The organism is Mycobacterium haemophilum DSM 44634 (assembly GCF_000340435.2).
Classification (GTDB): domain Bacteria; phylum Actinomycetota; class Actinomycetes; order Mycobacteriales; family Mycobacteriaceae; genus Mycobacterium; species Mycobacterium haemophilum.
Genome location: NZ_CP011883.2, coordinates 2,477,419 through 2,592,761, shown reverse-complemented (window position 1 = coordinate 2,592,761; position 115,343 = coordinate 2,477,419). Strand labels below are relative to the sequence as shown.

Genomic DNA, 115,343 nt, shown 5'->3' with positions numbered 1-115,343 from the left:
CGCCTCGGATACGACACCGGCGGTGGCAGCATCCCGGGATAGGCGGGCGTCGCGTCGTCTACGTGGATGGCGGACTGGGTGGTTGCGAAGGCGGCGTCGGTATAAGGCGGCGGTCCGTCGGTGCCGACAGTAGGATTCGGCGTATGCGGACCGGCCATCGTGGTTCTCCTGCGGTGGTGGACGGGGCTATGAGTAGTTAGTGAGCAGTTGCCGCTCAACATTGGCGTTTAGGGCAACCAGACGAACTCTCTAGGCAGGCTAGCGCAACACCTGCCCGCGGCCGTGGATGCATCGAGGCTAGCCGCGACGCTGGTATCCGTGGGTAGGTTAAACGACTTGATGAACGAAGGGTGAGATCTGGTGACGATCGCTGTAACCGGTTCGATTGCGACTGACCATCTGATGCGGTTTCCGGGCCGATTCTCCGAGCAGCTGCTCGTCGACAATTTGCACAAGGTCTCGCTCAGCTTCCTGGTCGACGACTTGGTGATTCATCGTGGTGGCGTGGCCGGAAACATGGCTTACGCGATCGGCGTGCTGGGTGGTGACGTCGCACTGATCGGCGCGGCCGGCGACGACTTCGCCGACTATCGCAGTTGGCTGCAAAGTCATGGAGTCAACTGCGACAGCGTGCTGATCTCCAAGACCGCGCACACGGCGCGTTTTGTCTGCACCACCGACCTGGCCATGGCCCAGATCGGATCGTTCTATACCGGCGCCATGTCGGAGGCCCGCAACATCAAGCTCGCCGACGCGATCGCGACCATCGGCACGCCGGAATTGGTGATCATCGGGGCCAACGACCCGGCCGCCATGCTGGGGCACACCCAGGAGTGCCGCAAGCTCGGGCTGGCCTTCGCCGCTGACCCCTCCCAGCAGCTGGCGCGGCTATCTGGCGAGGAAATCCGCAACCTCATCGACGGCGCCACTTACTTGTTCACCAACGACTACGAATGGGACCTGCTGCTGTCCAAGACCGGCTGGTCGGAGGCCGACGTGATGGCGCAGGTCCAACTGCGGGTGACCACGCTGGGCGCCAAGGGCGTGGACCTGGTAGAACGCGACGGCACCTGTGTGCACGTCGGTGTGGTGCCGGAGACAGGCCAGGTTGATCCCACCGGCGTGGGTGACGCGTTCCGGGCCGGTTTCCTGACCGGACGCAGCGCCGGCCTGAGCCTGGAGCGTTCGGCGCAGCTGGGCTCGCTGGTCGCGGTGTTGGTGCTGGAGTCAACCGGTACCCAGGAGTGGGGCTGGGACCGCGACGTCGCGGCGACCCGGCTAGCCGGCGCTTATGGGGAGGACGCGGCCGCCGAGATCACCGCTGTCCTGGCTTAAAGCTGCACCGGATACCGCGGCTCACTGATCTGTGGCACCACGCTGTGCTCGACGAAGATGGCGTGCCACAGCATAAAGATCAGCACCGTCCACAGCCGGCGACTGTGATCGCTGATGCCACCTCGGTGTTCGTCAAGCATCCGGCGCACGGCGGCTAGGTCGACCAGATGCTCGGCCTGCGACGAGTCGACCATCGCGTACGCCCACTCCAGCAGTTCGCCGGCGCGCAGCCAATGCCGGATCGGGACCGGGAACCCGAGCTTGGGTCGGTGCAGCACATGTGCCGGGACGATGGGTTCCAGCGCACGCCGCAGCGCGTATTTCGTGGTGGTGCGGGTGATCTTCGCCTGCACGGGCAACCGGGACGCCACGGCGAACACTTCGGGATCAAGGAACGGCACCCGCAGCTCCAGCGAGTTGGCCATTGTCATCTTGTCGGCCTTGACCAGAATGTCGCCGCGCAGCCAGGTGAACAGGTCGATGTGCTGCATGCGGGCCACCGGGTCCCAGCCGTCGGATTCGGCGTACCACGCTGCCGTGACATCGGTGTGGGTCCAGTCCGCACGGAACCCGGGTAGCACAGCCCGCAACTGCGCGTCCGAGAAACTGCGGGCATTGCCGTAGTAGCGCTCCTCGAGCGTGAGCGATCCGCGATGTAGCAGGCTCTTGCCCCGCATCCCTTCGGGCAGTGGTTTGGACACCGTGCCCATCGAGCGTCGCAGTGGCCCGGGTAGGTAGTCGAAGGGCTTCAACGACAGCGGCTCCCGGTAGATTGTGTAGCCGCCGAACAGCTCGTCGGCGCCCTCTCCGGACAGCACCACCTTGACGTGCTTGCGGGCTTCGCGGGCGACGAAGAACAGCGGGACCAGGGCCGGGTCGGCAACCGGCTCATCGAGGTACCAGACGATCTCCGGTAGGGCGGCGACGAACTCGTCGGCGTGGACCACCTTGGCGATGTGGCGCGCACCGATTGCCTCGGCCGAGGCCGCCGCCACGTCGATCTCGGAGAATCCCTCACGCTCGAAGCCGGTGGTAAACGTAATCAGGCGCGGATTGTGCCGGATCGCCAGCGCCGCGATGGCCGTGGAGTCGATACCGCCGGACAGAAACGCGCCGACGGTGACGTCGGCGCGCATGTGCTTGGCCACCGAATCCGCAAGCACCGCGGTGATTTCGTCGTAGCGGGCCTGTTGGGTGTCGCTGGTGATCGGTGTGGCGGCAAACCGTGGCACGAAGTAGCGGGTGATCGCCGGTTCGAGCTGTCCGGGACGGATGCGGGCGTAGCAGCCCGATTCGAGTCGGCGCACCCCGCGATGCAGCGTCTCGGGCTCGGGCACGTACTGCAGGACCGTGTAGTGCTGCAGCGCCCGGGCATCAAGCTGCGTGTCGAATCCGACCACGTCGGCCAGGTCAAGCAGGCACTTCTTTTCGCTGGCCACCGCGGTGCCGCCGGTGCCGGTCGCCATGAACAGCGGCTTGATCCCGAAAGGGTCGCGGGCACAGAACAATTCGCGGGTAATGGTGTCCCACAGCGCGAAGGCGAACATGCCGCGCAGCCGCGTTAACACGTCGGTGCCCCAGTAGTGGAAGCCGGCGACGATAGATTCACCGTCGCCGTCGGTGGCGAACGCGGCGCCGTGCCGGGTGGCCAGCTCGTTGCGCAGCTCCAGGTAGTTGTAGATCTCGCCGTTGAATACCAGGACGTAGCGGTCGGGTGTCTCCGGCGGCCCCCACCGCAGCGGCTGATGCGAATGCGCGATGTCGATGATGGACAACCGGTTGAAACCGAACACTACAGCCCCGTCGGCATCGGGGTCGGACCAGGTGCCTGGCTCGTCGGGCCCGCGGTGACGCATTGCCTGCAACGCGCGGGCAATGGCATTGTCGGCCTGCACAGCTGTGGCGGTCGGGCTAGCAGCGCGGGCCGGGTCCGCTACGAATGCCAGCAGTCCACACACGGCGCCCCAGTATGCCGTATTCGGGGCCCGCATCGTCGCCCGGGCGAGTGCCGTGGTCTACGCTGCGTAGTATTCGACATCCGAGTTAGCCGACGAATCCCGCCTTGAAGCGGGTTAGCCCCGAATCGGCCCAGCTTGTGATACAGGAGGCGCCAAGGTGACAGCTCGCGAGCCAGTCCGTTCGCAACGTGTCGGTCGGGGTGTCTCCCGTCGTCTTCGGCTGCTGGCGCTGGCCGTGACGCTGGGCGTGCTGGCAGTCACCCTGAGCGGATGCAGCTGGTCGGACGCGTTGGCCATGGGCTGGCCGGAAGGAATCACCCCGGAGGCCCACCTCAACCGAGAGCTGTGGATCGGTGCGGTGATCGCGTCCCTGGTTGTCGGTGTCATTGTGTGGGGCCTCATTTTCTGGTCGGCCATCTTCCATCGGAAGAAAACAACCGACACCGAGTTGCCGCGCCAATTCGGCTACAACATGCCGCTGGAGCTGGTGCTGACCGTGACGCCGTTCCTCATCATCTCGGTGCTGTTCTATTTCACCGTGGTAGTGCAGGAGAAGATGCTGCACCTGGCCAAGGATCCCGAAGTCGTCATCGACGTCACGGCCTTCCAATGGAACTGGAAGTTCGGTTACCAGCGAGTCAATTTCAAAGACGGCACCTTGACCTACGACGGGGCCGATCCGACCCGCAAAAAGGCCATGGTCTCCAAGCCGGAAGGCAAGGACTCCCACGGTGAGGAGCTCGTCGGGCCGGTGCGTGGGCTCAACAAAGAGGACCGCACCTACCTGAACTTCGACAAGATCGAAACTTTGGGCACCACCACTGAAATTCCGGTGTTGGTGCTGCCCGCCGGCAAGCGCATCGAGTTCCAATTGAACTCAGCCGACGTGATCCACGCGTTTTGGGTGCCGGAGTTTTTGTTCAAGCGCGACGTCATGCCCAACCCGGTGGCGAACAACTCCGTCAACGTCTTCCAGGTCGAAGAGATAACCAAGACCGGGGCATTCGTCGGTCACTGCGCCGAGATGTGCGGCACCTATCACTCGATGATGAACTTCGAGGTTCGAGTGGTCGCGCCGAACGACTTCAAGGCCTATTTGCAGCAACGGATCGACGGGAAGACCAACGCCGAGGCATTGCAGGCGATCACCCAGCCTCCGCTGGCGGTGACTACCCACCCGTTCGACACCCGCCGCGGACAGTTGACCAGCAGCCAGTAGGCAGTCTCCTAGGTTAGGACACGCAATGCATATCGAAGCGAGGCTATTCGAGTTTGTCGCCGCGTTCTTCGTCATCACGGCGGTGCTGTACGGAGTGCTGACTTCGATGTTCGCCACCGGTGGTGTGGAGTGGGCCGGCACCACCGCGCTAGCGCTGACTGGTGGCTTAGCGTTGATCGTTGCCACCTTCTTTCGTTTCGTGGCTCGTCGGCTGGATACCCGACCCGAAGACTATGAAGGTGCTGAGATCAGTGACGGTGCAGGGGAATTGGGATTCTTCAGCCCGCACAGCTGGTGGCCGATTCTGGTCGCCTTGTCGGGCTCGGTGGCGGCGGTTGGTATCGCGCTGTGGCTGCCGTGGCTGATCGTTGCTGGGGTCGTGTTCATTCTCGCCTCGGCAGCCGGACTGGTCTTTGAGTACTACGTCGGTCCGGAGAAGCACTAATCGGCACCGGAGAAGGTCACAATCAGGGCATCAGTTGATTCGTGGGTAGTTCGCCAAGACTTGTTTGCCCTGCTCAGTTAGGTAGGGTGGCCGAGGCAGAATGAGAATCTCCCGAGCGCGCGCGCGACGATGTCGCCACGCAGACCCGCGCGCTGGTGATGCAGTTGGACAGGGCAGGCAAACATGAGCGGGCCGAATCCCCCGGAACAGGAAAATGAAAAACCCGATTCCGGCAGCGAGCTCAGCGACGAATTGGACTCCCATAACGGCAGGGAGTCCGGTGACAAATTAGAACCCTTGCCCGATAGCGATGTCGTAGCAGCGAGCGACCACACCAGCCAGACCGACGTCTATTCGCAGGCCTACTCGGCTCCTGAGGCCGAGCACTTCACCAGCGGCCCGTACGTGCCGGCTGATCTCAGGCTCTACGACTACGACGACTACGACGAGTCGTCGGTCGACGATGAGCCGGGTGCTCCGCGCTGGCCGTGGGTCGTCGGCGTCGCTGCCATCTTGGCCGCGATCTCACTGGTGGTTTCGGTGTCGCTGCTGGTCACGCGTACCGACACCAGCAAACTGGCTACCCCAGGCACTAGCCGGTCCGCACCGCCGGTGCAGGACGAAATCACGACCACCAAGCCGCCGCCACCACCGCCACCACCGCCGCCGCCCAGCACGGAGACCTCGACAGCTACGGAGACGCAGACAGTGACGGTGACGCCCTTGCCACCACCGACGACGAGCAGCGCAGCGCCACCGCCACCCGCGGCGCTGCCCCCGTCGACGACGCCCACGACGACGACCACGACGCTGGCCGGTCCTCGGCAAGTCACCTATTCGGTGACGGGCACCAAAGCGCCGGGCGACATCATCTCGGTGACCTACGTTGATGCCTCCGGTCGGCGACGAACCCAGCACAATGTCTACATTCCGTGGTCGATGACCGTCACACCGATTTCGCAATCCGACGTCGGATCGGTTGAGGCGTCCAGCCTCTTCCGGGTCAGCAAACTCAACTGCTCGATCACCACAAGCGACGGAACGGTGCTTTCGTCGAACAGCAACGACGCCCCGCAAACGAGCTGCTGATGGTGAGCAGGTATTCGGCGTACCGGCGTGGGTCGGACACCATTCCGCCGGAGGTCATCGACCGCATTCTGGTCGGGGTATGCGCGGCAGTCTGGCTGGTGCTGATCGGGGTGAGCGTGGCTGCGGCCGTCGCATTGGCGGATCTTGGCCGCGGCTTTCACAAGATGGCGAGCAACCCGCACACCACCTGGGTGCTGTACGGCGTCATCGTCGTCTCCGCGCTGATCATCGCAGGGGCGGTCCCGGTACTGTTGCGAGCTCGTCGCATGGCCCGGGTTGAGCCGCCGGCTCGACCGGCCGGTGTGCAGGCACGCGGGGGAGTCAGGCAGCCGGTCAGCGCCGGGCGTTCCACAGCGCGCATCGAGCTCATGCGAACACGGACGGAGAGGGTTCAGGCAGTCGCGCAACCCGGGGAGTGGTTTGACGCGGCGGTGGACCGGATCTGGTTGCGCGGCACGGTCGGATTGACTGGCACGATGGGGGCCGCGCTGATCGCGGCCGCGGCGGCGACCTATCTGATGGCCGTCGGTCGCGACGGTGCGTCGTGGGTTGGCTACCTGCTAGCCGGGATCATCACGGCGGTGATGCCGGTGATCGAGTGGCTCTATGTTCGGCAGTTGCGCCGCGTGTTTAACGAGGATTAGCCGCGGATTAGCCTTGCTCGCCGCGCTCGCCGTTCGGGGAACCGACAGTGCTTCCCAGGCTGTCCTGGTGTTCGCGCAACGCGGTCAGTGCACGTTGCTCGGCGGCGTGCGTCGCCTCGCGCAGTGCCGCATCTTCGGACTCCGAGTCCGCGAACAAGAAGCTGCCGCTACCGGGGGATCCCGCCGAGCCCAGCTTGTTCATCCGCTTGGGAACAGCAGCACCCTGGTACTCGAGCGGTATCGGGTGGCCGTGGTCGTCGACCGGGCCGAGCGGTTGGTGCAGCTCGATGTAGGCGCCGTGCGGTAGCCGCTTGATGATGCCGGTCTCGATGCCATGTTCGAGCACCGCCCGGTCGCTGCGCTGCAGCCCGATGCACCACCGATAGGTGATGAAGTAGATGAGCGGCGGAAGTATCACCATGCCAATGCGCCCGATCCACGTCGTCGCGTTGAGCGAGATGTGGAACTTCAACGCGATGATGTCGTTCATCGCCGCGAGCGTGAGCACCATGTAGAAAGCGATCGCCATGGCCCCGATCGAGGTGCGCACCGGGACATCGCGCGGCCGTTGCAGCAAGTTGTGGTGGGCGTAGTCGCCGGTGAACCGCTTCTCTAGGAACGGGTAGGCGATCAGCAGGACGAAAACCAGGCCCATGATCACCGCTACCCAAACCGGAGCGGGAATGGTGTGGTGCCAGAAATAGAACTCCCAAGCCGGCCAGATACGGGCCAAGCCCTCGGTCCACATCATGTAGAAGTCTGGCTGTGAGCCGGCCGACACCTGAGATGGCTTGTAAGGACCGAGGTTCCAGATCGGGTTGATCTGCAGCAGGCCGCCCATCAGACCCAGCACGCCAACAATGGCGGCGAAAAACGCGCCCGACTTGAACGCGAACACCGGCATTACTCGCACACCGACGACGTTGTGCTCGGTGCGGCCGGGCCCGGGGAACTGGGTGTGCTTCTGGAACCACACCAGCGCCAGATGCAGGCCGATCAGCGCGAGGATGATCCCCGGCAGCAACAGGATGTGCAGTGCGTAGAGCCGGGGGATCAAGATATTGCCGGGGAAATCGCCCCCGAACAGCGCCCAGTGCAGCCAGGTCCCCATCACCGGCATGCCCAGCGTGATCGACGACAACGCGGCCCGCAGGCCGATACCCGAAAGCAGGTCGTCGGGCAGCGAGTAGCCGAAGTAGCCCTCAAACATGGACAGGATCAGCAGCAGCGAACCGATCACCCAGTTGGTCTCGCGGGGTCGCCGGAACGCGCCGGTGAAGAAAATGCGCGCCAGGTGCACCATGATCGCCGCGGAGAACATCAACGCGGCCCAGTGGTGGATCTGCCGGACGAACAGGCCGCCCCGGACTTCGAAGGAGATGTCCAGCGCCGACTGGTACGCGCGCGACATCTCGACCCCGCGCAACGGTTGGTAGACACCGTTGTAGGTGACGTCGGTCATGGACGGATCGAAGAACAACGTCAGCCATACACCGGTGAGCAGCAGCACGACGAAGCTGTACAACGCGATCTCGCCGAGCAAGAACGACCAGTGCGTCGGGAAGACCTTGTTGAGCTGCCGGCGCAGCGCTGCCGACGGGTGATACCGCGTGTCGATGTCTTCGGCTTGGCGGGCTAGGACATCACCGATCTTGGTACTCATGTGGTGCGCTCCCAGAATGCTGGTCCGACGGGCTCGGCAAAGTCACCGTTGGCAACCAGATACCCGTCGGTGTCGATCGTGATAGGCAGTTGCGCCAACGCGCGTGCCGCCGGACCGAATATCGGCTTGGCGTAGTGCAGCGCGTCGAACTGCGACTGGTGACAAGGGCACAGGATTCGGTAGGACTGCTGTTCGTATAGCGAGGACGGGCAACCCAAATGCGAGCAGACCTTGGTGAAGGCGAAAAACTCGCCGAAGTTGAAGCTCTCCTGACCTCGGCGTTTGACCACGCGAGGCATATCACTGGGCCGGATGCGGATGAGCATTACCGGGTTGCGAATACCCATCTTGATCGCGGTCAGCTTCTCGTGTGATTCCGCGGTGGTGCCGTCGCCGTCGGACTCGCGCCACGGGAAGACGGTCTCCATCCCGCCGGCGTCGACGTCTTCCGGACGCATTCGGGTAAACGGTGCTCCCGAGTGCGAGCCGGTAGCTCTGGCCAGATAGATCGTCTCGCCGTGGTAGCGCGGGGTCCAGCCAGATGTCCAGAGCACGGCCTTCATCCCATTCGCGGTGGGCACGACCGGCTTCCATGGGTTCTTGATGAGGCCACCAGCAAACGCCACCAGGGTGCCGAGGCCAAAAGCACCCAAGCCCACGCCCAACGACAGCCCGACTAGCTTGCGCCGCCCGATCGTCGAGCCCTCAAAAGCGTCGGTGAGGTTCGCCACGACTGTCTTGCGGTCGATCTCGCGCGACGCGCCGTCATGGCGTTCCTGGATCGAAATCTCTTCCGGGATGAACCTCTTCTGAAACTGCACCGCGCCGATAGCGATCGCCAGGATGGACAGACCGAAGGTCAGACCATACAACGGGGTGGCAATGGTGTAGAGGAAGCTGCCCTCGGCCTCCTTGGGTTTGTACTCCCACGGCCAGAACACGAAGACCAGTAGCAGCGCCAGGCCAAACGCGCCACCCAGCAAAAGCCACAGGGCTATCCCTCGCTCGGTGCGTTTTTCCGCTTTGGTACCCTCGACTGTCCAACGAGGCTCCTTGTAGACGGTGTCGACACCATCCAGCCGACCGCCCAGGGCTACCAGTTCCTCGCGCGACATTGCCCCCAACGCTGCCTCGTCGGGTTCCCGGGAAACGCCGGCGCCGTCTTTCGCGTTAGCGGTCATGCTCGTGCCCCAATCCACAGTGCCAGCCCGATGGCGGCGACCATCCCGATGATCCAGATCGCCATGCCCTCCGGTGCCGGGCCGAAGCCACCGAGGCCGTAGCCGCCCGGCTGACGCTCTTCGACGACGGTCCGCACGTAGCCGATGATGTCCTTCTTCGCTTCGAAGGAAAGCTGGCGGTCGGCGAACTTGGGCATGTTCTGCGGGCCGGTCAGCATCGCGGTGAGGATTTGCTGTTCGTTGGCGGGCCCAAGGTCGGGCGCGTACTTACCGGACGACAGCGCGCCACCCTTTCCGGTGAAGTTGTGGCACGACGCGCAGTTGAGTCGGAACAAGTCGCCGCCGCGGCCCAGGTCGGTACCGCGCAGCGACTGCATCGCAATGCTGCCGTCGGGGTTACGCACCACGGTCGGCCCACCGCCGTTGGCCTGCACGTAGGCGCCGATCGCGTCGACTTGTGACTCGTCGAAGATGGGATCTTTACGCGCCGCCTGCGCCTCACCGCGCATGGCGGGCATCCGACCGGTCGATACCTGGAAGTAGACGGCCGCTTCGCCGACGCCAATCAGGCTCGGTCCGTGGTCGGGCACGCCTTGAAGGTTGGCGCCGTGGCACGACACGCAGGAGGTGTCGAACAGCTGCTTGCCGGTACGCAGCAGCGCCGAGGACGACTCGTCGGCCACCGCGACCTGCGGGGTGGGAGTCAGGACCGCCGCCAGTCCCCCAGAAACGGTCAGCGCGATCAACAGCAGCAGGCCTCCCGACAATCGGCGCCGCAGGCGCCGACGCGCGCGATCAGACCGGTTAGACCCCAGTTTCTTCAACCGAGCACTCCTGTTCATCCAGCGCCGGCTCATCGGATGAAATAGATCACGGTGAACAGCGCGATCCACACGATGTCGACGAAATGCCAGTAATAGGAGACGACGATGCTGGCGGTCGCCTGCGCCGGTGTGAACTTGCTCATCGCGGTGCGGGCCAGCAGGAAAATGAAGGCGATCAGGCCGCCAGTGACGTGCAGCCCGTGGAAGCCGGTGGCCAGATAGAACACACTGCCGTACGCGCTACTGGGGATGGTGGTGCCATGAGTCATCAAGTGGTAGTACTCGTAGCCCTGGCCGAGGACGAAAAACAGGCCCATCAAGAAGGTGATCACATACCAGCGGCGCAGTCCGAAGACGTCACCGCGCTCAGCCGCGAACACTCCCATCTGGCAGGTGAACGACGACGCGATGAGCACCAGCGTCACCGGGACGGCTTGGTAGAGATTCAGTTCGGTCGGCGGCGGCGGCCACTTCCCGCCGGCCTGAGCACGCGCAGTGAAGTACATCGCGAACAGCCCAGCAAAGAACATCAGCTCACTGGAAAGCCAGACTATGGTGCCGACACTGACCATGTTGGGCCGATTCAGCGAATGCACCCGCGACGTAATTGCAGTACCCGAGGTGCCCACAGCGCTCGTCACATCCGCAAGTATGACGCTTTGTAGTTGTCGAACTCTACCCGGGTCAGAGATTTCGGGCGGTTGGTCCTCGTGGGACCATCGGCCGGTGGCTTTGTCATCGCAACCGCCTGCTGCTCGCGGCGCCGCCGGATCGGTGATGTCGTGGCCACAGGTCCTGGGGCGGTTGACGGCAGGGCAGAACCTCGCGCGGGGCCAGGCTGCCTGGGCGATGGACCAGGTTATGACGGGGAACGCGCGGCCGGCTCAGATCGCCGCGTTCGCGGTGGCGATGAAGATGAAGGTTCCCACCGCGGCTGAAGTCAGCGAGCTGGCGGACGTCATGCTTAGCCATGCGCGTCAGATGCCCACCGACGCGATCCGCCGAGATATCGGGGACACCGTCGATATCGTCGGGACTGGGGGGGATGGCGCGAACACGGTCAACCTGTCCACGATGGCCGCGATCGTGGTTGCGGCCGCAGGCATACCGGTGGTCAAACACGGCAACCGGGCCTCGTCCTCGCTGTCCGGCGGCGCCGACACCCTGGAAGCGCTGGGGGTGCGTATCGACCTTGGACCCGAACAGGTCGCGCGTAGCCTCGCCGAAGTCGGGATCGGGTTCTGCTTCGCGCCGCTATTCCATCCGTCGTATCGGCATGCATCTGTGGTGCGCCGTGAGATCGGGGTGCCGACGGTGTTCAACATCCTCGGGCCGCTGACCAATCCGGCCTGGCCGCGGGCGGGATTGATTGGCTGCGCGTTCGGCAATCTCGCTGAGGTGATGGCGGGGGTGTTCGCCGCGCGCCGTTCCAGCGTGCTGGTGGTGCACGGCGACGACGGGCTCGACGAATTGACCACCACCACTACCAGCACGATCTGGCGTGTGCAGGCGGGCACGGTGGACAAGCTGACTTTTGATCCCGCCGGATTCGGGTTTGCGCGTGCCGACCTCGACGAGCTGTTGGGCGGTGACGCGCAAGCCAACGCGGCGAAGGTGCGTGCGGTACTGGCTGGGGCCAAGGGCCCGATCCGGGACGCCGTTGTGCTCAACGCTGCCGGTGCGATCGTCGCCCATGCGGGGCTATCCAGCCGCGCTGAATGGTTGCCCGCCTGGGACGACGGGTTGGCGCGCGCCGGCGCAGCCATCGACTCGGGCGCCGCCGAACAGCTCCTCGCGCGTTGGGTGCGGTTTAGCCAGCAGGCCTAAATCCCACTCTCGTGATGCCCGGCAGCGAAGAGATGTCGGTGCCGGCGGTTAGCGTGCGGACAGCTCGACTTAGTCAGCCTGACCGACCCGACCCGACCCCGACCCGAGAGGACTCACCCTGATGGCACAAAGCAGCGGATCCGATGGCCAAGGCGTTGCGGCGCCCGAGCCGGGGGGGTCGGTGGTTATCGACTGTGACGACTGCGCGGTGCGTGGCCCGGGATGCCGCGACTGTGTCATCAGCGTGTTACTGGGGGTACCGGAGACCTTGTTGCAGGATGAGCGTGCCGCTTTGGAAGTGCTCGCCGACGTCGGATTGGCGCCCCGGTTGCGTCTGGTGCCGATCCGCGGCAATCGCGGGTTCGGGGTCGCTTGAGTGCCCAGGCCTGCCAAAACCCCTGGGTCGCCGGTTCCGGTGTGACGCTCTCAAGCGGGTGACTGAAATCTTTCTATTTTCTTAGCGATCCCATTTGGACAACGTCGATATCGTTTCGTAACCTATTTGAGACCTAAAGCCCGCTCAACGGCCAAGCGCCTTTGGCAGTTTAAGGAAAAAAACTTTGAGACTTGGCCGCAAGCATCCGGTCGTGCGCCTGATTTCGCGATCTGTCGTCGGAACGCTAGCAGGGGTCACCGTGTTATCTAGCGTCCTTGCCGCCACCGCGGCGGCCGACCCTGCCGAGGACGCGCTGGCAAAACTCAACGAGCTATCCCGCCAAGCTGAGCAGACCACCGAAGCGATGCACAGCGCGCAACTTGACCTGAGCAACAAGCTGGCAGCTCAGCAGGCGGCAGACAAGAAGCACACGGACGACCAGGCTGCTCTGGCGGACGCCAAGGCGCGCCTGGCCACGTTCCAGGCTGCGGTCAACAAACTTGCCGCCGCTACCTATATGGGTGGTCACATCAACGGCATGACCGCGATATTGACAGCGGACTCACCGCAGCAACTGATCGACAAGTTGGCCCTGCAGCGAGTGCTAGCAGCTCAAATGGCCACACAGATGGCCAGTTACCGGGCTGCCGGGGAACAGGCCGTCAAGGCTGAGCAGGCATCCGCCAAGTCCGCCGCTGACGCCAAGCACGCCGCCGACCAGGCGGCCGCGGTACGGGCGGGCCTGCAGTCCAAGCAAAGTCAGTTACAGGTGCAGATCGCGGTCGTCAAATCGCAGTACCTCTCGTTGTCGCCTGGGCAACGCACTACGCTCGCCGAGCCCGGGCCGGTCCCGGCGGGGGCGGCGCTGCCCGGTGCGCCGCCGCCGGACGCGGCGCCGCCCGGTGCACCCGCGCCGGATGCGGCCCGCCCGGTGCTCCACCAGCCGGCGGGCCACCGCCAGCTGATGCCGCAACCCTCGGCGGATTGCCCGGGGTCGCCCCAGCCCCTCCCGCAGGCGGCGGCGACCGCGCGGCTGTTGTGCAGGCGGCGCTGACCCAGATCGGAAGTCCCTATGTCTGGGGTGGCGCGGCACCCGGTGGATTCGACTGCTCCGGATTGGTGATGTGGGCGTACCAGCAGGCCGGTATTGCGCTGCCGCACTCCAGCCAAGCCCTGGCCCGCGGCGGTCAGCCGGTGTCGCTGTCGGACCTGCAGCCCGGTGATGTGCTGACCTTCTATTCGGACGCGTCGCATGCCGGCATCTACATCGGTGACGGCATGATGGTCCATTCCTCCACCTACGGTGTGCCGGTGCGGGTGGTGCCGATGAACTCGTCCGGCCCGATCTACGACGCCCGCCGCTACTAAACGCCTCGGACTGAGGTCATGTTGCCGCCAGCGCCGGTGGCTGCCGATCCTGCTGGCCTGCGTCTTTGTCATTGAGCTGATTGGCGCGTCCGCTCGCAGCCAGGTAACGGCGCCGGCAAGGTCATTGGTCGTCGGCGACCGCACTGTCACGCTGCTCGGCGTTAGCGGCCCGGCAACCGATCGACTGCTGTCTCGTGTTGCGGCAAACATCGGCGTCGCGGTCGACGCAGTGGAAGCCTTCTGGGGAGTGGACTGGTCGCCCGACATCTCGGTGCTGGCCGCCGCCACGGACGAACAGTTCCGCGCAGCGGCCGGCGGGGGCCCGGCATCGCAGTGGGTTGATATCGCGGCGGTGACGGTCGTCGAACGCGTCGACCCGGCTCGCCGGGTGGCTGTCGGCCAACGGATCGTGTTCGCGCCGGGCGCGGCCAACATATCTGATCCGGCACTACGAATAGTGTTAGCCCACGAGCTTTTTCACTACGCCGCGCGCACCGACACCGCAACGGATGCACCTCGATGGTTGACCGAAGGGGTGGCAGATTTCGTCGCTCGGCCTTACGCCCCCCACATTCTAGAGTCTGCAGACGCACGCTCGGCGGCCCAGATGCTGCCGTCGGACACCGACCTGGACACACCTGGGCGCCAGCGGGCGTCGGCTTATGACCGCGCGTGGTGGTTCGCTCGGTTCGTCGCCGATACCTTCGGGACGGCGAAGCTACGTGCGTTCTACCTGGCCGCGTGTGGTGTCGGACACGCCGACCCGCTCGTCGCCGCCCGCGAGGTCCTGGGCACCGATTCGGCCGCCTTGCTCGCGAACTGGCAGCACTGGCTGACCCGCTGAGGCGGGCCGCATCTCGGTCAGGCTAGCCTGGCGCAGGTGAGCCGGGTCCTGCTGGTAACCAACGACTTTCCGCCCCGACGTGGCGGCATCCAGTCCTATCTTGGGGAATACGTTGGCCGTCTGATCCAAGCTGATTCCGGAGTCGGGTCGCATGACGTGATGGTGTACGCGCCGCACTGGAAAGGTGCCGACACCTTTGACGACGCTGCCCACGATGGCGGCTATCGGGTAGTGCGCCATCCGGGCACGCTGATGCTGCCCGGCCCCACGGTCGATGCCCGGATGCGCCGGCTGATCGCTGACCATGGCATCGACACTGTCTGGTTCGGCGCGGCAGCGCCGCTGGCCCTGCTGGCGCCGCGTGCCCGAAAGGCGGGAGCTACTCGGGTGCTGGCCAGCACCCACGGCCACGAAGTGGGCTGGTCAATGCTTCCGGCTGCACGCTCGGTGCTGCGTCGCATCGGCGACGGCGCCGACGTCGTAACCTTCGTCAGCCGCTACACGCGATCGCGTTTCGCGCCAGCCTTCGGGCCCAGGGCCGCGTTGGAATACCTCCCGCCGGGGGTGGACACCGACCGGTTCCGGCCCGATCCGGCGAGCCGAGCCGAGCTACGTGACCGCTACCGGTTGGGCGAGCGGCCCACCGTCGTGTGCCTGTCGCGGCTGGTGCCGCGCAAAGGCCAGGACATGTTGATCAGGGCATTACCGTCGATCCGGCAGCGGGTCGACGGCGCAGCGCTGGTGATCGTCGGGGGCGGCCCGTATCTCGAAGCGCTGCGGAAGTTGGCTCAAGGTTGTGGAGTGGCCGACCACGTGATATTCACCGGGGGCGTGGCGGCCGCCGAACTACCCGCTCATCACACGCTGGCTGACGTATTCGCAATGCCCTGCCGCACCCGCGGCGGGGGTATGGACGTCGAGGGTTTGGGCATCGTGTTCCTGGAGGCCTCGGCTACCGGCGTGCCGGTAATCGCCGGAAAATCCGGCGGAGCCCCGGAAGCTGTGCGGCACAACAAGACTGGACTGGTGGTTGACGGCAGGTCGGTGACTATGGTGGCCGACGCGGTCACCGAGTTGCTGACCGATCGTGACCGGGCCGCCGCGATGGGCGCCGCCGGGCGGCAATGGGTGACGGCCGAGTGGCGCTGGGATACGCTGGCAGCTCGGCTGGCGGATCTGTTGCGCGGCAACGACAGCCGCTAATCCTTCTCGTAGATCGCCTCAATGTCGGAGGCGAACTTCTGGGCGACCACGTTGCGTTTCACCTTCATCGTCGGCGTCAGTTCACCGGTCTGCTCGGTGAAATCAACCGGCAAAATGCGGAATTTGCGGATCGACTCAGCATGGGACACCGAGAGGTTGGCCTGTTTGACGGCCGCGTCCACCTCGGCCGCCAAGTCGGGGTCGGTGGTCAGATCGGCTACCGCTGCGTCAGCGGCCTTACTGTTGCGCTGCTTCCAACCATCGAAGGCCTCGGGGTCGATGGTGATCAGCGCACCGACGAACGGCCTGGCGTCCCCGACGACCATCGCCTGGCTGATCAGCGGGTGAGCCCGCAGCTGATCCTCTAATACCGCTGGGGCAACATTCTTACCGCCGGCGGTGACGATGATCTCCTTCTTGCGGCCGGTGATGGTCAAGAAGCCGTCTTCGTCGACCGCACCGAGATCGCCTGTCTTAAACCAGCCTTCGGTAAATGCCTCGGCGGTCGCTTGTTCGTTGCGCCAATAGCCGCTGAACACCACACCGCCGCGTACCAACAGCTCGCCGTCGTCTGCGATGCGCATACTGTTACCCGGCAGCAGCTTTCCAACGGTCCCGACCTTCACGTCGCCGACCTGGTTAAGCGTGATGGCCGCACTGGTCTCGGTCAGCCCGTAGCCCTCGTGGATGGTGAGGCCCACCCCACGGTAGAAGTGGCCCAGCCGCGCGCCCAGGGGTGCGCCGCCCGACACCGACGCGTGGCAGTCGCCGCCCAGTGCCGCGCGCAGCTTGTGGTAGACCAGCCGGTCGAACACCGCGTGCTTGGCGCGCAGCAGCAGCCCCGGGCCGCCGCGGTCGGAGGCCTCGCTCCAGTCGACTGCCGTCTGTGCGGCTATCGCGAAGATTCGACCTTTGCCGTCGTTGGCCGCGTTTTGCTCAGCGGTGTTGTACACCTTCTCGAACACCCGCGGCACCGACACCACCACGGTCGGCTTAAACACCGCCAACAGCGGCAGCAGATTCTTGATGTCGCTGGTGAACCCGACGGTCATCTTGTAGGTGAGGGCAGCCAAGGTGAGAGCTCGGGCCAGCACGTGCGCCAGTGGCAGGAAAACCAGCAGCCGCTGACCCGGCTGCAACAACGTCGGGAGGCATTCCTTGGCGCCCCGGACCTCGTAGAGCAGGTTGGAGTGCGTGAGTTGACAACCTTTGGGGCGACCGGTGGTGCCCGACGTATAGATAAGTGTCGCCGGGTCCTGAGCCCGTAGCGCCTCGAGCCGGCTTGTCAGCTGAGCCGCGTCGACCGATGCGCCGGCTTCAGCGAGTTGGTCAAGCGCCTTGGCACCCGCGCCGTCGATCTGCAGCACCTGACGCAGGGCGGGCAGTTCGCCGGCGAGCTGATTGACCATCGCCGCGTGCGCGTCGGTCTCCGCGAACACCAACACCGCGTCTGAGTCCTGCAGCACCCAGCGCACCTGCTCGGCCGACGAGGTCTCGTAGATCGGCACGGTCATCGCGCCCACGGACAAGATCGCCAGGTCGAGGATCGCCCACTCGAAGCGGGTGGCCGAAAAGATGGACACCCGGTCGCCTGCTTGCACCCCCAGCGCGATCAAACCAAGTGCCGCGGAGCGAATTTGGCTGGCCGCTTCGGCGCATGTGACGTCGGTCCAGACGCCGTCGATCTGGCGTTGGTAAACGACCAAGTCGGGATCATCGCGCTCGTGCTCGAAGACCACGGCCGCGATGTTGTCGTGCTCGCCGACGGAAAATCGGGTTGGGACGCTGGACTCACGCACTCTGTTGACCTCGCTTGACCTTGAGACGTTTCCGGGGCCGGCTTGCTGTGGCACAGCCTAGCCCAGCGTTCATAGCGGATGGAGGCGGTCGGCCAGGGTACCACCCCGGCTTGGCCGCCGGCTCGCCCCGGTGCCTACCCCTTTAGGCCCCTCAGGTGCGTGTGTGAAGCTGAGGCCCATGAACTCCACGAACAGCATTCAGATCGCGGACGAGACGTATGTTGCTGCCGACGGCGCACTAGTAGGTGCCGCGGTCGCCGATCGGTCGAGCTGGCAGCGGTGGTGGCCTGATCTGCGGCTGCAGGTCGTCGAGGACCGGGCGGACAAGGGCATCCGGTGGGCGGTGACGGGCGCCCTGACCGGCACCATGGAGATCTGGCTGGAACCCTTAACGGAGGGGCTGGACGGGGTGGTGCTGCACTATTTCCTGCATGCCGAGCCGGCCGGCGTGGCGGCCTGGCAGTTGGCCAAGATGAACATGGCCAAAGTGACGCACCGCCGCCGCGTGGCAGGCAAGGCAATGGCCTTTGAAGTGAAAACGACACTGGAACGGTCGCGCCCCATCGGGGTTTCTCCGGTAATTTAACTCCGATCAAGGTTGGCTCGAGAGAGTACCGTTTCTGCCGGGGGATCGAGAGGGACTCTCGCAGATGGCCGCGGTCGACCCGCTTTGCGGGAAGGGAACTGGAAGGGACTAGCCAGGTGGCGGACAAAACGACGCAAACGTTCTACATCGATGCGAATCCAGGTGAGGTGATGAAGACGATCGCCGACATCGAGTCCTACCCGCAATGGATTTCGGAGTACAAGGAAGTCGAAGTTTTAGAGGCCGACGACGAGGGTTACCCGAAACGGGCGCGAATGTTGATGGACGCAACGATTTTCAAAGACACCTTGATCATGTCCTACGACTGGCCGGCGGACCACCGATCGGTTAGCTGGATTCTCGAATCGAGCTCGCTGCTGAAGTCCCTCGAAGGCTCGTATCGCTTGGCGCCCAAGGGGTCTGGCACTGAGGTCACCTACGAGCTTGCGGTCGACCTTGCCATCCCGATGATCGGTATGCTCAAGCGCAAGGCGGAACGCAGGTTGATCGATGGGGCGTTGAAGGACCTGAAGAAACGAGTCGAGGCTGAGTGACTCCAGTGAATTCCGGGTGCCGGCCCCGGCCCGGATCAGTCTTTTCGTTGGCAAAGGCGGGGTAGGAAAGTCCACCCTGGCTGCCGCCACAGCGGTACGTGACGCGGGCGAGGGGCGGCGGGTGTTGGTGGTCTCCACCGACCAGGCGCATTCGCTGGGCGATGTGCTGGGCGTCGCGGTTGCGCCCACCGGTCACGGCGACCCGGTTCGGGTGCTCGGCTATGACGTAGCGGCGGGCGGCGGCTTTCTCGACGCGTTGGCGCTGGACACGTTGGCACTACTCGAGGCCCGGTGGCGGGATGTGGTCGACGCCCTGGACCGGCGATTTCCCGAGTCCGAGTTGAGCAGTATTGCCCCCGAAGAACTTTCAGCGTTGCCGGGTATCCAGGAGGTGCTTGGTCTGCACGCGGTCGGCGAGCTCGCGGCAGCTGGCCGATGGGATCGCATTGTGGTCGACTGCGCCTCGACCGCAGATGCGTTGCGAATGTTGACCCTGCCCTCCACGTTTGGCCTCTATGTGGAGCGTGCGTGGCCACGCCACCGCAGGCTGTCCATCGCTGCCGGCGACGCTCCATCGGCGGCGGTGGTGGAGTTGCTCGAGCGCATCAGCGCCAGCGTTGAGCGGCTCGGGGCATTGCTGACTGACGGTTCGTTGGTCAGTGCGCACCTAGTACTGACCCCAGAGCGGGTGGTCGCGGCTGAGGCGGTTCGGACGCTGGGTTCGTTGGCGCTGATGGGCGTACGGGTCGAGGAGCTGATCGTCAATCAGGTGCTGGTGCGAGATGAGTCGTACGAGTACCGAAGCCTGCCTGATCACCCGGCGTTCGCCTGGTATGCCGAACGCATCGGTGAGCAACGCGCCGTCCTCGACGAACTCGACGCCACCATCGGTGACGTAGCGCTGGTCATGACTCCGCACTTGTCCGGAGAACCGATCGGCCCCAAGGCGCTGGCCGCGCTGCTGGACGTTGCCCATCGTCGGCGCGGACCCGCGCCGCCGGGTCCGTTACGTCCTCTCGTCGACCTGGAATCCGGATCGGGACTGGAGTCTGTCTACCGATTACGACTAGCGTTGCCCCAACTCGATCCCGCAGCGCTGACCCTGGGTCGGGTCGACGACGACTTGATCATCAGTGCCGGCGGGTTGCGGCGCAGAGTTCGGTTGGCCTCCGTCCTGCGCCGGTGCACGGTGCTGGACGCACAGCTGCGGGGCAGTGAGCTAACAGTTCGTTTTCGACCGGATCCGGAGGTGTGGCCGACATGAGTGGGGGTCACGCCGACATTGGTCCGGAGCTGCGCAAGCTTGCCCAGGTGATCCTGGACGGGATCGACCCCGCGGTGCGGTCCGCGGCGGCGCTGGCGGCGGGCGCTAACGGCGCCGGCAAATGCCAGCAGGCGTGGTGCCCGGTATGCGCACTGGCCGCGGTGGTCACTGGTGAGCAGCATCCGTTGCTGACTATCATCGCGGACCACAGCGTCGCTCTACTGGATGTGATCCGCGCCATCGTCGACGGCATCGAGCGGTCGGATAAGACTCCGCCGGACGGCCCGCCCGGCGGAGGCCTGGCCACCGAGACGCCAGCTCAGACCACCGCAGGCAATGGCACCGTGAAGACGCGTTACCAGCCCATCCCCGTTAGTGTCGAAGACTGATCGGCGGAGCGGGAAGTGGTCCCGCCCGTCATGGGTCGGTACAGTTGGCGCAGAACACCATCCGGTTCGGGGGAGAGGGAGGGCCATGTGGTACTGGCTGTTCAAGTACATCTTCATGGGCCCCGTGCTTTCCGTGCTCGGTCGACCGAAAGTCGAAGGCCTGGAATACGTCCCGAATTCTGGGCCGGCGATCCTGGCCAGTAATCATCTCGCGGTGGCGGACAGTTTCTATCTGCCGCTTGTGGTCCGCCGTCGGATCACCTTCCTGGCGAAATCGGAGTACTTCACCGGCGCCGGCTTGAAAGGCTGGCTCACCAGCTGGTTCTACCGCACCACCGGCCAAGTGCCCATCGACCGCACCGACGCCGACACCGCCGAAGCCGCGTTGAACACCGCCAAGCGGCTGCTGAGCCATGGCAAGTTGCTCGGTATGTACCCCGAGGGCACCCGTTCGCCCGACGGTCGACTGTATAAAGGCAAGACCGGGTTGGCTCGGCTGACTTTGCAGACCGGGGTTCCGGTGATACCGGTGGCGATGATCGGCACCAACGTCGTCAATCCGCCGGGCAGCAAGATGTGGCGATTTGGACGGGTCACCGTCCGTTTTGGCAAGCCGATGGATTTCTCACGTTTCGAAGGATTGGCTGGCAACCGCGTCATCGAGCGGGCCGTCACCGACGAAGTGATCTACGAGCTGATGGGGCTGTCCGGTCAGGAGTACGTCGACATTTACGCCGCCAGTGTGAAGGGCCGCAGCAACGGCGCCGGATCGATCAACGAGGCCGTGCGCATACCCGAGACCGCGGTGGGATAACCCTGATCAGCTGACAGCCGACACCGGCGTCAGCGTCTGCGTTGTCGAATCCTGTGAGGTCACGCGGGCAGTGACGGTGAGCCCGGCAGCGACAATGACCGCCAACGCCCACCACACATAGGACATCCCGGCAAGTTGGCGCCACCACACCGCGGTCGTCTCCTGATGCTGAGGAAGCAGGTCGATGGGTGTCCATCTCATCAGCGCCACTCCGACGGCGCTGAGCACGGCCACCGCCACGTTCCGGCGTCGCCAGCCCAAGATTCCGGTCACCAGCACTGCCGGCAGCATCCACACCCAGTGATGCGACCACGACACCGGCGAAACCACCAACCCGAACAGGGCGACGCAGATTACCGCCAGTATCGGCTCGCCGGCCCGCAATACCCGTCGCATCGCCCATACGGTTATCGCCAACACGAGCAAGCAACCTGCTGCCCACAGCAGGAAGCGCTCGTGCTCCCCGAGCCCGAGCCGGGCGAGGGCACCCGCGATGTTCTGATCGGTGTTTAATGCCGCGGCACCGATCCGTTCGGTGTTGTGCACGGTGTGAGTCCAGTACTCCCACGAATCCCGCCACGCCAGCACGAAACCAACTAGCGTCGCGCCTGCGAAGGACGCCAAAGACGTGAGCGCTGCGCGGCTGTCGCGGCGCAGCACGAAGTAGAGCAGAAATACCGCTGGAGTAAGTTTCAGCGCGATGCCCAAACCCAGCATCAGCCCGCGTGGCCATGGTGTGCGGCGCGGCACGCAGTCAACAACCACTAGGGTCATCAGCACGACGTTGATCTGGCCGAAGGCGAAGTTCGAGCTGATGGGCTCTAACCAGATCGCCGCCGGGGCCACGATGATCACTGCCAACCACAACCGGCGCAACCAAGCCGGCCCGGGCACTGCCCGCGAGGTGGCCCACACGTCCAGGCGGGTCAGCACGACCATCGTCGAGACGATCAGCAACACCAACGTCGTCAGCGTGATAGCCACGCTGGCGGCCGGCATCTGCAACCAGGCGAACGGGCAGAACGCGATGGCCGCCAACGGGGGATAGGTGAACGGCAAATTCAGCCCGATGGGTGTGTGGAACAACACATCGCCGGTGTATAGCGGATGCCCGTCCAACCAGGCCTGACCGCCCATCTGATAGATGTCAATATCGATGCGGTACGGCGTGTGCCCCAATAATTGCCAGGCCACCTGCCCCAGCGCAGCAGCAGCGAGCAACCAAAGCAGGCAGCAGCGCCCGACCTGCCGGCGTTGACTGCCCACGTCGGGCGCCTGCTGTTTACTCATTTCGCGCAACGGTCTCATGTTGCAGAACAGCGTAATAGGTGTCGCCGCCCGCGAGGTGGCGCGCGCGGCTCACCCACTGCTGGAGAGTGCTGGCGTACGTTTCTAAGGATGGTCCACTGGTTTGCGCCTAGGCTGCTGCGCTGGTTCGCTGATGACATCGTCGACCGTGGTCGATTGCCATTGCTGTGCTGCCTGCTCGCCTTCATCCTGACGTTTTTCGTCACCCGAACTTTCGTGCGCTTGATCCGCCACCGTGCCCAAGCTGGCCGGCCGCCCAGGTGGTGGCAACCGCGAAATATTCACATCGGGTCGGTGCATATTCACCACGTGGCGTTCGGCGTGGTGCTGGTACTGATCTCCGGCCTGACCTTGGTGACCTTGTCTGTCGACGGGCGGGAGCCTGAATTCACTGTGGCTGCAACGTTATTCGGGATCGGTGCCGCATTGGTGCTCGACGAGTACGCGTTGATCCTGCACCTGTCCGACGTCTACTGGTCAGAAGACGGGCGCACTTCGGTGGACGCGGTCTTCGCTGCGGCGGCGGTGGCGGGGCTGCTGATTTTGGGCTTGCACCCGCTGATGTTCTTTCTGCCGATGTGGCATGCCGCCGACTCCGTGGTGCTGCGGGCCGCAATGGGAGGCCTGCTGGCGTTGGCCCTGCCGCTGGCCGTGGTGGTGTTGTTGAAAGGCAAGGTGTGGACCGGCCTGCTCGGCATGTTCATCGTCGTACTGCTGATCATCGGCGCGATCCGGTTGTCGCGCCCGCATGCCCCGTGGGCCCGGTGGCGTTACACCACCCAGCCGGACAAGATGCGGCGCTCGCTGCAACGGGAACGCAAGCTGCGCCGCCCGGTGGTGCGTGCCAAGCTGTGGTTGCAGTGCGCGATCGCCGGCACCCCGCGGCTGCCCGACGAGCGCACCGTCGACGCCCAACTGGATCTCGACGTGCACCCGGCACCTCCGCCCGAGGGCGCATCGTCGGCTCTGTGCGGACTGGCCGCGCACTCGAATTGAGAGAGGGGACGGGTGCGGTACTTCTACGACACCGAATTCATCGAGGATGGCCGCACCATCGAGCTGATCTCGATCGGGGTGGTCGCCGAGGATGGCCGCGAGTATTACGCTGTGTCAACCGAATTCGATCCCGAGCGGGCTGGTAGTTGGGTCCGCGTCCATGTGCTGCCCAAGCTGCCGCCGCCGGCCTCGCAGGTGTGGCGCTCGCGCCGCCAGATCCGTCTGGACCTGGAGGAGTTCTTCGGTGTTGACGGCCCGGAGCCGCCCGACCCGATCGAATTGTGGGCCTGGGTGGGCGCCTACGATCACGTGGCCTTGTGTCAGTTATGGGGGCCGATGCCAGACCTGCCGGCGGCGCTGCCCCGTTTCACTCGGGAAATCCGGCAGTTGTGGGAGGACCGGGGCTGTCCCCAGATGCCGCCGCGGCCGCGCGACCTACACGACGCGCTGGTAGACGCCCGCGATCAGCTGCGCCGATTCCGGCTCATTACGTCCGCAGACGATGCAGGCAGCCGACCGGCGCGCTAAGCAAGGTGCGCTCGACGTAACATTCGCCCTGATCAGCAGTCGGCCCCGGTTACCATAGACCGATGAACTGGACCGTCGACATTCCGATCGACCAGCTGCCGCCGCTGCCGCCGTTGCCGGCTGACCTGCGGGCTCGGCTGGACGCCGCACTAGCAAAGCCGGCCGCCCAGCAGCCCAGCTGGCCCGCTGACCAGGCCGCCGCGATGCGCACGGTCCTTGAAAGCGTGCCGCCGGTGACCGTGCCGTCCGAAATCATCCGGTTGCAGGAACAGCTGGCCATGGTCGCTAAGGGTAAAGCGTTCCTGCTGCAGGGCGGCGACTGTGCGGAGACGTTCGTCGACAACACCGAACCCCACATCCGGGGCAACGTTCGCGCCCTATTGCAGATGGCTGTGGTGTTGACCTACGGCGCTAGCCTGCCGGTGGTGAAGGTGGCTCGCATCGCCGGCCAGTACGCCAAGCCGCGGTCGGCTGACGTCGACGCGCTGGGTCTGAAGTCGTACCGCGGCGACATGATCAACGGCTTCGCGCCGGATGCCGCAGCACGCGAACACGACCCGTCGCGTCTGGTGCGGGCCTACGCCAACGCCAGCGCGGCGATGAACCTGGTGCGAGCGTTGACGTCGTCGGGGCTGGCGTCGCTGCATCTGGTCCACGACTGGAACCGGGAATTCGTTCGGACCTCGCCGGCCGGTGCACGCTATGAGACGCTGGCCGGTGAGATCGACCGCGGACTGGCCTTCATGAGCGCCTGCGGGGTGGCGGACCGGAATCTGCAAACCGCCGAAATCTACGCCAGCCACGAGGCGTTGGTGCTCGATTACGAGCGGGCCATGTTGCGGTTAGCTGAAGCCCCAGAAGGCTCCGATGAGGGTCTGCAGCTCTATGACCTGTCGGCGCACACCGTGTGGATCGGCGAGCGGACCCGGCAACTCGATGGTGCGCATGTCGCCTTCGCCGAGGTGATCGCCAACCCGATCGGCGTCAAGATCGGGCCGACGATGACCCCGGAGCTGGCCGTCGAATACGTCGAGCGGCTTGACCCGGACAACAAACCGGGCCGGTTAACGCTGGTGAGCAGGCTGGGCAACAACAAGGTGCGCGACGTGTTGCCGCCGATCGTCGAGAAAGTGCAGGCCACCGGTCACCAGGTGATCTGGCAGTGCGACCCGATGCATGGCAACACCCACGAGTCGTCCACCGGGTACAAGACCCGGCATTTCGACCGCGTTGTTGACGAAGTGCAGGGTTTCTTCGAGGTGCATCGTGCGCTGGGCACGCACCCCGGTGGCATCCATGTCGAGATCACCGGCGAGGACGTCACCGAGTGTTTGGGTGGCGCGCAAGATATTTCCGATACGGATCTGGCCGGCCGCTATGAGACAGCGTGCGATCCGCGATTGAACACCCAGCAGTCTCTGGAATTGGCGTTCCTGGTCGCGGAGATGCTGCGCGACTAGGAACGCCAACGCTCACAGCAGTCCGCTCAGGTGGCTCCCGATTGTCCATGCCACTGTCGCAACCAACCCGGTGATCGCCACCACCACCGCTACCCAGATCAGGACCATCCGGCGGGCCTGCTGCCGCGCCCAGATGAATTCGTCGATCGCGATACCGGCGAACTGGCCGGAAACCGGTTCATGTTGGTACGCGTACTGGTGCCAGTCCCCGGGTCCGCGGGTCAACTGGCGGGTGGGATGCGGCATGGGTGCGTTATCGACCATGCGACCGCGGTGCAGCGCCGCCGATCGGTGTTGGGCGGAGTTGCGCGGCGCTGGTACTCGGAATGGTGGCAGCGCCAATTCCTCGGCGATGGCGTCCACGTCAGCGGCCATCTCCATCGCGTCGGCATATCGAGCGCCAGGGTCGCGGACCGTCGCGCGCGCCACCAGCTCGTCGAATTGCGGCGGCACACCGGTAATCACCGCGCTGGCGCGGGGGACATCGGTCTCTAGCCGTTGATAGGCGATCGACAACGCGGAGTCGCCGGTAAACGGTGTGCGCCCGGTCAGCAGCTCGTAGGTCAGGATCCCCGCAGCGTAGACGTCACTGCGCGGACTGGCGTCGCCGTCGCGGACCTGCTCGGGGGACAGGTAGGCCGCGGTCCCCAGGATGACGCTTGTCGAGGTGATTCCAGCGGTTGCGACGGCACGTACCAACCCGAAATCGGCGATCTTGACGTCGCCGTCGTCGGAGATCAGGACGTTTTCGGGCTTGACGTCGCGGTGCACCAGGCCTGCCCGATGGGCGGCGGCCAGGCCGCCCAGCACCGCGCGCAGCACCGCCACCACGGCGTGTGGTGGCATCGGGCCGCGTTCGGCCAGCAGCTCGCGCAGTGTGCCGCCCTCGATGAGTTCCATCACCAGAAATGGGTGACGGGCATCGAGGCCCTGGTCGTAAACCGCGACCAGTCCAGGGTCCTTCAGCCGGGCGACGGAGCGGGCCTCGAGCTGAAAGCGGGTCAGGAACTGGTCGTCGCCGGCGTAGCGAGAGTCCATCACCTTCACCGCGACGGGGCGGTCGAGCCGGATGTCGACGCCGCGGTACACCGTCGAGGTACCGCCGCTGGCGATCTTGGTCTGCAGCCGGTAGCGGCCATCCAGCAGCGTGTTTTCCACCGGGCCATCGTAGGTGTCAGAACGTGGGCTCACGGCGGGTACCAGGCTCTACACTTGCGCGGTGGGCAGTATTCCGGCCGGCGACGACGTTTTGGATCCCGACGAGCCAACGTACGACCTGTCCCGGGTCGCCGAGCTACTCGGCATACCGGTCAGCAGGGTGCACCAGCAGCTGCGCGAAGGTCATCTGGTCGCGGTGCGCCGTGGCGGCGGCCTGGTGGTGCCGCAGGTCTTTTTCACCGATTCCGGTGCGGTGGTGAAAAGCCTGCCGGGGCTGTTGACGATTCTGCATGACGGCGGTTATCACGAAACCGAGATCGTGCGTTGGCTATTCACTCCGGACCCGTCGCTGACCCTCACCCGCGACGGCAGCCGCGATGCCGTGAGCAACGCTCGTCCTGTCGACGCGTTGCATGCCCATCAGGCTCGGGAGGTGGTGCGCCGAGCGCAGGCCATGGCCTATTAAGCGGCTTGCGTTTCGCCCTCGCTGGCGCGCGCCTCTGGCGCTCGGTACAGCGCGTACCAGGCGATCAGCGCGCAGGTGGTGGCCAGCGAAAAATGCAGCCATGAATACATGCCATGCGATCCGTCGGGTTTGAAAATCACCATGACCCAGGCCGAGAATCCGGCGATGGTCGCTAGTGCGCGCCGTGACTGGGCCAGCGGCGCCGCTACCGCCAGCGGCCAGGAGTAGTACCACGGCAGGGCAGCAGGCACAAACAACACCACAATCAACATCGACCACGCGATACCGGTCAGCGCGGACCGGTCGTCGCGGCGGAACCGCCACCACAACAGCGGCAGCGATACTGCGATGATCACGATTCCGATAAACCGGGTCACCCGCAGCACGCCGTAGAAGTCGGTCGCGAAGAAACCGTTGGCGAGGGCGTTGACCACGTTCGCTATCGCGGTCGGTACGGTCAGCCAGTTGATGATCTTCACCGAGCCGGCCAGCGCCGTCAGCCACCCCAGGCCGACGCTGGCCGCAGCGGACAATACCGCGAACACGACAGCGAAGATCAACAGCGCTGTCGCGGTGGCAACCAGGAAAGCTTGGGCTGGCCGGTATCCCCGCCGGTCGTGCAGTTGGCGCATCCACACCCAGACCATGAAAGGCAACGAGATTCCAGCGGTCGCCTTGACTGCGATCGCGACCGTGATGAGGGTGACGCCCGCGACATTGCGGCCCTGGAAGGTCAGCGCGATGCCAGCGGTCATCAGGCCCACCATCAGCATCTCGTTGTGCACCCCACCCATCAGATGGATGAGCACCAGCGGGTTGAGAACGCAGGTCCACAGCGCGGTTGGGCCGTCGGCGCCGAGATGGTGGGCCAGTCGAGGGGCAGCCCAGATCAACAGCGCCAATCCCGGCAGCATGCACAAGCGCAGCAGCATGGTTCCGGCCACCACATTGTTGCCCACGGCGATCGTGACGAACTTCGCCACCAAAATGAATGCCGGACCGTAGGGCGCGGTGGTGATCGTCCAGATGGGGCTTACGTCGTCCAGCAACGCATTCGGGTTGCCGACCGGACCAACCAGGTAGGGATCCAGGCCGTCGCGCAGCAGTGCGCCCTGAGCGAGATACGAATAGGTATCCCGGCTGAAGACCGGTACCGATAGCAGCAACGGCGCCAACCAGAAGCCGGTAGTGGCCCTCATCATGAACTCGGTGGTTTGGCCCGCCAGGACACGTCTGCCCAGTCGAAGCCAAGCGATGAGCATCAGACCCACCCCGGTCCACAACAGAATCGACGACAGCACCAGTCCGTGGCCGAAGCGCAACCAGGACATGCACATCGACTCCAGCAGCGGGTCGTGCTGACGGATACTGCCCGCCCCCAGCCCGCCGGTGGTGATCAGCAGCGAGCCCAGCAACCCCAGCTTTGCGGGTCCGGACTCCGGGGCGGCGGCGAACGTACGCAGTCGTGAAAAATATTGGGCAAGATAGCGTTTTGTTGGCGAGCCTGCTTCCGGTGGGCGCGTCGGAGTGGTCATCAGTTCAAGCGGACCGGTTCGTGGCCATGGTAGCCAATTCGGACAGTCCGGCCTTGGCCGTCGCAGTAATGGGTGCGGCGGCCAGCGTGCTCAGCGCGCTGTCAGTGAGCGCGGCGATACGGTCCTCCGCGGCGGCCAACGCACCCACTGACTCGATGACATCGCGGAGTTCGCGCACCTGCGCGTCAGTGAGCGCGGTGCCAATCGAAGTCCGTAACAGGTTGGCCGCCAGGGGATCTGATTTGTCCGCCAATGCCATTGCCTCCGCCATCAACACGGTGCGCTTGCCGGACCTCAGGTCGTCGCCGGACGGCTTTCCGGTCACCTCGGGATCCCCGAACACGCCGAGCACATCGTCGCGCAGCTGGAACGCCACCCCCAGGTCGGTCCCAAATTGGCCGAAGATGCCCGCAATGTCGGGTCTGTCGGCGGCGGCGGCCAGTCCGAGTTGTAGCGGTCGCGACACTGTGTAGCAAGCGGTCTTGTAGGTGGCGACGGACATCGCTGAAGCGATCGACTCCGCGGCGCTGGCCTCGGCAACGATGTCCAGGTATTGCCCTCCCAGCACCTCGGTGCGGATATCGGTCCATACGCGCTGGACCCGCGACTGGGCGTCGGGCGGTAAGTTCGCCCTGCAGACTTGGGAGACGATGTCGTCGGCCCAGGCCTGCGCCAGGTCGCCGATCAGGATGGCTGCCGACTTCCCGAACTGATCGGGCGATCCCCGCCACTTCCGGTCGCGGTGCAGCGCCGCGAACCGCACTTGGGCCGTCGGCCTGCCGCGCCGGGTCAACGACTCGTCGATCACGTCGTCGTGCAGCAGCGCGAAAGCATGCAACAATTCCAACGCGGAAAACAGCAGCAGCACAGCGTTATCGGGCCTCTGGGTCGCGACGGCCTGCCAACCCCAGTAGGCGAAGGCCGGCCGCAGCCGTTTGCCTCCATTCAGCACAAAATCTTCGAGACCGGCGAGCAAATCGCTGTAGTAGTCGCTGCCTTCAGAGCCACGTATGTAGGCGGCCTCGTCGCGCCGGTCACGCAGATACTGCCGCAGTTGGCCGGTGATGGCGCCGGCCAACTCGACGGTTGTGGCTGCTTCTACGCTCAGCGCGACGCCCCTTTCTCCTTCGGCGTGTCTCTGGCCAGACAGTGTATTCCGCAGTGGCGCCGTGGACGTTTCCGTGTGGCGCGGGCAGTGCCAGCTGGCGGTGGCGGCCCACGTTGCTTCGACGTATTCACTAGCTCGCCCCTATGCTGTTTGGGGGACCTGCGTTAGCTGGCGCGCCTGGCCCAGCACGAGCCTGGCCCAGCACGATAGGTTGGCGCGGCGTGGCGCGGCCGGAAAATTGTCACCGATACCCGAGGAGCCGTGTGACCCTCAACACCATCGCGCTCGAGCTGGTGCCACCGAACGTGGACGGCGGTCGGGAGCGGGCAGCCGAAGATGCGCGCAAAGTGGTCGAGTACTCCGCGGAGTCCGGCCTTAGCGGCCGAATTCGGCACGTGATGATTCCCGGGATGATCGCCGAGGAAGACGATCGGCCCATTCCGATGAAGCCGAAGCTGGACGTGCTGGACTTCTGGTCGATGATCAGACCGGAGTTGCCCGGGGTCAATGGGCTGTGTACTCAGGTCACAGCGTTCATGGACGAGGCATCGCTGGGTCGGCGGCTCGCCGATCTATCCGCCGCCGGCATGGAGGGCGTGGTTTTCGTCGGGGTACCGCGCACGATGAATGACGGTGAGGGCTCCGGTGTCGCACCGACCGACGCCTTGTCGATGTATCGCGAGTTGGTGGCTAACCGTGGCGTGATCGTCATCCCCACCAGGGACGGCGAGCAGGGTCGGCTGAATTTCAAGTGCAATCAGGGCGCGACCTACGGCATGACCCAGTTGCTGTATTCCGACGCAATTGTGAGTTTTCTTACCGAGTTCGCCAAGCACACCGACCATCGGCCCGAACTCTTGCTGTCGTTCGGCTTCGTGCCGAAGGTCGAAAGCCGGGTCGGCTTGATCAATTGGCTGATTCAGGACCCGGGAAACGCCGCAGTGGCCGATGAGCAGGCGTTCGTCAAAAGGTTAGCGGCCAGCGAACCTGCTCAGAAGCGACAGCTCATGCTCGATCTGTACCAGCGCGTGATAGACGGCGTCGCCGAGCTGGGCTTTCCGCTGAGCATCCATTTCGAAGCGACGTATGGTGTGTCCCCAGCGGCTTTCGACACCTTCGCGGAGATGCTTGCCTACTGGTCACCCGCTTGCGTGGGACAGTCGGGCGACCTAGCCGGATGATCCGTCGCGGGGTGTGCGCAATCGCGCGGCGCGGTTCCGGCTGAGCCAGGCCAACAGCGCCACCACACCGGCAGCCGCGAACGACGCAATACCCAGCCAGATGCCGGCCCCGGTGAAAGAACGAGTATTGGGATCGGTGTAGCGGGCTTGCGCGCTCATGGTGCTCACGACGCCCGGTTTGAGCTTCCACTCCACGACCTCGGCTTCAATGCGGTCACCGTTGGTGGACGTCACGACTCCGGGGAAGGCGATGGTTAGTTCGACGTCGGCGTCGGGATCGGTCACCGAGGTCAGATCGGCCCGGCCTTCCAGGATCACCAGGTTGCCGTTGCGGCGCAGCGACAGGTTCACACCGGCGGCGTCGGGGTTCATGTTGGCCAGCTGCGGCAACTCGGCGAACGTCAGGTCGGAGAACACCGCTTGGGACCCGACATAGCCGTCGCTGTCGTAGTTCGACACCGCCACCTTCTGACTGAACGGCAAATTGCCGTCGAGCTGTGGGCCGGTGTCCTTGTTATTTTTCGGTTTTGCCGCGGCGATGATCTCCCCGGACACCAGGTCATCGGGTGAGATGGTGATCGAGGCCCTGACCCGCAGGCATCCGGTAGCCAGCGGCACCACCACCAGCAGCAGCAGCGCGATGGCCAGCGCGCGGCGCCGCCGAGCGGTGAATTGTCGGGTGAACAGCGGGGGGCAGCTGGCGGGCACCTGGTCATCGTGCCAGAGCTGCTACCCCGGGTCGCTACAGGGGAAGGGCGCGACCCAGGATCGCGAATGCCCGTGGGTCGCCGGCGAAATAGTGGCGGCGGATGATGTCGGTGAAGCCCAGCCGCCGGTATAACCGCCAGGCACGGTTGGTTTCACCGTTGGCTTCTGGTGTGGAGAGCAGCACATTGTTCTCACCGCGGTGGGCGAGCAGCCGGCGGGTCAATGCTTCGCCGACGCCGCGGCCTTGGGCGCGAGGATGAATGTGCAATTCGGTCAGCTCGAAATAGCTGGTCATCAGGCGAGCGATCTCCAGCGTTGGCATGCCGCCGCGTTGCAAGCCCTGGACAACCTGCTGTTGCCACCACTGACCCGGCGCCCCAGGGTAGCCGTAGGCCACGCCGAGCAATGGCGCGTTGCTCAGTTCGTCAGCCGATGGCACCTGGGTGGTGGTGCCGTCGGCCGGCTCGGCTACATCTGCGACTTCGACTTCGACGGCGGCCACCGCTTGCCAGCCCGGTCGCCGGGTGTGCTCCAGCCACATTCCGGCACGCAGGTTTTCGGTGCCCCGCGGGTACCGCATCGCGTCGACATACACACTCAGGGCATCGCTGAGGCGGCGCACCATTTCGTTTGGCGGCAGATCGATGAGGAATATCGCCAACTCGCGGTGTCCTCCTCAATCGATGACCCAGTGGGAATCGATGACCCAGTGGGATGTGTCTATCGCCATTATCGGATGACGTGGCCGCCGACCGACGAAGGGGCGTGGCAACACATGACGACCGGCGTGCTTCCGTAAGTGGTTCGTGGCCCACGGGGATTCCGGGTCGTGTCGTCGTGGCGGTGCGGCTTGGATAGAATCGCCCGCGAACCAGTGGTACGGCACAGATTGACCTCGTATCATCGAAAGTTAGTTGCCCGCACAACGGGCATCCGCGTGCTATCGATAGTTACGTGTCAGCCTGTCGGCAAGGAGGGACGAATGCCACTCTCCGATCATGAGCAGCGGATGCTCGATCAGATCGAGAGCGCTCTCTACGCCGAAGACCCCAAATTTGCGTCGAGTGTACGCGGTGGTGGGTTGCGTGCGCCGACTGCGCGGCGGCGCATGCAAGGCGCGGCGTTGTTCGTCATTGGTCTGGGGATGCTGGTTTGCGGGGTTGCCTTCAAGGCCACGATGATTGGAAGCTTTCCGATCCTGAGCGTCTTAGGCTTCGTCGTGATGTTCGGTGGTGTGGTGTTTGCCATTACCGGTTCACGATTGTCCGGCAGGGCGGACCACCCGGCTTCGGCGCCTGGGACATCGCGCCAGCGTCGCACGAAGGGCGCGGGAGGATCGTTCACCAGTCGTATGGAGGATCGGTTCCGGCGCCGCTTCGATGAGTAGCGGAACCCCCAGCCGACCTACCCACACATAACGGGGCAGCCACTGGCTGCCCCGTTTTCGTGCCCAAGCCCACGGTGAGCCGTGCCGGGCCCAATCTAAGCCCCACTGGGCCCCACTGCGCCCCAACCGGGTCCCTGTCCCGTGTCTCTGGGGCTTTGGCATGCGGTTTTACGACATCACGATCAGCGCCCGAGGTGCCCTCGGGCGCCCCTTGGTCGACCTTGAGGCGGTGAATAGCCGCGAAAATTCGGCTGCGACACCCTGTCGATGGGTATGTATGGGGCAAAGTGGGGGATTGTGGGGTATGGTGGCCGAAGTGTTTGGGTGCGGCGGGAGCCGGTCTCGGCGGGAGGTCAACTGAGTGTTTCTCGGCACCTACACGCCCAAACTCGACGACAAGGGGCGGCTGACGTTGCCCGCCAAGTTCCGCGATGCGCTGGCAGGAGGGTTGATGGTTACCAAGAGTCAAGACCACAGCTTGGCCGTCTACCCCCGGGCGGAATTCGAGCAGCTAGCGCGCCGGGCCAGCAAGACGTCGCGAAGCAACCCCGAAGCCAGGGCGTTCCTGCGCAATCTCGCCGCTGGGACCGACGAACAACATCCCGACACGCAGGGCCGGATCACGTTGTCAGCCGACCACCGTCGCTACGCCAACCTTTCCAAGGACTGCGTGGTGATTGGAGCCGTCGACTATCTCGAGATCTGGGACGCGCAGGCCTGGCATGACTACCAACAGACCCACGAAGAGAACTTCTCCGCGGCCAGCGATGAAGCACTTGGCGACATCATCTAATGCGTGGCGACCCGCTGCACCCGGCTCCGCCGCGTTTGCGATCGCCACGAGATCTAATGCGTGGCGACCCGCTGCACCCGGCTCCGCCGCGTTTGCGATCGCCACGAGATCTAATGCGTGGCGACCCGCTGCACCGTGGCCTCTGCCCGAACCGGCCCTGGCGTACTTCCCCAACGCCAGGTTCGTGCTTTCGGACAGAGACCTCGGTGCAAGGTGTCGCCGGGCCCGGGGAGGTGGCGAGGTGGCTGACGGCTCAAGTGATTTCGGGCATGTGCCCGTCCTTGCGCAACGGTGTGTCACGTTGCTTACCCCCGCGTTGACCCGCTATCACGCCGATGGGTCCAATGCGGTCCTGGTGGACGCCACCCTCGGCGCTGGCGGGCACGCAGAGCGATTTCTGACCGAGTTGCCGGGTTTGCGGCTGATCGGACTGGACCGCGACCCGAGCGCCCTGGATATCGCCCGGACTCGGCTAGCGCGATTTGCCGACCGGGTCACGTTAATCCACACGCGCTATGACGGCCTCGCTGCAGCGCTAAACGAATCTGGTTATGCCGCAGTGGAATCGGTCGATGGTGTGCTGTTCGACCTGGGTGTCTCGTCCATGCAGCTGGACCGTGCCGAGCGGGGTTTTGCCTACGCTCAAGACGCGCCGTTGGACATGCGGATGGACCCGGGGTCACCGGTTAGCGCGGCCGACATCGTCAACAACTACGACGAGGCCGCACTAGCCGACATCCTTCGCCGGTATGGCGAGGAGCGATTCGCGCGGCGCATTGCCGCGCACATCGTCCGCCAGCGTGCCCACACCCCGCTGCGCTCGACCGCCGAGCTGGTAGCCCTGCTGTATCAGGCGATTCCAGCTCCGGCCCGGCGCACCGGCGGCCATCCGGCCAAGCGTACGTTTCAGGCGCTGCGGATCGCGGTCAACGACGAGTTGAACTCGCTGCAGGGCGCCCTTCCCGCCGCGCTGGACGCGCTCACCGTGGCCGGGCGCCTCGTGGTGCTGGCTTACCAGTCGCTCGAGGACCGGATCGTCAAACGCGTGTTCGCCGACGCGGTCGCTTCCCGCACGCCGACGGGTCTACCGATCGAACTTCCTGGCCATGGACCGCGATTCCGGTTGTTGACGCGCGGCGCTGAACGCGCAGATGCCGCCGAAATCGAACGCAATCCCCGCAGCACCGCCGTGCGATTACGGGCCCTGCAACGAATCGAGCATTCAGTGCAACCGCAGCAGCCAACCAGGAGGGGCGACTCATGAGGGCTCAGCGCGACGGTGCTGTCCGAAGTGGCAAGCGCACGGTTAATGAGACGAGGTCGCGTCGCCCCCGAGCGCACGCCGGCAAGATCTCGGCGCCTGCCCGTGAGGTCGGGGCGTCGAAGTCTGGACCACAAACCAGCCCGATGTCCCGGCCGGTTGAGCGGCCCGCTCGACCCAGGAACACCACGCAGGCTAAGGCGCGGGCGAAGGCGCGAAAAGCCAAGGCGCCCAAAGTTGTCCGCCCTCGGTTGAGTGAGCGTGTGATCGCCCGGCTGGCATCGATAGACCTGCGGCCGCGGACATTGGCGAACAAAGTTCCGTTTGTCGTGCTGGTCATCAGCTCCCTCGGCGTTGGGCTTGGCCTCACGTTGTGGTTGTCCACCGACTCCGCCGAGCGCTCGTACCAGCTAAGCGACGCCCGCGAGCAGACCCGGATGCTGCAACAACAGAAGGAAGCGCTCGAACGTGATGTGCGCGACGCAGAATCCGCGCCGGCGCTGGCCGAGGCGGCCCGCAAACAAGGCATGATCCCGACCAGGGATACCGCCCACCTGGTCCAAGACCCGGGTGGTAACTGGGTGGTCGTCGGTACGCCCAAACCTGCCGACGGCGTTCCGCCGCCGCCGCTGAACACCAAGCTTCCTGACGCAGGTCCGCCGCCGCCGCCGAAACCGCCGGCAGTTCCCCTGGAGGTCCCGGTTCGCGTGGTGCCTGGCCCCGGTGACCCGCCCCCGCCGGCGAGGTCTGGACCGGAGATCTTGCTGCGCGCTCCCGACGGCGCAACGACTTTGGGCGGCCAGCACCTACCCCAGGCTCTTCCGCAGCTGCCCGGTATGCCCAATGGACAGGCCGCTGGCCAGGTTCCAGGGCTGACGCCGACGCCGGGGCTGCCAGTTCCAGGCGGCGTGATGCATGCCCCAGTGCCCGCCGAACTGCCCGCGCCGGTACCCGCGGAAGTGCCGGTGCGGCTGCAACCGGGGGTGGTGCCCCCCGCGGCCACCGCGCCGGGGACGTTGAGGTGAGACGCGGCGACGCTCACCGGACCGGTTCGTCACGGTCGACGCGGCCGGGGCGCAGTTCCAGTAAACCGCCCGTCCGGCAACCGAAACGGCCCCGCCAGTCAGCGAAAGTCGTCATGCCGGACACAGCGTCGGCGGGTCGTTCAGCGCGGGAGCGGCGCACCCGGCAGGTGGTCGAAGTAGGTACGCGCGGTGCATCTTTCATCTTCCGGCACCGGGCCGGCAACGTGGTCATCTTCGCGTTGATGCTGGTGGCCGCGACCCAGCTGTTCATCCTGCAGGTCTCAAATGCCGCGGGTCTGCGCGCCCAGGCGGCCGGACAGCTCAAGGTCACCGACGTCGAAAAGGCGGTCCGCGGTAGCATCACCGACCGCAACAACGAGCAACTTGCCTTCACTATCGAATCGCGCGCGTTGACGTTTCAGCCAAAGAGAATTCGCCAGCAGCTGGAGGAGGCCAAAAAGAAGACTCCGTCCGCTCCTGACCCGCAGCAGCGCCTGCAGGATATCGCCAAGGAGGTCGCGGGCCGGTTGAACAACAAGCCCGACGGCCCGACGCTGCTGAAGAAGCTGCACAGCAACGACAATTTCGTCTACCTGGCGCGCGCCGTCGACCCTGCCATCGCCGAGGCGATCTCTGCGAAGTATCCCGAAGTCGGTTCCGAGCGGCAGGACCTGCGCCAGTACCCGGGCGGATCGCTAGCGGCCAACATCGTCGGCGGCATCGACTGGGACGGCCACGGGCTGCTGGGCCTGGAGGACTCCCTGGACTCCGTGTTGTCCGGAACCGACGGTTCGGTCACCTACGACCGTGGGTCCGACGGCGTGGTCATCCCCGGCAGCTACCGCAATCGGCACCGGGCGGTCAACGGTTCGACCGTCCAGCTCACCATCGACGACGACATCCAGTTCTACGTGCAGCAGCAGGTGCAGCAGGCAAAGAACCTGTCCGGCGCCCACAATGTTTCGGCCGTCGTCCTGGACGCCAAGACCGGCGAAGTGCTTGCCATGGCCAACGACAACACCTTCGACCCGTCGCAAGACATCGGGCGCCAAGGCGATAAGCAGCTGGGCAACTTGGCGGTCTCCTCGCCGTTTGAGCCGGGCTCAGTGAATAAGGTCATCGCCGCGGCGTCGGTTATTGAATACGGGCTGTCCAACCCCGATGAGGTGTTGCAGGTACCTGGCTCGATCCAGATGGGTGGCGTCACCGTCCATGACGCGTGGGAGCACGGCGTGATGCCCTACACCACCACCGGAGTGTTCGGAAAGTCGTCTAACGTCGGCACGCTGATGCTGGCGCAGCGCGTCGGGCCGGAACGCTTTTATGACATGGTCCGCAAGTTCGGGTTAGGTCAACGCACCGGCGTAGGGCTCCCCGGTGAGAGCGCTGGGCTGGTACCGCCCATCGACCAATGGTCGGGCAGCACCTTCTCGAACCTGCCTATCGGCCAAGGTCTTTCGATGACCCTGCTGCAGATGACCGGCATGTATCAGGCCATCGCCAACGACGGGGTGCGGATGCCGCCGCGGATCATCAAGGCCACCATCGCAGCCGACGGCACTCGGACGCACGAACCGCGGCCGGACGGTATTCGGGTGGTGTCGCCGCAGACTGCCCAGACCGTGCGGCAGATGCTGCGCGCCGTGGTGCAACATGATCCGATGGGCTACCAGCAGGGCACCGGGTCCGCGGCCGGGGTGTCCGGCTATCAGATCGCCGGCAAGACAGGTACCGCGCAGCAGATCAATCCCGCCTGCGGCTGCTACTTCGACGACGTCTACTGGATCACCTTTGCCGGAATGGCCACTGCCGACAATCCCCGCTACGTCATCGGCATCATGATGGACAACCCTCAGCATGCCGCCGACGGTTCACCAGGTACGTCGGCGGCACCGCTGTTCCACAACATCGCGGGCTGGCTGATGCAGCGCGAGAACGTGCCGCTGTCACCGGATCCGGGGCCGCCGTTGAGGCTGCAGGCCACCTAGCGGCCGACTCGGGTTCGTCAGTTAGCCGTCATCGCACACTCTGACGGACGAGCCAACCTCGCAGACCGGTGCGGGCAGATAGGGTGTCATGGCCGATCATGAGGTTGACGCGGCGTAGGAGGTGTGACTGAAGTGGTGGCGGTGCCGACTGGGTTGCGCCCCAGCGCCGCTGCGGGCGGGCGGCTACCTGCGCTTGCGGTTCAGGTTGGCGCGGTGCTGGCCGACGGCCCCGGGCAGCCGGCGACCGTCCCCGACGTTCCGGTGACCGGTGTGACGCTGCGGGCCCAGGAGGTGCTGCCCGGTGACCTGTTCGCCGCCCTGGCCGGGGTGTCCACGCACGGCGCTCGGTATGCCGGCGTCGCGCTCGAGCGCGGTGCCGTCGCGGTGCTCACCGACGCCGCGGGGGTCGCGGAGCTGGCAGGCTTGCCTGGCTTCGGAGCCAGCAGCGTGCCGATACTCGTACATCCGGCACCCCGCAGCGTGCTCGGCGGCCTGGCCGCCTCGGTGTATGGACATCCCTCTAACCGGATGACGGTTGTTGGGATCACCGGAACATCGGGCAAGACGACCACCACTTATATGGTTGAGGCCGGTCTACGGGCCGGCGGGCGAATGGCCGGGCTGGTCGGCACCATCGGCATCCGGATCGACGGTGCCGACATCCCCAGCGCACTGACCACGCCGGAGGCTCCTGCGCTGCAGGCGATGCTCGCGGCGATGGCCGAACGCGGGGTGGACACCGTGGTCATGGAGGTGTCTAGTCACGCGTTGAGTCTGGGCCGGGTGGACGGCACCCAGTTCGCGGTGGCCGGTTTCACCAATCTGTCTCGCGACCACCTCGACTTTCACCCCAGCATGCAGGAGTACTTCGAAGCCAAGGCGGTGCTGTTCGATCCGCACTCGTCGCTGCGGGCTCACACCGTCGTGGTATGCATCGACGACGACGCCGGGCGCGCGACGGCCGCCCGGGCCGGTGACGCCATCACCGTCAGCGCCCTAGGCCAACCCGCATCGTGGCGCGCGACGGACGTGGCGCCACTGGGTGCCGGCGGACAAGAATTCACCGCCGTAGACCCCGCCGGCGTCCAGCACCGGGTCGGCATCCGGTTACTCGGCCGCTACAACATCGCCAATTGTCTTGTTGCCCTGGCGATTCTCGATGCGGTTGGGGTGTCGCCGGAGCAGGCGTCCCTGGGACTGCGGGAAATCCGAGTCCCCGGGCGACTGGAACAGATCGACCGCGGCCAGGATTTTCTTGCGCTGGTCGACTATGCGCACAAGCCAGGCGCGTTACGCGCGGTGCTGACCACCCTGCTGCAGCCGGACCGTCGGCTGGCGGTGGTATTCGGCGCGGGCGGCGAGCGTGACCCGGGCAAGCGGGCTCCGATGGGCGAAATCGCCGCTGAGCTAGCCGATTTGGTCGTCGTTACCGACGACAACCCACGCGGCGAGGATCCGGCGGCAATCCGCCGCGAAATCCTGGCCGGCGCCGCCGCGGCCGGCGGTGCGGCGCAGATCGTCGAAATCGGCGACCGGCGGGCCGCGATCCAATACGCGGTCGCCTGGGCGGGCCCTGATGATGTGGTGTTGGTAGCCGGCAAAGGCCATGAGACCGGGCAGCGGGGCGCCGTCGAGACCCGCCCCTTCGATGACCGGGTGGAGCTGGCCCGGGCGCTGCAGGCCCGCCAATGATCGACCTGACGGTCGCCCAGATCGCCGAGATCGTCGGTGGCGCGCTGGTCGATATCTCGCCCGAGGAGGCCGCCGAGCGCCACGTCACCGGCAGCGTGGAATTCGACTCGCGGGCCGTTGGCCCTGGCGGTCTATTCCTGGCCCTGCCGGGGGCCCGCTCGGACGGGCATGACCACGCCGCCTCGGCGATCGCGGCCGGTGCGGTCGCTGTGCTAGCCGCCCGGCCGGTCGGCGTTCCCGCCATCGTGGTCGCGCCCCACCCTCGCGCCGCGGCAGCTGACAGCGGGCTGGCCGTGGCGCTCGAGCACGACGCAGACGGATCGGGCGCGGCGGTGCTGGCCGCGTTGGCCAAGCTGGCCACGGCGGTGGCCGCGGAGCTGGTAGCGGGCGGGCTGACCATCATCGGGATTACCGGATCGTCGGGCAAGACATCCACCAAAGACTTGATGGCCGTCGTGCTAGAGCCGCTCGGTGAGGTGGTGGCGCCGCCCGAGTCGTTCAACAACGAACTGGGTCATCCCTGGACAGTGTTGCGCGCGACCCGCAGCACCGACTATCTGATTCTGGAGATGTCAGCACGCCATCCCGGCAATATCGCTGCGCTGGCGGCGATCGCCCCGCCAACGGTAGGGGTGGTCCTCAACGTTGGCACCGCGCACCTCGGCGAGTTCGGCTCCCGGGACGCCATCGCGCGGACTAAAGCTGAGCTGCCGCAAGCTATTCCGCAATCCGGTGTGGTCATCCTCAACGTCGATGACCCGGCGGTGGCGGCGATGGCCGATGCGACCGCGGCCCGCGTGATTCGGGTGAGCCGCGGCAGTCGTAGCGATCCGGGGTCGCCAAACAGCCCAGATGTTTGGGCTGGGCCGGTGTCGCTCGACGAACTGGCCAGGCCGCGCTTCACGCTGCATACCCGCGATGCGCAAGCCGAGGTCCAACTCGGCGTATCCGGCGACCATCAGGTCGTCAACGCCTTGTGCGCGGCTGCGGTCGCAATGGAATGCGGCGCCAGCGTCGAGCAGGTAGCGGCGGCGCTCGCCGCGGCGGGGCCGGTGTCGCGGCATCGGATGCAGGTGACCACGCGCGCTGACGGGGTGACGGTGATCGACGACGCCTACAACGCCAACCCCGATTCGATGCGGGCTGGGCTGCAGGCCCTGGCCTGGATCGCGCACGGCGCCCGACGCAGCTGGGCGGTGTTAGGTGAGATGGCCGAGCTTGGGGAGGACGCGATAACCGAGCACGATCGCATCGGCCGGCTAGCGGTGCGCTTAGATGTGTCTCGACTCGTTGTCGTGGGAGGAGGAAGGTCGATAAACGCCATGCACCGCGGAGCGGTTATGGAAGGCTCGTGGGGCCTCGAGACGGTTAACGTGGCTGACCCCGCCGCTGCCCTGGCATTGTTGCGGGCCGAACTACAACCCGGCGACGTGGTCTTGGTCAAGGCGTCGAACTCGGTCGGGCTAGGGACGCTGGCCGACGCGCTGGTGAGCGACAGGGGCGCCCGCCCATGAGACAGATCCTCGTCGCCGTCGCCGTCGCGCTGGCCGTGTCCATCCTGTTGACCCCAGCGCTGATCCGGCTGTTCACCAGGCAGGGCTTCGGCCATGAAATCCGTGCCGACGGCCCACCCAGCCACCACACCAAACGCGGCACCCCGTCGATGGGCGGTGTCGCCATTGTGGCCGGCATCTGGGCCGGCTACCTGGGCACTCATCTGGCCGGCTTGGCGTTCGACGGTGAAGGCGTGTCGGCGTCGGGTCTGCTGGTGCTGGGCCTGGCCACCGCGCTGGGCGGCGTCGGATTCCTCGATGACCTGATCAAGATCCGCAGGTCGCGCAACCTCGGGTTGAACAAGACCGCCAAGACGGTCGGGCAGATCACCGCCGCGGTGCTGTTCGGGGTGCTGGTGTTGCAGTTCGGCAATGGCGCCGGTTTGACACCGGCCAGCGCGGATCTGTCCTACGTGCGCGAGATCGCGACCGTCACCTTGGCGCCGGCGTTGTTCGTGCTGTTCTGCGTGGTCATCGTCAGCGCCTGGTCAAACGCGGTCAACTTCACCGATGGTTTAGACGGGCTGGCCGCTGGCAGCATGGCGATGGTCACCGCCGCCTATGTTTTGATCACCTTTTGGCAATACCGCAATGCGTGCGTGACGGCGCCGGGCTTGGGCTGCTACAACGTGCGCGACCCGCTGGACCTGGCGCTGATCGCGGCCGCGACGGCGGGCGCGTGTATCGGGTTTTTGTGGTGGAATGCCGCACCGGCCAAGATCTTCATGGGCGATACCGGGTCCCTCGCGTTGGGCGGCGTGATCGCCGGCTTGTCGGTCACCAGCCGCACCGAAATTCTCGCGGTCGTGCTGGGTTCGCTGTTCGTTGCCGAAATCACCTCGGTTGTCGTGCAGATCCTGGCCTTCCGTACCACCGGCCGCCGGGTGTTCCGGATGGCGCCGTTCCACCATCATTTCGAGTTGGTCGGTTGGGCCGAAACCACGGTGATCATTCGTTTTTGGCTGCTCACGGCAATCACCTGCGGTCTGGGCGTGGCCCTGTTCTACGGAGAGTGGTTAGCCACCATTGGCGCCTGACGTGCTTAGGCCCGACGGGCTTGATGTCTTAGTACCGGGCGCGCCCGTATTGGTAGCTGGTGCCGGGGTGACCGGCCGGGCGGTGCTGGCGGCGCTGACCCGTTTTGGTGCGGTGGCAACGCTGTGTGACGACGACCCGGCGGCCCTGCAGCAATACGCCAACAGCGGGGTGGCGACCGTGAGCGCAGCTACCGCCACACAGCAGATGGTCGAGGGGGAAAAAAATTACGCCCTGGTGATCACCAGCCCAGGCTTCGCGCCGAGCACCCCCGTGCTGGTCGCCGCGTCGGCGGCGGGAGTGCCCATCTGGGGGGATGTGGAGTTGGCTTGGCGGCTCGACGCCGCGGGCTACTACGGGCCGCCACGTCGCTGGCTCGTGGTGACCGGTACGAACGGCAAAACAACGACGACGTCGATGCTGCACGCGATGTTGACGGCAGGTGGCCGGCGTAGCCTGCTGTGCGGCAACATCGGCAGCCCGGTGCTGGATGTCTTAACCGAGTCCGCCCAGCCCTCAGCGCCCTCGGAGGTTTTGGCCGTCGAGCTGTCCAGCTTTCAGCTGCACTGGGCGCCCTCGCTGCGGCCAGAGGCCGGCGTGGTGCTCAACATCGCCGAAGACCACCTGGACTGGCATTCGACAATGGCCGAGTACACCAGGACCAAGGCCCAGGTGCTGACCGGCCGGGTGGCGGTGGTCGGGCTGGATGACAGCCGGGCGGCGGCGCTGCTGGACGCCGCGGCAGCGCCGGTACGGATCGGCTTCCGGCTCGGCGAACCAGCCGTCGGCGAGCTCGGGGTGCGCGACGGTTATCTCGTGGATCGCGCGTTTGCTGACGACCTGGTCTTGATGCCGGTCGCATCGATACCGGTGCCGGGCCCGGTCGGAGTCCTTGACGCGCTGGCCGCCGCGGCGTTGGCCCGCAGCATCGGTGTGGGGGCTCGCGCGATCGCCGACGCGGTCGCAGCGTTTCGGCTGGGCCGGCATCGGGCGGAGGTGGTGGCCGTCGCCGACGGGATCAGCTACGTTGACGACTCCAAGGCCACCAACCCGCACGCGGCCCTCGCCTCGGTTTTGGCCTATCCGCGTGTGGTGTGGGTGGCCGGTGGCCTACTCAAGGGCGCATCCGTCGATGCGGAGGTTGCGCGCATGGCGCCTCGGTTGGTCGGCGCGGTGCTGATCGGCCGAGATCGCGCGATGGTTGCCGAGGCGTTATCACGACACGCGCCCGATGTCCCCGTCGTCCAGGTTGTGACAGGCGAGGATGCTGGTATGCATGCGGCTGCTGTGGTTTCTGGTACTGATGTGACAAAAGTTGATGATGTTGGCGGGACTATCGGCACTCGCGTGATGGCTGCGGCCGTGGCGGCGGCCCGGGACTTAGCCCAACCCGGTGACACCGTACTGCTGGCGCCGGCCGGCGCGTCATTCGACCAATTCAGCGGTTACGCCGACCGCGGTGACACATTCGGGGCCGCCGTACGCGCGGTGATCCGGTAGGCGGGCGTGGGTAACACGCTGACCCGGTTGCTGGGTCGGGATAAGGGCCGGGACCAGGAACACAACGAGACCGCCGAAGCATCCGAAGCGAAGGCCAAACAGGCTGGTTCTCCGGAGGCCGGAGCGCGCGGCCCCCGAGCCCGGTTCGGTGCCTGGCTGGGCCGGCCGATGACCTCGTTTCACCTAATCATCGCTGTGGCTGGATTGCTGACGACACTGGGTCTGATTATGGTGCTGTCGGCCTCGGGTGTGCGGTCCTACGGCGACGACGGATCGGCTTGGATCATTTTCGGCAAACAGGTCTTGTGGACGGTCATCGGCCTTATCGGCGGCTATTGCTCAATGCGGATGTCGGTGCGGTTCCTCCGGCGCATTGCATTCTCCGGTTATGTCATCACCATCATTTTGCTGGTGTTGGTGCTCATTCCGGGAATTGGCAATCTCGCCAACGGGTCGCGGAAGTGGTTTGTGATCGCGGGCCTTTCGATGCAGCCTTCCGAGCTGGCCAAGATTGCGTTCGCCATCTGGGGTGCCCATCTGCTGGCTGCCCGCCGGATGGAACGGGCGTCGCTGCGCGAGATGCTGATTCCGTTGGTGCCGGCCGCGGTCATCGCGCTGGGGCTGATCGTGGCTCAGCCGGACCTCGGACAGACGGTGTCGCTGGGCATCATCCTTTTGGCTCTGCTCTGGTATGCCGGGCTGCCGCTGCGCGTCTTCATCACATCGCTGTTCGCGGTCTTTATTTCGGGAGCGATCCTGGCGGTGTCCGCGGGTTATCGGTCAGACCGGGTGCGGTCCTGGATGAACCCCGAAACTGATCCTCAAGACACCGGCTACCAGGCTCGGCAGGCAAAGTTCGCGCTGGCCCACGGCGGCATCTTCGGCGACGGTCTTGGCCAGGGCGTCGCCAAGTGGAACTATCTGCCCAACGCGCACAACGACTTCATTTTCGCGATCATCGGCGAGGAACTCGGCCTGGTTGGCGCGTTGGGGCTGCTGGGACTTTTCGGGCTGTTCGCCTACACCGGGATGCGGATCGCGCGGCGGTCGGCCGACCCTTTTCTGCGGCTGCTGACCGCCACCACCACGATGTGGGTGCTGGGCCAGGCGTTTATCAATATCGGCTATGTGATCGGGGTGCTGCCGGTGACCGGTCTACAGCTGCCCCTCATCTCTGCCGGCGGAACATCCACGGCTGCAACACTGTTCATGATTGGCATTATGGCCAACGCGGCTCGCCATGAGCCAGAGGCGGTGGCCGCGCTGCGGGCCGGGCGCGACGATAAGGTGAACCAGCTGCTACGGCTGCCGCTGCCGGTGCCGTATCTGCCGCCCCGGGCGGAGACGTTCCGCGACCGCCGCAAGCCCGCCGGAAAGCCCGCCCGCAAAGCCCCCCGGGAGCCGGACCAGCCGCTGCGGCCGGCATTCCCCCGAGTGGCTGATCGGCCGGCGCACCGATCGAGGCATCATAGAGCTGATCAGCTGCGCGCAGGTCAACGTCACACACCGCGCGTTCGCGCATTGGAAGGTCAGCGTTACGGGTGAACGACTCGGTCAGGGAGCCGGCCGGCGGGCTGGAGGGCAGCCCCTCGTCCATCTTGTCGGTCGTGTTGGCGGGCGGCGGTACCGCCGGCCATGTGGAGCCCGCGATGGCCGTCGCCGACGCACTGCGCGCGCTGGATCCGCAGGTCCGGATCACCGCGTTGGGCACTCGGCGTGGGCTGGAGACCAGGTTGGTGCCCGAGCGCGGCTACCACCTCGAGTTGATCACGCCGGTGCCATTGCCGCGTAAGCCCACCGGCGACCTGGCCCGGCTCCCGCCACGAGTGTGGCGTGCCATCCGAGAGACCCGCGCGGTGCTCGACGTCGTCGAGGCCCACGTGGTGGTGGGTTTCGGTGGGTACGTGGCACTGCCGGCGTACCTCGCCGCGCGCGGTATCCCCAGGTTGCGGCGTCGTATCCCGGTGGTGGTCCACGAAGCCAACGCCCGGGCTGGCATCGCCAATCGTGTCGGTGCGCGCACCGCTGACCGGGTGCTCTCAGCAGTACCCGACTCCGGGCTACGTGGTGCCGAGGTGGTCGGAGTGCCGATCCGCGCGGCCATCACCATGTTGGACCGCGCGGCATTGCGGGCCGACGCCCGCAAGCACTTTGGCTTCGCCGACGATGCGCGGGTGTTGCTGGTGTTCGGTGGTTCCCAGGGTGCAGCCTCGTTGAATCGGGCGGTCGCCGGTGCCGCCGCGGACTTGGCCGCGGCGGGAGTGGCGGTGCTGCATGCTCACGGACCCAAGAACACCCTCGAGCTGCGCTCATCTGCGCACGGTGAGCCGCCGTACGTCGCGGTGCCCTACCTTGACCGAATGGACCTGGCGTACGCCGCCGCCGACCTGGTGATGTGTCGGTCCGGGGCAATGACGGTCGCCGAAGTGTCGGCCGTCGGCTTGCCGGCCATCTACGTGCCGCTGCCAATCGGCAATGGTGAGCAACGGCTCAACGCGCTGCCGGTGGTCAACGCCGGTGGCGGCATGGTGGTCGCCGACGCCGACTTGACGCCGGGCCTGGTGGCGCGGCAAGTCGCCGGGCTGCTCACCGACCCGGCGCGCTTGGCGGCGATGACGGCGGCCGCCGCGCGAGTGGGACATCGTGATGCCGCGCGTCAGGTCGCGGAGGCCGCGTTGGACATCGCGCGACGGGCCCGGTCGGCTGGAGGGAAACCGTGACCCGCGCCGGCGACGATGCAGAGCGAAGCGATGAGGAGGAGCGGCGCTTGACCCGCGAGCAGTTGCCGCCCGAGCTGCCTCCTGAGCTACGCAGGGTGCACATGGTGGGCATTGGGGGAGCCGGGATGTCGGGCATCGCCCGCATCCTGCTGGACCGCGGCGGGCTGGTGTCTGGCTCAGATGCCAAGGAGTCGCGCGGTGTGCACGCGCTGCGGGCACGTGGCGCGCTGATCCGCATCGGACATGACGCGTCATCGCTGGATCTGCTGCCCGGCGGCGCTACCGCGGTCATCACCACCCACGCCGCCATCCCCAAGACCAACCCTGAGCTGGTCGAAGCCCGGCGGCGCGGCATTCCGGTGATATTGCGACCGGCCGTGTTGGCCAGGCTGATGGACGGGCGCACCACGCTGATGGTCACCGGCACACACGGCAAGACGACGACCACTTCCATGCTGATCGTGGCCCTGCAGCACTGCGGACGCGACCCATCCTTCGCGGTCGGCGGTGAGCTTGGCGAGGCGGGTACCAACGCTCACCACGGCAGCGGCGACTGCTTCGTCGCCGAGGCCGACGAAAGCGACGGCTCGCTGCTGGAATACACGCCCAACGTCGCGGTGGTCACCAACATTGAGTCCGATCACCTGGATTTCTACGGCAGTGCCGATGCTTATGTCGGGGTGTTCGATTCTTTCGTGGAACGGCTGGCCCCCGGGGGAGCGCTCGTGGTGTGCGCCGATGACCCCGGCGCGGCGGCGCTAGCTCAGCGCACGGCTGAACTAGGAATTCGGGTGCTGCGCTACGGTTCCGACGACTGGCCGGGCGAGACCTTGGCCGCCAGGTTGGTGTCGTGGGAGCAGCAGGGCACCGGAGCGGTCGCGCACATCCAGTTGGCCGGTGAACCGAACCCACGGGTGATGCGGCTATCGGTACCCGGGCGGCACATGGCGCTCAATGCGCTAGGCGCGTTGCTGGCGGCGATCGAGATTGGCGCGTCGACCGATGAGGTGCTCGACGGGCTGGCCGGTTTCGAGGGTGTGCGTCGCCGCTTCGAACTGGTCGGGACCTGCGGAGTCGGACACGCCCCGAACTCGCTGGTGCGGGTGTTCGACGACTACGCCCACCATCCAACGGAGATCAGCGCGACGCTGGCGGCGGTCCGCAAGGTGCTGGAGCAGAACGGCGGCGGTCGCTGCATCGTGGTGTTTCAGCCCCACCTATATTCGCGGACCAAGGCTTTTGCCAGCGAATTTGGTCGTGCGCTGGATGCCGCCGACGAGGTGTTCATCCTTGACGTCTACGGTGCCCGCGAACAACCGCTCGCTGGCGTCAGCGGAGCTAGTGTTGCTGAGCATGTCAGCGTGCCGGTGCGCTATCTACCCGACTTCTCGGCGGTTGCCGCGGAGGTCGCCGCGGTGACCGGCCCCGGCGACGTCATCGTCACGATGGGTGCCGGCGACGTGACCATGCTCGGGCCGGAGATCGTTGCCGCGCTGCGGGTTCGGGCCAACCGCAGCGCGCCCGGCCGGCCGGGAGTGGGGCGGTGACCGAACCGAACGAGGGAGTGCCGGCCGATCTGGTGGCCGATTCCGCGGACGCCGACAGCTCGATCACCGAGCCGCTGGTCGTCGGGGCGCAGGACGACCAAACGCCGGGCGACCACGACGAGTTCGAGGGGCCGCGCCGACGGGCCCGCCGTGAGCGGGCTGAGCGCCGCGCCGCGCAGGCGCGCGCCACCGCGATCGAAGAAGCCCGCCGCGAGGCCAAACGCCGCATCCATGGGCAGATCAGTAACGAGCCCAACCCCCCCAAACCGGTTGCGCGCGGCGTTGTTCGGGGCCTGAAGATGCTGCTCGCCACGGTGATCTTGAGTATCGCCGGGGTCGGGCTCGGGTTGGTCCTCTATTTCACGCCGGCGATGTCGGCGCGCAACGTCGTGGTCACCGGGATTGAGACGGTGACCCGCGAAGAGGTCCTCGATGCGGCCCGGGTGCGACTTGGGACACCGCTCCTGCAGATCAATACCAACCAGGTCGCCGACCGGGTAGCAGCGATCCGGCGAGTAGCCAGCGCGCGGGTACAGCGTCAATACCCGTCGGCGCTGCGGATCACCATCGTTGAGCGAGTGCCCGTGGTGGTGAAGGACTTTCCCGATGGCCCGCACCTTTTTGACCGCGACGGCGTCGACTTCGCGACCGCGCCGCCGCCACCGGCGTTGCCCTATATCGATGTCGGCAATCCCGGACCCACCGACCCGGAGACCAAGGCCGCGTTGGTGGTATTGCTCGCGTTGCGTCCCGAGGTCGCAGGTCAGGTGGCCCGGATTGCAGCCCCGTCGGTGTCGTCGATCACCCTCACCCTGACCGACGGGCGGGCGGTGATCTGGGGGAGCACCGACCGCGCCGAGGAGAAGGCCGAGAAGCTGGCCGCGCTATTGACGCAGCCTGGGCGGACATACGACGTGTCTAGCCCCGATTTGCCGACCGTGAAGTAGTACCCGCCGCGCCCGACGCACACAAAAAAGCGCCCCGCACCTCGGCGCGCCTGCGTGGATAGCACGCGTCCTGCCCATACGGTTCTGGTTACGCGGAATTACTTGACATAACTCTAACTCTAAGGTTGAGGTTGAGAGTTTGCCAAGCGGACACACCGAGTCCCACCACGGAGGAAAACGAATGATGACCCCCGCACATAATTACCTTGCCGTCATCAAGGTTGTGGGCATCGGTGGCGGCGGCGTCAACGCCGTCAACCGGATGATCGAGCAGGGCCTCAAGGGCGTGGAGTTCATCGCGATCAACACCGATGCGCAGGCGTTGTTGATGAGCGACGCCGACGTGAAGCTCGATGTCGGCCGCGACTCCACTCGGGGTCTGGGCGCCGGTGCGGACCCGGAGGTCGGGCGCAAGGCTGCTGAAGATGCCAAGGACGAGATCGAAGAACTGCTCCGCGGGGCGGACATGGTGTTCGTCACCGCGGGTGAAGGCGGGGGCACCGGCACCGGCGGGGCACCCGTCGTCGCCGCCATCGCCCGCAAGCTGGGAGCGTTGACTGTCGGTGTGGTCACGCGGCCGTTCTCGTTCGAGGGTAAGCGGCGCAGTAATCAGGCCGAGAACGGCATCGCGGCGTTGCGGGAGAGTTGCGACACCCTCATCGTGATCCCCAACGATCGGTTGCTGCAGATGGGTGATGCCGCGGTATCCCTGATGGATGCGTTCCGCAGCGCCGACGAGGTGCTGCTAAACGGCGTGCAAGGTATCACCGACCTGATCACCACGCCCGGGCTGATCAACGTTGACTTCGCCGACGTCAAGGGCATCATGTCGGGTGCGGGCACCGCGTTGATGGGCATCGGCTCGGCGCGCGGCGATGGTCGGTCGCTCAAGGCCGCCGAAATCGCCATCAACTCCCCACTGCTGGAAGCGTCGATGGAGGGCGCGCAGGGCGTGCTGATGTCGATCGCCGGCGGCAGCGACCTGGGCCTGTTCGAGATCAACGAGGCAGCCTCGCTGGTGCAGGACGCCGCGCATCCAGACGCCAACATCATTTTCGGCACCGTCATCGACGATTCACTGGGTGACGAGGTGCGAGTCACCGTGATCGCGGCGGGCTTTGAAGCCAGCGGACCGGGTCGCACGCCCGTGATGGGAAGTACTGGCGGCGCGCACCGGATCGAGTCGGCGAAGGCCGGCGCACTCACGTCGACGTTGTTCGAGCCTGTCGACGCGGTCAGCGTGCCGTTGCACACCAACGGTGCGACCCTGAGTATCGGCGGCGATGACGACGACGTAGACGTGCCGCCGTTCATGCGCCGTTGAGGCCGGGCCGGGACCTTTAATGTGGGAGGATTCGCCGATACTGGGCAGGTGAGCGTTCGCATCCGTCGGGTGACTACGACGCGGGCGGGCGGTGTCTCGGCGCCGCCGTTCGATTCCTTCAACCTCGGCGACCATGTTGGTGACGACCCGGCGGCGGTGGCCGCTAACCGCGCCCGGCTGGCCGCCGCCATTGGACTGGGTGCCGACCGGGTGGTGTGGATGAACCAGGTCCACGGTGATCGAGTCGAGGTCGTTGACGAGCCGCAGCGCGCCGCTGTCGGCGGCACGGTGGGCACCGACGCCTTGGTGACCAGAACAACTCGGCTGGCGCTGGCGGTGGTCACGGCCGACTGTGTGCCAGTGTTGCTGGCCGATGCGCGCGCCGGGGTCGCCGCGGCGGTCCATGCCGGGCGGGTGGGCGCCCAGCGAGGCGTGGTAGCTCGCGCGGTGGAAGCGATGCTGGGCCTGGGCGCGCACGTTGGAGACATTTCGGTGCTGCTCGGTCCGGCGGTCAGCGGCCGCAACTATGAGGTGCCCGCAGCGATGGCCGACGAGGTCGAGGCGGCATTGCCGGGCAGCCGCACCACCACCTCGGCCGGAACTCCTGGCCTCGACCTACGGGCCGGAATCGCTTGCCAGCTCCGCGATTTGGGTGTCACGTCGATCGAAGCCGATCCGCGCTGCACGGTGGCCGATCCGACGCTGTTCAGCCACCGCCGGGCCGCGCCAACAGGGCGACTGGCGTCGCTGGTCTGGATGGAGTGACCGCCATGGCGGCGGATCTTGGCCCGCAACGCGACCGCGAATCCGAATTAACGCATGCACTGGCGGCGGTGCGTTCGCGGCTTGCGGCCGCCGCGCAAGCCGCGGGACGCAATGTCGGCGAAATTGAACTTCTACCTATTACTAAATTCTTTCCAGCAACTGATGTTGCGATTTTGTCTCGATTGGGGTGTCGGTCCGTTGGCGAATCGCGGGAACAGGAAGCGTCAACGAAAGCCGCTGAACTCGCTGAGCTGTTAGGGGCTTCTCGGGAGCCGAAATCGTGCATGCACTGGCACATGGTGGGCCAAATTCAACGCAACAAGGCGCGGTCGCTGGCGCAGTGGGCGCACACCGCTCACTCGATCGACAGCTCGCAATTGGTTACGGCGCTCGATCGGGCGGTAGCCGCGGCGTTGGCCGACGGGCGCCGCGAGCAGCCGTTGCGGGTCTACGTCCAGGTAAGCCTCGACGGCGACGTATCGCGCGGCGGCGTCAACGTCACCGCGCCCGGCGCAGTTGACCAGGTCTGCGCGCAGGTCGAGGAGTCGACAAGCCTGGAGTTGATCGGGTTGATGGGCATCCCGCCGTTGGGGTGGGATCCCGACCAGGCTTTTGACCGGTTGCGGTCAGAACATCACCGGGTATTGCAGTCACACCCGGATGCGATCGGGCTGTCCGCTGGCATGTCTAACGATCTTGAGATCGCGGTCAAACATGGTTCGACGTGTGTGCGTGTCGGTACCGCGCTATTGGGTCCGCGCCGGTTACGGTCACCGTAAGTAGTCACTGTAGTCACATCTTCATCACAGACACCAGAGCTTCAGGCCTAGAAGGGGATCACGCAATGAGCACACTGCACAAGGTCAAGGCCTATTTCGGAATGGCTCCGATGGAGGATTACGACGACGAGTACTACGACGATCGCGCTCCCGCCCACGGCTACGGCCGTCCTCGGTTCGAGGAAGGGTACGGCCGCTACGAAGGGCGCGACTACGACGATCCACGCGGCGAGCCGGCCGACTATCCGCCGCTCGGGTACCGCGGCGGCTATCCAGAGGAGCCCCGCTACAGTCCCGTTCGCCCACGCGAGTTCGACCGGCCTGACCTGGGCCGGCCGCGCTTGGGGTCGTGGTTGCGAAATTCCACCCGCGGAGCGTTGGCGATGGACCCGCGCCGGATGGCCATGCTGTTTGACGAAGGCAGCCCGCTGTCGAAGATCACCACGCTGCGGCCTAAGGACTACAGCGAGGCGCGCACCATCGGCGAGCGGTTCCGAGACGGCACCCCGGTCATCATGGATTTGGTGTCGATGGACAATGCCGACGCCAAACGCCTGGTCGATTTCGCCGCAGGCTTGGCCTTTGCGTTGCGCGGCTCGTTTGACAAGGTCGCGACCAAGGTGTTCCTGCTGTCGCCCGCCGACGTCGACGTATCCCCTGAGGAACGTCGCCGGATCGCCGAAACCGGCTTCTACGCCTACCAATAGATCAGCCCGGTACGCTGGCGGTAGCCGTACGCGTAGACGGCAGTTGGCATCCTCATCGGTAAGGTCGGGCTTTCGTTGGCGTTGTTTTATCAGATCCTTGGGCTGGCGCTGTTTGTTTTCTGGCTGCTGCTGATCGCCCGGGTTGTTGTCGAGTTCATCCGCTCGTTCAGCCGTGACTGGCGTCCCAGCGGTGTCACTGTGGTGATCCTGGAGATCATCATGTCGATCACCGATCCGCCGGTGAAGCTGTTACGGCGGCTGATTCCGCAACTCACTATCGGCGCGGTCCGCTTCGACCTGTCCATTATGGTGCTGATGCTGGTTGCGTTCATCGGCATGCAATTGGCTTTAGGCGCTGCGGCCTGAGCCATGTCCCGCCGCCCCGGAAGTGAGGCGACGGTTCGGCCACGGTTCGGCGACGGTTTGCCCCATGCGATTTCAAATCTAAAGGGTTGGGATTTAATGGCCTTAATGTTTGAAATGGGTTCTTAAATTTATTAGGCAACGGCAACAGCCGCGTCTGGTGTGACAGGATGGACGGTAGTTGCGCGATGGCTACCACTGCGTTCTACACTTTCCAGATCGTTTGACAAGGGACTTGAGGGGACGAACAATGCCGCTTACACCAGCCGACGTCCACAACGTGGCGTTCAGTAAGCCGCCCATCGGCAAGCGTGGCTATAACGAAGATGAGGTCGACGCCTTCCTCGACCTGGTTGAGAACGAGCTGACTCGGCTCATTGAAGAGAATTCCGACCTACGCCAGCGGATCGAGGAGCTGGATCACGAACTGGCCGCGGGTGGCGGTGCTGGTGCCGGCCCCGTTGTCGTTGCGCAGCCCACTCAGGCGCTTCCCACTTTCGAACCCGAACCGGAGCCTGCCAAGCCGGCACCGGTGGCAGCTCCCGCCGAGATATCCGAAGAGCAGGCGATGAGGGCCACTCGGGTGCTGAGCCTGGCTCAGGATACCGCCGACCGGCTCACCAGTACGGCCAAGGCCGAATCGGACAAGTTGTTGGCCGATGCGCGTGCCAATGCCGACCAAATTCTCAGCGAGGCTCGCCTCACGGCGGAGGCCGCCGTCGCCGAGGCCCGGCAACGCGCCGACGCGATGCTGGCCGACGCCCAAACCCGCGCCGAGGCCCAGTTGCGTCAAGCCCAGGAGAAGGCCGACGCCCTGCAGGGCGACGCTGAGCGTAAGCATTCTGAGATTATGGGAACCATCAACCAGCAGCGCACGGTGTTGGAAGGCCGACTCGAGCAGCTACGTACCTTCGAACGCGAGTACCGGACCCGGCTGAAGACCTATCTGGAATCTCAGCTCGAGGAACTCGGTCAGCGTGGGTCGGCTGCACCGGTCGATTCCAACGCGGATGCTGGTGGGTTCGACCAGTTCAATCGGGGTAATAACTAGCTAGTGGCGATCGCAAGCGCGGCGGAGCCGGGCGCAGCGGGTCGCCACTCAATTAAACCGAGAAGCGTGCCGGACACAGCCAAGCTTCGAGGTCGGCACACTAGGTCTGGCAGTTCTACTTGTCGGCTGGAGGATCACCGATGCTGATCATTGCGCTGGTGTTGGCCCTCATTGGGCTCGTTGCGCTGGTGTTTGCGGTCGTCACCAGCAATGAGCTGGTGGCCTGGGTATGTATTGGTGCAAGTGTTGTGGGCGTGGTGCTGCTCATCGTTGACGCACTGCGGGAACGCCAGCGCATCGATGCGGCCAACGACGAGGGTCAGGAAGACGAGGACGCCGAGACCGCCTACGTCGACTACCCGGAAGAAGTTCCAGCGCAGACCTCAGCGGACGCCTCAGCTGAAGCGGCGAGCGATGAGGCGGCGGAGTCGTCGACGGAAGACGACACAGACACCAGCGAGGAATCGGCGGTAACCGCCGACGGCCACGGTGACGACCGCGCCAAGTAGCCGTTGAATTAACGACCCTGCGGCGCGTCGTCAGTGGTGGGTGTGGCGAGGAGCTCGCGAACCTCATCGTCAGTGACCTGGTGAAAGTCCGAGTAGACCTGTCCAACCGCGTCAAACGCGGTCGGCATCGTCGCACACACCACGTCGTCGGCTTCGCGCGCGAGCTCGCGGCAGGCTAACTGCGGCCCGACAGGTACCGCGACAGTTATTGATTTGGGAGCCGAGTCGGGCCTGGCGGCCCGTAGGGCGCGGACGGCCGCCAGCATGCTGGCGCCGGTGGCGATGCCGTCGTCGACGAGGATCACGATCCTGTCGTGAGGGTCGACGACTGGGCGCCCGCCACGATACGCCCGCTCGCGTCGCACCAGTTCCACTGTCTCCCTGTCGATCACCGCATGCACCTGTTCATCGGTGATGTGCAAGCTGGACACCACGTTGTCGTTCATCACCACCACACCGCCGCTAGCTAGCGCACCCATCGCGAGTTCGCTCCACCGCGGCACGCCGAGCTTGCGAACCAGGAACACGTCGAGCGCGGCATGCAGCGCTGAGGCGACTTCCCAGCCCACCGGAACACCGCCGCGAGCCAACCCCAGGACGAGCAAATCCTGCCTGCCGCCGTAGGACGTCAGCTGTTCGGCGAGCACGCGGCCAGCTTCGCGCCGGTCGCGGAAGGTGCGCGTCGGTGTCCGCCGGAGAAAGCCACTTGGTGTGTTCATTGGTCGTACTCCAGGCTATTGACCTCGTCACCAAGCCTACGTCCGCTCGCGAGGTATTGGGTTGTTTTCTGGCGCGGCATGGACGCCTGGATATCGTTGTGTACAAACGGAATTGACGACGGTACTGGATCGATGCAAACCTTGGCCTAGTACGTTGGAGGTACTAACGTGGCTGATGTGGCGAGTAGGCAACCGAATGATCCTGGTGTGGTGCTGGGGTACGGCGACGCCGAATATCGATGTTCCGCGCAGGCATGATCGAGAGGATCCGCGATATGAGACGGCGCGCTTCTAGCTACACGTCCTACAGCATCGCTTGCGCGATCGTCTGGGCCCGTCATCTTGGCTGTGGTTTCGTTGGCGACTGACGACGTCACTCGCCACAAGCTCGTAATGGTTTTCGGTGGATGGGTGATCGGGTGGTTGTCGGCGACGATCGCCAGAGCCGTCTATCCGCCACCGAAACGGCATTTCCGGCAATAACTCGACTCATCACGGCGTGTCCGCGGGGGACATGCCCGCCTACGACACGGGTTGAGACCTGGCGAATCGGTACCTGATCGTCGTCCGCGCTGGGGTTGACCCACTCTAATGTCGAGCGGTCGGACTAGGGGTCGAGTTGGGCGGGGGCGATTCGGCACCCGGCGGCTTGGGCTCCGGCGTGCAGACGTCGGTCCCAAACGGCGATGATCAGGCCGGGGTCGCCGACAGCCAACGCGCTGGCCAGGTGAACAGCGTCGGCTCCGCGCAAGGCATGGGCTCGGGCGAGGCGGCCGGCGTGCTGTTCAACCGTCGCGGTGAGTTCGACTGGGCGGGTGGCGGCCCAGAAGCCGTCCCAGTCATGCTCGGCGGCGGCGAGCTCGGATTTAGTTAGGTCGTGGTTGCGGGCTGCTGCAGCGAGTGCGGCGCGGACTTCGGGGTAGGCCAGGCGGCTGGACAATGCGGCGTCGCAGCCGTCCCACAGCGCGGACGCCAGCGAGCTCCCTGTCTCGGTGGTGAGAAGTTTGACGAAGGCGCTGGCGTCGAAGTAGACGAGCGGCACCGGTCAGCGCCGCTGGTCGCTGACCCGGTCAGACACCGGCCGCCGCGGTCGGGGCCCGGACCGTCCCGCAGCGACGGGCCGCTGCGCGGTGGCCTTGCCAATCACGCCTTCGGCCGTGAGACGCTCCAAGGTGTCTGTGCTGTCCAGCGCAGCGAGTCGCGCGACCGGAATCCCACGGTCGGTGATGACGACCTCACCACCCGCTCGCGCTCGATCGAGCCAATCGCTGAGGTGCGCGCGCAACTCGGTCACGGATACATCCACACCGTGAACTGTACACTCACTGAACCACAATTTGTACATGTCACTACTGGATGCGGCCAACGACACCTGAGAGACTGACCTGCGCAAGCCGGAGGCCAGGTGGCAACGGGCCGACACACCGATTCGTCCGCGGTCCTGGCGACGCCGAGACGGTCGATGTCATGGTGGCTGGTGGCCTTCCATCCAAGCTGCATCCGAAGGTATTGCGGCGGAAGGTGTTTGCCGTCTCTGGTGGGACTTCGGCGCAGCTGGCGTTCGTGGTCAGTAGATGGCGACGGCAGCGCCTCGGTGTCGGACGCCGCGTCTAGCTTGCAGCAACGAGCTTTTGAATTCTCTGTTTGAGACGCTGTGTGCGGTGACTGCTGGCGATCGTATTCGTATGACGGAGCGTGCTTCAAGCTGGTGTAGGCGTCCCGTCTTCTTTCGTAGCCGATGTGGTTGCGCCCAGGCTCGCCCTAGCTTTTTGTGGAGGTTGGTCCAGGACTCCATCCCGACAGCCAGTTCGATTAGATGGACCTCTATGCCGGTGCGGCCGTACCTGTATGTGTTCGTAATCGGCCCCGTCGCCCACCCGTGTTCGTGGTCAAGACGGATCCAGTTGCGGAGCCCTTTAACGCCGCCGATGTGACCGAGGTAGAACAACGGGACCTCCGTCATCGACTTCGGGCTCGATACACCGCCGTGGCGCGGCAGCGCCATCAATCGAGAGTTCCAAAGTTGATCAGACTCACGACCCGCAACGCCCGCAGCAGCCATCAGCAGCCGGGCCGCGTCAGTGCGCCGCAACGCCACAAAAGCACAGGTCAAACCCCGGGTGAATGTTTACGACGCTCCGACCACCTCGACACCTTCGAAATGCGAAGAGCCCGACGATACGATATAGTGCGGTGACGTTCACATAAATTATGTGATGACGTTCATATAATAACTAACCGGTCGCGAGGGAGTATTGATAATTTCTGCGGAGAAAATCAGCGCAGCATTAGAATCTGATTTGGCTCACGAGTCGGCTTCCGGAGCGTTCACGCGACAATGACCTGCGTCTTTGCCGCCAAGATCGGCAAAGATTGCGCACTAAACCTAGTGCCCGTGGGGTCCGATCTGGTTGCGTAGGCTGTTGCCGGGGGCGTAATCGGGTGATGACCGGTGAACGAAAGCTGTTGTTAATCAACGCTGTTCATATTGTGAGATCGCCCAAGGTGTCGACGATCGGTGCGTTCACCGACCTGTGTGGGAGTGACCTGGACAAACGCGCCGTCGGGTTGCGCACCAATTTGAGCTAATTCGGGTTAGAAGATTTGATCCTGTTTACAACAGACTTGGAGAAGATATGTTTGATTTTACAAACACGAATGCGTCCCCCACCCGAGAAGACTTTAATCCGTCGCTATCAGGGCTGGATGCGTCGTTACTGGTAGACAGGGAAGCGATGTGGGCAAATCCTGATGGCATGACTGAGGTGAGCACCAAGATGGTGGAGATAGCTCACCAGATTTCGATAGCAAATGCCAAGAAGGCCCCGATGGTGACCAAGATTCCCGCGCCGGGGAAGGATAGCGTGTCAGCTCTGTTAGCGAGATTTTTTAATGCCCGCGCGGTGATGTACCAAGTGCATACCGATCGCGGCGCGGACATCGGCAAGCAGTTGTCCTGGAGCCTAAAGGATGGCGCATCTAAATATGCGGACACTGACGAGTCCAGCAAAAAGAATATTCTGGATGGTCTCCAGGGCGGGGATGTCCGGCATACCGGCGTTCATGGCCCATATAACGAGTCCACAAAAACTTCAGACAACCTTGCTTCCAGCAAGAAGGTTGTTGTAGATACTGGTGCCGGGGTTTTTCCGCCTGGTTGGGAGGACTCTTCTCACGAGGACTTTTAAGAACGAGGTGAATCGTAAACATTCAGCCTGTTCGTGAGGTCTGAGGCCCACACGACCCGATGTTGTTTTCCGGCGTGTCGGTAACGTGTGTGGCCTTGAGGAGATGTCGCGGGAGCAGCTGACCGGGCTGGTCATAGCACAAGCCGAGCAGAGTGCTGCTGCTGACGACGACCAACGCAGAGCTGACGGCCAAGCTGGCGCGGTTGGAGCATTTGCTGTCGCAGCAACAGCAGCAATTCGTCGATGCCGCCGTCACGCCGCCGCCGGTAAAGCAGCAACGTGGGGGCGGGTCAGTGCGCAAGCGGGGCAAACAGCCGGGGGCGGCAGGGTCGTATCTGGACTGGACCGCCAACCCCGACGATTGACACGACCTGTTCCCCTAGGGCTACTGCGAGTGTGGGCGCGATCTGGCCGCGGCGAGGGATCTGGGGATCGTTGATCGCTATCAACAACGCGAGATCCCGCTGGTCACGCCTTGCAGCGCCAGCTCAGCGAGGCGAATGGCAAGGTTGCTGCTTTGGTTACTGTAGCGGAATCTGGTGTGGCCGTTGAGACTTGACCGCTGCATTGCGTCGCCGCACCGCCGAGCGCGACGAGTTGAAGGCCCTTCTTGAGCGAGCCGAGAGACCCTGCGCAATGTCTGCTGCACTGATCAGCGAGTTGGTCGAGGAGTTGGGCGGGCTGGCAGCGGTGCTTGGTGAGGCAACCGGGGCGGAACGCGCTCAGGTGTACGCGAGCCTGGGTCTGCGTCTTGATTACGATCCACATCTGCAACGAGCCAAGGCGACGGCCGACTTGAGTCGTGTCGCCGGCTGTGTCCGAGGGGGTGTGTGGTTTCAGAACATCGGAATAGCATGTCTTGACACATCACAGTGGTGCGCCGCCAGTGTTTGAACCCCCGGACCCGCTGATTAAGAGTCAGCCGGCTGCCAGCGATGTCTGCGCTAGCGGCGTCGCCGCGAAACGCCAAAGTAGCCCCGCCGCCTGCCCGGCTTCTTCGACGCTCGCCCCGTTCAACTCCATCCGGCGTGCGACGTGTCAATCACCCGAGCACTTATACGCTACTGGTTAGATTAAGTCAAACAACCAAAGATATGTTTCTCGACAAATGGTTGTTTGACAAGTGGTCGCTGCTAGAGTAGCAGACATGCTGTCTGCCTCGATTCCTGCCCGCTTGGTCGACGCCGGCGTTCAGGTGGTGACTGGCGATGCGCACAGCATCACATACCGGATAGGTGGCCGCGCCGTGGTAGCGGACCTGGTCCTGGCAGAACGCGCGCCATCTCCGGCCGCCGTCCTCAGTCACGTGCGTCGCCATCCCGGTCGCCGCGTCTTCGTGGTTTGCGAGACCATCTCAGACGAGGCACGTTCAGCGCTCCTGGCTCACATTGACGTGGATCTCAGCGTCGGCAGTACCGGCGAACTGGTGCTCTCCGGGCGAACGTACCGAACGCCCACACCAGGACGGCCACACCGCGCAGCCAGCGAGCGCAGCTGGCGCCGGCGGGCGGCCGAACGGGTCTGTGTGCTCACGCGCGACCACCTCCGCCAACGTGACATCGCTGCGGCCATCGCAGTCAGCCAGCAGGCGGTGTCCAAGATGGCCGAGAAGGATCCGCTGCCGGACACGCCCATGGCCGAGGCTGCACGCCGGGAATTCATGATGAAACTGGCATCGGTACCCGCAGACAGCGGACTCGTCGAAACGTACTGGTATGGAATGGATCCGGTAGTGGAGCAGGTGCGCAGCGCGACCCGACTTGGCGCCGAGCTCACCGTGCCGATACTTGCCGGCGGCGAGGTCGCCGCCGACGTCCTGCAACCGTGGCGGATACCAACCAGAGGTCTGGTCTACGCCAAAGAACTGGTCGACCTCTCCGAGTTCGGCCTGGTGGAGGCCACCGCCGAGGAAGCGACCTTGACCGTGCGGGTTCCCGCCGATCCGACAGTCTGGACGACCGCGTCCTGGTGGCTGCGGGTTAGTGATACGCAGCGTTCCGACATCATCACCGTGGACCCAGTGATTGCGCTTCAGGACCTCAGCGACGGCGCCGATCTCGGCGACGGTGCACCGCAGCGTCTCGGCGACTGGATCGTGCACCGGTGACCAGAACAGCATCCGTCGTGATGGCCTGCACCGCGGTGGCCGACGACAACGGAATGCGTGCGCTGCGCGACGTGGCCGCTGTCGCCGACGACATCGAGTACCGTGTCATCGGCGGTCACATGGTGCGGCTGCTGCGGCATGTCTACAACGTGCCGGGCATACCGCGGCTGACCTCCGACGCAGACACCGGGATCGACGTAAACGTGGCGTCTACGGGCGACCTCCACGATCGGCTCACCGCGCTGGGGTACATCGCTGAGTGCGGCAACCGCTACGAGCGAGGTGAGCAAGCGGTTGACCTTTTGGTTCCCACCGCAGCCAAACCGGGCAAGCGGATCATCGGCGAACGAGCCTTCGATGGTGCGCCAGGGCTACGCATGGCGCTGGCCCTGCCGCCGATCGAAGTCGCTGTTACAGCCCGGCTCACCGACGGCGACATGATTGAGTTCGAAGTCCCGGTTCCCGACGTCGAGGCAGCATTCGTGCTGAAGATGCTGGCACGTACCGTTCGCGACTCCAAACGTGACCTCCAAGACATCGAGACATTGCTGGAGATCGTGGCGTCACAACCCGAATATCGCGCATCACCGTGGCGCCTGGACGACCCCAAGATCACAAAGGCCGGCGAGCGCAGCGATGCTGCGCGTGTGGCAGCGCAAATGATCTCCAGTCCGCCGACGAGGGTGCCGGCCAGAGTGCGGGCGCTGCTCCGGCGCCATGTCGCCATCGTGTCGCGATGACATACCGGCGGACGGCGGCTCGACACCGTACGCACCCAATCGTATGACCTCGCCGGAAGCTCGGTCAGGCGTGCAGACTTCCCGAGTCCGAGCCACGCCACGGGGTGGCGTTGCAGGCACGTGCCCAGTGTCGATAAAGCGCACTGATGCTCACGTGGCCGAGAAGGTGATCACCGTCGTAGTGCTTTTCGCGGACCGACTCGGATTCGAGGAGCCAGTAGATGTCGTGCAGATGTCGGCCCCACCCAGCGGGCGCGACGGCAGTGGCATCTGAAGTGATCGTGTGCACGGCCGCGAGCTTTTCGAGCAGAGTCCGTTCTGCTCCAAGGACATTCACCTCGAGTGCCGTGAACTCCTCCCACTGATCGTCTGGTTCCCCGAGTTCTGCTATCGCATAGTCGGCGACGATCGATCGAAGGGTGTGCTGCTCTGCGGGCTCCGTGCCTCCCCGTGACCCCATTTCGAGGGTCACCCCTTCGGTCAGTGCTGTGTGAACCGTTTCGCGTAACGGGTAGTGGTACTTGATATCTCGCTTCACACCTTTGGTCGACAGCAGGAGCTCCTGGCGAACCTCGTCGGCGCCGAGGTGCTGGTGAACCTCAGCCTGGATGCCTTTGAGGAGCTTGTCACGTTGGTTCTCGCTGGCCCCACCGCCATCATCGGGAAAGATCACGAGCAGATCGATGTCCTCGGAGAATCGGTCGATGAGACCGTAGACCCGGCTCAGGCTGGTCCCGCCCTTGAAGACAGTTCGTACGGTCCCTGCTGTGCCGTCCTTCAGAGTGATACGGCGATCGCGCGCCGCAATGCGAAGAACCTCCATCGCCCAGAAGTCCTTCTCGAGGAATGGGAACGGTCGATTCAGCGCGTCGGCAGCTTGCCCGAGAAGCGCATCGAGATCATCGAGGCCTTCGCGCAGGCGTGGTGGTGTCACAGTTTGTCGCGTTATGCCGCTGACTTGAGCGCAGCGATCAACCGTGCGTGGTTCGCCTTAACTGGTCCTGTTTCTCCGGTTGCCGCCTTGGCGAGGGCGCGCAGTCGCACTGTTTTGGCCGTGGCCAGTTCGTCGACCTTGCGGGCAAGTGTCGTCATGCCACCATCAACGAAGTGCTCGGGCGAACGGAGAACCTCCAGTACGGCGATCTCCTTCTCGTTGAGTGCCGCCCTGGCCGGATTGCTGCGCACATGCAGCACGACACCAGGAACAGGCGGGTCAGCCTTGCACAACGCCGCCGCCTCGAACTTGGCGGGTACCTGGGTCGTGAGCCCGAGATTGCGCGCCGCGGAATAGCCCGCAGGGCCAAAGCCGGAGTTGGGTGCACGGAAGATCTCCCGGGCGACCTCTTCGACGCGGGGCTTGACCGGTCCGTAGCGGGTGGCTCGGGGCACCTTGAAATAAAGTCCACGCCGTATGCGGACCAAGTCGCCGCTCTGCACGGCGCGCGACGCCGCTTTACGGGCGGCTTCGTTGCTGCCAGGTAGGTCTGAGACGTGCACGAATGACCGCGGCGAGGCGCGTCGAATCGCCATCGCTGGTGTGTTGGTCAAGGCCGTCATCTTTCGGATTTTAGCGGGAACGTGACATCTTTTCAAGGAAACCGCAGTTCAGACCATTCCCTCCGTTACGCTCAGCGCACGCCTCGACACCGTAGGTGGGCGGCCCGCAGGACCCTACGGGCCGTCAGCGTCGACGTGTCGGATTCACCGGAGCGTCGGTGGTCGCGAGTACAAATGGGTGTCAACGAAGTGGGTGTCTCTTCGGTGGCCAGACGGCGAGTCGGGGGTTCCGGTGGCAAAGAAGCGTAAGTCGAACCAGAGCAGGCAGGCCAAGAAGCACGAAGCGGAGTTGCGGCGGCGCGCCGCTGCCGCTGAACGTCGGCGCGAAGCCCATGTCCGACTGGTCTTCGAGCGTCAAGGAGATCCGCGATTCGTCCAGCAAGAACGCACCGAAACCGGACGGACGCTTTCCTGGAGTCGTGAGTCAGAGGCTGGCAAACAGATGCAAGAGGCGCTCCAGGGACAGTTGGACGCCTTCACTGCGAAGTTCGGGCGCGAGCCGGGTCCCGAGGACCCCGTCTTTTTTGATCCGAATTGTGACGAGCCAATTCCAATGCGGCCGGAATCCGAAGCGCAGAACTGGGCGGAACTGTATCGAGTGGCTGAGGAGGCAGGCCTTGATCCGGCGTATATCCGCGCTTGGGAAGAACTCGGTTACATCGTGACAGAGATGAACCAGCATCTGTTCTCGGCGCAGGAGGTCGAAGCCTACTTTGAAGCTGTGCGCCGATTCGACACGCAGCCGGGCGAGGATGGCGATTTGATCGACGAGGATCTGACCGGTCATGTACTCGACGATGTTGGACAAGGTCTCGAATTAGTTGTAGCGCAAACACTGCTTGCCGAAGGTGCCGATGCACCGGCATTACGTTTCCTCGACAATTTGATGGAGTCGCTTGGCGACGACGGCGACACCGAGGAGCTTGAGGACGTTGTCACCGCCGTCCACGCCTGCCTGTTTGGATGGCTTGTGGGCGCACGGGATGCTGGAATAGCCAGCGATTCTGCGGTCGCTTGGGTTAAAGCCAACCTCAGCGAAGGTGCGGCAGCGGCAACCGAGCGGGTCTCAGGTTTGATCGGATACACGCTTGCTCCGGACTTGACGGTGAGCGAAGTCCTTGACGAACTGGGTCCCCTCGCAACTGCGGCGATGATCTGGCTCGCTGCGGGGATTGCCGCGTCGGCCGCCGCCGGGGATGCGAATTGGTTGAGGCAGTTCGATTCTTGGTGATCTGCCGAGGCCTAACGCGGTCGTACACGTACCGTTAGCGACGACGATCGCCATAGTTCAAGTCATCGCCCCAAGCGATCGAAGCGGAAGTAGGATTCGATGTCTGACGACGCAATTCGCGAAGCCGTCATCGCCGAGCTACACAAGTGCCGGTCTGACAGGTGAAAGTTCAATGCTCACAGAGTAGTTCACGCGCTGGCGGCGACGCGCATCAAAGTGACGGTGGCCGTGGTCAACCAATTGAAGCGCGAGCTCGAGATCGAGTTGCAGCTCAAGCCCGCGGTGGTAGTAGCCGAGCCCAGGCCTAGGCGGTTGACGGTGGTGCCGGAGGCGGAGCCACCCGAACCTCCGCTGGTGTCGCTTGAAGCGTTCGACGCGCTGTTCGCCGTGGTGCTTCAAGGTGGCTTTGGCGGCCGAGTGTGCTGGTCGAGGAAGGAACACGGCTGGCAGCCCAGCGGCATCTACGCCGGATGGCAGAACGAGGTCGTAACCGACGAGAGGTACGGGCCGGCCGCGGGCCATCTACAGATCGCGTCAAAGCTGGCCCAGAAAACCTTAGAGCGCGATTGGTGGAGCCAGCGGTGGGCAGCAACTCGGCGATCATGCATTTCATCGTGGACGGCATCGACGGCGAGCCTGAGTTGTACTGCCTCCAGAAGCCATCGCTCCATGTCGTCGACTCGTTCGGCGGAGGCGGACGCAAAAAGCACTACGGCGGCCCCAGCGGGTGCGCTTCTGTCAAGCGCTACATCGACGAGGACGGCGACTATCGGAAGGGGCCTCGCGCCATCTACCTCTACGGCGAGCCGTTGCCCGCCGAGGAAGTCATCGAACGCGAGTGGTGTGCGCGTTGCGGAGGCTACTGGTTCAACGCTGGTGGGGTGAGTGAGGACTATAGCGATGAGTTCATGCGCAAAGAGACCCGATGGAGGATCCGGGGTCTAACGGAAGATCTCGCCGCGAGATACAACGAGTGATACGGCGTAAGGGGCCTCTTGAATCCGTTGGCTAATCGGCAGGCCTGATCGTCTGCGACCTCGGTGGTCACCGTGGTGAGTTCTTCGCGGCGGTGCTCGCCAGCAGGCGTTAGTTGTGGGGGTCCGAGTCGGAGTAGGACGAAATCAAGCAAACATAAAAAATCCGCTCCGATAAGTTCGGAGAGGATTTTTGCACATTGCTGGCTAACTTTTTGTGTCCGAGGGGGGACTTGAACCCCCACGCCCATTAGTAGGGCACTAGCACCTCAAGCTAGCGCGTCTGCCATTCCGCCACTCGGACAAAATCCCAACCACCTGGGGTTAGCAGCTAAGGCTATCGGATTGGTCCGCGCCGACCCAACCCACCCAGACGAAGACGCCGAGCCCGCCGCTCGTGGCAGTGGTAGGAAAGGTGACTGTGACTTCAAAGACAGGAGCGACCGAGGCCGCAACCAACCCGAGTGATGACGTGGTCGAGGTTGTCAGCAGGTTGATCCGGTTCGATACCACCAACACCGGCGACCCCGAGACGACGCGGGGTGAGGCCGAGTGCGCGCAGTGGGTTGCCGCCCAGCTCGCAGAGGTTGGCTACCAGCCTGAATATGTGGAATCCGGGGCACCCGGTCGAGGCAATGTGTTTGCCCGCCTTGCAGGCGCGGATAGCTCGCGCGGCGCCCTGCTCATCCATGGGCATCTCGACGTGGTGCCCGCAGAAGCAGCCGAATGGAGTGTGCACCCATTTTCCGGCGCGATCGAAGGCGGTCATGTCTGGGGCCGCGGCGCGGTCGACATGAAAGACATGGTGGGCATGATGATCGTGGTGGCCCGGCAGCTAAAGCAGGCCGGCATTGTGCCGCCGCGAGACCTCGTCTTCGCATTCGTTGCCGACGAAGAGCACGGTGGCAGTTACGGGTCGCAATGGTTGGTCGACAACCGGCCTGATCTGTTTGCTGGCGTCACCGAGGCTATCGGCGAAGTCGGCGGCTTTTCGCTGACTGTGCCGCGCCGCGACGGTGGTGAGCGCCGGCTCTACCTGATCGAGACGGCCGAGAAGGGCATCCAGTGGATGCGGCTGACCGCACGGGGCAGGGCGGGGCACGGCTCGATGGTGCACGATCAGAACGCGGTCACCGCGGTCGCCGAAGCGGTCGCGCGGCTGGGCCGTCACCAGTTTCCGCTCGTGCCGACCGACACCGTCGTCCAGTTTCTCGCCGCGATCAGCGAGGAGACCGGCCTCGAGTTCGGCACCGAGTCGCCCGACTTGGAAGGGGCGATCGAAAAGCTTGGCCCGATGGCGCGCATGCTGAAAGCCGTGCTGCATGACACCGCAAACCCGACGATGCTCAAGGCCGGATATAAGGCCAACGTGGTGCCGGCGACCGCGGAAGCGGTGGTGGACTGTCGCGTACTGCCCGGGCGGCAGACGGCGTTCGAGGCCGAGATCGATGAATTGATCGGCCCCGATGTGACCCGGGAATGGATCAAGGACTTGCCGCCGTACGAGACTGCCTTCGACGGCGATCTGGTCGATGCCATGAACGCCGCCGTGCTGGCAGTTGACCCTGACGGCCGAACGGTGCCCTACATGCTTTCCGGCGGCACTGATGCGAAAGCTTTCGCGCGCTTGGGTATTCGCTGCTTTGGCTTCAGCCCGCTGCGGTTGCCGCCGGAATTGGATTTCGCCGCGCTGTTCCACGGTGTCGACGAGCGGGTGCCCATCGATGCGCTCAAGTTCGGCGTCGATGTGCTGGCGCACTTCCTGACACACTGCTGATTACTCGAGAGGACTAAGCATGACAACACCGCCCGACCCGTACGCCGCGCTGCCCAAGCTGCCGTCGTTTCACCTGACGTCGGACTCGATCACCGACGGCCAGCCGTTGGCTACGCCGCAAATCAGCGGAATCATGGGCGCGGGGGGAGCAGACGTCAGCCCGCAGCTGAGCTGGTCGGGATTCCCGACCGAGACCCGTAGCTTTGCGGTCACCGTCTACGACCCCGACGCACCGACCCTGTCCGGGTTCTGGCACTGGGCGGTGGCCAACCTGCCTGCAGACGTCACCGAGTTGCCAGCAGGTGTGGGCGATGGCGGTGAACTTCCGGGCGGCGCGTTGACGTTGGTCAATGATGCGGGCATGCGCCGTTACGTCGGCGCAGCCCCGCCGCCTGGCCATGGTGTGCATCGTTACTACGTCGCGGTGCACGCTGTGCGGGTCGAGAAGCTTGATCTCAGCGAGGACGCCAGTCCGGCCTTCCTGGGATTCAATCTGTTTCAGCACGCAATCGCTCGCGCCGTCATCCACGGCACCTACGAACAGCACTAGCTAGTATCGGCGGCCTATGGCATAATCGAATGTATGTTCGATCAGCGGGTGGTGGCCCGGTTTGATGAGTTGTTCGAGCGGCGTTATCCCTCTGCCACGTCGGAGTCTGCGGTGTTGGTGGATCGGATTTGTTCATGGTCGCGGGCGGAGAATCGGGCGGCGGCGCAGTTGGTGGCGATTGGTGATTTGTTTGGTTAACGGTTGTCGCGTTGTTCGGAGACCGAGGAGTGGGCGATTGACACTGTGGAGGCGGGGGCTGTCGACGCTCAAGCCGGCGATGGCCACTCATCGCGGCTTGAGCGCCGACAGCGGCCAGACCCTAGCGGCATAACCTATCCCGCCGGTCTCTCCGGTTTGGGGGCCGCCGACCCGACCGCGTCGCGCAGCGAGGCGAATCCGCCGTCATGAAGCCGGCGAGCGATGCCGTCGTGAATGTGCTTGGGCCACAAGCCTCCGCCGTAGATGAATCCGGTATAGCCCTGCAATAGCGAGGCGCCCGCTGTGATGCGATCCCATGCGTCGTCGGCGGTTTCGATGCCCCCCACGCTGATGAGCACCAAGCGATCGCCGACCCGCCCGTAGAGCCGGCGCAACACCTCGACAGCGCGGCGCGCCACCGGTGGCCCCGAGATGCCGCCCGCCCCAAGCTCATCGACCCCCGGTGTCGCCAAGCCGTCGCGAGACACCGTGGTGTTGGTTGCCACGATGCCGGCCAGACCCACTTCGACGGCCAGGTCCGCGATGTCGTCGATGTCGGAATCGGAGACATCGGGTGCAATCTTGACCAGCACTGGTGCTGAGGCCTCGGCCAGTACGGCCGACAGGATGGGGCGCAGCGACTCGACTGCCTGCAGATCACGGAGCCCCGGCGTATTCGGCGAGCTGACATTGACCACCAGATACGAGGCCAGCGGGCCGACCAGCCGGGCGCTGGCCCGGTAGTCATCGACGGCCTGGGCGGCCGGCGTTGTTTTGGTTTTGCCGATGTTCACCCCGATGGGCACCTCGGGGCGGTGGCGGGCGAGCTGGATCGCCAGCGCTCCGGCGCCGTGATTGTTGAACCCCATCCGGTTCAGCAGCGCCCGGTCGGCAGGCAGCCGGAACATGCGCGGGGCCGGGTTGCCGGGCTGCGGGTGCGCGGTGACGGTCCCGACTTCGGCGTAACCGAAACCCAACGCACCCCAGCTGAGCAGCCCCATGCCGTCCTTGTCGAAGCCCGCGGCTAGCCCTAGCGGTCCGGGGAAGCGCACCCCAAAAACCGTGCTGGCCAGCATCGGATCAGTCGGTCCCAGCAGTCGGCGCAGCAACCGGCGCAGCACAGCGACGGCGGTGACGCCGCGCAACACGGCAAAAACCAGTGTGTGTATGCGCTCGGGTGGGATCAGGAACAGCAGCCGGCGTACGACCCGGTACATCACAGTTCCGGCTGGTCGGATCGCCGGTTGGCGCCTGTACCCTCTAGGCGAGATTTCTTGCGGCGCAACAACACCCGCCTACTGCCATCGGTATAGAGCCGCACCCGGGTCAACTCCCAACCGCGATATTCAGCCTCGATGGACAGCCGGGTCGACGCGCTGAGCCTGGTCACGTCCGGCGGCAGGCGCAACGGCACCCACTCGTACTCGTCGGACATCTCGGTGTCCCAACCCGCGGGCAGCCGGTTACGCGGTAGCGCCGGTCGGCTGCTCAACGGGTCCCTGCCGCGTGCTCGATGACCTGGACACCGGCACCCGACCCCGACACCACATACAAGGTGTCCGACGCTTCATCAAAAGCCAGCGAATTGGGTTGCTGCACGGTTGGGTAACGCACCTTTTCGACGGGAATTCCGGTGGTCAGATCGTAACCAATAACGATGTTAGACGCGGTTTGGGATACCCAGGCCAAGGTGCGGGACCCGGCCAGCCCGTACGGGGCATGCCGCACCGGATAGGCCTGGCGCAAGATCAGCGGGTCGACGCCGTACACCAACAGCTGGTCACCGCGGGTGTCGGCGACGAGGACCCGGCCCAGCGGATCAGCGGCCAGCGTGGTTGCGCCTTCGCCGGCTCGCAGCGCTTGCTCGACACGACCGTCGGCGCCGATCGTCGTGACCGACGTCTGTCCCCGATCCAGCACTACCGTGGTATTTCCTTGTGTTACAAGGGAATCGACACGCGCAAAGATCTTGTTTCGGTTGCTGGCGGTGGCGGTGCCGGCTCCAGATGCCGTCGCAGCAAGGGTGTAGACAGCGCCGTCGGCGCTGCCCAACACCAACTTGGTGTCCGCTCGGCGTGCGATCGCGGTGAATTCGGTGTGTCCAGCGTCGGCGACCTTCACCTGGGCGGTATGGCCGCCTGCGAGATCGACCACGAAGTAACCACCGTGCGCGGCAACATAGGCGGTGCCGCCGTCGTCGCTGGTCAACGCGGTGGCGGGCCCCGGCAGAACGATCACGCGTGGCCGAGCGTGCGCGTCATCGAACACCGCAACGCTGGCGGGTGCCGCGGGATCGGCGCCTGGGCACAGGACCACCAACCGGCGACTGCCGCTGTCGAATATCGCAGCCTGCGGGTGGCCGCCCAGTGGTCGCACCGCACCCGCTGGATTCTGTGACACCGGCGGCGACCCGGCCGGCTGCGCGGGTTCGATGGTGGGTGGGGAACTATCAAGCGGATTCGACGAACATCCGGTCATGAGTGCCAGCAACAGCAACACGCCAGCTAAACGGCGTTGAAATGCTCGTTTACCCGGTGACAGCAACGGTTAACCCTGGAATGTGGTACATCAAACTCAAATTCTAAGGAACGATGTCGCATCCAATCCCGCCATGTTGCACACATGTACCGGTCCTGGAGAGGTATCTTGGCGACATGACCGTCACCGCTGACCGGCATGCGGCAGACAACGAGTTTGCTGTCGAGGAGATCTCGACGGGAATTTTCGCCAGCGGGTACGGACAAGTCGGTGATGGACGCAGTTTTTCTTTCCACATCGAGCATCGGTCGTTAGTTGTTGAAATTTACCGGCCACGACTGGCCGGGCCTGTTCCGCAGGCTGACGAAGTAGTCGCGAGGGCGGTCCGCGGGCTGGTCGACATCGACCTCACCGACGAACGCAGCCTGGCTGCGGCGGTGCGGGATTCGGTCGCACGCGCGCAGCCGGTGTCGCGCTAGGTTGGATGGATGGTGACCCCCAGCGCCCGGCTTTGCCGCGCCGGCGATCACCACTAGTCGCATCCGGTACGGCCGCCCCCACCAGGTACGGTCGTCGTCGTGACTGCGGTTTCGGCGATGTCCTGGTGGCAAGTCATCGTTTTAGCTGTGGTGCAAGGTCTCACGGAGTTCCTGCCGGTGTCCTCCTCGGGCCACCTGGCGATCATGTCGCGGATCTTTTTCACCGGCGATGCCGGCGCCTCGTTCACCGCGGTCAGCCAACTGGGCACCGAGGCCGCGGTGCTGGTGTACTTCGCCCGCGATATCGTGCGCATTCTCAAAGCCTGGTGCAGCGGCCTGACCGTCACGTCGCACCGCACCGCGGACTATTGGTTGGGCTGGTACGTCATTATCGGGACCATCCCGATCTGCGTCCTGGGCCTGGTGTTCAAAGACGAGATCCGCTCGGGAGTTCGCACTCTGTGGGTGGTGGCGACCGCGTTGGTGGCGTTTTCGGGGGTGATTGCCCTCGCGGAGTATGTAGGGCGTCAGAACCGTCATATCGAGCAGCTGAACTGGCGTGATGCCCTGGTGGTGGGAGTTGCCCAAACGTTGGCGCTGATTCCCGGTGTCTCGCGGTCCGGTTCGACCATCAGCGCTGGGCTGTTTCTTGGACTGGATCGTGAATTGGCCGCCCGATTCGGCTTCCTGCTGGCCATACCCGCTGTGTTCGCGTCCGGGTTGTTCTCGATACCGGACGCCTTCCACCCCGTCACCGAGGGGATGAGTGCCACCGGCCCGCAGCTGCTGGTGGCCACCGTGATCGCGTTCGTCGTCGGATTGGCCGCGGTGTCCTGGTTGCTGCGGTTTCTGGCGCAGCACAACATGTACTGGTTCGTCGGCTACCGGATAGCCGCCGGCGTGGGTGTGCTTGTCCTGCTGGCGACCAGGACGGCAGCCGCGACATGACGGTCATCGTGTTGCGGCACGGGCGGTCCACCTCGAATACCGCGGGTGTCTTGGCTGGTCGTTCTGACGGTGTCGACCTCGACGACAGAGGCCACGAGCAAGCCGTCGGCCTGATCGACCGGATTGGCGAGTTGCCGATCCAGGCGGTGGTGTGCTCACCACTGCTGCGGTGCCGGCGCACCGTCGAACCGCTCGCCGAAGCGCTGTGCCTGGAGCCGCTCATCGATGACCGGCTGTCCGAAGTGGATTACGGGGAATGGACGGGCCGCAACATCGGTGACTTGGCGAAGGAGCCGTTATGGCAGGTGGTGCAGGCGCATCCTAGCGCCGCGGTGTTTCCCGGCGGCGAGGGTTTGGCGCAGGTGCAGGCGCGCGCGGTGGCCGCTATCCGGGAACACGACCGGCGGCTGGCCTTACAACATGGCGGTGACACGCTGTGGATCGCCTGTACTCACGGCGACGTCATTAAGGCGGTGATCGCCGACGCGTTCGGCATGCATCTGGACAGTTTCCAACGCGTCACCGCCGACCCGGGATCAGTGAGTGTGATCCGCTACACCCAGCTGCGACCGTTCGTGCTGCACGTCAACCACACCGGTGCGCGGTTGTCGTCGGCGTTGCGGGCCGCGACCAAGCCTTCAGGTGATGCGGTGGTTGGTGGCTCTGCTGATTAATTCTTTCCGATCCGGTTCGGTTCGCGCCCGCGTTCGGATCGCACCTTGGGCCCAACTGCCGGTATTTTGGAGGTGCCATGGCCCGCGCAATTCACGTCTTCCGCACCCCCGACCGCTTCGTGGCCGGGACCGTTGGCCAGCCCGGGAATCGCACTTTCTACATCCAAGCGGTGCACGACTCTCGGGTGGTTTCAGTGGTTTTGGAAAAGCAGCAGGTTGCGGTGCTGGCGGAACGCATTGGTGCGTTGCTGCTCGAGGTGCATCGCAGGTTCGGCACCCCGGTGCCCCCAGAGCCCGTCGAGATCGATGACCTTAACCCGCTGATCATGCCGGTGGACGCCGAGTTCCGGGTCGGCACCATGGGCCTAGGTTGGGATTCGGAAGCCCAGACCGTGGTGGTGGAGTTGCTGGCCGTCACCGACGCCGAGTTCGACGCCTCCGTGGTGCTCGACGACACCGAGGAAGGTCCCGACGCGGTGCGGGTGTTCCTAACGCCGGAGTCGGCGCGACAGTTCGCCACCCGCTCCAACCGTGTCATCTCGGCGGGACGCCCGCCGTGCCCGCTGTGCGACGAACCGCTGGACCCTGAGGGACATATCTGCGCACGCACCAATGGCTACAAGCGCAGCGCGCTGCTCGGCCCTAACGATGATGACGCCAAAGGGTGATGAGCGTGAGGTGTTGGCCGACGGCGAGCTGACGGTCCTTGGACGCATCCGTTCGGCCAGCAACGCCACCTTTTTGTGCGAATCGACGCTGGACCAGCGCAGCGTGCACTGCGTTTACAAACCGGTCTCCGGCGAGCAGCCGTTGTGGGATTTTCCTGACGGGACTTTGGCTGGCCGCGAACTCGGGGCATATCTAGTTTCGGCGTGCTTGGGTTGGAGCATTGTGCCCTACACGGTAATTCGTGACGGCCCGGCGGGTCCTGGCATGCTGCAGCGATGGGTGCAGCAGCCCGGTGACGCTGCCGACTCCGATCCCAGGCCCGGGCCCGACTTGGTTGACCTGTTTCCCGCCGACAAGCTGCAGCCGGGTTACCTGCCGGTGTTGCGGGCCTACGACTATGCCGGCGACGAGGTCATCCTGATGCACGCCGACGACACCCAGTTGCGGCGAATGGCGGTATTCGACGTGCTGATCAACAACGCCGATCGCAAGGGCGGCCACATCCTTTACGGCCTCGACGGCCACGTTTACGGGGTCGACCATGGTCTGTGTCTGCATGTCGAGGACAAACTGCGCACAGTGTTATGGGGTTGGGCCGGTAAGCCGATCGACGACGAAACCTTAGCGGGGGTCGCCGGGCTGGCCAACGGCCTTAGCGGCCCGTTGGCCGATGCGCTCGCGGGGCAGATCACCTGGACAGAAATCACCGCCCTGCGCAGGCGCGCGCACGCGCTGCTAGACAACCCGGTGATGCCTGGACCGAACCGGCATCGTGCCATTCCGTGGCCGGCATTTTAGAAACCAGCTGCGCCGTCGGCGATACTGAAGCGGTGAACCCGGCTGCCCATGACAAAAGGGATGACCAGTCAGAGCTAACGGATGCGGCTCTGGCTGCCGATCTCGCCGCGGCAGCGGGGGAGTTGCTCCTAGAAATTCGTGAGGAGATCGGTTTCGGCCAACCCTGGGCGCTTGGCGACGCTGGTGACCGGCGGGCAAATTCGCTACTGCTGAGCCGGCTGCGGGCCGAGCGGCCGGGCGACGCGGTACTCAGCGAGGAAGCGCATGACGATCGTGCTCGGTTGCAGGCTGGCCGGGTGTGGATCATCGACCCACTGGATGGCACCCGCGAATTCTCCACGGCAGGGCGCGACGACTGGGCGGTACATATCGCGCTGTGGCAACGTCCCACCGGCGGCTCCGCAGACGGCCGGCGCGAGATCACCGACGCGGCGGTGGCGCTGCCGGCCCGCGGGAACAGGGTGTACCGCAGCGACACCGTGACGGCCAACGCTGCGACCGGCGGTGTTCCTAGCACTTTCCGGATTGCCGTCAGCGCCACCCGGCCGCCCGCAATCCTGCACCGGATACGGCAGACGTTGGCCATCGAACCGGTGGCTATCGGGTCGGCGGGGGCAAAAGCGATGGCGGTTGTCGACGGCGATGTGGACGCCTACCTGCATGCCGGAGGCCAATGGGAATGGGATTCCGCGGCGCCGGCCGGGGTGGTGTTGGCGGCCGGCATGCACGCGTCGCGCCTGGACGGCTCGCCGCTGCGCTACAACCAGCTCGATCCGTACCTGCCCGACTTTGTGATGTGTCGCGCCGAGATCGCGCCGATCCTGCTCGGCGCCATCCGTCAGGCGTGGCGCTAACCGGCCATTAAAGTCGACGACATGCAGTCGTGGTCTTCCGCACAGGTTCCGGTGTTGCCGGGACGCGGCCCCGAGCTAAGGCTGTACGACACCTCTGACCGGCAGGTGCGCCCGGTGGCCGCCGGTGCTGCGCCCACCGGCAAGGCGACCATGTACGTCTGCGGGATCACCCCGTATGACGCCACTCATCTGGGCCACGCAGCGACCTATCTGGCGTTCGACCTGATTCACCGACTATGGCTCGACCTTGGTCACGACGTGCACTACGTGCAGAACGTCACCGACGTCGACGATCCGTTGTTTGAACGCGCCGATCGTGACGGCGTCGAGTGGCGCGATCTCGCCGAGCGCGAGGTCGCCCTGTTCCGCGATGACATGGCGGCGCTGCGGATACTGCCGCCGCGTGACTACGTGGCGGCGACCGAAGCGATCGCTGAGATCGTCGAACTCGTGGAAAAGATGCTGGCCTCGGGGGCCGCGTACGTCATCGAGGACAAGTACCCGGACATTTACTTCCGAGCTGATGCAACACTGCAGTTCGGCTACGAGTCGGGCTATGACCGAGACACCATGCTGCGGCTGTACGAGCAGCGCGGCGGCGACCCGCGCCGGCCTGGAAAAAGCGACGAGCTCGACGCATTGCTGTGGCGGGTCGCGCGACCCGGCGAGCCCAGTTGGCCGTCGCCGTTCGGTCCAGGCCGGCCGGGCTGGCACGTCGAATGCGCGGCAATTGCGCTCAGCCGTATCGGCATTGGACTGGACATTCAGGGCGGGGGCAGCGACCTGATCTTTCCGCATCACGAGTTCACCGCGGCGCATGCTGAATGTGTCAGGGGCGAGCGGCGATTCGCCCGGCACTACGTGCACGCCGGGATGATCGGCTGGGACGGACACAAGATGTCTAAGAGCCGCGGCAACCTGGTGCTGGTGTCGACGTTGCGCGCTCAAGGCGCCCCGCCCTCGGCTATCCGGCTGGGTCTGCTGGCCGGGCATTATCGGGCCGACCGGTTTTGGAGCCCGCAGCTGCTCGATGAGGCTATCGCCCGGCTGCATCGTTGGCGCACCGCTGCCTCGATGCCCGCCGGTCCAGACGTCGCCGATGTTATTGCCCGGGTGCGCAGGTATTTAGCCGACGACCTTGATACCCCCAAAGCGATTGCCGCAGTGGATGGTTGGGTTACCGATGCGCTGGAGTACGGTGGCCACGACGCGGCGGCGCCAAATATGCTGGCAACCGCGATCGATGCGCTGCTAGGGGTGGACCTGTAATCGCGGCAAAGGTGCCAAGGTACGGTTTCGGGCATGACATCGTTGCATAGCAAGGTCGTCTTTATTACCGGTGGTGCCAGGGGAATCGGCGCTGCGGTAGCCCGTCGGCTAAGCAACAAGGGCGCCAAACTTGTGTTGATCGATCTGGACAAAGCCGAGCTGGCGGTCGTCGCCGCCGAACTCGGCGGCGACGACCGGGTGCTGACCGCGGTCGCCGATGTGCGCGATCTGCCCGCCATGCAGGTGGCAGCCAAGCAAGCCGTCGAACGCTTCGGCGGCATCGATGTCGTCGTCGCCAATGCGGGCATCGCCAGCTATGGGTCCGTGCTGCAGGTCGACCCGGAGGCGTTCAAGCGGGTGTTGGACGTCAACCTGCTCGGTGCCTTTCACACGGTGCGTGCCACGCTGCCCTCGTTGATCGACCGCCGAGGTTATGTGTTGATCGTCTCGTCGCTGGCCGCTTTCGCAGCGCCACCGGGGATGGCGTCCTACAACGCGTCGAAGGCAGGAAACGAGCACCTCGCCAACGCGGTGCGCATGGAGGTCGCACAGCTCGGTGTCGACGTCGGCACGGCCCACATGTCCTGGATCGATACCGCGCTGGTTCGCGACACCAAGGCCGACCTGCCCGCCTTCGGTGACTTGCTCGCGGCGCTGCCGTGGCCGTTGAACAAGACCACCACGGTGGATCGATGCGCGTCCGCGTTTGTTAAGGGCATCGAGGGCCGCAAGGATCGCGTGTATTGTCCGGGCTGGGTGGGCTTGTTTTCCTGGATCAAACCGGTGTTGTTCACTCGGATCGGACAACTGCCCGTCCGCAAGATCTCTGCTGGGCTGCTGCCCCGCATGGATGCCGAGGTCGTCACGCTTGGTCGCTTCACTAGCGCATACAACGAGGACTTCGTGAAGCCCTAAGGTTGGGGCTCAAGCGGTTGTCAGGACAGGTCGCGGAAGGCGAGCGCAAACCCGATAACCGCGATGATTGCGGCCGCGGCATAACCGATCAGCGACCACCAGCCGCTGTGCCAGTACGCGGTAACCGCGACGACGACGATGGCCGAGAGGACCATGGCCATTCCATACAGTGGTGGCTTGCTGGCGTAGCGGTTGCGGATAATCCGTCGGATAATCCGATTCACCCCCTTCGAGAATCAGCCCTAGGATTTCATCGGCGGGTTGGCGACCGCCGGAAAAGGCCCGGTATAGCCCATTCTCTCACGGGCGATGGCCATCACGCGCTTGCGTATCGAGTACCAGCCTGCGATCAAGGCCGGAATGACAACGACCAACGCTGCCACCGTCCAGGTGCCGATCGGTTTGTCGAATGCCATCACAACCAGTACCGAGAGCAAGAAGAGCAAAGTGAGGTAGCCACTGTACGGGGCCAGCGGCATGCGGAATCGGGGTCGGCGCATGATCCCGGCTTTGGCCATCTTGTGCAGTCGAAGCTGGCACAGCACGATGGTGGCCCAACCCGCCATGGTACCCAGCGCAGACATGTTCAGCACGATTTCGAAGGCTTGACCGGGGTTGAAGGCGTTCAGCGCGACGCCGAACAGGCAGATGACGGCGGTTAAAAGGATTCCGCCATAGGGCACACCGTTTTTCGACATCTTCGCGGTGAACTTCGGGCCGCTACCACTCATGGCCAGCGAGTGCATGACGCGGCCGGTGGAATACAGTCCGGCGTTGAGGCTGGATAGTGCGGCGGTGAGTACCACAATGTTCATCAGGTCGCCGGCGCCTTCGAAGCCGATCTTGGAGAAGAACGTGACGAACGGGCTTTCGCCGGCCTTGAACGCGGTGTAGGGCAGCAGCAGCGCCAGCAGGATCACTGACCCGACATAGAAGATCGCGATGCGGGCGATCACGGAGTTGATCGCCCGCGGCATGATTTTTTCCGGCTCGGCGGTTTCGCCGGCGGCGGTGCCGACCAGTTCGACGGCGGCGTAGGCGAACACCACGCCGGAGGTGACCACCAGCAGCGGCACGACACCGGTCGGGAACAATCCGCCGTGGCTAGTCCAGAGGCTAAACCCGGTGGTGTGGCCGTCGACCGGGTAGCGCCCGCCGAGAAAGATGGTTCCTACGACCAGGAATGCCACCAGCGCGCACACCTTGATTAGCGCGGCCCAAAACTCGAGCTCGCCGAACCATTCGACGGAGATCAGGTTCATGGCCAGCACCACCGCCAGGGCGATCAGCGCCAGAGTCCATTGCGGTAACACCGTGAAGATTGTCCAGCGATGCAGGTAGGTGGCGATGGCGGTGGTGTCCACGATCGCTGTCATCGCCCAGTGCAGGAAGTACAACCAGCCCACGGTGTAGGCGGCCTTCTCACCGAAGAATTCCCGTGCGTAGGACACGAAGGAGCCCGATGAGGGACGGTGCAGCACCAGCTCGCCTAGTGCCCGCAGTATCAGGAAAACAAACAGCCCGCAGACGACATACACCAGGAACAAGCCCGGTCCGGCCTTGGCCAGCCGGCCGCCGGCGCCCAGGAACAACCCGGTTCCGATCGCCCCGCCGATGCCGATCATCTGCAGTTGTCGGGGCTTGAGGCCCTTGTGGTAGCCGGCCTCCTCGCTGAGGGCGTCAGCCCTTGACGCGCCGGATTTTGGTTCGGGGCTCTCAGCCAGCGTGGCCATACATGGGGTCCTATCGTCGTTCTACCGGCGTTCGGTGGGTTCTTCCCATGACCGTGAAGGTATGGTTCGCGCGAAATTTGGTCTTGCGATTGTACTGATTCCGTTAGTTGGGGCAACTCGACCGCAAGGGGTCTAGTACCTGCGTTGAGCTACGGGCTCTGGCTGTGGGATCGTCCTGGTGGTTGCACCGGCGGGTTGGCGATTGCCGGAAATGGCCCGGTATAGCCCATCCTCTCACGGGCGACGGCCATCACGCGCTGACGCACCAAGTACCAGCCTGCGATCAAGGCCGGGACGATAACGACCAGTGACGCCACGGTCCAGGTGCCGATCGGTTTGTCGAACGCCATCAGGACCAAGATGGCGGCCAAGAAAGCCAAGGTGAGGTAGCCGGTGTAGGGGGCCAGCGGCATGCGGAATCGGGGTCGGCGCATGATCCCGGCTTTGGCCATCTTGTGCAGTCGAAGCTGGCACAGCACGATGGTGGCCCACGACGCGATGATGCCCAACACTGCGATATTGAGCACGATTTCGAAGGCTTGACCGGGGTTGAAGGCGTTGAGTGCGACGCCGAACAGGCAGATGACGGCGGTTAAAAGAATTCCGCCATAGGGCACACCGCTTTTGGACATCTTCGCGGTGAACTTCGGGCCGCTACCGTTGATGGCTATCGAGTGCATGACGCGGCCGGTTGAGTACAGTCCGGCGTTGAGGCTGGATAGTGCGGCGGTGAGTACCACGATGTTCATCAGGTCGCCGGCGCCGTGGAAACCGATCTTGGAGAAAAAGGTAACGAACGGGCTTTCGTGGGCTGTGTAGGCGGTGTAGGGCAGCAGCAGTGCCAGCAGGATCACCGACCCGACGTAGAAGATCGCGATGCGGGCGATTACGGAGTTGATCGCTCGGGGCATGATTTTTTCCGGTTCGGCGGTCTCGCCGGCGGCGGTGCCCACCAGTTCGACGGCACCGTAGGCGAACGCCACCCCGGAGCTCAGCACTAGTAGCGGGGCGACGCCGGTGGGGAACAGTCCGCTGTGGCTGGTCCACAGGCTCAAGCCGGTGCTGTGGCCGTCGACCGGGTAGCGCCCGGCGAGGAAGATGGTTCCTACGATCAGGAATGCCAGCAGCGCGCAAACCTTGACGAGTGCGGCCCAAAACTCGAGTTCGCCGAACCATTCCACGGAGATCAGGTTCATCGCTAACACCACTGCCAGGGCGATCAGCGCAAGAGTCCACTGTGGCAACACCGTGAAGATCGTCCAGCGATGCAGGTAGGTGGCGATGGCGGTGGTATCCACGATCGAGGTCATCGCCCAGTTCAGGAAGTACATCCAGCCCACAGCGTAGGCGGCCTTCTCGCCGAAGAACTCTCGTGCGTAGGACACAAAGGAGCCCGATGAGGGACGGTGCAACACCAGCTCGCCCAGTGCTCGCAGGATCAAGAAGACGAATAGTCCGCAGATGGCATACACCAGGAACAGTCCAGGGCCGGCGTTGGCTAGCCGCCCGCCGGCGCCCAGGAACAGCCCGGTCCCGATGGCGCCGCCGATCCCGATCATCTGCAGTTGTCGAGGCCTGAGTCCCTTGTGATAGCCGGCCTCCTCGCCGAGAACATCAGCTGTCGACACGCCGGGGTTTGGGTTGGGGGTATCCGGCAGCGCCGTCATGCGAGGGGTCCTATCGTCGTCGTTCGCCCCGCCCGCTGGGTTTGTCTCGAGTCGTCAAGACAGGGTTGGCTAGGGATCTTTTCCTAATCGATGGATGACGGCAAATTGTACGGACACCATTGCCTCGGCCAGTGCCTACCGCCCGAACCCGGGCCGCCGCCGGCGCAGATAGCGTTCGAACTCGGCGGCCAACGCGTCGCCGTCGATCTTGCCCAACGCATCATTCACATCGACCTCGGCGTCGCCGCGCTGCTCCAGGGACTGCACGTATTCGGCCAGGTCGTCGTCCTCGGTGGCCATCTCGGTGATCGCCTGCTCCCACTCCTCGGCTTGCGCTGGCAGGTCAGCCAACGGGACCTCGACGTCGAGCACGTCTTCGACGCGGCGCAGCAGCGCGACCGTCGCTTTCGGATTGGGTGGGTGCGACACGTAGTGGGGCACCGCCGCCCAGAACGTCACCGCCGGGATCCCGGCCGCCACGCAGGCGTCTTGGAACACCCCGGCGATCCCCGTCGGGCCCTCGTAACGGGTTTCCTCCAGACCGAAGCGCCGCGCTGACTCCGGCGAGTAGGCCGCACCCGAGACCGGCACCGGCCGGGTATGCGGGGTGTCGGCCAGCAGCGCCCCGAGGATCACGACAGTGTCGACGTTGAGCTTGTCGGCAATGGCCAGCAACTCAGCGCAGAAGCTGCGCCAGCGCATGTTCGGTTCCACCCCGTGCATCAACACCACATCGCGGTCACTGCCCGGCGGGCGACAGTGTGAGATCCGCATCGCCGGCCACACCAACTCCCGGGTGACTCCATCGACCTGGCGGATGACCGGGCGATTCACCTGGTAGTCGTAGTAGGCCTCGTCGTCGATCTCCACGATCGGATCGGCTTCCCAGATGGCGTCCAGGTGCTCTAGTGCTCCGCTGGCCGCATCGCCGGCATCGTTCCAGCCCTCAAACGCCGCCACGACGACGGTGTTGTGCAGTTCGGGCAGCGCGCTGCGATCCGGCCCACCATCTCGCGAAGTCACGCCAATCAGCGTACGGCTTCGAGTCCGGCGACGATGCGGAGAACTGAGCGGTTTGCATAGGCCCACTATCCTTGTCCGTGTGACTGCCGCTAACCGACACCAGTACGACACCGATCTTCTGGAGACTTTGGCGCAGCGGGTGGTGGTGGGCGACGGTGCGATGGGCACTCAGCTGCAGGCCGCGGACCTCACGTTAGACGATTTCCGCGGCTTGGAAGGCTGCAACGAGATCCTCAACGAGACGCGTCCTGACGTGCTGGAAACCATCCACCGCGGCTACTTCGAGGCAGGCGCGGACGCCGTCGAGACCAACACCTTCGGCTGCAACCTGTCCAATCTCGGCGACTACGACATCGCCGACAAGATCAGGGACCTGTCGCAGCGGGGTACCGCGATCGCGCGACGGGTCGCCGACGAGCTGACCACCCCCGACCGCAAGCGATACGTGCTGGGGTCGATGGGGCCGGGCACCAAGCTGCCCACCCTCGGCCACACCGAGTACCGGGTCATTCGCGACGCCTACACCGAGTCGGCGCTGGGCATGCTGGACGGCGGCGCCGACGCCATCCTCGTCGAAACTTGCCAGGACTTGCTGCAGCTTAAGGCCGCGGTGCTGGGCTCGCGGCGAGCAATGGCACAGGCCGGTCGGCACATTCCGGTCTTCGCCCATGTGACCGTGGAAACGACCGGCACGATGCTGCTGGGAAGCGAGATCGGCGCGGCGCTGACCGCCGTCGAACCGCTCGGCGTGGACATGATCGGTTTGAACTGCGCAACGGGCCCCGCCGAGATGAGTGAGCATCTGCGGCACCTGTCGCGGCACGCCCGCATCCCGGTGTCGGTGATGCCCAACGCCGGGCTGCCGGTGCTGGGCGCCAAGGGCGCCGAATACCCGCTGCAGCCTGACGAATTGGCCGAGGCGTTGGCCGGTTTCATCGCCGAGTTCGGCCTGGCGCTGGTCGGTGGCTGCTGTGGCACCACCCCGGCTCATATCCAGGAAGTGGCCGCCGCGGTCGCGAACATCAAGCGTCCCGAACGGCAGGTCAGCTACGAGCCGTCGGTGTCGTCGCTGTATACGGCCATCCCGTTCGCCCAGGACGCCTCGGTCTTGGTGATCGGCGAGCGGACAAACGCTAATGGCTCCAAGGGTTTTCGTGAGGCGATGATCGCCGAGGACTATCAGAAGTGTCTGGACATCGCCAAGGACCAAACCCGCGACGGCGCACATCTGCTGGACCTGTGTGTCGACTACGTCGGCCGCGATGGCGTGGCCGATATGAAGGCGTTGGCCAGCCGGCTGGCGACGTCGTCGACATTGCCGATCATGCTGGACTCCACCGAAACCCCGGTGCTGCAAGCGGGTTTGGAGCACCTGGGCGGCCGCTGCGCGATCAACTCGGTCAACTACGAGGATGGTGACGGCCCCGAGTCGCGGTTTGCTAAGACCATGGAGCTGGTCGCCGAGCACGGCGCGGCGGTGGTTGCGCTGACCATCGACGAAGAGGGCCAGGCCCGCACCGCTGAGAAGAAGATCGAAATCGCGGAGCGGCTGATCAATGACATTACCGGCAACTGGGGCGTTGATAAATCGGCGATCCTCATCGACTGTTTGACCTTCACCATTGCCACCGGCCAGGAGGAGTCACGCAAAGACGGCATCGAGACCATCAAAGCGATCCGTGAGCTGAAGAAGCGCCACCCTGCGGTACAGACCACGCTGGGGCTTTCCAATATCTCGTTCGGCCTCAATCCCGCTGCGCGCCAAGTGCTCAACTCGGTGTTCCTGCACGAATGTCAGGAAGCCGGACTGGATTCGGCGATCGTGCACGCGTCAAAGATCCTGCCTATCAACCGGATACCCGAAGAACAACGCAACATAGCACTCGACTTAGTCTACGATCGCCGCCGCGACGGGTATGACCCGCTGCAGGAACTAATGCGGCTGTTCGAAGGTGTGTCGGCGGCATCGTCGAAGGAAACACGGGCGGCCGAACTCGCCAAGCTGCCGTTGTTCGACCGGCTAGCGCAGCGGATCGTCGACGGCGAACGCAACGGTTTGGACGCCGATCTCGACGAGGCAATGACCCAGAAGCCGCCGCTGGCGATCATCAACGAGAATCTGTTGGCCGGCATGAAGACGGTCGGTGAGTTGTTCGGTTCTGGGCAGATGCAGCTGCCGTTCGTGCTGCAGTCGGCCGAGGTGATGAAAGCCGCTGTGGCTTACCTAGAACCGCACATGGAGCGCTCCGATGACGATTCCGGTAAGGGCCGGATTGTGCTGGCCACGGTCAAAGGTGATGTGCACGATATCGGCAAGAACCTGGTCGATATCATCCTGAGCAACAACGGCTACGAAGTGGTAAACCTCGGCATCAAGCAGCCGATCGCCAACATTCTCGAGGTGGCCGAGGACAAAAGCGCCGACGTGGTCGGGATGTCGGGCTTGCTGGTGAAATCGACCGTGGTCATGAAGGAAAACCTCGAGGAGATGAACACTCGCGGAGTCGCCGAGAAATTCCCAGTGCTGCTCGGCGGCGCGGCGTTGACTCGCAGCTATGTGGAGAACGACCTAGCCGAAGTCTATGAGGGCGAAGTGCATTACGCGCGAGATGCTTTCGAGGGTTTGAAGTTGATGGACACCATCATGAGCGCCAAGCGCGGCGAGGCTCCTGCGCCGGGGAGCCCGGAGGCCTTGGCGGCAGAAGCAGCCCGTAAGAAGGAAGTTGAGCGCAAGGCCCGCCATGAGCGGTCCAAACGCATTGCGGCGCAGCGCAAGGCTGCCGAAGAGCCGGTTGAGGTGCCCGATCGCTCCGATGTCGCCGCCGACATCGAGGTGCCTCAGCCGCCGTTCTGGGGTTCGCGGATCGTCAAGGGCCTGGCGGTGGCCGAATACACCGGGCTACTCGATGAGCGCGCATTGTTCTTGGGCCAGTGGGGATTACGCGGTGTGCGCGGCGGTACGGGGCCTGCGTACGAGGATTTGGTGCAGACCGAGGGCCGGCCGCGGCTGCGGTACTGGCTAGACCGGTTGTCCACCGACGGCGTCTTGGCGCACGCCGCCGTGGTGTACGGCTACTTCCCGGCGGTGTCCGAGGGTGACGACATCGTGGTGCTCGCGGAGCCGAGACCGGACGCCGAGCAGCGGTACCGGTTCAGCTTCCCGCGTCAGCAACGCGGCCGGTTCCTGTGCATCGCTGATTTCATTCGATCCCGGGATTTGGCGACCGAGCGGGGCGAGGTTGACGTGCTGCCGTTCCAGCTCGTGACCATGGGTCAACCCATTGCTGACTTCGCCAACGAGCTGTTCGCGTCCAATTCCTATCGCGATTATCTCGAAGTGCACGGCATTGGCGTGCAGCTCACCGAAGCGCTGGCCGAGTACTGGCACCGGCGCATTCGTGAGGAGCTGAAATTCGCCGGGGACCGGGCGATGTCGGCCGACGACCCCGAGGCCGTTGAGGACTATTTCAAGCTGGGCTACCGGGGTGCCCGCTTCGCGTTCGGGTATGGAGCATGCCCGGACCTGGAGGACCGGGCGAAGATGATGGCGCTGCTAGGGCCCGACCGCATCGGTGTGACGTTGTCTGAGGAGTTGCAGCTCCATCCCGAGCAATCGACCGACGCCTTTATCCTGCACCACTCCGAGGCCAAGTACTTCAACGTCTAACTCCAGGTGCGCGGCAGCATCGGCTCCTTAAGCGCCTCGCCGATATGGCCGCTGTCCAACAGAACGAGTCCTTTGGCTTGGGCAGCAGCAGATTTCGGGAGGGTGCCGGCAAACCCGAACGGTTCGATACCGCGGTCAGTGCCGAGGATCTGCTCGGCTATTTTTGTGGCTGAGACAGTCTTGCGCCGGCCGTCTGCGGGGAATGCGAAACGGTACCGCTGGACGTGTCCCCGGGCGCGGGCTTTGGCCCCGGCTGTTGGGGTGAACCCCTCAGCGTCGGGACCGCCGACAACGTAATAGCCTTGGGCAGCGCCGAAACTCGGAGGCGGGGAAGGTGCCGGTGCCGGCGTCATCGTCGTGACAGATGTAGCAGTGGCGACGGGCGTCGTGGGGCTGGTGCCGGTCAACGTGACTCCGCTAATCGCGGGCAAGCCCTGCTCGCCAGGGTCATTAGGATGCGCCACGTCGATCAGTGGCCCCGCATCTTCGCCCAGCACGCAGCCGCCGACAAGCACGGTCAGTCCGACCGCACCGATAGGCGACAGCACCGGACTCAGCAGCGGAGCGAACGGCCCGAAATAGATCATGGGGTCTAACACCGAGTAAGCGATGATTGTGAAGACCTGGCTGGACACCAAGGAAATGAACGCGTCCAGTAGCTGGGTGATGAGACTGCCGAGCGGTCCGGACAGGAATTCGGTAGCTAGGTTCCGAAGAAACTCCAGGAAATCCTTGAGGAGCTTAAGGATTAATTTGGTGGGGTCAGGGAAGCTGCTACCGGAGCCGCCGGTGGCGACGATGCGCGGCGCGGGTGACGTCGTCGGGGTCGCCGCCAAGCTTTCGTTTGAGACCGCTTGATAGACGCTCATCGTGGTTGCCGCCTGAACCCACATGACCATGTAGTCGGCTTCGTTGAGCGCGATGGGGATGGTGTTGACGCCAAAGAAGTTGGTCGCGACCAGTGCGGCATGCTGAGCATGGTTGGCGGCGAGGTCGGCGAGAGTCGGCATGCCGCCCAATGCGCAGGTGTAACCGGCGGCGGCAGTTTCGTGGCTGGCCGCCGCCGCAGCGGCCGCCGCGCTGGCCGCGCGCAGCCAACAAAGGAACGGTTGATGGGCCGCGACGAACCGCTCCGCGCTCGGCCCTGCCCACGTGGCGGCATGCGCGGATGTGAGAATTGCCGCGAGTTCGGTTGCCGCGTCAGCATATTGGGCGGCCAGCACGCGCCACCTCCCGGCCGCTGCCAGCAGCGGACCGGGACCGGCGCCAGTGGACAGCAGCGCTGAAGGCACCTCGGGGGGCAGTGCGAGCCACACCGGAGACGTCACGTTCATGGTTGACCGCCCTTCACAGCCACGATACCTAACAGGTTAGGCTACCCTACATTAGGGTGCCCTAATGCGCTGGCCGGGCGAAACCGCCGTGACTTTGCCGGTCGGCACGTGAAACAATCGCTGGCCGTGAAGACCTTCGAGGATCTGTTCGCCGAACTCGACGAACGTGCCCATACCCGACCGGCCGGCAGCGCCACAGTGGCGGCCCTGGACGGTGGGATACATGCACTGGGCAAAAAGATCCTGGAGGAGGCCGGCGAAGTGTGGTTAGCCGCCGAACATGAACCTAACGACGCGTTGGCCGAAGAGATTAGCCAGTTGCTGTATTGGACTCAGGTGCTGATGATCTCGCGCGGGCTGTCGCTCGATGACGTCTATCGGAAGCTATGAGCATGCTGCGGGTCGCCGTTCCTAACAAAGGTGCGCTAAGCGAGCCGGCCACCGAGATCCTCTCGGAGGCCGGCTACCGGCGACGCACTGATCCCAAAGACCTTACCGTCGTCGACCCCGTCAACCGCGTCGAGTTCTTCTTTCTGCGGCCCAAAGACATTGCCATCTATGTCGGTTCCGGAGACCTCGACTTCGGCATTACCGGACGAGACCTGGTGCGCGATTCGGATGCGTCGGTGCGCGAACGCCTGGCGCTGGGTTTCGGATCGTCCAGCTTCCGTTACGCCGGCCCTGCCGGATGTGACTGGACGACGTCGGATCTGGTCGGAAAAAGGATCGCCACCGCCTACCCGAACTTGGTTCGAAAGGACCTGGCCGCCAAGGGCATTGAAGCAACCGTCATCGGACTTGACGGCGCCGTAGAGATCTCGGTGCAGCTTGGGGTGGCCGACGCCATCGCCGACGTGGTCGGATCCGGACGCACCCTGAGCCTGCATGATCTGGTGGCCTTTGGCGACCCGCTGTGTGATTCGGAGGCGGTGCTGATCGAGCGCGGCGATCGGGGCAGCCACGATCACCGCGAGACCGTCGCGGCGCGCGATCAACTGGTCGCTCGGATCCAAGGGGTGGTGTTTGGTCAGCAGTATCTGATGCTGGACTACGACTGCCCGCGCTCGGTACTAGACAAAGCCACCTCGATCACGCCGGGACTGGAGTCGCCGACCATCGCTCCACTAGCCGAGCCGGGCTGGGTCGCAATTCGCGCGCTGGTGCCCCGCCGCGACATCAACGAGCTCATGGACCAGCTTGCCGCTATCGGAGCCAAAGCGATTCTGGCTTCCGACATTAGGTTCTGCCGATTCTGATCAGCCGGCGCGTATCGGAGACTTCGCTGTGTTAGCGTCCTTGACAGGAGGGTCTCCGTGACGCATTACCTTGTTCTTCTGCTGGCTCTTTTGATTGGCGTTATCGCCGGGTTGCGTTCCCTGACGGCTCCCGCGGTGGTTTCCTGGGCGGCTCTATTCGGCTGGATCAACCTGCATGGCACATGGGCGAATTGGGTAGGCAATCTCATCACTGTCGTGGTCTTCACCGTTCTTGCGGTCGCAGAACTGGTCAACGACAAGCTTCCCAAGACACCGCCTCGCACCGCGCCGCCGGCGTTCGCTGTCCGAATCATGACGGGCGCGTTTGCCGGCGCCGTAATCGGTACCGCGTGGGGCTATTTGTGGACCGCGCTTGGTGCCGGCCTCGTCGGCGCGGTGCTCGGGACCCTGGGCGGTTATCAGGCGCGTAGTCGGCTGGTGACTGCCCGCGGTGGACAGGACCTGCCGATCGCGCTGCTGGAGGATGCGGTCGCGGTCTTGGGCGGGTTCGCAATCGTCGCGCTCACGGGTTCTCTGTGAGTAAGCATTTCGATGCGGTGATCGTCGGCGCCGGCCAGGCTGGGCCGGCTCTGGCGGGTCGGCTGACGGCTGCCGGACAGCGCGTGGCGATTGTGGAGCGCAAACTCATCGGCGGCACCTGCGTCAACACCGGATGCATCCCAACCAAGACGCTGGTAGCTAGCGCGCATGCCGCGCAATTGGCCCGCCGCGGAGCCGAATACGGCATCGGTACCGGGCCAGTCAGTGTGGACATGGCGAAAGTCAAGGCGCGCAAAGACGACATCATGTGTAAGGACCGCGAGGGTGTCGAAACTTGGCTAGCCAGCATGGACGGCTGCACTGTCTTTCGTGGTCACGCTCGTTTCCAGGATCCGCATACTCTGCGCGTCGGCTTGCAGGACGGTGAAGCCCTGCTGCACGCCGACCGGGTCTTCCTCAACGTCGGTGGCCGTGCGGTGGTGCCGGACATCCCGGGGCTGCGCGAGGTCGAATTCCTTACCAACGTGTCCATCCTCGAACTCGACACGCTGCCAGAACATCTCGTGATCGTCGGCGGCAGTTACATCGCGTTGGAGTTTGCGCAGATGTACCGCCGCTTCGGGGCCCGGGTGACCGTTGTCGAGAGGGGCCCACGACTGGCCTTCCGCGAAGACGAGGACGTCTCTGCGGCCATCAAAGAGATCTTGGAAGCCGAAGGCATCCACGTTGTCGTCGGCGCTAACGACATGCGGATCGGTAAGCGCGACAGTGATTCCGGAGGATTTGAGCTCACACCCAGCGCTGGCGTCGCCCCGATTCAGGGCAGCCATCTACTGGTGGCCGTGGGACGGCGGCCCAACACCGACGACCTGGGTCTTGATGCCGCTGGTGTGCATACCGACGCCCGCGGCTACATCGTGGTCGACGACCAACTCAAGACCAACGTGGACCATATTTGGGCGCTGGGCGACTGCAACGGCAAGGGCGCTTTCACCCACACTTCGTACAACGATTACGAGATTGTTGCCGCCAACTTGCTCGACAGTGATTCGCTCGGGACCCCTCGCAAAGTGAGTGACCGCATCACCACCTATGCGCTGTATATCGACCCCCCGCTGGGGCGCGCCGGCATGACCGTCGACCAGGTCCGCGCATCGGGCCGCAAGGCGCTGGTCGGCAAGCGGCCAATGACTAGGGTGGGCCGAGCGGTGGAAAAAGGTGAGACGCAAGGCTTCATGAAGGTGGTGGTCGACGCCGACACCCACCAGATCCTGGGAGCAGCCATCTTTGGAGTCGGCGGCGACGAAGCGATTCACGCCATTCTGGACGTCATGTCAGCCAAAGCGCCCTACACCACGCTGTCGCGCACGATGCATATTCATCCCACGGTCAGCGAGCTCATTCCCACGATGCTGCAGGAGATGTCGCCACTCGAGTAGGGGTCCGCATCGGCACCAGAGACGGCCATCCGGGGTAGGGCGGCGGCGTCCCCCCGAAAGCCGGACAACGATCCTGGTGCGGACACCATTCGCATAGCCGCGACGGATTGGGACGGAAATCGCCCGTTTCACCAGCGGATTGGATCGCGCGCCAGATCGCCATCAACGTCTTTTCGAAGCGCAACAGCTCGTCACGGTCCGGCGCGTAGTCCAGCAGCTGGCCGTCGGCCAGGTAGATGAGCCGCAGCCGGGCGGGCAGCACACCGCGTGAACGCAGCAGCGCCACCGCGTAAAACTTCATTTGGAACATCGCCTTGAACTCGGCCAGTGCTCGCGCGGCCGACGGGGCCTTGCCGGTCTTGTAGTCCACCACCCGTAGCTCGCCGGTGGCGGCGACGTCGATCCGGTCGATAAAGCCGCGCAGCAAGGTGCCGTCGGCCAGTTCGACCTCTACACGCTGTTCGCAGCTTTGCGGGTTGAAGCGGGTGGGGTCTTCGAGCCGGTAATAGCCGGAGAGCAACGCGCGGGCCTCGTCCAGCAATTGGGTCCGCTGCTCGGGATCCAGCTCGCCGGCCAGGTGTGGCTCCGCGGCGATCATCTGCTCCCACGCGGGCTCCACGAGCGATCGCGCAGTGTCCGCGCCGCGTCGCGGCGCGGGCAGGCTGTAAAGCTGCTCCAGCGCGGCGTGCACCACTGAGCCGCGGAGCTGTGCGGCCGACGATGCCTCAGGCAACCGGTCGATCGCTCGGAACCGGTACAGCAGCGGGCACTGCTTGAAGTCCGCGGCACGCGACGGTGATAGCGCCGGCGGGTCGGTCATGACCGCAGCCTAAGGTGGGGCACCGACAACCCCGAGCACCGGCTATGGCGAGTCGGCTGGCACGCTAGATGGCGTGTCCGCAACTGGCCCGTTCACCGTTGGCGAGCGCGTCCAGCTCACCGACGCCAAAGGCCGCCACTACACGATGTCGCTCACCCCTGGTAGCGAGTTTCACACCCATCGCGGCTCGATCGCCCACGATGCGGTCATCGGTTTAGAGCAAGGCAGCGTAGTGAAATCCAGCAACGGTGCCCTTTTCTTGGTCTTGCGCCCGTTGCTGATCGATTACGTGATGTCGATGCCGCGCGGGCCACAGGTGATTTACCCCAAGGATGCCGCTCAGATCGTGCACGAAGGTGACATTTTTCCCGGGGCCCGGGTGCTGGAGGCCGGGGCCGGATCCGGTGCGCTGACGTGCTCGCTGCTACGCGCGGTCGGACCGCAGGGGCAGGTGATCTCCTACGAACTGCGCGCCGACCACGCCGAGCACGCCCGTCGCAATGTGTCTAACTTCTTTAGCGTCTCCGGCGCCGAAGGCCAGTTACCGGACAACTGGCAGCTCATCGTCGGCGATGTCGCGGACTCCGAGCTGCCCGACGGTTCCGTCGACCGGGTGGTGTTAGACATGCTGGCGCCGTGGGAGGTGCTGGACGCGGTGTCGCGGCTGGTGATCGCCGGCGGTGTATTGGTGATCTACGTGGCCACCGTCACCCAGCTGTCGCGGGCCGTGGAGGCTCTGCGGGCTCAGCAATGTTGGACCGAACCACGGGCGTGGGAAACGCTTCAGCGCGGCTGGAACGTGGTCGGCTTGGCGGTTCGGCCACAGCATTCGATGCGTGGGCACACCGCGTTCCTGGTGTTGTCGCGCCGGCTGGCGCCGGGCGCTGTCGCGCCGGCGCCGCTGGGTCGCAAACGTGCGGGGCGCGACGGCTAGCTGGACCAATCCTCGCTGCGGTGCAGGCCGCGGCGCACGGACAGCAGGTCGAACTCGGGGTGTGCGGCTACCCAGCGTTCGGCGGCATCGAGCACATCAACGGCGTGGCTGCGGTCGCCGGACACCACGGCCACACCGATGCCCGCTCGTCGATACAGGTCGTGTGAACCGGTCTCGGCGGCCGACACGCCGAACTTGCGCTGCAGCTCAGCGACAACCGGCCGGATTAGCGACCGCTTTTGTTTGAGTGAACGGACGTCGCCCAGCAGCACATCGAACTCCAGCCAGCCGATCCACATCCCGCGGGTCAACGCGGAGGCGCCGGGCTAGTCAGGCCCGATGAGTTCCCGAACTCCAGCAGCATTTCCGCGGTTCGCTTGGATAACTGCCAGCCCTCCTGCGGGGGTGGGCAGGGCGTGAACTCCATCGGGAAGGAGAACACGCCGTTGTTCGCTTGGGCGGTGTTGACGCTGATGGTGGCCAGGACATCGGACGGGTTCTTGTCCGACCTTGCGATGTTGTTCGCCGCGAAGGTCATGGGCAGGTAGCCGTTGTCCCGCAATGCGTTGCTGAACCTGTCCAAGGTGGCAGCGCTGTCGGGGGTTGCGCCTTCGATGAGGGGCACCTTGTCGATGCCCGAAACGTTGGGGTCGGCGAGCCGGTTAAGCACATCGGTGAGGGCTTCCGGAGCCGGCAGGGCAGCAGCTGGCGGAGCAAGTGGACTCGAAATGCCCGGCGCAGTCGTTGGGACAGCCGACGACGATGTGCCGGAGTCGCTGTGTGAACATCCCGCGAACCCGAGGACCGCCCCGGCTGCGGTAGCGCTCACGGCGATGAAAAGGGTTCGGTGCGTCCAGCGCGACACGCTGGACTACGCCCCGACGACAGCGTGTGCCGCGACGCGTGTGGCGAGGTACTTTGTAGTCACGGCTGCCCTTTCGATCGGCCGACTCAGCGCAGAGATTACCAACGCTACCGTCGGCACGGCTTTTGGCGGCATTTCGCTTCCGCGCACGAAGACGCAATCGCCGGTAGCGTTGAAGTATTCGCCGTGCCATTTCGGTGCGGGAAAGGAGCGCAAGATGGGTGACTCAGAGCGTTCTGAAGCATTCAGTACCCCTCGTGAAACGGACATGTCCAGCGGCGATGCTGCCGAATTGGAACAACTACGACGCGAGGCAGCGGTGTTGCGCGAGCAACTCGAGCATGCGGTTGGACCGCATGGGAGTGCCCGCTCTGCCCGCGATGTGCATCAGCTCGAAGCTCGAATCGACTCGCTTGCGGCCCGCAATTCCAAATTAATGGAAACTCTTAAAGAAGCCCGCCAACAACTGTTGGCGCTGCGTGAGGAAGTCGACCGGCTAGGACAGCCGCCCAGCGGCTACGGCGTGCTACTGGCTGCCCACGACGACGAAACGGTCGACGTGTTCACGTCGGGTCGCAAGATGCGGCTGACGTGCTCGCCCAACATTGAGGTCGCGTCGCTGCGGAAGGGCCAGACCGTCCGGCTCAACGAGGCCCTGACGGTCGTCGAGGCCGGCACCTTCGAGGCGGTCGGCGAGGTATCCACCTTGCGGGAGATCTTGGCGGACGGTCACCGCGCGCTGGTCGTCGGTCACGCCGACGAGGAGCGCATCGTTTGGCTGGCTGAGCCACTGGTTGCCGAGGATTTGCCGGACGGCTTTCCCCTTGACGATGGGGCCCTCAACGACGATAGCCGGCCGCGCAAGCTGCGCCCGGGCGACTCGCTGCTGGTCGACACCAAGGCCGGCTATGCCTTCGAACGTATCCCCAAGGCCGAAGTTGAAGACCTGGTGCTAGAAGAGGTACCCGATGTTAGTTACCAGGACATCGGCGGTCTGACCCGCCAGATCGAGCAGATCCGTGATGCCGTGGAGCTGCCGTTCCTGCACAAGGAGTTGTATCGGGAGTACGCGCTGCGCCCGCCCAAAGGGGTGCTGCTCTATGGCCCGCCTGGCTGCGGCAAGACGCTGATCGCCAAGGCGGTGGCCAACTCGCTGGCTAAGAAGATGGCCGAGGTCCGCGGCGACGACGCCCGCGAGGCCAAGTCGTACTTCCTGAACATCAAAGGCCCCGAACTGCTGAACAAGTTCGTCGGCGAGACCGAACGGCACATCCGGCTGATCTTCCAGCGCGCGCGAGAGAAGGCGTCGGAAGGAACGCCGGTGATTGTGTTCTTCGACGAGATGGACTCGATTTTCCGGACCCGCGGCACCGGGGTCTCCTCGGACGTCGAGACCACCGTCGTCCCGCAGCTGCTCAGCGAGATCGACGGGGTGGAAGGCCTCGAGAACGTCATCGTGATCGGCGCCTCCAACCGCGAGGACATGATCGACCCCGCAATCCTGCGGCCCGGGCGTCTCGACGTGAAGATCAAGATTGAGCGGCCCGATGCCGAAGCGGCGCAAGACATCTACTCGAAGTACCTGACCGAGTCGCTGCCGGTGCACGCCGACGACCTCGCCGAGTTCGACGGTGACCGTGCGGCGTGCATCAAGGCCATGATCGAAAAGGTTGTCGACCGGATGTACGCAGAGATCGACGACAACCGGTTCCTGGAAGTCACCTACGCCAACGGGGACAAGGAAGTCATGTACTTCAAGGACTTCAACTCCGGGGCGATGATCCAGAACGTCGTCGACCGGGCGAAGAAGAACGCCATCAAGTCGGTGCTAGAGACCGGTCAACCCGGGCTGCGGATTCAGCACCTGCTCGACTCGATCGTTGACGAGTTCGCCGAGAACGAGGATCTGCCCAACACCACCAACCCCGATGACTGGGCGCGGATTTCGGGCAAGAAGGGCGAGCGGATCGTCTACATCCGCACCTTGGTTACCGGCAAGAGCTCGAGTGCCAGCCGGGCAATTGATACTGAGTCCAACCTCGGCCAGTACCTGTAGGGTCAGGCGGTCACCAGCGAATAGCTGTTGGTGAGATCGTCTTGCAGGACGCGGGCCGCGCGGGTCGTGGTGTCGATACGCAACTCGTTGGTGAGCACGCGGGGATGGTAGGACCACCCTGCCGGCAGGGTGAGCCGTTCGCCCAGCCCGGGCAGGTCGGCTCTTGACAGGTTAGGGTCGCGGACCTGGCTCCACGTCTGCATCACCCAGCGCTGTCCGTCGGGATCGATCAGTTCGTAGATTTCCTCGCCGGCATGGAAAACAAAGACGGTGTTGCGGCTCACCTGATTAACGGTGTACGGCGCGGGGTTCATCGAGGACAGCAAGACCGTGGCCTGCTGCAGCATCTCGATCCCGCCGAAGGTCTTCGTGACCAGTGGGCCTTGCGGCTCCTTTTCGATGCTGTTCATCAGCCAATAGCGCGGACCGTTGAGCAGGGCCGTGGCCGCACCGTTTTCGGCGGCGATGGCCGCAGCGTCCAACGCCGACCACAGCTCGGCAGGACAGTCGTTGAGCGGGAAGCTGTTGTAGACGGTGGCCTGCGGCCCCGCCTCACCTAGGGTCACGAGAAGCACTTCGCCGTAACGCTTTCCGGACAAGTTCGAGCGATCGGGGTGCTCGCCGCGATACCGGTTTCGCGCGATCAGGGTGGTGCGTAAGTCATCCATTAACGGGTCGAGGAATGTCGTGCGGTATTCCGTGTCGCCGACGGCACGCGCGCTGATGTACATGAACGTCAACGCGCCGAGGAAAAGGCACATATGGATCAGAGAGCCCGGCGCCGGAAGCGTCATGCCCAGCAGTGTCACGCTGCTGACAGCGGTGTGCGCCCATTCGTTGAGCAGCGCTGGACTCAGCACGATCAGCCCGAGACCGAGGTAGATGGTGGCGGTCACCACCGCCACCACCCCGATCTGCACCAGTTGGGACGTGGCCATGACAAAGACGACGTTGAGGCGTTCGGCTCTGGTCAGCGGGGGGCTGGGCGAGGCGTCAGGCATCGCCGCGAAGGGCGTGTCCGCCAGCCTTTCGGCGTCCCTCGGCAGCGCCGCGGTCGACTTCAGCATCGGTTTGACCCGGTCGAGGGTGGCGGAGACGACGAAGGCGCTTGCGATGCCGGCCAGAAACATGATCGCCAGCCATAGCCGCTCCCCGGTGATTGTCGCGGCCATAATCCAGACGTAGGTGTTGAAAAACACCAGTGCGGTCAGCAGCACCACGGGGAGGGCCCGGACCGCCAGGGCGCCGACTGTCGCGAGGTGCGACAGCGTCATACGCATCGCCCATCCCAGGACGGACCCTAAGCCGCTGGCGGTCAGGATCGGTATTGCGGACACCACGACGACCGACGACGGCAGGTCAGCGACCCGTTCGCTTTTGACGATCGTCACGAGTATCGCCACCGCCGCCGCGCTGGTCGCCGTGGCCGCGCGTTGCCGGCTGTGTGATGGCCACCTGGACACCAGCCAGCCGACGGCCACCATCAGCAGGGGAGTGATCCCGAGAATCGCCAAAATTACCCATTCGGCGGTTGTTGGCTCACCCTGGATATCGACGTCATGGCCGTCGGTGATGAGGAAGATCGGCACCGTGCAGGCTTGCAGAGTTCCGTAGGCCGCCATCATGGGGGCCGACCGCGACCACAGTCGTCGCCAGCGGCCCCGGCGGGTCAGCACCGCCGGCAAGCCGCGTTCCAAAAACCAGCTTTCCGCCGCATCACGCGCCGATACTCGGTGGCCTCGTAGGTGGCAAAGCGAAAGCTTCATGCTCGCTCACCCTAGCGGCGCCGGGAGTCGGTATATTCGGGACTCGAGATTATATGAATATGAAACAGTCGATGCCCGCCGAAACCCGTGTTGTTATTGCCGGAGCTGGAATCGCGGGTATGGCTGCCGCCATGCTGCTGGCCGAGGCCGGACTGCGGGTCACTTTATGCGAAGCGGCACCCGAAGCCGGGGGCAAAGCCAAGAGTGTCCGCCTTGCCGACGGTCACCCGACCGAGCACAGCTTGCGCGTCTACACGGATAGCTACCAGACCCTGCTGAGGTTGTTCTCGCGCATACCCACCGAGAACGGCATGACCGTGCTCGACAACCTAGTCGGTGTGACGGCGGTCCGCGTATACAAGGACCGCTCGATGGGCAAAGCAGCCGCGCCCGTTCCGCTGGAACGCCGACGGCCAACCTTCCTGCGGGCCATCGGCAAAGCCTTCGACCCGCTGGTGCAAGTTGGCCGGATTTCATCGCGGAGCGTATTGGCGGTCGTTGGTCTAACCCAACGGGGACTGGCGCTTTCCGACGTCATCCGCTATCTCTACGCTCACCTGCGCCTGCTGTGGATGTGCAAAGAGCGAGTCGTCGCGGAGCTAGAAGATATCTCGTATGCAGACTATTTGCACCTAAGCCGCAAGTCTCCCGACGTGCAGATGTACTTCTCGGCCCTACCGCGCATTTTCGTCGCGGCCCGACCGAACGCGGAAGCGGCCGCGATTGCTCCCGTTATTCTCAAGGGGCTGTTTCACTATACCGGTAACCCACCAGCACTGAACGGCGCCAAAGCGCACTCCATCATGATGATGAATGGACCGACGAGTGAGCGCATGGTCGATCCCTGGATTCGTCAGCTCCAAAACCTCGGCGTCGATATTCAGTTCAACACGCGCGTTTCGGATCTCGAGTTCGAGGACGGTCGGATCACCGCATTGCTATCAACTGATGGCCGCCGGTTCGCTTGCGACTATGCCATTCTCGCCTTGCCCTACCTGACGCTGCGGGAGATGGCCAAACCAGATCACGTCAAGCAACATCTTCCGCATCTCGCGCAGCAGCATGCCATTGCGCTTGAGTGGTCGAACGGCATTCAATGCTTTTTGCACGACATCCCCCCGACGTGGCCCTCGTTTATCCGCCCGGGAGTCGTCGGCACGTATTTTGAGAGCGAGTGGGCCCTGATCTCCGTTCTGCAGGGAGAAGGCTTCTGGAAGGATGTCAGCCTGCCGGAGGGAACCCGCTACGTTCTGTCGATAACGTGGAGTGACGTGGATAAGCCCGGTCCAGTTTTCCAGCGGCCGGTAAGTGAATGTACGCCAGATGAGATTTTGACCGAGTGCCTGGCGCAGTGCGGCCTCGATCGGTCCCACGTCCTGGGCTGGCAGATCGATTATGAGCTGAAACATCTGAGTGCGGCCGAATACGATAGCTTGGCGAACGAGCTGCCTCCGCATCTTGCTTCGGCGCCCTGGCAGGGTAAACGCCTGGTAAATCTCTCGCCGCTTGCGATTCCGCTGCCTGGCGCCCGCCGCCGATCTCCGGGTATTCGCACCGAAGTGCCTAACTTCTTTCTGGCCGGTGAAGCGATCTATTCACCGGACTTGAACTTGTTTGTTCCGACCATGGAGAGGGCGGCCACCTCCGGTTATCTGGCGGCCCACGAAATCATCGGCGTCGCCGCTCCGCACGCTAGCCATCGGCTGCACATCGACTTCCGGGATCCTGCGCCGTTCGCGCTTCTCCGGCGTATCGACCGATGGTGGTGGAACCGGCGTCACGCCGAGTAGCGTGCCCGCGGTCGCTGTCGACGCGTCGCCTAGGCTTCAAGTCATGCAACGGATTATCGGGACGGAGGTCGAGTACGGCATTTCGTCGCCGTCGGACCCGACCGCCAACCCGATCCTCACCTCGACGCAAGCGGTCCTGGCCTACGCCGCCGCCGCCGGCATCCAGCGTGCCAAACGCACCCGCTGGGACTACGAGGTGGAATCGCCGTTGCGTGACGCCCGAGGCTTCGACCTGAGCCGCTCAGCGGGACCGCCGCCGGTGGTCGACGCCGACGAAGTAGGTGCGGCCAACATGATCTTGACCAACGGGGCGCGGCTCTACGTCGACCACGCGCACCCGGAATACTCGGCCCCCGAGTGCACCGACCCGCTGGACGCGGTGATCTGGGACAAGGCCGGAGAGCGGGTGATGGAAGCCGCTGCCCGGCATGTCGCCAGCGTGCCGGGAGCCGCCAAACTGCAGTTGTACAAGAACAACGTTGACGGCAAGGGCGCCTCCTACGGGTCGCACGAGAACTACCTAATGTCGCGGCAGACGCCGTTTTCGGCCATCATCGCTGGGCTGACGCCGTTTCTGGTGTCTCGCCAGGTAGTCACCGGCTCGGGGCGGGTCGGCATCGGGCCCTCCGGTGACGAGCCGGGCTTTCAGCTGTCCCAGCGCTCCGACTACATCGAGGTCGAGGTCGGTCTGGAGACCACGCTGAAACGCGGCATCATTAACACCCGCGACGAACCGCACGCCGACGCCGATAGGTACCGCCGGCTGCATGTCATCATCGGTGACGCCAACCTCGCCGAGACGTCGACCTACCTCAAGTTGGGCACCACGGCGCTGGTGCTGGACCTGATCGAGGAAGGCCCGGCGCACGGGATAGACCTGACCGACCTCACGCTGGCCCGGCCGGTGCACGCCGTCCATGCGATAAGCCGCGATGCATCGCTGCGGGCCACCGTGGCGCTGGTCGACGGCCGTGAACTGACCGGCCTTGCGCTGCAACGGATTTACCTCGACCGAGTAGCGAAGCTGGTCGACAGCCGCGACCCCGACCCCCGCGCCGCCGACATCGTGGAAACCTGGGCGCACGTGCTTGACCAGCTGGAGCGCGACCCGATGGACTGCGCTGAGCTGCTGGACTGGCCGGCCAAGCTGCGGCTACTGGAAGGTTTTCGGCAGCGAGAGAACCTGAACTGGTCGGCCCCGCGGCTGCACCTCGTCGACCTGCAATATTCCGACGTCCGGCTGGACAAGGGGCTGTACAACCGGCTGGTCGCCCGCGGCTCGATGAAACGTCTGGTCACCGAACACCAGGTGCTCAGGGCGGTGAACAACCCGCCGACCGACACTCGCGCGTATTTTCGCGGCGAATGCCTGCGTCGGTTCGGGGCCGACATCGCCGCGGCCAGCTGGGACTCGGTGATCTTTGACCTCGGCGGTGACTCGCTGGTTCGGATCCCGACCTTGGAGCCGTTGCGTGGCAGCAAAGCCCATGTCGGAGCGCTGTTGGACTCGGTGGACAGCGCTGCGGAATTGGTGGAGCAACTGACCAGCTGAGTGCGGTAGTCCGGCTTAAACCGGGAAAGTCGGTGGTGACCGGTACTGTTAGAGAAAGACCAGAAGCAGGAGGCGGCAGATGGCTCAAGAGCAGACCAAGCGTGGTGGCGGCGGCGGTGATGACGACGAGCTCGCCAGCAGCACGGCCGCGGGCCAGGAGCGTCGCGAGAAGCTGACCGAGGAGACCGACGACCTGCTCGACGAGATTGACGACGTCCTTGAGGAGAATGCGGAAGACTTTGTTCGGGCGTACGTCCAAAAGGGCGGACAGTGACCTGGTCGTTTCCTGATCGCCTGTCCACCAACTCGGCACTTCCCGGAATCTCAGTCGTAAATCAGTCCTCGTTCGCCGACCTGCTGCGCCGGCAGGCGCCGGAATTGCTACCGGCGAGCCTCGGCGGCGAGCAATCCGGCGGTGGCGCCAGTGCCCAGCTGCCGCATGGGACGACGATCGTTGCGCTGAAATACCCCGGCGGTGTCGTCATCGCCGGCGATCGGCGTTCCACGCAAGGCAACATGATCGCTGGGCGCGATGTGCGCAAGGTGTACATCACCGATGACTACACCGCCACCGGTATCGCCGGCACCGCTGCCGTCGCGGTCGAGTTCGCCCGCCTCTACGCGGTCGAGCTCGAGCACTACGAGAAGCTCGAAGGCGTGCCGCTCACGTTTGCCGGCAAGGTCAACCGGCTGGCGATCATGGTGCGCGGCAATCTAGCGGCCGCGATGCAGGGGCTGGTGGCGTTGCCGCTGTTGGCGGGCTACGACATTCATGCAGCTGACCCGCAGAGCGCGGGGCGCATCGTCTCCTTCGACGCTGCCGGCGGCTGGAACGTCGAGGAAGAGGGCTACCAGTCGGTGGGGTCGGGGTCGATTTTCGCTAAGTCATCGATCAAAAAGTTGTATTCGCAGATCTCCGATGCCGATTCCGCATTGCGGGTAGCCATCGAGGCGCTCTACGACGCTGCCGACGACGATTCCGCTACCGGCGGGCCGGATTTGGTCCGCGGCATCTACCCCACGGCGGTCACTATCGGCGCGGAGGGCGCCGCTGACGTGCCGGAAAGCCGGATCGCCGAACTTGCCCGCGAGATTATCGAAAGCCGTTCGCGCGCAGACACTCTTGGCTCCGACGGCGGGAGTCAGAAGTGAGTTTTCCGTATTTCATCTCGCCTGAACAGGCGATGCGCGAGCGCAGCGAGCTGGCCCGTAAAGGCATTGCGCGGGGTCGCAGCGTGGTGGCGCTGGCCTATGCCGATGGTGTGCTGTTCGTCGCGGAGAACCCGTCCCGGTCACTGCAGAAGATCAGTGAACTCTATGATCGGGTGGGTTTTGCGGCCGCGGGCAAGTTTAACGAGTTCGACAATTTGCGCCGCGGCGGGATCCAGTTCGCTGATACCCGCGGCTACGCCTACGACCGTCGCGACGTCACTGGCCGGCAGCTGGCCAACGTCTATGCGCAGACGCTCGGCACCATCTTCACCGAGCAGGCCAAACCGTACGAGGTCGAGTTGTGCGTCGCCGAGGTCGCGCACTACGGCGAAACGAAACCTCCCGAGCTGTACCGGATCACCTACGACGGATCGATCAACGACGAACCGCATTTTGTGGTCATGGGCGGCACTACGGAGCCGATCGCCAACGCGCTCAAAGAGTCGTATGCCGAGAACGCCAGCCTGACTGACGCCCTGGGCATCGCGGTCGCTGCATTGCGGGCCGGCAGCGCAGACGCCGCGGGCAGCGATCAACCCACCCTTGGCGTGGCCAGCTTAGAGGTGGCCGTTCTCGATGCCAACCGGCCGCGGCGGGCGTTTCGGCGGATCACCGGCTCCGCCCTGCAAGCGTTGCTGGCAGACCAGGAAAGCCCGCAGTCTGACGGCGAATCGTCGGACTGAATCCGAGTCGACACCCCTGGCCACTGCGTGCCTGGGACCCCGCTGCGACGTTAACTGGCTTCGTGAATGAGAGTGCAGTGGTAGGCCGGGCGGATATCGGCGTGAAAGTCTCGTGTCGCTGAGCCGAGGTGACCCGTGCCGGAGGCTACCGCCTGCCCGGCGTTTCCCGTATCAAAACTTAGGATGGTTCTTGTATGAAAACAAGGGCTCCCCATCGTAGACGAGTTTGATGGCCCACTCCTTGTCTACCTTGGTCACGAGTTCGATGGGCCCCCTGTCCTTGTTCACGTCGACCTCGAGATGGATGGTGTCCTCTTTCACGTTCTCGTTGTGATAGTCGAACACTTTGTTGAGCATCCAGGCCTCGTCGTAGTCGTCGGCCATCGCCGGTGGATCCTCAAACTGCAACGTCGACCGCATCGCCTCTTGCACGGCTTCCCAATAGGTCGTCATCGCCGCCGCGTCTTGGCGCCACATCTGTTGGTATTCGTCATCCTTGTCCGCGATCCTGGTGGACAATTGCCCGAACCAGTTGAATGCCTTCAACACCGTGGTCTGCACGCGGTTCGCGCGCACCATCTGCGGCGGCACCATCGCCGCTCTAGCATGGTCGTAGGCCTTCGCCGCTTCCGTGAGCTGGGTCGCGGTCCTATCGGCGTGGTCGGCGGTCGTGGTCAGCCACTGCACATATGGCAAGGTCTGCTTTATCAATGCCTTCGACGACTCACCCCTATACGACTCCAGCAACGTGCTGAGCGCTGACCGCAACCCCAGCGTCGTCTTTTCCAGCTCATTGGCCAGAGCGTTCCATCTCCGGGCGGCGGCCAGTATCGGGCCAGAACCTGGGCCGCTATACATCCGGGTGGAGTTGGTCTCGGGCGGCAACGCTGAGAAATCGGGCATCGACACGTTAGAAACTTTCGTTGTTGCGGCTCTCGACTTCCTCATACGCAAGCGAGCCATTCGCCAGGGTCCGGACCAACTTTCGATGAAAGGCCGTGCCCCGAGCGGCCTGCACCTGGTACTGCTGCCCGTGGCCACTAAAGAACAGCGATAACTGCTTTGATGCGTAGTCGGCGGCCGGGGGAGGAATCTTGGTGATCACCGAGGCCACCGCGGCATTGCTTACCTCCATGTGGGAACCAAGGGACTCCAGTGTTGCAGCTGCCGCCAACATCCCATATGGGTCTACATTCACAAAGGACATGCGGTTTCTCCTCCTCGAAACTCTAAAGAACCCGAGCTACTGCACAGAGAAAGATTAAGCGACCTAGTCACTTGCGTTCCATCTCATTGACTGCTTGGTAGTGGTGCGAACTGCGCTAATGCTTACCTTTCGGCAACGTTTGCACCAGGTTAAATCCTCCCGAATAACGGAATCTAGGAGTGCAAAGTGCACCCACCGGCGGCCGGTGGTGAGATCTTCCCGATTTCTCCCACCCGAAGGTGCGAAATGCACACAATGTCCTCCGCGGAATGCCGCTTACGACCAGCCATCTACCCGCACCGCAACCACGACTGCGTCTATTTCTATGTCATCCTTTACTTTTGGATGAGTCATAGTACTCCCTCTAGAACGCTTAGTGACGTGACAGAATCGTACACCGAATGCGGAACATGGAAGTGCGTGATGTGCACCATAGCGTGTTAGGTGTCTCGTGTACAAAATGTGGACAATTGATGCATGTCAAAAGATTTGACATATTAATGATTGCTCGCCAATGCGAAGTCGCTCATGACGCATTCCTTACGGGCGGCCCAATCACGCGGCTACAAAAAGGCTTGTATCACGACGTCCATCGAACGAGCCGTGTCCGTGCCCAAGCGTTACCCCGAAGAGTTCCGCCGCAAAGCGCTCGACTTGGTGGCTGCCGGCCGCCCCACGGCTGGCGCAACAAAAGCTGATCGATACCAGGCAAGTGCCTGGCCTCAATCGTGCCGAACACGCCGAGCTCAGCGCTGCCAATAAGGGCATCCGCGAGCTGAAGACCGAAGTGGCGATCCTCGAAAGGGCCCGTGAGCTGTTGCGGGAGCCGCACGACCTAAAAGGCAGTAAGCGGCCATAGCGACGATGGCCGCGGAAGGACTTCCCGTGCAGAAGGCGTATCGACTGCTCGAGGTCGCCGAGTCGGGCTCATTTCGGCAACCGGATGCCTAGGGCGTGGCTTGCTCACCGTGATGCTCAGACAACCAGTACCCTCAAATACGTGCAGCGTCGAATCATGGGCATCGAAACCGAGTTCGGTGTCACCTGCACATTTCACGGTCACCGTCGGCTGTCCCCGGATGAGGTGGCCCGCTACCTGTTCCGCCGAGTGGTGTCCTGGGGCCGCAGCTCCAATGTGTTCCTGCGTAACGGTGCGCGCCTGTATCTCGACGTGGGCAGTCATCCCGAGTACGCCACCGCCGAATGCGACAGCCTGGTGCAGCTGGTCACCCATGACCGGGCCGGCGAATGGGTGCTGGAAGACCTGCTCGTTGACGCCGAGCAGCGGCTCGCCGACGAGGGCATCGGCGGCGACATTTACCTGTTCAAGAACAACACCGACTCGGCGGGCAACTCCTACGGCTGTCATGAGAACTACCTGATTGTGCGCGCCGGCGAGTTCTCCCGGATCTCGGATGTGCTGTTGCCGTTCCTGGTCACTCGCCAGCTGATCTGCGGGGCCGGCAAGGTGCTGCAAACCCCCAAAGCCGCGACCTTCTGCCTGTCCCAACGTGCCGAGCACATCTGGGAGGGCGTCTCCTCGGCGACCACCCGTAGCCGACCGATTATCAACACCCGTGACGAGCCGCACGCCGACGCCGAGAAGTACCGGCGGCTGCACGTCATCGTCGGCGACTCCAATATGTGCGAGACCACCACCATGCTCAAGGTGGGCACCGCCGCGCTGGTGCTGGAAATGATCGAAGGAGGCGTCGCCTTCCGTGATTTTTCTCTGGATAACCCCATCCGCGCCATCCGCGAGGTCAGCCATGACACCACTGGGCGCCGGCCGGTGCGGCTGGCCGGCGGGCGTCAGGCCAGTGCGCTGGACATCCAGCGGGAGTACTACACCCGGGCCGTCGAGCATCTGCAGGCCCGAGAGCCCGACGTGCAGATCGAGCAGGTCGTTGATCTGTGGGGCCGTCAGCTCGACGCCGTTGAGAGCCAGGATTTCGCCAAGGTGGATACCGAGATCGACTGGGTGATCAAACGCAAGTTGTTCCAGCGCTACCAGGACCGCTACAACATGGAGCTGGCCGATCCGAAGATCGCCCAGCTGGACTTGGCCTATCACGACATCAAGCGCGGGCGCGGTGTCTTCGATCTGCTGCAGCGCAAGGGCCTGGCGGCGCGCGTCACCACCGACGAGGACATTGCGGAGGCGGTCGACACCCCGCCGCAAACCACCCGCGCCCGGTTGCGTGGTGAGTTCATCAGCGCCGCGCAGGCGGCGGGACGTGATTTCACTGTCGACTGGGTGCATCTCAAACTCAACGACCAAGCGCAGCGCACCGTACTGTGCAAAGACCCTTTCCGCGCGGTCGACGAGCGGGTCAAGCGGCTGATCGCGAGCATGTAGCTATACATGGCGACCTCGAAAGTCGAACGGCTGGTCAACCTGGTTATCGCGTTGCTGTCGACCCGCGGCTACATTACCGCTGAAAAGATCAGATCCAGCGTGGCGGGTTACTCCGACAGTCCCACCGCAGAGGCGTTCTCCCGGATGTTTGAGCGCGACAAGAACGAGTTGCGTGACCTCGGCATCCCGCTCGAGGTGGGCAAGGTGTCGGTGCTAGACCCCTCCGAGGGTTACCGCATCAACCGCGACGCGTACGCACTCCCTCCGGTCGAGCTGACCCCGGACGAAGCGGCCGCAGTAGCCGTCGCCACTCAGCTGTGGGAATCGCCCGAACTGATCACCGCGACCCAAGGCGCATTGCTCAAGCTGCGGGCCGCCGGGGTGGACGTTGAACCCCTCGATGCACCGGTGGCCATCGCCTCTTCGGCTGGGGTGCCGGGTCTGCGAGGGTCGGAGGACGTTCTGTCAATCCTGTTGTCGGCCATCAGTTCTCGGCAGGTGGTGCAGTTTCCGCACCGGCCGTCGCGGGCGGAGCCCTACACCACGCGCACCGTCGAACCGTGGGGTGTGGTCACCGAGAACAGTCGCTGGTATCTCGTTGGCTACGACCGCGATCGCAACGCCACCCGCACCTTCCGGCTCTCCCGGATCGGTCCGGAGGTCACGCCGATCGGGCCGCCCGGCGCTATTGCCGTGCCTGACGGCGTCGACCTGCGCAGGATTGTGTCCGACACTGTCGCCGAGGCGCCGACCGGCGCGACCGCCCTGGTGTGGGTCGCCGACGGGCGGGCCACCGCGTTGCGACACGCCGGAAGACCCATCGGTGCTCGGCGACTGGGCGGCCGCGACGGCCAGGTGATCGGACTCGACATGGGATCCAGCGACCGGCTGGCCCGTGACATCGCCGGCCACGGCGCCGACGCCGTGGTGCTCGAGCCGGAGGCCCTGCGCGACGATGTGCTGGCCCGATTGCGCGCTCAGGTGGATCGGGCATGACGCAGCTGTCCACCCGCCTGGTGCGGCTGCTCAACATGGTGCCGTACTTCCAGGCCAACCCGCGGATCACCCGCGCGGAGGCCGCCGCCGACCTGGGGGTGTCTGCCAAGCAGCTAGAGCAGGACCTTAACCAGCTGTGGATGTGCGGCCTTCCTGGCTACGGTCCCGGTGACCTCATCGATTTCGAGTTCTCTGGTGACACCATCGAGGTGACCTTCTCGGCGGGCATTGACCGGCCGCTGCAGCTGACGTCACCGGAGGCCACCGGCCTGCTGGTGGCGCTTCGGGCACTGGCCGACATTCCGGGGGTGGTTGATCCGGAGGCGGCGCGCAGCGCGATCGCCAAGATCGAGGCCGCGGCCGGCGCCGTCGGGCATGACGCCACCGGGTCGGCGCCCGTCGAGAGCCGCGCCGCGGCCGCAGTGCGCGCGGCGGTGCGGGACAAACGGGCATTGGCGATCGACTACTATTCTGCGTCGCATGACACGCTGACCAGCCGGATCGTCGACCCCATCCGGGTCCTGCTGGTGGGTGACCACAGCTACCTGGAGGCCTGGTCGCGCGAAGCCGAAGGGGTTCGGCTGTTCCGCTTCGACCGGATCGTGGCGGCCCGCGAGCTGGCTGAGCCGGCCGCCCCACCCGAACCAGCGCGGCAGGCGCCGCCAGACACGTCGCTCTTCGACGGCGACCCGTCGCTGCCTTCGGCGACGCTGTGGGTGGCGCGTTCGGCGTCGTGGATATTCGAGTACTACCCGATGCGGCAGGTCCGTGAGTTGCCGGACGGATCATTCCAGGCGGTCATGACGTATGCCTCGGACGAGTGGATGACGCGCCTGGTGCTGGGCTTCGGGTCGGCGGTGCAGGTACAAGCACCGGAGGCGCTCGCGCACCGAGTGCGGGATGCCGCGATAGCGGCTCTGCAGTCCTACCAGGTCACGGCGCAGGCGCTCTGCTGCGGTAGCATCGAGTGGACGTCTGGAGGTAATCAAAGTGGGCAGTCTTAGTCCGTGGCACTGGGCGATCCTCGCTGTCGTCGTGGTCCTGCTGTTCGGTGCCAAGAAGCTCCCCGATGCGGCGCGCTCGTTGGGTAAGTCGATGCGCATCTTCAAGTCCGAACTACGTGAAATGCAGACCGAGAACAAGGCGGAAGCGTCTGCCCTTGACCCGCCGTCGTCGACCGAGCAGGGGCACACCGAGGCGCGGCCGGCTTAGCCCGCCGACGCCCTGAAACCGTGCGCGCCCGCGGTCTACTCAAACGACTCAACCCGCAGCACAGGCGCAGTCGCACCAATCCAGACGCGACGATGTCGCTGGTCGACCACCTGACTGAGCTGCGGACCCGGCTACTGATCTCATTGGCCGCGATCGTGGTCACCACGATTTTCGGGTTCATCTGGTACTCGCATTCCCTCTTCGGGTTGGAGAGCCTCGGCGAGTGGTTACGGCATCCGTACTGTTCGCTGCCGCAATCGGCACGAGCGGATATCAGCGCCGACGGGCAGTGCCGGCTGTTGGCCACAGCGCCGTTCGACCAATTCATGCTGCGACTCAAGGTCGGGATGACCGCGGGTATCGTGCTGGCCTGCCCGGTGTGGTTTTACCAGCTCTGGGCGTTCATCACGCCAGGGCTCTACATGAAGGAACGCCGCTTCGCGGTGGCGTTCGTGGTCCCGGCCGCGGTGCTGTTTGCCGGCGGTGCCGTGCTGGCCTATTTGGTGCTGTCCAAAGCGTTAGGTTTCTTGTTGACGGTCGGCAGCGACGTGCAAGTGACCGCGCTTTCCGGCGACCGGTATTTCGGCTTTCTGTTGAATCTGCTGGTGGTTTTCGGGGTCAGCTTTGAGTTCCCGCTGCTGATCGTCATGCTCAACGTTGCCGGCCTGCTGACCTATCAGCGGTTGAAGTCGTGGCGGCGCGGTCTGATATTCGCGATGTTTGTATTTGCGGCGGTATTCACGCCTGGATCTGACCCATTTTCGATGACGGCGCTTGGGGCGGCGCTGACCGTGCTGCTTGAGCTGGCCATCCAGATAGCTCGGTTGCATGACAAGCGCAAAGCTAAGCGTGAAGCGTTAATCGCCGACGACGAAGCGTCCATTATTGAGCCGCCTTCGCCGATCGACGTGACATGAGCGTGACCGACCTGGCCGAGCTGGCCCGGTTCACCGCGGAACTGTCCTTCTCGCTCGACGACTTTCAGCAGCGGGCGTGTGCAGCGCTCGAACGCGGCCACGGTGTGCTGGTCTGCGCGCCGACCGGCGCCGGCAAGACCGTGGTCGGCGAATTCGCCGTACACCTTGCGCTAGCGGCTGGTGGCAAGTGCTTCTACACCACACCGCTGAAGGCGCTAAGCAACCAAAAGCACACCGACCTCACCGCGCGCTACGGCCGAGACCGGATCGGGCTGCTGACCGGCGACCAATCGGTGAACGGCGATGCGCCGGTGGTGGTGATGACCACCGAAGTGCTGCGCAACATGCTTTACGCTGATTCGTCTGCGCTACAAGGACTTTCCCACGTGGTGATGGATGAGGTGCATTTTCTCGCCGACCGGATGCGGGGTCCGGTATGGGAGGAAGTGATCCTGCATCTGCCCGACGAAGTGCGAGTGGTCAGCCTGTCGGCGACGGTGAGCAACGCCGAAGAGTTCGGTGGCTGGATCCAGACCGTGCGCGGCGATACGACGGTGGTGGTCGACGAGCATCGGCCGGTGCCACTGTGGCAACACGTCTTGGTGGGCAAGCGGCTCTTCGACCTGTTCGATTACGACAGCAACGTCGACCACTCTCGCGGCCCCCGCGTTGACCCGGAGCTGATGCGTCACATCGCGCATCGCCGTGAGGCGGATCGGATGACCGACTTTCAGCCTCGGCGACGCGGTGGCGGAGGTCCGTCCAGGCCGCGTTTCTACCGGCCACCCGCGCGCCCGGAGGTGATCGCGACCCTGGACGCCGAAGGGCTCTTGCCGGCGATCACGTTTGTGTTCTCCCGGGCCGGTTGTGACGCCGCAGTTCAGCAGTGCCTGCGCTCGCCGCTGCGGCTGACCAGCGAGGAGGAGCGGGCCCAGATTGCGGAGGTGATCGACCACCGGTGCGGCGATCTCGCGGACGCCGACTTGGCGGTGCTTGGCTACTACGAGTGGCGGGAGGGGCTGCTGCGCGGCCTGGCGGCCCATCATGCCGGGATGTTGCCGGCATTCCGACACACCGTCGAGGAGTTGTTCACCGCGGGGCTGGTGAAGGCGGTTTTTGCCACCGAGACGTTGGCGCTGGGCATCAATATGCCCGCGCGCACGGTGGTGCTGGAGCGGCTGGTGAAATTCAACGGCGAACAGCACGTGCCGCTGACGCCGGGAGAGTACACCCAGCTGACCGGCCGCGCCGGCCGGCGCGGCATCGATGTCGAGGGTCATGCGGTGGTGATCTGGCAGCCCGGCGAAGACACCAGCGAACCGTCGGCGGTGGCCGGCCTGGCCTCCACCCGGACTTTTCCGCTACGTAGTTCGTTTGCGCCGTCGTACAACATGACGATCAACTTGGTGCACCGGATGGGTCCCGAGCAGGCGCACGAGCTGCTGGAGCAGTCGTTTGCCCAGTACCAAGCCGATCGATCCGTCGTCGGCCTGGTCCGAGGCATCGAGCGCGGCACCCGGCTGCTTGGTGAGATCGCCGCCGAGCTGGGCGGGGCAGAGGCGCCAATCCTCGAATACGCCCGGTTGCGGGCGCGGATCTCCGAGATGGAGCGTGCGCAGTCCCGCGCGTCTCGGCTGCAGCGCCGACAGGCGGCCAGCGATGCGTTGGCGTCGTTGCGGCGCGGCGACATCATCACCATCACGCATGGAAGGCGTGGTGGGCTGGCCGTAGTTCTAGAGTCCGCCCGCGACAGCTCCGACCCGCGGCCGTTGGTGCTCACCGAACACCGATGGGCGGGGCGGATTTCCTCGGCGGACTATTCGGGTGCGGCCGCGCCGGTCGGGTCGATGACGTTGCCCAAGCGGGTCGAACACCGCCAGCCGCGGGTTCGTCGTGATCTGGCCTCGGCGTTGCGATCAGCCGTTGCCGGACTGACGATTCCGGCCGCGCGTCGTGACGGCGCCGGTGACCAGGATGGTGCATTGCACGATCCTGAGCTCGCGTCGTTGCGCGCGCAGCTGCGTCGTCATCGGTCACATAACGCGCCCGGCGTGGAGGACCAGTTACGGCAGGCCGAGCGCTATTTGCGGATCGAACGTGACAACGCGCAGCTGCAGCGGAAGGTGGCCGCAGCCACCAACTCGTTGGCTCGGACTTTTGATCGGATCGTCGGGCTGCTTACCGAACGCGACTTCATCCACGGACCGGCCGCTGATCCGCAAGTCACTGATGACGGTCGTTTGTTGGCCCGCATCTACAGCGAAAGCGATCTGTTGGTCGCTGAATGCCTGCGGACCGGTGCGTGGGCGGGCCTGCGGCCCGCGGAGTTAGCGGCCGTGGTCTCGGCGGTGCTCTACGAAACACGTGGCGGTGACGGCCCCGGTGGCCCAGTCGGCGCCGAGGCGCCCACACCACGGTTACGCCAGGCGCTGCAGCAGACTTCGAGGCTGTCTGCGGCCTTGCGCGCCGATGAGCAACGGCACCGGATCGCGCCCAGTCGTGAACCCGACGACGGGTTTGTCAGCGTCATGTACCGCTGGGCTCGGACCGGTGATTTGGCGGCGGCGCTCGCCGCGGCCGACGCGGCGGGCAACGGTTCACCGTTGTCAGCGGGGGATTTTGTGCGCTGGTGCCGCCAGGTGCTTGACCTATTGGATCAACTTCGCAACGCCGCCCCCGAGCCTGAGTTGCGGGCTACAGCTAAGCGCGCAATCAACGATGTCCGGCGCGGCGTCGTCGCAGTTGACGCGGGGTAGGCTGGGCCGGAGCTACGGTACATCCCGGATGTGTCAAGGAACCAAGACAAGGCCCTAGGGACTGAGGAGAAACGATGAGCGAACCGCACGGATCGGACCCGGGTACGCAGTGGCAACCGCCCGGCGAGGGTGCGGAAAACCAATCCTCGGACCAGCCGACCCAGGCGGCGTCACCCTGGCAACAGCAGCCACCCACTCAGGAGGCGGCCTGGCATCCGCCGGCGTACACGCCCCCCGAGTACCCCCAGTACCAGCAGCCGACTGAGCCCGCCTACCCGCATCAATATCCACCGGCTGCGCCCGGCTATGGGCAGCCTGCGCACTTCGGCGCCCAGCCGCCTGGGTTCGGTGCGCCCGGTCAATACGCACAACCCGGCCAGTATGGCCAGTACCCGCCGCCACCTGGCCAGTACGGCCAGCCAGGTCAATACGGCCCGCCTGGCCAGTACCCGCAGCAGTTCCAGCCTTATGAACAACCGGGCACGAAGGGTTCTGTTGCCCTGATCGGCGGCATCGCTGGCGTGATTGGCGTGCTGATCCTCGCTGCCATCTTGGTCACCGGCTTTTTGTGGCCAGCGTGGTTGGTCACCACCAAGTTGGACGTCAACAAGGCTCAGACCGGTGTGCAGCAGATCCTTACCGATGAGACCAACGGCTACGGTGCGAGGAACGTCAAAGACGTCAAGTGCAACAACGGCGCCGACCCTACCGTCAAGAAGGGCGGCACCTTCGACTGCAGCGTCAGCATCGATGGCGCGCAGAAGCGGGTGACGGTGACTTTCCAGGACGACAAGGGCACCTACGAGGTCGGCCGACCGCAATAGGCTGACTCTCGTCACGCGGGCAGCGTGTCGAGTGCTTTCTGCAGCCGTGCGATGGATGATCCGACGCCCAGTTGAGTCGCCAGCTCGGCGGTGCGTGCCGGGTTGGCGGCGACCAGCGGTAGCGCATCCGTGGGCGTGGACAGCGTGACGGGTGCGTCAGTGGCTACCCGTACCACTTGTTCTGCGGCCTGGATGTAGGACGCCGCGGTCAGCAGTTTCGTCCGCAATCCCTTGGCCATCCCCGATGCCTGGTCATGGGCGGCGGCCAGGATTTGAGCCAGCGAGCCGTGCCGAGCCAGCAGGGTAGCGGCCGTTTTCTCGCCGACACCGGGAACACCCGGCAAGCCGTCAGACGGATCGCCGCGTAAGAGTGCGAGTTCGGCGTACGCGGTGCCGGCGCGATCCGCCGGCACACAAAACCGTTCGGCCACCTCGGCGGGCCCGTACAAGGTGGCTTTGGACAATCCGCGGCCGAGGTATAGCACTCGGACGCAGACGGGGTCGTCGGCTACCAACTGCAGCAAGTCGCGGTCGCCGCTGACCACCACGACCGGATCTCTGCGTTCCCGAGCCGCCAGGGTGCCCAGCACGTCGTCAGCCTCGAAACCCGGTGCGCCCGCCGTCGGGATCCCGAACGCCTCCAGCAGCGCCAAGATCATGTCCACCTGCGGTGTCAGGTCGTCGGGCACTTCTTCGATGTCGGGCTGGCTACTGATTTCTGCTGCTACACGGTGGGCCTTATACGACGGGATGAGGGCGACGCGGAATTGCGGTCGCCAATCCAGGTCGAGGCAGACCACCAGCCGGCTGGGTCGCTGCTGGGTGATCACCACCGCCATCGAGTCGATGAATCCACGCACGGCGTTGACCGGCCGGCCGTCGGGAGCGGTGATGGATGACGGCACCCCGAAGTAGGAGCGGAACCACATGCTGGCGCCGTCGAGCAGTAGCAAGGGTGCGGGCATGCCGGCTATCCTGCCAGCGCCATGGATTCTCACCGATTCGACGCCGAGGTGTATGCCAGGCGGCTGGCTGCGGCCACCGCCGCGACCGCCGCGGCCGGGCTGACCGGTTTGGTCATCAGCCCGGGCTACGACCTGCGTTATCTAGTCGGTTCGCGGGCGCAGACGTTCGAGCGATTCACCGCGTTGGTCCTGCCTGCTGCCGGCGAGCCTACGGTCGTGGTGCCGAGGCTAGAGCGGGCCTCGCTACACGCGTCAGCGGTGATGGAACTTGGCCTGGCGGTGCGGGATTGGGTCGATGGCGAGGACCCGTATCAGTTAGTGAGCGACGCCTTGGGCGGCGCGCCTGCGGCGACCGCCGTTACCGATTCCATGCCGGCGCTGCACCTGTTGCCGCTGACCTGTGTGCTCGACGTGCTGCCGGTACTGGCTACTGACATTCTGCGCGGGCTGCGGATGATCAAGGAGGCGGCCGAGGTCGACGCACTACGCAAAGCGGGTGCGGCCATCGATCGGGTGCATGCCCGGGTGCCGGAGTTTTTGGTCCCGGGCCGAACCGAGGCCGAGGTAGCCGCCGACATCGCCGAAGCGATTGTCGCCGAGGGGCATTCGGAGGTCGCGTTCGTAATTGTTGGATCCGGCCCGCACGGCGCCGACCCGCATCACGAATACTCGGATCGTGAACTGCGGGTCGGGGACATCGTCGTGGTTGACATCGGGGGTGCCTATGCGCCTGGATATCATTCCGACTCGACCCGGACGTACAGCATCGGCGAGCCCAACGACGATGTAGTGCAACAGTATTCGGTCCTGCAACGGGCCCAGCGCGCGGCGTTTGAGGCGGTCCGTCCAGGTGTGACCGCCGAACAGGTCGACGCGGCCGCTCGCGATGTATTGGCCGAGGTTGGACTCGCGGAGTATTTTGTGCACCGCACTGGGCACGGTATCGGGCTGTCGGTCCATGAAGAGCCGTATATCGTTGCCGGCAACGATCTGCCGTTGGCTGCTGGCATGGCCTTTTCAGTTGAGCCGGGCATCTATTTCCCGGGTCGTTGGGGCGCCCGAATCGAAGACATCGTCGTCGTGACCGAGGATGGTGCGTTCTCGGTTAACAATCGGCCGCACGAATTGATCGTGGTGCCAGTCGGCGTCAGCTAACGGTACCTGCGATGCACGGCGTGACCACCATGGAGATCGGTGCGCGTTCGTATGCGGCCGGATCCCGCGCACAGCATCCAGTATCATCGCGGGGTCATCTCCCACGCTACTTTTCCGTGGCAGGGATTCTGGCAGCGATCATCGAAATATCAAGGGCTTCAACTGGTTCAGTTGCTTCGAGTTGTTCTTGCTCCGTCACGCGCGCCCCGTTCAGATCTTTGCCCCTAGCGCGGACTGCCTCAAATGCCACGAAGGACTTGCACGCCACGGGCTTTCAAAGTCAGGTTCTTCGTCAGCTTCAACATCTGTTCGCACACGGAGTTGGCTAGCACTGCGTTCTCCCTATTAACCGCCTTTAACTTATGCACCCAATCATTTCGGCATTTTCTGACGTCAGCGATATCATCGCAAATTCCTCTAGGGATATAATCATTGAACACCAACACCTCGGTCATAACAGCTGCCGTATAAGCGGTCCCGGGCTCCAGCCGTTTCCGTCGCTTTCCGGTGATAGATTCTTCTTGCAGCATTTTCGTCCACAAATCATTGAGTAATCGCTCAATGATAGTCCAATAGGTGATCACACTGAGGCTGTAATTGTAGTCTTGATACGCTTTACTTGCGCGAAGATAAAGATCCACGAGTAAGACGCAATCGTCATCCTTGGGGTGATTTTGAATCAATGCCGATAGGTCAGCCGCCGCTTGTTGCGCTACTCCTACGCCGATGGGTCCTACTCTCATGGAATTCGCTCTATCCGTCAATTGGCTGCACAACTGCGGGAAGCGTGATAAGGCAATACGCGCGGTGCTGGGACTCATTCCGCTACCATCGTTTGTAATCATCAGCTCGGGTGTTACTATCATTCGCTCGAAGCTTTGGTCTTCGGCGATAAGTGCGCGTGTATAAAAAAATGCGAGATAAGCGTTCATAAAAAGAGTGCGACGGACCTTCGTTTCAGATACGGCCAAGTCTGCGAGATCGCTCGTAGTAACCGCACAACCAGATACTGCGCTGAAATCAAATTTGAATTCTCCTTCCACGGACGCGGATACCTCCAGTCCACCAGTCAGAGTTTCTCGCAGGACCTCCCGATCAAAGCGATCATGAAAGATCTTTAGCGTGCCGCCAGTGCGGTCAACTGGAAACTCATCAAGAAATATGAGTGGATCGTGATAAAAGCTAGCGATGTTAACGCTCATGCTTCCCCAACCGGCGTATTGACGATATTGGATACGCAGCCTCGGTTCTCCCTAGCTCTTGCGTCACAGCTTAACGGTATGTAGGGCGGCATGCGTTCGCTAGCCAAAAGAACTGACTCAGTTCGGGGCGTGCCCGGTAGCGGTGCCGCAGGCCTCGAACCAAGCGAGATGGTAATTGGCGGCGGTCTTGTCACCGGCGACTAGGGCGTCGATGGCGGCCAGCAGTTGCCAGTTGCCGACCTCGTTGGCATCCACGTTCTCGGGATAGGAATCGAGAACACGGGCGCTGATGGTGGCCAGATGCTGGTGCAGGAGTTCAACTTCGGAGTCCAGCACTCCGGTACCGGTGGAAGCGGCTTTAGCCAATGTGTGGGCCAGCCGGGGTAGTCCGTCGCGCCACTGGGTGGCTTGGCCGAGCTGCCAGCCCAGTTCGTCGATGTCGGGTGCCCGCCGAGGCTGGGGCGATGTGGGGACCGGCTCGTGCTCGTCGGGAACGTGGTGGATCGGCGTGTAGGCAGCGGTGACGCTGACTTCGCCGAGCAGTGCTTCCA

At 64.5% G+C, this 115,343-nt stretch carries 108 protein-coding genes, 1 tRNA gene and 8 pseudogenes (2 of these 117 only partly in view); 79 read left to right on the top strand and 38 right to left on the bottom strand.

Going from position 1 to position 115,343, the window contains the following annotated elements; translation table 11 throughout:
• Positions 1-158, bottom strand: the start of a protein-coding gene (locus B586_RS12160; RefSeq protein WP_047314691.1) for an Rv0361 family membrane protein. Its footprint begins 496 nt before the window's first position; the window shows 158 of its 654 coding nt (coding positions 1-158); it begins with the start codon at positions 156-158; its stop codon lies off the left edge, out of view.
• 202 nt (positions 159-360) lie between these two features.
• On the opposite strand from B586_RS12160, the gene B586_RS12155 reads away from it, so the two are divergent.
• Complete coding sequence (locus tag B586_RS12155; protein ID WP_047314692.1) at positions 361-1,335, top strand: carbohydrate kinase family protein; 975 nt, start codon at positions 361-363, stop codon at positions 1,333-1,335.
• Here the strand turns inward: B586_RS12155 and asnB are convergent.
• Positions 1,332-3,293 carry an asparagine synthase (glutamine-hydrolyzing) gene (asnB, locus tag B586_RS12150; protein WP_054880930.1) on the bottom strand — a complete coding sequence of 654 codons (1,962 nt, stop codon included), beginning with the start codon at positions 3,291-3,293 and terminating at the stop codon, positions 1,332-1,334. The genes B586_RS12155 and asnB overlap by 4 nt on opposite strands.
• A 157-nt stretch (positions 3,294-3,450) precedes the next feature.
• On the opposite strand from asnB, the pseudogene ctaC reads away from it, so the two are divergent.
• From ctaC to B586_RS12130, 4 genes and pseudogenes are all read left to right on the top strand, one after another.
• Positions 3,451-4,529: pseudogene (gene ctaC / locus B586_RS12145) on the top strand (aa3-type cytochrome oxidase subunit II).
• An 8-nt stretch (positions 4,530-4,537) separates the two neighbouring features.
• The gene (locus B586_RS12140) at positions 4,538-4,957 is read left to right on the top strand and encodes a cytochrome c oxidase subunit 4 (RefSeq protein WP_047314694.1); all 420 of its coding nucleotides are present in this window, start codon (positions 4,538-4,540) and stop codon (positions 4,955-4,957) included.
• A 183-nt stretch (positions 4,958-5,140) separates the two neighbouring features.
• Positions 5,141-6,046, top strand: coding sequence for an MmpS family transport accessory protein (locus B586_RS12135; RefSeq protein ID WP_054879826.1), 906 nt, complete (start codon positions 5,141-5,143; stop codon positions 6,044-6,046).
• Entirely contained in the window at positions 6,046-6,690 is a 645-nt protein-coding gene (locus tag B586_RS12130) for a DUF2561 family protein (RefSeq protein ID WP_054879827.1), read from the top strand. The genes B586_RS12135 and B586_RS12130 overlap by 1 nt, the downstream gene beginning before the upstream one ends.
• A 7-nt stretch (positions 6,691-6,697) precedes the next feature.
• Here the strand turns inward: B586_RS12130 and qcrB are convergent, their stop codons facing one another.
• From qcrB to ctaE, 4 genes are read right to left on the bottom strand one after another with little or no spacing between them, the layout of a single operon-like run.
• On the bottom strand, positions 6,698-8,353 hold the full coding sequence (gene qcrB, locus B586_RS12125; RefSeq protein ID WP_054879828.1) for a cytochrome bc1 complex cytochrome b subunit: 1,656 nt from the start codon (positions 8,351-8,353) through the stop codon (positions 6,698-6,700).
• Positions 8,350-9,534: a cytochrome bc1 complex Rieske iron-sulfur subunit gene (gene qcrA / locus B586_RS12120; RefSeq protein WP_047314698.1), complete on the bottom strand. Its 1,185-nt coding sequence runs from the start codon at positions 9,532-9,534 to the stop codon at positions 8,350-8,352. Before qcrA ends, qcrB begins: the two co-directional genes overlap by 4 nt.
• Positions 9,531-10,376 carry a cytochrome bc1 complex diheme cytochrome c subunit gene (qcrC, locus tag B586_RS12115; RefSeq protein ID WP_156166438.1) on the bottom strand — a complete coding sequence of 282 codons (846 nt, stop codon included), beginning with the start codon at positions 10,374-10,376 and terminating at the stop codon, positions 9,531-9,533. Before qcrC ends, qcrA begins: the two co-directional genes overlap by 4 nt.
• 11 nt (positions 10,377-10,387) lie before the next feature.
• The gene (ctaE, locus tag B586_RS12110) at positions 10,388-10,999 is read right to left on the bottom strand and encodes an aa3-type cytochrome oxidase subunit III (RefSeq protein WP_047314700.1); all 612 of its coding nucleotides are present in this window, start codon (positions 10,997-10,999) and stop codon (positions 10,388-10,390) included.
• A 136-nt stretch (positions 11,000-11,135) separates the two neighbouring features.
• Between ctaE and trpD the strand changes: the two genes are divergently transcribed.
• The 5 genes and pseudogenes from trpD to pimB all read left to right on the top strand — a co-directional run bounded on the left by trpD (position 11,136) and on the right by pimB (position 15,976).
• Positions 11,136-12,185, top strand: coding sequence for an anthranilate phosphoribosyltransferase (trpD, locus tag B586_RS12105; protein WP_276011719.1), 1,050 nt, complete (start codon positions 11,136-11,138; stop codon positions 12,183-12,185).
• A gap of 121 nt (positions 12,186-12,306) precedes the next feature.
• On the top strand, positions 12,307-12,561 hold the full coding sequence (locus tag B586_RS12100) for a hypothetical protein (RefSeq protein ID WP_047314702.1): 255 nt from the start codon (positions 12,307-12,309) through the stop codon (positions 12,559-12,561).
• Positions 12,562-12,745: 184 nt separating this feature from the next.
• A pseudogene (gene ripC, locus B586_RS12095) lies at positions 12,746-13,929 on the top strand (peptidoglycan hydrolase RipC).
• A 49-nt stretch (positions 13,930-13,978) separates the two neighbouring features.
• Positions 13,979-14,773: a DUF4157 domain-containing protein gene (locus B586_RS12090; RefSeq protein ID WP_054879829.1), complete on the top strand. Its 795-nt coding sequence runs from the start codon at positions 13,979-13,981 to the stop codon at positions 14,771-14,773.
• Between the two features lie 36 nt (positions 14,774-14,809).
• Positions 14,810-15,976: a GDP-mannose-dependent alpha-(1-6)-phosphatidylinositol monomannoside mannosyltransferase gene (gene pimB, locus B586_RS12085; protein WP_054879830.1), complete on the top strand. Its 1,167-nt coding sequence runs from the start codon at positions 14,810-14,812 to the stop codon at positions 15,974-15,976.
• Here the strand turns inward: pimB and B586_RS12080 are convergent.
• The gene (locus tag B586_RS12080; protein WP_054879831.1) at positions 15,973-17,775 is read right to left on the bottom strand and encodes an AMP-dependent synthetase/ligase; all 1,803 of its coding nucleotides are present in this window, start codon (positions 17,773-17,775) and stop codon (positions 15,973-15,975) included. The genes pimB and B586_RS12080 overlap by 4 nt on opposite strands.
• Positions 17,776-17,953: 178 nt before the next feature.
• Between B586_RS12080 and B586_RS12075 the strand changes: the two genes are divergently transcribed.
• The 5 genes from B586_RS12075 (at position 17,954) to B586_RS12055 (ending at position 21,382) form a co-directional block, all read left to right on the top strand.
• Positions 17,954-18,361 (top strand): hypothetical protein, encoded by a 408-nt coding sequence (locus B586_RS12075; protein WP_054879832.1) that lies wholly within the window; start codon positions 17,954-17,956, stop codon positions 18,359-18,361.
• Between the two features lie 116 nt (positions 18,362-18,477).
• Complete coding sequence (locus B586_RS12070) at positions 18,478-18,915, top strand: SRPBCC family protein (RefSeq protein ID WP_047314708.1); 438 nt, start codon at positions 18,478-18,480, stop codon at positions 18,913-18,915.
• Positions 18,916-18,931: 16 nt separating this feature from the next.
• A complete protein-coding gene (locus B586_RS12065; RefSeq protein WP_082129520.1) occupies positions 18,932-20,179 on the top strand; it encodes an ArsA family ATPase in 1,248 nt (415 codons plus the stop codon).
• Positions 20,176-20,568 (top strand): hypothetical protein, encoded by a 393-nt coding sequence (locus tag B586_RS12060; protein WP_047314759.1) that lies wholly within the window; start codon positions 20,176-20,178, stop codon positions 20,566-20,568. The genes B586_RS12065 and B586_RS12060 overlap by 4 nt, the downstream gene beginning before the upstream one ends.
• Positions 20,569-20,653: 85 nt before the next feature.
• Positions 20,654-21,382, top strand: coding sequence for a lysophospholipid acyltransferase family protein (locus B586_RS12055; RefSeq protein WP_047314709.1), 729 nt, complete (start codon positions 20,654-20,656; stop codon positions 21,380-21,382).
• Between the two features lie 6 nt (positions 21,383-21,388).
• On the opposite strand, the gene B586_RS12050 is transcribed toward B586_RS12055, so the two are convergent.
• A complete protein-coding gene (locus tag B586_RS12050) occupies positions 21,389-22,672 on the bottom strand; it encodes a glycosyltransferase 87 family protein (RefSeq protein WP_054880931.1) in 1,284 nt (427 codons plus the stop codon).
• Between the two features lie 108 nt (positions 22,673-22,780).
• Here B586_RS12050 and B586_RS12045 point away from each other — a divergent pair, with 108 nt between their 5' ends.
• From B586_RS12045 to B586_RS12035, 3 genes are all read left to right on the top strand, one after another.
• The gene (locus B586_RS12045) at positions 22,781-23,686 is read left to right on the top strand and encodes a hypothetical protein (RefSeq protein ID WP_054879833.1); all 906 of its coding nucleotides are present in this window, start codon (positions 22,781-22,783) and stop codon (positions 23,684-23,686) included.
• A 12-nt stretch (positions 23,687-23,698) separates the two neighbouring features.
• A complete protein-coding gene (locus B586_RS12040; protein WP_054879834.1) occupies positions 23,699-24,214 on the top strand; it encodes a polyadenylate-specific 3'-exoribonuclease AS in 516 nt (171 codons plus the stop codon).
• Between the two features lie 62 nt (positions 24,215-24,276).
• Positions 24,277-25,674, top strand: a complete 1,398-nt coding sequence (locus B586_RS12035; RefSeq protein WP_047314713.1) for a class II 3-deoxy-7-phosphoheptulonate synthase — start codon at positions 24,277-24,279, stop codon at positions 25,672-25,674.
• A gap of 12 nt (positions 25,675-25,686) precedes the next feature.
• Here B586_RS12035 and B586_RS12030 read toward each other — a convergent pair whose 3' ends face one another.
• The gene (locus tag B586_RS12030; protein ID WP_211141484.1) at positions 25,687-26,865 is read right to left on the bottom strand and encodes a protein kinase domain-containing protein; all 1,179 of its coding nucleotides are present in this window, start codon (positions 26,863-26,865) and stop codon (positions 25,687-25,689) included.
• A 28-nt stretch (positions 26,866-26,893) separates the two neighbouring features.
• Between B586_RS12030 and B586_RS12025 the strand changes: the two genes are divergently transcribed.
• Complete coding sequence (locus tag B586_RS12025; protein WP_047314761.1) at positions 26,894-27,298, top strand: Rv2175c family DNA-binding protein; 405 nt, start codon at positions 26,894-26,896, stop codon at positions 27,296-27,298.
• Here the strand turns inward: B586_RS12025 and B586_RS12020 are convergent.
• Positions 27,295-28,833 (bottom strand): alpha-(1->6)-mannopyranosyltransferase A, encoded by a 1,539-nt coding sequence (locus B586_RS12020; RefSeq protein ID WP_054879835.1) that lies wholly within the window; start codon positions 28,831-28,833, stop codon positions 27,295-27,297. The genes B586_RS12025 and B586_RS12020 overlap by 4 nt on opposite strands.
• Before the next feature lie 4 nt (positions 28,834-28,837).
• On the bottom strand, positions 28,838-29,911 hold the full coding sequence (gene idsA2, locus B586_RS12015; protein ID WP_054879836.1) for a bifunctional (2E,6E)-farnesyl/geranyl diphosphate synthase: 1,074 nt from the start codon (positions 29,909-29,911) through the stop codon (positions 28,838-28,840).
• A gap of 293 nt (positions 29,912-30,204) precedes the next feature.
• On the opposite strand from idsA2, the gene B586_RS12010 reads away from it, so the two are divergent.
• Positions 30,205-31,122, top strand: a complete 918-nt coding sequence (locus B586_RS12010; protein ID WP_047314716.1) for a mycobacterial-type methylenetetrahydrofolate reductase — start codon at positions 30,205-30,207, stop codon at positions 31,120-31,122.
• Here the strand turns inward: B586_RS12010 and lppM are convergent.
• Both lppM and B586_RS12000 read right to left on the bottom strand, forming a co-directional pair.
• Entirely contained in the window at positions 31,111-31,809 is a 699-nt protein-coding gene (gene lppM, locus B586_RS12005; RefSeq protein WP_197079927.1) for a lipoprotein LppM, read from the bottom strand. The two genes, B586_RS12010 and lppM, sit on opposite strands and share 12 nt — an antisense overlap.
• 55 nt (positions 31,810-31,864) lie before the next feature.
• A complete protein-coding gene (locus B586_RS12000; RefSeq protein WP_047314718.1) occupies positions 31,865-32,491 on the bottom strand; it encodes a GNAT family N-acetyltransferase in 627 nt (208 codons plus the stop codon).
• A gap of 321 nt (positions 32,492-32,812) precedes the next feature.
• Between B586_RS12000 and B586_RS11995 the strand changes: the two genes are divergently transcribed.
• From B586_RS11995 to B586_RS11900, 20 genes are all read left to right on the top strand, one after another.
• Positions 32,813-33,217 (top strand): DUF3040 domain-containing protein, encoded by a 405-nt coding sequence (locus tag B586_RS11995; protein WP_054879837.1) that lies wholly within the window; start codon positions 32,813-32,815, stop codon positions 33,215-33,217.
• Positions 33,218-33,578: 361 nt separating this feature from the next.
• Positions 33,579-34,010, top strand: coding sequence for a division/cell wall cluster transcriptional repressor MraZ (gene mraZ / locus B586_RS11990; protein ID WP_047314720.1), 432 nt, complete (start codon positions 33,579-33,581; stop codon positions 34,008-34,010).
• Between the two features lie 97 nt (positions 34,011-34,107).
• Positions 34,108-35,274 carry a 16S rRNA (cytosine(1402)-N(4))-methyltransferase RsmH gene (gene rsmH / locus B586_RS11985; protein WP_156406890.1) on the top strand — a complete coding sequence of 389 codons (1,167 nt, stop codon included), beginning with the start codon at positions 34,108-34,110 and terminating at the stop codon, positions 35,272-35,274.
• Entirely contained in the window at positions 35,271-36,296 is a 1,026-nt protein-coding gene (gene ftsL, locus B586_RS11980) for a cell division protein FtsL (RefSeq protein WP_082607602.1), read from the top strand. The genes rsmH and ftsL overlap by 4 nt, the downstream gene beginning before the upstream one ends.
• A gap of 113 nt (positions 36,297-36,409) precedes the next feature.
• Positions 36,410-38,284 (top strand): peptidoglycan D,D-transpeptidase FtsI family protein, encoded by a 1,875-nt coding sequence (locus B586_RS11975; RefSeq protein ID WP_231584616.1) that lies wholly within the window; start codon positions 36,410-36,412, stop codon positions 38,282-38,284.
• Positions 38,285-38,407: 123 nt separating this feature from the next.
• Positions 38,408-39,976, top strand: a complete 1,569-nt coding sequence (locus tag B586_RS11970) for a UDP-N-acetylmuramoyl-L-alanyl-D-glutamate--2,6-diaminopimelate ligase (protein WP_054879839.1) — start codon at positions 38,408-38,410, stop codon at positions 39,974-39,976.
• Complete coding sequence (locus B586_RS11965; RefSeq protein ID WP_054879840.1) at positions 39,973-41,490, top strand: UDP-N-acetylmuramoyl-tripeptide--D-alanyl-D-alanine ligase; 1,518 nt, start codon at positions 39,973-39,975, stop codon at positions 41,488-41,490. Before B586_RS11970 ends, B586_RS11965 begins: the two co-directional genes overlap by 4 nt.
• On the top strand, positions 41,487-42,566 hold the full coding sequence (gene mraY / locus B586_RS11960; RefSeq protein ID WP_054879841.1) for a phospho-N-acetylmuramoyl-pentapeptide-transferase: 1,080 nt from the start codon (positions 41,487-41,489) through the stop codon (positions 42,564-42,566). Before B586_RS11965 ends, mraY begins: the two co-directional genes overlap by 4 nt.
• Position 42,567: 1 nt before the next feature.
• Positions 42,568-44,064, top strand: a complete 1,497-nt coding sequence (murD, locus tag B586_RS11955) for a UDP-N-acetylmuramoyl-L-alanine--D-glutamate ligase (protein ID WP_054879842.1) — start codon at positions 42,568-42,570, stop codon at positions 44,062-44,064.
• 6 nt (positions 44,065-44,070) lie between these two features.
• Positions 44,071-45,609 (top strand): putative lipid II flippase FtsW, encoded by a 1,539-nt coding sequence (gene ftsW, locus B586_RS11950; RefSeq protein ID WP_418001104.1) that lies wholly within the window; start codon positions 44,071-44,073, stop codon positions 45,607-45,609.
• Positions 45,606-46,784, top strand: coding sequence for an undecaprenyldiphospho-muramoylpentapeptide beta-N-acetylglucosaminyltransferase (gene murG, locus B586_RS11945; protein ID WP_054879843.1), 1,179 nt, complete (start codon positions 45,606-45,608; stop codon positions 46,782-46,784). The genes ftsW and murG overlap by 4 nt, the downstream gene beginning before the upstream one ends.
• Before the next feature lie 101 nt (positions 46,785-46,885).
• Positions 46,886-48,331 (top strand): UDP-N-acetylmuramate--L-alanine ligase, encoded by a 1,446-nt coding sequence (gene murC, locus B586_RS11940; RefSeq protein ID WP_236971402.1) that lies wholly within the window; start codon positions 46,886-46,888, stop codon positions 48,329-48,331.
• Positions 48,328-49,278, top strand: coding sequence for a cell division protein FtsQ/DivIB (locus B586_RS11935; RefSeq protein WP_054879844.1), 951 nt, complete (start codon positions 48,328-48,330; stop codon positions 49,276-49,278). The genes murC and B586_RS11935 overlap by 4 nt, the downstream gene beginning before the upstream one ends.
• 184 nt (positions 49,279-49,462) lie before the next feature.
• Positions 49,463-50,602, top strand: a complete 1,140-nt coding sequence (gene ftsZ, locus B586_RS11930; RefSeq protein WP_047314764.1) for a cell division protein FtsZ — start codon at positions 49,463-49,465, stop codon at positions 50,600-50,602.
• A gap of 48 nt (positions 50,603-50,650) precedes the next feature.
• On the top strand, positions 50,651-51,367 hold the full coding sequence (pgeF, locus tag B586_RS11925; protein WP_047314730.1) for a peptidoglycan editing factor PgeF: 717 nt from the start codon (positions 50,651-50,653) through the stop codon (positions 51,365-51,367).
• Between the two features lie 5 nt (positions 51,368-51,372).
• Positions 51,373-52,146: a YggS family pyridoxal phosphate-dependent enzyme gene (locus B586_RS11920; RefSeq protein WP_156166439.1), complete on the top strand. Its 774-nt coding sequence runs from the start codon at positions 51,373-51,375 to the stop codon at positions 52,144-52,146.
• Between the two features lie 65 nt (positions 52,147-52,211).
• Positions 52,212-52,853, top strand: coding sequence for a cell division protein SepF (locus B586_RS11915; protein WP_047314732.1), 642 nt, complete (start codon positions 52,212-52,214; stop codon positions 52,851-52,853).
• Positions 52,854-52,928: 75 nt separating this feature from the next.
• On the top strand, positions 52,929-53,219 hold the full coding sequence (locus B586_RS11910) for a YggT family protein (RefSeq protein WP_047314733.1): 291 nt from the start codon (positions 52,929-52,931) through the stop codon (positions 53,217-53,219).
• A 247-nt stretch (positions 53,220-53,466) separates the two neighbouring features.
• Positions 53,467-54,267, top strand: a complete 801-nt coding sequence (gene wag31, locus B586_RS11905; protein ID WP_054879845.1) for a DivIVA-like cell division protein Wag31 — start codon at positions 53,467-53,469, stop codon at positions 54,265-54,267.
• A 140-nt stretch (positions 54,268-54,407) separates the two neighbouring features.
• The gene (locus tag B586_RS11900; RefSeq protein WP_054879846.1) at positions 54,408-54,776 is read left to right on the top strand and encodes a phage holin family protein; all 369 of its coding nucleotides are present in this window, start codon (positions 54,408-54,410) and stop codon (positions 54,774-54,776) included.
• 8 nt (positions 54,777-54,784) lie between these two features.
• Here the strand turns inward: B586_RS11900 and B586_RS11895 are convergent.
• From B586_RS11895 to B586_RS22065, 3 genes and pseudogenes are all read right to left on the bottom strand, one after another.
• A pseudogene (locus tag B586_RS11895) lies at positions 54,785-55,510 on the bottom strand (phosphoribosyltransferase); the annotation flags it as partial.
• Positions 55,511-56,102: 592 nt separating this feature from the next.
• Positions 56,103-56,537 carry a type II toxin-antitoxin system VapC family toxin gene (locus tag B586_RS11890; RefSeq protein ID WP_047314737.1) on the bottom strand — a complete coding sequence of 145 codons (435 nt, stop codon included), beginning with the start codon at positions 56,535-56,537 and terminating at the stop codon, positions 56,103-56,105.
• 3 nt (positions 56,538-56,540) lie between these two features.
• A pseudogene (locus tag B586_RS22065) lies at positions 56,541-56,995 on the bottom strand (type II toxin-antitoxin system Phd/YefM family antitoxin).
• 1,136 nt (positions 56,996-58,131) lie between these two features.
• Here B586_RS22065 and B586_RS11880 point away from each other — a divergent pair.
• The 5 genes from B586_RS11880 to B586_RS11860 all read left to right on the top strand — a co-directional run bounded on the left by B586_RS11880 (position 58,132) and on the right by B586_RS11860 (position 61,530).
• Positions 58,132-58,683 carry a PE family protein gene (locus B586_RS11880; RefSeq protein WP_082607601.1) on the top strand — a complete coding sequence of 184 codons (552 nt, stop codon included), beginning with the start codon at positions 58,132-58,134 and terminating at the stop codon, positions 58,681-58,683.
• A gap of 152 nt (positions 58,684-58,835) precedes the next feature.
• Entirely contained in the window at positions 58,836-59,048 is a 213-nt protein-coding gene (locus B586_RS11875) for a hypothetical protein (protein ID WP_054879850.1), read from the top strand.
• Positions 59,049-59,319: 271 nt separating this feature from the next.
• A complete protein-coding gene (locus B586_RS22060) occupies positions 59,320-59,577 on the top strand; it encodes a hypothetical protein (protein WP_236971277.1) in 258 nt (85 codons plus the stop codon).
• Positions 59,578-59,878: 301 nt separating this feature from the next.
• The gene (locus B586_RS21620; protein WP_211141629.1) at positions 59,879-60,790 is read left to right on the top strand and encodes a hypothetical protein; all 912 of its coding nucleotides are present in this window, start codon (positions 59,879-59,881) and stop codon (positions 60,788-60,790) included.
• Positions 60,787-61,530: a nucleotidyl transferase AbiEii/AbiGii toxin family protein gene (locus tag B586_RS11860; protein WP_054879851.1), complete on the top strand. Its 744-nt coding sequence runs from the start codon at positions 60,787-60,789 to the stop codon at positions 61,528-61,530. The genes B586_RS21620 and B586_RS11860 overlap by 4 nt, the downstream gene beginning before the upstream one ends.
• Before the next feature lie 64 nt (positions 61,531-61,594).
• On the opposite strand, the gene B586_RS11855 is transcribed toward B586_RS11860, so the two are convergent.
• Both B586_RS11855 and B586_RS11850 read right to left on the bottom strand, forming a co-directional pair.
• A complete protein-coding gene (locus tag B586_RS11855) occupies positions 61,595-62,464 on the bottom strand; it encodes a nucleotidyl transferase AbiEii/AbiGii toxin family protein (RefSeq protein ID WP_054879852.1) in 870 nt (289 codons plus the stop codon).
• A gap of 11 nt (positions 62,465-62,475) precedes the next feature.
• Positions 62,476-63,087, bottom strand: a complete 612-nt coding sequence (locus tag B586_RS11850) for a DUF6088 family protein (RefSeq protein WP_054879853.1) — start codon at positions 63,085-63,087, stop codon at positions 62,476-62,478.
• A 442-nt stretch (positions 63,088-63,529) separates the two neighbouring features.
• Here B586_RS11850 and B586_RS11845 point away from each other — a divergent pair, with 442 nt between their 5' ends.
• Together B586_RS11845 and B586_RS11840 are read left to right on the top strand one after the other, a co-directional pair.
• The gene (locus B586_RS11845; protein ID WP_156406764.1) at positions 63,530-64,318 is read left to right on the top strand and encodes a hypothetical protein; all 789 of its coding nucleotides are present in this window, start codon (positions 63,530-63,532) and stop codon (positions 64,316-64,318) included.
• Between the two features lie 581 nt (positions 64,319-64,899).
• Entirely contained in the window at positions 64,900-65,295 is a 396-nt protein-coding gene (locus B586_RS11840) for a hypothetical protein (RefSeq protein WP_054879855.1), read from the top strand.
• 215 nt (positions 65,296-65,510) lie between these two features.
• On the opposite strand, the gene B586_RS11835 is transcribed toward B586_RS11840, so the two are convergent.
• Positions 65,511-65,596: transfer RNA gene (locus B586_RS11835), tRNA-Leu, on the bottom strand.
• Between the two features lie 117 nt (positions 65,597-65,713).
• Between B586_RS11835 and B586_RS11830 the strand changes: the two genes are divergently transcribed.
• The 3 genes from B586_RS11830 to B586_RS20930 are packed head-to-tail and all read left to right on the top strand — an operon-like array spanning position 65,714 to position 67,817.
• Positions 65,714-67,069, top strand: a complete 1,356-nt coding sequence (locus B586_RS11830) for a M20/M25/M40 family metallo-hydrolase (RefSeq protein ID WP_054880937.1) — start codon at positions 65,714-65,716, stop codon at positions 67,067-67,069.
• A gap of 19 nt (positions 67,070-67,088) precedes the next feature.
• Positions 67,089-67,619 (top strand): YbhB/YbcL family Raf kinase inhibitor-like protein, encoded by a 531-nt coding sequence (locus B586_RS11825; RefSeq protein WP_054879856.1) that lies wholly within the window; start codon positions 67,089-67,091, stop codon positions 67,617-67,619.
• A 33-nt stretch (positions 67,620-67,652) separates the two neighbouring features.
• Positions 67,653-67,817 (top strand): hypothetical protein, encoded by a 165-nt coding sequence (locus B586_RS20930; protein WP_156406763.1) that lies wholly within the window; start codon positions 67,653-67,655, stop codon positions 67,815-67,817.
• A 134-nt stretch (positions 67,818-67,951) separates the two neighbouring features.
• Here the strand turns inward: B586_RS20930 and B586_RS11820 are convergent, their stop codons facing one another.
• The 3 genes from B586_RS11820 to B586_RS11810 are packed head-to-tail and all read right to left on the bottom strand — an operon-like array spanning position 67,952 to position 70,295.
• Positions 67,952-69,034 (bottom strand): quinone-dependent dihydroorotate dehydrogenase, encoded by a 1,083-nt coding sequence (locus B586_RS11820; protein ID WP_054879857.1) that lies wholly within the window; start codon positions 69,032-69,034, stop codon positions 67,952-67,954.
• Positions 69,034-69,309 carry a DUF5703 family protein gene (locus B586_RS11815; protein ID WP_414738743.1) on the bottom strand — a complete coding sequence of 92 codons (276 nt, stop codon included), beginning with the start codon at positions 69,307-69,309 and terminating at the stop codon, positions 69,034-69,036. The genes B586_RS11820 and B586_RS11815 overlap by 1 nt, the downstream gene beginning before the upstream one ends.
• Positions 69,306-70,295: a YncE family protein gene (locus tag B586_RS11810; RefSeq protein WP_418001136.1), complete on the bottom strand. Its 990-nt coding sequence runs from the start codon at positions 70,293-70,295 to the stop codon at positions 69,306-69,308. Before B586_RS11810 ends, B586_RS11815 begins: the two co-directional genes overlap by 4 nt.
• Positions 70,296-70,471: 176 nt before the next feature.
• On the opposite strand from B586_RS11810, the gene B586_RS11805 reads away from it, so the two are divergent.
• From B586_RS11805 to B586_RS11770, 8 genes are all read left to right on the top strand, one after another.
• Positions 70,472-70,774, top strand: a complete 303-nt coding sequence (locus tag B586_RS11805; RefSeq protein ID WP_047316458.1) for a phospholipase D-like domain-containing protein — start codon at positions 70,472-70,474, stop codon at positions 70,772-70,774.
• Between the two features lie 117 nt (positions 70,775-70,891).
• Positions 70,892-71,722: an undecaprenyl-diphosphate phosphatase gene (locus tag B586_RS11800; protein WP_047316472.1), complete on the top strand. Its 831-nt coding sequence runs from the start codon at positions 70,892-70,894 to the stop codon at positions 71,720-71,722.
• Positions 71,719-72,396: a histidine phosphatase family protein gene (locus tag B586_RS11795; protein WP_047316457.1), complete on the top strand. Its 678-nt coding sequence runs from the start codon at positions 71,719-71,721 to the stop codon at positions 72,394-72,396. Before B586_RS11800 ends, B586_RS11795 begins: the two co-directional genes overlap by 4 nt.
• Before the next feature lie 77 nt (positions 72,397-72,473).
• The gene (locus tag B586_RS11790; RefSeq protein ID WP_047316456.1) at positions 72,474-73,064 is read left to right on the top strand and encodes a DUF3090 domain-containing protein; all 591 of its coding nucleotides are present in this window, start codon (positions 72,474-72,476) and stop codon (positions 73,062-73,064) included.
• Positions 73,048-73,863, top strand: a complete 816-nt coding sequence (locus B586_RS11785) for an SCO1664 family protein (RefSeq protein ID WP_276011731.1) — start codon at positions 73,048-73,050, stop codon at positions 73,861-73,863. The genes B586_RS11790 and B586_RS11785 overlap by 17 nt, the downstream gene beginning before the upstream one ends.
• A gap of 32 nt (positions 73,864-73,895) precedes the next feature.
• Positions 73,896-74,717 carry a 3'(2'),5'-bisphosphate nucleotidase CysQ gene (locus B586_RS11780; protein ID WP_054880939.1) on the top strand — a complete coding sequence of 274 codons (822 nt, stop codon included), beginning with the start codon at positions 73,896-73,898 and terminating at the stop codon, positions 74,715-74,717.
• A 21-nt stretch (positions 74,718-74,738) separates the two neighbouring features.
• Entirely contained in the window at positions 74,739-75,986 is a 1,248-nt protein-coding gene (mshC, locus tag B586_RS11775; RefSeq protein ID WP_054879859.1) for a cysteine--1-D-myo-inosityl 2-amino-2-deoxy-alpha-D-glucopyranoside ligase, read from the top strand.
• Between the two features lie 33 nt (positions 75,987-76,019).
• On the top strand, positions 76,020-76,901 hold the full coding sequence (locus B586_RS11770) for an SDR family oxidoreductase (protein WP_054879860.1): 882 nt from the start codon (positions 76,020-76,022) through the stop codon (positions 76,899-76,901).
• Between the two features lie 20 nt (positions 76,902-76,921).
• On the opposite strand, the gene B586_RS11765 is transcribed toward B586_RS11770, so the two are convergent.
• From B586_RS11765 to B586_RS11750, 4 genes are all read right to left on the bottom strand, one after another.
• The gene (locus B586_RS11765) at positions 76,922-77,062 is read right to left on the bottom strand and encodes a hypothetical protein (protein WP_276011733.1); all 141 of its coding nucleotides are present in this window, start codon (positions 77,060-77,062) and stop codon (positions 76,922-76,924) included.
• Between the two features lie 81 nt (positions 77,063-77,143).
• On the bottom strand, positions 77,144-78,634 hold the full coding sequence (locus B586_RS11760; protein WP_054879861.1) for an amino acid permease: 1,491 nt from the start codon (positions 78,632-78,634) through the stop codon (positions 77,144-77,146).
• A gap of 149 nt (positions 78,635-78,783) precedes the next feature.
• The gene (locus tag B586_RS11755; protein ID WP_054879862.1) at positions 78,784-80,301 is read right to left on the bottom strand and encodes an amino acid permease; all 1,518 of its coding nucleotides are present in this window, start codon (positions 80,299-80,301) and stop codon (positions 78,784-78,786) included.
• 135 nt (positions 80,302-80,436) lie between these two features.
• Positions 80,437-81,288: a PAC2 family protein gene (locus B586_RS11750; protein ID WP_047316468.1), complete on the bottom strand. Its 852-nt coding sequence runs from the start codon at positions 81,286-81,288 to the stop codon at positions 80,437-80,439.
• 115 nt (positions 81,289-81,403) lie between these two features.
• Here B586_RS11750 and metH point away from each other — a divergent pair, with 115 nt between their 5' ends.
• Positions 81,404-84,991, top strand: a complete 3,588-nt coding sequence (gene metH, locus B586_RS11745; RefSeq protein WP_054879863.1) for a methionine synthase — start codon at positions 81,404-81,406, stop codon at positions 84,989-84,991.
• Here the strand turns inward: metH and B586_RS11740 are convergent.
• Complete coding sequence (locus tag B586_RS11740; protein WP_054880941.1) at positions 84,988-86,319, bottom strand: PPE domain-containing protein; 1,332 nt, start codon at positions 86,317-86,319, stop codon at positions 84,988-84,990. The two genes, metH and B586_RS11740, sit on opposite strands and share 4 nt — an antisense overlap.
• Before the next feature lie 114 nt (positions 86,320-86,433).
• Here B586_RS11740 and B586_RS11735 point away from each other — a divergent pair, with 114 nt between their 5' ends.
• The 4 genes from B586_RS11735 to B586_RS11720 are packed head-to-tail and all read left to right on the top strand — an operon-like array spanning position 86,434 to position 89,521.
• Positions 86,434-86,715 (top strand): phosphoribosyl-ATP diphosphatase, encoded by a 282-nt coding sequence (locus B586_RS11735; protein ID WP_054879864.1) that lies wholly within the window; start codon positions 86,434-86,436, stop codon positions 86,713-86,715.
• Positions 86,716-86,717: 2 nt separating this feature from the next.
• On the top strand, positions 86,718-87,581 hold the full coding sequence (gene hisG, locus B586_RS11730; RefSeq protein WP_047316450.1) for an ATP phosphoribosyltransferase: 864 nt from the start codon (positions 86,718-86,720) through the stop codon (positions 87,579-87,581).
• Positions 87,582-87,638: 57 nt separating this feature from the next.
• Positions 87,639-88,121 (top strand): DUF4126 family protein, encoded by a 483-nt coding sequence (locus B586_RS11725; RefSeq protein ID WP_054879865.1) that lies wholly within the window; start codon positions 87,639-87,641, stop codon positions 88,119-88,121.
• The gene (locus B586_RS11720) at positions 88,118-89,521 is read left to right on the top strand and encodes an FAD-containing oxidoreductase (RefSeq protein WP_054879866.1); all 1,404 of its coding nucleotides are present in this window, start codon (positions 88,118-88,120) and stop codon (positions 89,519-89,521) included. The genes B586_RS11725 and B586_RS11720 overlap by 4 nt, the downstream gene beginning before the upstream one ends.
• Here B586_RS11720 and B586_RS11715 read toward each other — a convergent pair.
• On the bottom strand, positions 89,481-90,341 hold the full coding sequence (locus tag B586_RS11715; protein ID WP_054879867.1) for a RecB family exonuclease: 861 nt from the start codon (positions 90,339-90,341) through the stop codon (positions 89,481-89,483). The genes B586_RS11720 and B586_RS11715 overlap by 41 nt on opposite strands.
• Positions 90,342-90,414: 73 nt before the next feature.
• Here B586_RS11715 and trmI point away from each other — a divergent pair, with 73 nt between their 5' ends.
• Positions 90,415-91,275: a tRNA (adenine(58)-N(1))-methyltransferase TrmI gene (gene trmI / locus B586_RS11710; protein ID WP_047316446.1), complete on the top strand. Its 861-nt coding sequence runs from the start codon at positions 90,415-90,417 to the stop codon at positions 91,273-91,275.
• Here trmI and B586_RS11705 read toward each other — a convergent pair.
• Both B586_RS11705 and lppK read right to left on the bottom strand, forming a co-directional pair.
• Positions 91,272-91,574 carry a DUF503 domain-containing protein gene (locus B586_RS11705; protein ID WP_047316445.1) on the bottom strand — a complete coding sequence of 101 codons (303 nt, stop codon included), beginning with the start codon at positions 91,572-91,574 and terminating at the stop codon, positions 91,272-91,274. The genes trmI and B586_RS11705 overlap by 4 nt on opposite strands.
• 8 nt (positions 91,575-91,582) lie before the next feature.
• Positions 91,583-92,140 carry a lipoprotein LppK gene (gene lppK / locus B586_RS11700; RefSeq protein ID WP_054879868.1) on the bottom strand — a complete coding sequence of 186 codons (558 nt, stop codon included), beginning with the start codon at positions 92,138-92,140 and terminating at the stop codon, positions 91,583-91,585.
• A 217-nt stretch (positions 92,141-92,357) separates the two neighbouring features.
• Between lppK and arc the strand changes: the two genes are divergently transcribed.
• Positions 92,358-94,196, top strand: coding sequence for a proteasome ATPase (gene arc / locus B586_RS11695; RefSeq protein ID WP_047316466.1), 1,839 nt, complete (start codon positions 92,358-92,360; stop codon positions 94,194-94,196).
• Positions 94,197-94,198: 2 nt separating this feature from the next.
• Here arc and B586_RS22055 read toward each other — a convergent pair whose 3' ends face one another.
• Positions 94,199-94,762: a hypothetical protein gene (locus B586_RS22055; protein WP_236971401.1), complete on the bottom strand. Its 564-nt coding sequence runs from the start codon at positions 94,760-94,762 to the stop codon at positions 94,199-94,201.
• A gap of 57 nt (positions 94,763-94,819) precedes the next feature.
• Positions 94,820-95,962 (bottom strand): annotated as a pseudogene (locus B586_RS11690) (hypothetical protein); the annotation flags it as partial.
• Between the two features lie 59 nt (positions 95,963-96,021).
• Between B586_RS11690 and B586_RS11685 the strand changes: the two are divergent.
• The 5 genes and pseudogenes from B586_RS11685 to prcA form a co-directional block, all read left to right on the top strand.
• Positions 96,022-97,740, top strand: a pseudogene (locus B586_RS11685) (FAD-dependent oxidoreductase); the annotation flags it as partial.
• Between the two features lie 55 nt (positions 97,741-97,795).
• On the top strand, positions 97,796-99,304 hold the full coding sequence (dop, locus tag B586_RS11680) for a pup deamidase/depupylase (protein ID WP_168162533.1): 1,509 nt from the start codon (positions 97,796-97,798) through the stop codon (positions 99,302-99,304).
• Positions 99,305-99,383: 79 nt separating this feature from the next.
• The gene (locus B586_RS11675; RefSeq protein ID WP_047316442.1) at positions 99,384-99,578 is read left to right on the top strand and encodes a ubiquitin-like protein Pup; all 195 of its coding nucleotides are present in this window, start codon (positions 99,384-99,386) and stop codon (positions 99,576-99,578) included.
• Positions 99,575-100,456 carry a proteasome subunit beta gene (gene prcB, locus B586_RS11670; RefSeq protein ID WP_047316441.1) on the top strand — a complete coding sequence of 294 codons (882 nt, stop codon included), beginning with the start codon at positions 99,575-99,577 and terminating at the stop codon, positions 100,454-100,456. Before B586_RS11675 ends, prcB begins: the two co-directional genes overlap by 4 nt.
• Entirely contained in the window at positions 100,453-101,199 is a 747-nt protein-coding gene (prcA, locus tag B586_RS11665) for a proteasome subunit alpha (RefSeq protein WP_047316440.1), read from the top strand. The genes prcB and prcA overlap by 4 nt, the downstream gene beginning before the upstream one ends.
• A 171-nt stretch (positions 101,200-101,370) precedes the next feature.
• Here the strand turns inward: prcA and B586_RS11660 are convergent, their stop codons facing one another.
• Both B586_RS11660 and B586_RS11655 read right to left on the bottom strand, forming a co-directional pair.
• A complete protein-coding gene (locus B586_RS11660) occupies positions 101,371-102,102 on the bottom strand; it encodes a PPE family protein (RefSeq protein ID WP_054880942.1) in 732 nt (243 codons plus the stop codon).
• A 7-nt stretch (positions 102,103-102,109) separates the two neighbouring features.
• Positions 102,110-102,406, bottom strand: a complete 297-nt coding sequence (locus B586_RS11655) for a PE family protein (RefSeq protein ID WP_047316439.1) — start codon at positions 102,404-102,406, stop codon at positions 102,110-102,112.
• A gap of 712 nt (positions 102,407-103,118) precedes the next feature.
• Between B586_RS11655 and B586_RS20925 the strand changes: the two genes are divergently transcribed.
• From B586_RS20925 to B586_RS11615, 8 genes are all read left to right on the top strand, one after another.
• The gene (locus B586_RS20925) at positions 103,119-103,265 is read left to right on the top strand and encodes a hypothetical protein (protein ID WP_156166565.1); all 147 of its coding nucleotides are present in this window, start codon (positions 103,119-103,121) and stop codon (positions 103,263-103,265) included.
• 141 nt (positions 103,266-103,406) lie between these two features.
• On the top strand, positions 103,407-104,765 hold the full coding sequence (gene pafA / locus B586_RS11645) for a Pup--protein ligase (RefSeq protein WP_156166564.1): 1,359 nt from the start codon (positions 103,407-103,409) through the stop codon (positions 104,763-104,765).
• A 6-nt stretch (positions 104,766-104,771) separates the two neighbouring features.
• Positions 104,772-105,761 carry a helix-turn-helix transcriptional regulator gene (locus tag B586_RS11640; RefSeq protein WP_054879870.1) on the top strand — a complete coding sequence of 330 codons (990 nt, stop codon included), beginning with the start codon at positions 104,772-104,774 and terminating at the stop codon, positions 105,759-105,761.
• Positions 105,758-106,765 (top strand): helix-turn-helix transcriptional regulator, encoded by a 1,008-nt coding sequence (locus B586_RS11635; protein WP_054879871.1) that lies wholly within the window; start codon positions 105,758-105,760, stop codon positions 106,763-106,765. Before B586_RS11640 ends, B586_RS11635 begins: the two co-directional genes overlap by 4 nt.
• Entirely contained in the window at positions 106,752-106,973 is a 222-nt protein-coding gene (tatA, locus tag B586_RS11630; protein ID WP_054879872.1) for a Sec-independent protein translocase subunit TatA, read from the top strand. Before B586_RS11635 ends, tatA begins: the two co-directional genes overlap by 14 nt.
• Positions 106,974-106,993: 20 nt before the next feature.
• Positions 106,994-107,890: a twin-arginine translocase subunit TatC gene (tatC, locus tag B586_RS11625; RefSeq protein ID WP_082607599.1), complete on the top strand. Its 897-nt coding sequence runs from the start codon at positions 106,994-106,996 to the stop codon at positions 107,888-107,890.
• Positions 107,891-107,892: 2 nt separating this feature from the next.
• On the top strand, positions 107,893-110,646 hold the full coding sequence (locus B586_RS11620) for a DEAD/DEAH box helicase (RefSeq protein ID WP_054880943.1): 2,754 nt from the start codon (positions 107,893-107,895) through the stop codon (positions 110,644-110,646).
• 74 nt (positions 110,647-110,720) lie between these two features.
• Positions 110,721-111,470: a DUF4333 domain-containing protein gene (locus B586_RS11615; RefSeq protein ID WP_047316433.1), complete on the top strand. Its 750-nt coding sequence runs from the start codon at positions 110,721-110,723 to the stop codon at positions 111,468-111,470.
• 11 nt (positions 111,471-111,481) lie between these two features.
• Here B586_RS11615 and B586_RS22920 read toward each other — a convergent pair.
• Positions 111,482-111,847: pseudogene (locus B586_RS22920) on the bottom strand (5'-3' exonuclease H3TH domain-containing protein); the annotation flags it as partial.
• Positions 111,848-111,898: 51 nt separating this feature from the next.
• Positions 111,899-112,435, bottom strand: a pseudogene (locus B586_RS22915) (5'-3' exonuclease); the annotation flags it as partial.
• A gap of 21 nt (positions 112,436-112,456) precedes the next feature.
• Here B586_RS22915 and B586_RS11605 point away from each other — a divergent pair.
• The gene (locus B586_RS11605) at positions 112,457-113,590 is read left to right on the top strand and encodes a M24 family metallopeptidase (protein WP_054879875.1); all 1,134 of its coding nucleotides are present in this window, start codon (positions 112,457-112,459) and stop codon (positions 113,588-113,590) included.
• 239 nt (positions 113,591-113,829) lie between these two features.
• Here the strand turns inward: B586_RS11605 and B586_RS11600 are convergent, their stop codons facing one another.
• Both B586_RS11600 and B586_RS11595 read right to left on the bottom strand, forming a co-directional pair.
• Positions 113,830-114,792 (bottom strand): hypothetical protein, encoded by a 963-nt coding sequence (locus B586_RS11600; RefSeq protein WP_054879876.1) that lies wholly within the window; start codon positions 114,790-114,792, stop codon positions 113,830-113,832.
• 117 nt (positions 114,793-114,909) lie between these two features.
• Positions 114,910-115,343, bottom strand: the 3' portion of a protein-coding gene (locus B586_RS11595; protein WP_082607598.1) for a DUF5631 domain-containing protein. 376 nt of this gene lie beyond the right edge of the window; the window shows 434 of its 810 coding nt (coding positions 377-810); the start codon falls outside the window, past its right edge; it ends in the stop codon at positions 114,910-114,912.

What these genes read in the sequence shown, in the direction of transcription:
- B586_RS12140 (WP_047314694.1), top strand. Translation starts at nt 4,538, where the DNA reads ATGCATATCGAAGCGAGGCTATTCGAGTTTGTCGCCGCGTTCTTCGTC.
- B586_RS12135 (WP_054879826.1), top strand. Translation starts at nt 5,141, where the DNA reads ATGAGCGGGCCGAATCCCCCGGAACAGGAAAATGAAAAACCCGATTCC.
- B586_RS12130 (WP_054879827.1), top strand. Translation starts at nt 6,046, where the DNA reads ATGGTGAGCAGGTATTCGGCGTACCGGCGTGGGTCGGACACCATTCCG.
- qcrB (WP_054879828.1), bottom strand. Translation starts at nt 8,353, where the DNA reads ATGAGTACCAAGATCGGTGATGTCCTAGCCCGCCAAGCCGAAGACATC.
- qcrA (WP_047314698.1), bottom strand. Translation starts at nt 9,534, where the DNA reads ATGACCGCTAACGCGAAAGACGGCGCCGGCGTTTCCCGGGAACCCGAC.
- qcrC (WP_156166438.1), bottom strand. Translation starts at nt 10,376, where the DNA reads ATGAACAGGAGTGCTCGGTTGAAGAAACTGGGGTCTAACCGGTCTGAT.
- trpD (WP_276011719.1), top strand. Translation starts at nt 11,136, where the DNA reads ATGTCGTGGCCACAGGTCCTGGGGCGGTTGACGGCAGGGCAGAACCTC.
- B586_RS12100 (WP_047314702.1), top strand. Translation starts at nt 12,307, where the DNA reads ATGGCACAAAGCAGCGGATCCGATGGCCAAGGCGTTGCGGCGCCCGAG.
- B586_RS12075 (WP_054879832.1), top strand. Translation starts at nt 17,954, where the DNA reads ATGAACTCCACGAACAGCATTCAGATCGCGGACGAGACGTATGTTGCT.
- B586_RS12060 (WP_047314759.1), top strand. Translation starts at nt 20,176, where the DNA reads ATGAGTGGGGGTCACGCCGACATTGGTCCGGAGCTGCGCAAGCTTGCC.
- B586_RS12055 (WP_047314709.1), top strand. Translation starts at nt 20,654, where the DNA reads ATGTGGTACTGGCTGTTCAAGTACATCTTCATGGGCCCCGTGCTTTCC.
- B586_RS12050 (WP_054880931.1), bottom strand. Translation starts at nt 22,672, where the DNA reads ATGAGTAAACAGCAGGCGCCCGACGTGGGCAGTCAACGCCGGCAGGTC.
- B586_RS12045 (WP_054879833.1), top strand. Translation starts at nt 22,781, where the DNA reads ATGGTCCACTGGTTTGCGCCTAGGCTGCTGCGCTGGTTCGCTGATGAC.
- B586_RS12035 (WP_047314713.1), top strand. Translation starts at nt 24,277, where the DNA reads ATGAACTGGACCGTCGACATTCCGATCGACCAGCTGCCGCCGCTGCCG.
- B586_RS12020 (WP_054879835.1), bottom strand. Translation starts at nt 28,833, where the DNA reads ATGACCACTCCGACGCGCCCACCGGAAGCAGGCTCGCCAACAAAACGC.
- B586_RS11995 (WP_054879837.1), top strand. Translation starts at nt 32,813, where the DNA reads ATGCCACTCTCCGATCATGAGCAGCGGATGCTCGATCAGATCGAGAGC.
- ftsL (WP_082607602.1), top strand. Translation starts at nt 35,271, where the DNA reads ATGAGGGCTCAGCGCGACGGTGCTGTCCGAAGTGGCAAGCGCACGGTT.
- B586_RS11975 (WP_231584616.1), top strand. Translation starts at nt 36,410, where the DNA reads ATGCCGGACACAGCGTCGGCGGGTCGTTCAGCGCGGGAGCGGCGCACC.
- B586_RS11965 (WP_054879840.1), top strand. Translation starts at nt 39,973, where the DNA reads ATGATCGACCTGACGGTCGCCCAGATCGCCGAGATCGTCGGTGGCGCG.
- mraY (WP_054879841.1), top strand. Translation starts at nt 41,487, where the DNA reads ATGAGACAGATCCTCGTCGCCGTCGCCGTCGCGCTGGCCGTGTCCATC.
- murC (WP_236971402.1), top strand. Translation starts at nt 46,886, where the DNA reads ATGGTGGGCATTGGGGGAGCCGGGATGTCGGGCATCGCCCGCATCCTG.
- ftsZ (WP_047314764.1), top strand. Translation starts at nt 49,463, where the DNA reads ATGACCCCCGCACATAATTACCTTGCCGTCATCAAGGTTGTGGGCATC.
- B586_RS11920 (WP_156166439.1), top strand. Translation starts at nt 51,373, where the DNA reads ATGGCGGCGGATCTTGGCCCGCAACGCGACCGCGAATCCGAATTAACG.
- B586_RS11915 (WP_047314732.1), top strand. Translation starts at nt 52,212, where the DNA reads ATGAGCACACTGCACAAGGTCAAGGCCTATTTCGGAATGGCTCCGATG.
- wag31 (WP_054879845.1), top strand. Translation starts at nt 53,467, where the DNA reads ATGCCGCTTACACCAGCCGACGTCCACAACGTGGCGTTCAGTAAGCCG.
- B586_RS11900 (WP_054879846.1), top strand. Translation starts at nt 54,408, where the DNA reads ATGCTGATCATTGCGCTGGTGTTGGCCCTCATTGGGCTCGTTGCGCTG.
- B586_RS11880 (WP_082607601.1), top strand. Translation starts at nt 58,132, where the DNA reads ATGTTTGATTTTACAAACACGAATGCGTCCCCCACCCGAGAAGACTTT.
- B586_RS22060 (WP_236971277.1), top strand. Translation starts at nt 59,320, where the DNA reads ATGTCTGCTGCACTGATCAGCGAGTTGGTCGAGGAGTTGGGCGGGCTG.
- B586_RS11850 (WP_054879853.1), bottom strand. Translation starts at nt 63,087, where the DNA reads ATGACGGCCTTGACCAACACACCAGCGATGGCGATTCGACGCGCCTCG.
- B586_RS11845 (WP_156406764.1), top strand. Translation starts at nt 63,530, where the DNA reads ATGCAAGAGGCGCTCCAGGGACAGTTGGACGCCTTCACTGCGAAGTTC.
- B586_RS11825 (WP_054879856.1), top strand. Translation starts at nt 67,089, where the DNA reads ATGACAACACCGCCCGACCCGTACGCCGCGCTGCCCAAGCTGCCGTCG.
- B586_RS20930 (WP_156406763.1), top strand. Translation starts at nt 67,653, where the DNA reads ATGTTCGATCAGCGGGTGGTGGCCCGGTTTGATGAGTTGTTCGAGCGG.
- B586_RS11820 (WP_054879857.1), bottom strand. Translation starts at nt 69,034, where the DNA reads ATGTACCGGGTCGTACGCCGGCTGCTGTTCCTGATCCCACCCGAGCGC.
- B586_RS11810 (WP_418001136.1), bottom strand. Translation starts at nt 70,295, where the DNA reads ATGACCGGATGTTCGTCGAATCCGCTTGATAGTTCCCCACCCACCATC.
- B586_RS11805 (WP_047316458.1), top strand. Translation starts at nt 70,472, where the DNA reads ATGACCGTCACCGCTGACCGGCATGCGGCAGACAACGAGTTTGCTGTC.
- B586_RS11800 (WP_047316472.1), top strand. Translation starts at nt 70,892, where the DNA reads ATGTCCTGGTGGCAAGTCATCGTTTTAGCTGTGGTGCAAGGTCTCACG.
- B586_RS11795 (WP_047316457.1), top strand. Translation starts at nt 71,719, where the DNA reads ATGACGGTCATCGTGTTGCGGCACGGGCGGTCCACCTCGAATACCGCG.
- B586_RS11790 (WP_047316456.1), top strand. Translation starts at nt 72,474, where the DNA reads ATGGCCCGCGCAATTCACGTCTTCCGCACCCCCGACCGCTTCGTGGCC.
- B586_RS11785 (WP_276011731.1), top strand. Translation starts at nt 73,048, where the DNA reads ATGACGCCAAAGGGTGATGAGCGTGAGGTGTTGGCCGACGGCGAGCTG.
- mshC (WP_054879859.1), top strand. Translation starts at nt 74,739, where the DNA reads ATGCAGTCGTGGTCTTCCGCACAGGTTCCGGTGTTGCCGGGACGCGGC.
- B586_RS11770 (WP_054879860.1), top strand. Translation starts at nt 76,020, where the DNA reads ATGACATCGTTGCATAGCAAGGTCGTCTTTATTACCGGTGGTGCCAGG.
- B586_RS11765 (WP_276011733.1), bottom strand. Translation starts at nt 77,062, where the DNA reads ATGGCCATGGTCCTCTCGGCCATCGTCGTCGTCGCGGTTACCGCGTAC.
- B586_RS11760 (WP_054879861.1), bottom strand. Translation starts at nt 78,634, where the DNA reads ATGGCCACGCTGGCTGAGAGCCCCGAACCAAAATCCGGCGCGTCAAGG.
- B586_RS11755 (WP_054879862.1), bottom strand. Translation starts at nt 80,301, where the DNA reads ATGACGGCGCTGCCGGATACCCCCAACCCAAACCCCGGCGTGTCGACA.
- hisG (WP_047316450.1), top strand. Translation starts at nt 86,718, where the DNA reads ATGCTGCGGGTCGCCGTTCCTAACAAAGGTGCGCTAAGCGAGCCGGCC.
- B586_RS11715 (WP_054879867.1), bottom strand. Translation starts at nt 90,341, where the DNA reads ATGACCGACCCGCCGGCGCTATCACCGTCGCGTGCCGCGGACTTCAAG.
- B586_RS11705 (WP_047316445.1), bottom strand. Translation starts at nt 91,574, where the DNA reads ATGTGGATCGGCTGGCTGGAGTTCGATGTGCTGCTGGGCGACGTCCGT.
- arc (WP_047316466.1), top strand. Translation starts at nt 92,358, where the DNA reads ATGGGTGACTCAGAGCGTTCTGAAGCATTCAGTACCCCTCGTGAAACG.
- dop (WP_168162533.1), top strand. Translation starts at nt 97,796, where the DNA reads ATGCAACGGATTATCGGGACGGAGGTCGAGTACGGCATTTCGTCGCCG.
- B586_RS11675 (WP_047316442.1), top strand. Translation starts at nt 99,384, where the DNA reads ATGGCTCAAGAGCAGACCAAGCGTGGTGGCGGCGGCGGTGATGACGAC.
- B586_RS11660 (WP_054880942.1), bottom strand. Translation starts at nt 102,102, where the DNA reads ATGCCCGATTTCTCAGCGTTGCCGCCCGAGACCAACTCCACCCGGATG.
- B586_RS11655 (WP_047316439.1), bottom strand. Translation starts at nt 102,406, where the DNA reads ATGTCCTTTGTGAATGTAGACCCATATGGGATGTTGGCGGCAGCTGCA.
- B586_RS11640 (WP_054879870.1), top strand. Translation starts at nt 104,772, where the DNA reads ATGGCGACCTCGAAAGTCGAACGGCTGGTCAACCTGGTTATCGCGTTG.
- B586_RS11635 (WP_054879871.1), top strand. Translation starts at nt 105,758, where the DNA reads ATGACGCAGCTGTCCACCCGCCTGGTGCGGCTGCTCAACATGGTGCCG.
- B586_RS11615 (WP_047316433.1), top strand. Translation starts at nt 110,721, where the DNA reads ATGAGCGAACCGCACGGATCGGACCCGGGTACGCAGTGGCAACCGCCC.
- B586_RS11605 (WP_054879875.1), top strand. Translation starts at nt 112,457, where the DNA reads ATGGATTCTCACCGATTCGACGCCGAGGTGTATGCCAGGCGGCTGGCT.
- B586_RS11600 (WP_054879876.1), bottom strand. Translation starts at nt 114,792, where the DNA reads ATGAGCGTTAACATCGCTAGCTTTTATCACGATCCACTCATATTTCTT.